Below are 115343 nucleotides of genomic sequence, written 5' to 3' on the forward strand. Positions count from 1 at the left end.
TCCAGATCGAAAACGTCGACGTCTGACCGGACGACCACGCCCTGCAGTTGCCCAGTTGAGCGCGACTGCGGCCCCCCCTCCTTGGATGCCCCTAACGAAGGGCCGAGGTTAGGTGGCTTCGCGGGTGTGGTGATCGTCGCGGAGGCGCCCCATACGCAGGGCGGCCACGCCCGAGCCGTCGCCGGCGGTCACCTGTACATGTCGGTCAAGGCTTGCCGGATCGCGTGGTTCACGTCCGAAGCGCCATTACGGTCGCTCGATGATCGCGGTGATGATGGTGTGCCATCGCTGGTCCACATCGGCCGTCTCGGCACTCTCCGGGAGAGGCGGGTAGGTGGGCGGATAGCCGACACGCCCGAACAGCCGGTCGACGAAGCGGTAGTTCGGCGTACATCGGGGAGTCTTGGCCTCCCACTGCTCGCGTATGTCGACGATCCGTTGCCGGTCATCGAGGCGCAGCGCGTGTAGAAGCCCCGCCGACCATTCCCGCCAACCCATGAAGCCGGAGACGGATTGCACAATGGACGCAGCTTCGGCGAGTATCGCGGTCACCGCTGGGCCGTCGCCTGCCAGGCACACCGCTTTGGCGGCAAGGGACGTTCGCAGTACCAACCACATGCCATGCCGGTCGGCCCGGCCGATCATCGAGTCACATTCCGCGACGGTGATCCGACCGGCGAGGGAGGCCCGCCACAAAGCTGCCGCCTCGTTCTCCATTGCGGTCCGGTGCCGTCCCAGCGCGTGCAGATGCTCGGCCCGGGCCGCCGGACCGGCGATGGCCTCGATGAGCTGCCCCCGCTCGAAGGCGAGGTCGCTTCGCAGCCGATCCGCTTCGGTGTCGTCAACCGGTGGCGAGTGCCGTAGGAGGTCGTCCAGTTCGTCGTACCGACCAAGCGTGTGCAGGGTCCGCCCGACCTGGTAGCGCAAAAGCGAGGACTCGGGCTCCGCCGCGAGGAGCGTCTGGAGGATGAGCAGCGCTCTGTCGGCGTCACCGGCCGTCCGATGCGCGTACGCGAGAAAGAGGTGAGCGGCTCGGGCGACATCCTTCGGCAACGGGGTGGCGGTGAGCTCCTCAAGGTAGACCGTGCGCTGCGAAGTTGTGCGGCCACGCCACCCCTCGAAGAACCGGGACAACTGCCCCATCCAGGTGCGTACGTCCGGTGGTGGAAGTCGCTCGGCGGTCCGGCTCATCCCGGGAAGTTCGATCAGCGCCTTGCGCAACCACGGCACCTCGATGTCATGCTCGGCCGACAGACCGGCCGCCAGTTGCAGCAGATCAAGCCGGTAGTCGACATCGGTCAACACATCCTGGTGCCGCTGCCGCAGCGTGTCGAGTAGCGTGTGCGCGCGGGCAAGACGGTCCGCGGGAGTCCAGGCACCCTGGCCGGTGGGTGCCTCGTTGGCAAGCGCCGAGCGGACCGCATCATGCAGCCGGTAGGGGAACCTCGGGTGTCCGTCGTCACGGACCAGCGAACGGCCGCAGAATCGACGCGCGTCTCCCTCGAAACGTCCTGCGGCCGTCGCCACCAGAGCGGCGTCAAAGCGGATGAGCAGGCTCGCGGTACGAGCGATCTCCCTTTCCTCCTCTGGTAGGTCGGCGAAGACCCGCGTCACCAACGCCGGCAGCGATCCCCCGAACGACTCCGGGTCCAGAGTCTGCGCGCCGGCAGCTCGGGCGATCGACAACGACAGGTCCAGATACAGCGGTAGGCCGTGGGAGCCATCTCGGATCCGGGTCATCACCGCGTCGCTGAGAGTTGGGTTACCGCCGTTGCCCGAGGCCCGGCTGAGATAGGTCACGACATCCGCCTCGGACAGGTCTCCGACCAGGTGCTGACCGGGTTCGGCCCGCGCGGGAATGCAGAGTCCCGGCCAGGTTCCTGAGCCCGTCTGGGGTAGGACACCATGTACTGCCGGAGATGCCCAGTCGAGGCTACGCTGCGAGGTCACCACCCACAGGACGCTGGGGGTCAGGTGCACGATCCTGTTGAACAGTCGTTCCTGGACCCGGTCCCCGCCCTGGATGTACTCGGTGGCATCCGCGAACGCCACCGCCACCGGTCGCTCGCCACGGACCAGTCGCTCAAGATCCCAGGAGAGCAGACCGGCCAGACTCGACGCGACGTCCTGCGAAGGGTTCCGACGAGCCTCGTCGATGATCGCCACCAGCGGATGACATTCGCGCAACAACCGGTCGCGCAACTGTCGCCGACGGATCGCGTCGACGATGCGGACCCCGGTGCGGACACTCAGCGGCCCGATGCCGAGGCCGACGCCGAGGTCACCGATGACGTCACCGAGCGTGTCGATAATCTGCGTACGGACATCGAATCCGTTGGCGTTTGTCACCGTGGGCAGCGGCGTGCCGGGGCACGCCAACGCCCACCAAGCGGTCAGCCCGAGGTCGAATGCGGGGAACCTCCGCCCCTCGCCCGCCAACGCCGCTCGCAGGCAGAGCAGGACATCGATCGCGTTGACCACCTTGCTGCCATGAAAGTCGATCCGAGCAGTGCAGATGGACTGGTCGAACATGGGTGACTGGCCCCAGTCCGTAGTTTCCGGCAACTCGCCGAGCAGCCACCGCTCCAGCCGCCTCGACAAGGCGGTCTTACCGATCCCCCCGATGCCGTAGAAGCTCAGGACGTTTAGTCGAGCCGGATCGCTGAGCGTGCCAGCGCCGCCGACAACGCGCTCAAGGTGGACCAGCACCGCCTCCGCGAAGGCATTGTGCTCAGGGGCCCGGTTGGTGAAGAGGTCGACAGCCTTGTACTGCGGTTCGAAGATTCGATCGAGCTCCGTCATAGATTCGACGTGTTCCCATCATTCCTCGGCCGGATTGAGTTCACGCCGCGCTGTGGTGCCGTGCCACTGGCCGGGCAATCCCGCCGCCAGCTCTGCCCACAGCGCAGTGCAGGTAGTCCATCAAGCACGCCGGATGACCGAAACCCTTCCATCAGCTTCAACCTCCGGTCTGACGCGACAGAACGGATCAGGCTTGGTGTCCACGCCAGTCGACGACCGGTCAGCTCGGGCAGTCGGCACGGCCGCAGGATTCAGGTGCGCGGCACCGCTTCATCCGGCGACTGATCCAGGAAGGATAGAGCAGCATCCGCATATACCAAGATCTCGGTCGCCTACCTGACAGCGGCGCCGATCAGCATCCGTTCAGAAGGCGTCTGATTCACGCATGGGACTGCGTAGATTTCCGTGTTTGACTTGGGTGTGTGGTCCGCTGTTCCCGGTCGTCGACTGGCCAGACCTGAGTTGTAGCGGTTTAGTGACCACTCCAGCCGAGGTCGGTCAGGAGGGTTCGGGTCTCGGTGGGGATGCGCGGGTGGGCGGTCACTTGCTGGGTGCCGATGGTGATGGTGGCTGAGCGGAGGGGCCGCAGGGTCTTGAGGATCTTGTTGATGCTCAACCCGGAACGGGCTTGCGCTTCGCGGGAGATGGCCAGGGCAGCGAATACGATGGTCAGGTGGGCTTGGATGCTGTCTTCGAGGCGGTGGAAGACCGGTCGTGCGGCCAGGTCGGACTTGGTCATCCGGAAGGAACGCTCGACCTGGTAGAGGTCGTGGTAGGCAGCGACGACGGCGGGGCCGTCCATCCCGGCGGCGTCGATGTTGGTGACGTAGCCCTTGATCCCGATCAGGGCGCGTGCACGTTCGACGAGGTCCCAGTTCACGCTGGTGGTGCTGTCGGTGAAGGTGACGAAGCGGTCCTTCTTCAGCGGCCGTTCGCCGGTGGCGACCTTCTCGGCGCGTTCGACCATCGCGTTGATCGCGCGGTTGTCGTGCTGGGCTCTTTTGAACGTGTACTGGTAGACCACCCGTCGGTCACGGGCCTTGGTCCCGGTGCCCATGCGCCTGGTGGTCTCGATCGTCGCGCCGTCGGGCAGGTGGTTGCCGTGCCTGTCGACGTGGGCCTGTAGCTCGTAGGGGATCTTGCCGGTCTTGGAGCCGACGATGAACCGGAATCCGTTGTCTTCCAACGCCAGCAGGTTCGCCGCGGACAGCATCCCGGCGTCGGCCACGACGACGAGGTCGCGGGCCTGGTGGCGGTCGCGGAACCGGGTCAGGACCGGGATCAGCGTCTTGGTCTCGGCCTTGTTGCCGGCGAACAGGTCCACCTCCAGCGGGAACCCGTCGCCGGTGGTGAGCAGCCCGACGGTGACCTGTGGGTCGACGCGGCGTTCCTTGCTCAGCCCAACCTTGCGCAGCCCGTCTTCGCGTTCGACCTCGAAGTGCAGCGTGGTCACGTCGTAGAGCACTATCGCCAAGCTCCCACCCCGCGTGGCGTGCCGGTGACAGGCCTGCGCGATCACGGCCCGGTAGTCACGCTCGACCACGCGCTTGAGACAGCGCATGAACGTCACCCGATGCGGCGAGGCGACCCCGATCTCGGTCAACACCCGCACGGTGTCCGCCTTGCTGGTCGGCTCGATCACCCGGCCCAGCACCAGCGCCCGGAACGCGTCATCACCGAGACGATCCAGGCCGAGGTCGTCGTAGAGGCTGTTCAGAACCTCCCACAAGATCAGCGAAGACGTGCCCTCAACCACCGCAGATGCCCCGACCGCGACCGCGCCCGCACCGTCCAGGTCCAGGGTCAACTGCCCGCCATGAAGGCGTTCCTCAGCGACCTGCAGCAGCAGCGCCAACTCGTCGTCGGTGTGGGCCGAGCCGATGTGCTCGATACTCAACACGCGTCGGCCTCGCTTGTGCACGATCTGGACCGCGGTCGCTCCCGAGGCGGTCTTCACCCGCCGCACGAAAGCGCCCACCCCGCGAGACTACCCACGCAGCCAAGCCACGTTAGTGACCACATCAGCGCCGATCCGCGAGCAAACGCCCACGTCAGCGGCACCCACGATCACAAGATCACCAAAACGCTACAACTCAGGCCAGACGTCGACGACCGAATAGACACTGCGGACACGGCATCGCGGCCGAGCGCCTGTGCGCCGTCTGTCTGCTGTCGATGATGGGCCTGCGACCGGCCGAGGCGTGCGGGCTGCGCTGGTCCGACATCGACTTCGAGGACGGCACGATCGCAGCCGGCGACAATACACGGTCGGGGTTGGTCTTCCACTCGTGGCGGGGCCCGCACGAAGGCTCACCAACTAAAGTACGGCCTCGTCCCCGTACTATGGGCCGCCGCAGCTCGGGCCTATGCTCCGATGTGCTGCCACTGCCCCCGCCGCAGGATCGTGTCATGGCGATCGACAAATCCCAGCGGACAGCGGCACGAGTCGCGGGATTCCTTCTGCTGCTCCTGATGGCGGCCGGATTCTTTTCCCAGGCATATATACCCTCCCAGATCATCGTGGACGGCGATGCCGCCGCGACCGCGCGCAACATCGTGGCGTCAGAACAGCTGTTCCGCATCGGCATCGCTACCGACGTGCTCATCTTCGCCGCCGACATCGTGATGGCCGTAGCCTTCTACGTGCTGCTCAAGAAGGTGAGTCCGGGCCTGGCCATGCTCGCCCTGCTATGGAGGACGGCGCAGTCGGCCATCATGGCCATGAACGGGCTCAGTTTTCTGACGGCGTCGTCGGTCCTGAGTGGTCCCGATACCCTGCGGGCGCTCAGCGCAGACCAACTCCAGGAATTGGCGAACACCTACGTCGGTGTTCACACCGCGGGCTTCAACCTCGGGCTCATATTCCTTGCCCTCGGAAATGGCGTTTTCGCCTATCTGTTGTTCACCTCGAAATATGTTCCCCGACCACTCGCTGCCTGGGGGATCCTGGCATACATCGTGATGGCGGCAGGCAACCTTGCCACCATCATCATTTCCGGCGCCGAGGAAACTGCCGGGGGCGTAATGATTCACTACCTACCGGCCTTCTTCTTCGAGGTAATCGCGGGAGGATGGCTCCTGTTCAGGGGAATACGGGCACCCGCGGCAGCCGAACCCACCCCCGCCCGCGGATGAACCCGCCGGCGGGTACCAGCAGCGCTCTCTGCCGATACCCGCCAGAGCAACATCACCCGGCGCGTCGATTTCGCCCGGTTCATGGCCAAACCCCTCACCGACGACAACCTCGTCCACCATGCACCGCCAATCGTCGGCCGCCACACACCTCCCGCGCTCGCCCACGCCGACGCAACCCGCGACGGGTCGGCATGAGCCCGGCACGACCGAACGGAGTTCCGATGACCCCACTACGGAAGACCGCGCTCATCGCGGGCACGCTCTACCTGCTCACCTTCGCCTCGATCCCCACCCTCACCCTCTACGGCCCGGTCCGCGAACCGAACTACATCGCCGGCCCGGGGCCCGACACCGGCGTGATCTGGGGCGGCGTCCTGGAGATGATCGTGGCCCTCGCCTGCATCGGCACCGCCATCGTGCTCCATCCGGTGCTCAAACGGCACAACGAAGGCCTCGCGTTGGGCTTCGTCGGCATACGGGTCCTGGAAGCCGCCACCATCATCGCCGGCATCGTGACCTTGATGTCGGTGGTGACCCTGCGGCAGGCCGGAGCCGGACCAGAAGCGCTGGTCACCGGCCAGGCACTGATCGCCCTACGGGACTGGACATTCCTCCTCGGACAAGGCTTCCTCCCAGCCGTGAACGCGCTCCTGCTGGGCACCCTGCTGTACCAGTCCCGCCTCGTGCCGCAGATCCTTCCCCTGCTCGGGCTCATCGGAGCGCCCCTGCTCGTCACATCCGCCGCCGCCACGATGTTCGGCCTCTGGGACCAGGTCTCCCCGGCATCAGCGCTCCTGACCATCCCGATCGCGCTGTGGGAGTTCTCCCTCGGCGCCTACCTCATAGCCAAAGGCTTCAAGCCCTCACCCATCACCGCCGGCATGGCAGCCACCAACACCACAGCCCCGACTCGATCAGCCGACATACCGCCCGGCCGCGCGATGCCTGAAGTCGACAACAGAACTCGCGACAGATGACCTTGGCCTGCGCCCGCTGGATCGAGCGGAGTTGATCGACCAAGGGCCAGACTGCGCAAGAACGGAACAATAGCGGTCACGCCATGCCGGACAAGTTCTCAACGAAACGGTTCGTGGGGCAAACCACGATCATCTCATTTGAGAGTTGTACATTCTCTCGCGCCTCGCGGCGCACCAACGTCAGTACACGGGCACGGCACGGGCGGACGGAGAACTGGTGGGTTGCTCTCAGAGCCGGACCGCTTCATCCCGCTGCTGCGCGATGGTGCCGACGACGCGATGTTCGCCGATCGAGGGAGACAACCCCGACAGCCTACTGAGACAACCGCCGTTTAACACCAGTCACCTAGTAGTGCTTTGTCACATTTCGGTATAGTTGGGAGTGTCAAGTTAACGGCTGATCTTGGTTGTTGAGGTGGTCAGTGGTTGGCCGGGGTGAGCCGGCCTTCGAAGGCGATCTGGAAGGCGTTCAGAGGTGCCTTCCAGCGCATGGTCCAGCGCCGGCGGCCCGCGCCGGTCGGGTCGAGGCTCATCAAGGCCATGTAGACGCACTTGAGTGCGGCTTGCTCGTTCGGGAAGTGGCCACGAGCTCGCACGGCCTTGCGGATACGGGCGTTGACCGACTCGATCGCGTTCGTGGAGCAGATGACCTTGCGGATCTCGACGTCGAAGGCGAGGAACGGTACGAACTCCGCCCAGGCGTTCTCCCACAGCTTCACGATCGCCGGATACTTACGGCCCCACGCCTCGGCGAACTCGAGGAACCGCTCGGTGGCGGCGTCCTCGGTCGGTGCGGTGTAGACCGGCCGCAGCGCTTTGGCGATCTTGTCCCAGTCCTGCCGGGCGGCGTAGCGGAACGAGTTGCGCAGCAGATGCACCACACACGTCTGCACGATTGTGCGCGGCCAGACCGTCTCCACCGCCTCCGGCAGTCCCTTGAGCCCGTCACAGACCAGCATGAGCACGTCGGCCACGCCGCGGTTCTTCAACTCGGTGAGCACGTGCAGCCAGTGCTTGGCGCCCTCGCCGCCGTCACCGGCCCAGATACCGAGGATGTCACGGTGGCCGTCGACGGTGACCGCCATGGCCAGGTAGATCGGCCGGTTCGCGACCTGCCCGTCCCTGATCTTGACGTTGATGGCATCGATGAACACGACCGGATACACCCGGTCCAGGGGCCGGTTCTGCCACTCCGCCATGCCGTCCATGACCTTGTCCGTGATCGTGGAGATGGTCTGCTTGGACACCTCAGCGCCGTAGACCTCGGCCAGGTGCGCGGCGATCTCCCCGTGGGTCAGGCCCTTAGCAGACAGCGACAGCACCATGTCGTCGACACCGGTCAGGCGCCGCTGCCGCTTACGCACGATCTGCGGCTCGAACGTCCCCGCCGCGTCGCGTGGGACCCGCACCTCGACCGGCCCGACGTCGGTGAGCACCGTCTTGGTCCGGCTGCCGTTACGGGTGTTCCCGCTACCCCGACCCGCCGAGTCATGCCTGTCGTAGCCGACGTGGTCGGTGATCTCCCCGTCCAACGCCGATTCGAGGACCCGCTTCGTCAACTGCTGCAGCAGCCCGCCCTCGCCGGTCAGCTTCAGCCCGTCCCCACGAGCCCGATCGACCAGCATCGCGATCAACTGCTCATCCGTGACCGCACCCACCGGCCCCACGGCCGGCTGTCCCACGGTGGCCTCGGTCGTCATCTGGCGTCTCTCCCTTGATCGGTCAATCAGCCGTTATTTGTACAGTCCCATTTGTGATCATGGTTGAGTCTCAAGGTTGAGGCGGCGGGCGTGGTGAGCTCGTCTGGCTCGTGCTTGGTGTCGGCGTCGCCAGTTTGACCAGTGCAAACGGTGGGCGATGCTGTGGGTCGGCCGGATCAGCAGGACGTTGATCAGGCGGCGGATCTCGTTGGTGGTCAACTCGATCATGTTGGGTGGGGCGGGACGGTCCGTTGTTCGGGCGTCGGCGGCGCAGATCGCGAGGACAGCGAGGGCGGCCATCGCCAGGGTGGTGAACCGGTGCCAGGACGTCCAGCGGCGGACCTGGTGCTGGTCGAGACCGGCCTGACCTTTTCCGGCCTGAAAGCCTTCTTCCACGATCCACCGGATTCCGGCTACCCGCACGAGCTGGGCGAGGGTAGCGGAGCCGGGTGTCCAGCAGCGGTAGAAGGCCATCTCGCCGGTGGTGTTGTTGCGGCGGACCAGCAGACTGTGCCGGCCGTCGTCGTCGGGGTCACCGTCGGCGCCGACGTCGGTCAGCCAGGCCCAGTCGTAGAACCGCGGCCCTTTCGATCCGTCGCCGGCGCTGCGCCGGGTCCATGCGGTGGCGGGCAGGTCCGCGGCCAGTCGGTCGGCGCGGCAGCGGGTCTTCCCGCCGTCGATCGGCACGAGGTGATCGCAGGAGACCGCCAGGACGTATCCCAGGCGGAGTTTGCGCAGTGCACTCCGCAGTCGGCTGTTGTTGCCGTAGGCCTCGTCCGCGGCGACCCACCGGGCCGGGACCAGGGCCTTCACCGCGGCGCTGATCATGTCGTCGGCCAGTTCGGATCGGGTGGCGAACACGACATCGTCGGGGACGCCCGCCCGTTCACACCGCTGGCGGTCGTCGGTCCAGGACTTCGGCAGGTAGACCCGCCGGTCGATCAGGGTGTGACCGTGCCTGCTCGCATAGGCCAGAAACACCCCGACCTGGGCATTCTCGATCCGCCCAGCGGTTCCGGTGTACTGGCGCTGGACGCCGACGGTGTGCACGCCCTTCTTCAGATCCCCGGTCTCGTCGACCACCAAGACCCCATCAGGGTCACCGAGCCGGTCGATGACGACCTTCCGCACGTCGTCACGCACCGCGTCCGCGTCCCACTTCGCCCGGTAGAGCAACCTTTGCATCGCGTCCGGCCGGCCGTGTCCGGCCTGCTCCGCCAACTGCCAGCACGTCTTGATCCGCAGGTCGGCGAGCAGCCCGGTGACGAACCCGGCTGCAGCCCGGCGGGGCTCGACCCGGCAGAACCGGCCGGTGAAAGAGTCGATCACCAGGTCGATGGCTCGTCGCCACCGGGCAGGCTCTACGCTGTGGCTCTCGGCCACCGCACGGTCTGATGTTGTGTCCACAACGCACAGACGATCACGCGGTGGCCGTCCTCATTCCCGCGGGATCCGAGGTCACCTCACGAACGGCGGCTGCCGTACTAGGCGGCCTGCGCGATGTGCCGCAGCGCGCCACCGCCGCCCGTGAGCGCGACCGGTACGCCCCGCTCCAGGAAGCCGAGGACCTCTTGCATCGCGTCGGCGTTGCCCCGACACAGCACGGCATCGATCTCCGCCGCCGAGCCGACGCGGGAGTCGGTGGCGCTGTTCCCGGTCAGTTGCAGGTCCGACTCGGCGTGCCGCAGCCACCGGTTGGCCGTCCGGGCGATACGTGGGCCGAAACGGAACGACTTCGTCAGGTATAGGTGATCCGCCGGGAAGCCGGTCATCACGTCCCGGGCGTTGCGCCAGGCGTAGATCTGCTGGGCCGGGTCGCCGACGCACACCCGCTGCGCGTTCTGGGCGAGGAAGACCTCCTCCAGGACCGGGTTGGTGTCCTGCGCCTCGTCGAGCAGGACGAAGTCCGCCGTGAGCGTGGGCTCGGTCAGCGCCCACATCTTCAGATAATGATCATGTTCGAAGCGCAGTTTGCCATCCGGTGAGCAGATGTCGTCCCAGGCCCGGCACGCGTAGGGCAGGAGCACGCGGGCGACGTGGTCCTGGGCCGCCGGGTCCAGCCCGTTGAGCCGTTCCAGATGCCGGGCCATCAGCTGGCGGTCGGTGCTGTAGCAGAACCGACGGATCATGCCCATCACCAGGCGTGCCTGGTGTCCGCAGGTGATCGGACGGGAGCTGACCCACAGAATTTGGTGGATGCCCAGCAGCCGCGCGGTCTCCTTCGAGGGTATGCGGGCCGGCCGGTTCAGACGTTCCTGGTAGTTCCGCCCGACGGCGCGGTGTGCCAGCGAGTGCGCGGTACGGCAGTCGACATTCGCCCCGAAGCGCTGCCTGGCCTCGTCGGCGATCGCCTTGTTGAACGCCACGTAGAGACCCCGCTTCCTGGTGACCCCGGCCATCAGTACCAGCGTGGAGGTCTTACCGGTGCCGGCCCCGGCCACCAAGGCCAGCTCCCTGCCCGCGAGGAACGTATCCCGGGCCGCGAGCTGTTCCTCGGTCGGCTTGACGTCCATACGCCCCTTCCAGGACTGATTCCCGTGCTCACACCATCGTTCCTTTGTGGATCCGTCGGACTGCTCCGCCCCAGTCCGGAAGCTGCTCGCGGAACCAGTGGAGCCTACTTCGAAAGCGAGCACGGTGTGATCACTCCGCTACCGCCATCCCGAGCGATCCGCAGTCTCACCAGGCACTCGGAGGGCCAAAGATCTCGACGGCGCTGCCGAGAACACGTGCCCTGCTCCGTCCCCGTGGTCAGCAGGGCAGTCTTCGTGGTCCATGTGCTCCGCCGACCAGCGGACTTTGCGCGTTCACCCCGGAAAACCCACCTGTACCAGCACCTTCGACGCATACAGTCCGCACAGATTTCCCAGGTCAGCCCCACTCCCACACGTCTCACCCAGTCCAGGCAGTCCCGCAGATTAAGAGTCCGCCGCGTGCCGCCGTCGATCTCGCACACGGACGACCAAGATCCACGTAGAGCCCATGTCTCAGCCGACGTCGACCCAGTCGAGCGTGCGCTGCACCGCCTTCTTCCAGCCGTCGTAGCCCGCCGCGCGTTGCTCGGGCGACCAGGACGGCTGCCAGCGCCGGCTCTCGTTCCAGTTCGCCCGCAGTTCGTCGGTGTCCTGCCAGAAGCCGACCGCCAGGCCCGCGGCGTAGGCCGCGCCGAGGGCGGTGGTCTCGGCGACCACCGGCCGGCTGACCGGCACGCCGAGGATGTCCGCCTGCAACTGCATGCAGAGGTCGTTGACGGTGACACCGCCGTCAACCTTGAGGCTCTCCAGGGGTACGCCGGAATCCTGCGCCATGGCGTCGGCCACGTCCCGGCTCTGGTAGCAGATCGCCTCCAGGGTGGCCCGGGCGATGTGCGCGTCGGTGTGGTAGCGGGAGAGGCCGACGATGGCGCCCCGGGCGTCGGAGCGCCAGTAGGGGGCGAAGAGGCCGGAGAAGGCGGGCACGAAGTAGACGCCACCGCTGTCGGCGACCTGGCGGGCGAGATCCTCGCTCTGCGCCGCGCTGCTGATGATCTTCAACTGGTCGCGGAGCCACTGCACCGCCGAGCCGGTGACGGCGATGGACCCTTCCAGCGCGTAGACCGGCGCCGCGCCGGCGAACTGGTAGCAGACCGTGGTGAGCAGCCCGGCCTTCGACCGGACGATCTCCGGGCCGGTGTTGAGCAGCATGAAGTTGCCCGTACCGTAGGTGTTCTTCGCCTCGCCCGGCGCGAAGCAGACCTGGCCGACGGTGGCGGCCTGCTGGTCACCCAGGTCGCCGGCGATCCGGACCGGGCCGGCGAAGGGGCCGCTCGGCAGGGTGCTGCCGTAGGCGTCCGGGTCGGACGACGGGACGATCCGCGGCAGCATGGCGCGGGGCACGCCGAAGAACGACAGCAGCTCGTCGTCCCAGTCCAGCGTCTCCAGGTTCATCAGCATGGTTCGGCTGGCATTGGTGGGGTCGGTGACGTGCGCCCCGCCGTCGGTGCCGCCGGTGAGGTGCCAGAGCAGCCAGGTGTCGGTGTTGCCGAAGACGGCCTCACCGCGCTCGGCCGCCTCCCGGACCCCGTCGACGTTCTCCAGGATCCACTGGATCTTGCCGCCGGAGAAGTAGGTCGCCGGCGGCAGGCCGGCCTTGCGCCGGATGACCTCACCACGCCCGTCGCGTTCCAGCGCCGACGCGATGCGGTCGGTGCGGGTGTCCTGCCAGACGATGGCGTTGTGGTACGGCCGGCCGGTGCGCCGGTTCCACACCACGGTCGTCTCCCGCTGGTTGGTGACGCCGAGGGCCACCAGGTCGGAGGCGGCCAGGCTGTGCATGTTCAGCGCCGTGCGGACGACGGTCTGGGTCCGCTCCCAGATCTCCACCGGGTTGTGCTCCACCCAGCCGGCCCGCGGCAGGATCTGCTGGTGTTCGAGCTGGTGGCGGCCGACCTCGTTACCGCCGTGGTCGAAGATCATGAACCGGGTGCTGGTCGTGCCCTGGTCCACGGCACCGACGAAGTCAGCCATGCGGGTCCCCCTTGTCGTCGTGGTCGTCGGGTCGATCCTTCCCGATGCGGGCCCGCCGCCGATACGCCGCCGCGGCCGGCGGCACCCGGCGGTCGGGCCCGGCCACGCGGATCCTTGCCGTTCGGCAAAGGTCGCGGATGCCGCCGGAGGACGTAACCTGCCAGCATGAGCAACCTCGGCCGACCGGACGCAAGTGGCCCGAGCGGCCCGTCTCCCGGTGACGGCGAGCTGACCTCACTGCTGTCCCAGCCGTTCACCGCGCAGACGGTGACCCCGCTGCGGCACCTGCTCGCCGCGCGGATCGCCGCCGCGGGCCTCACCGGCGAGGTGGCCGAGGATCTCGTCCTGGCCGTGCACGAGTTGGTCACCAACGCGGTGCTGCACGGTGGCGGCCACGGCCGGCTCGACCTCTTCCGCCGCGCCGACCTGCTGGTCTGCGAGGTGACCGATCACGGCCGGGCCGACGGTGACCTGACGGTGAACCTGCCGGCGACGAACACCCCGGGTGGGCGGGGACTCTGGCTGGCCCACCACCTGACCGGCGCGCTCACCCTCACCCGCCGGCCGGACGGCATGACCGCCACGGTCACCGCCCGCCTGGCCGGCGAGCCCGGCGTCATCGCCACCACGGGCCTGCCCGACACCGCCACCCCCGGGCCGCTCGGCACCGCTCGGCCCGGCGGCGGCGCCGTGCTGCCCGGGCCGTCCGGCGCCGCCACGGCGAGCGGGTCCCTCGGCGGTGACGACGCGCTGCCGCACCGGTAACGCCGGTGCGGCAGCCGGCACCGGGTCAGCCGTTCTGCTTCTGCTGGCAGGGTACGCAGAACCGGGCGTGCGGCAGGATCTCCAGACGCTCCCGGGGGATCGCCGTGTCGCACTTCTCGCAGCTGCCGTAGCTGCCCGCGGTCAGGCGTCGCAGCGCGCCGGAGATCTGCTCCAGGCTCTGCCGGGTGGCGGCGATCAGCGCGGCGCTGGTGTGCGCCTCGGCCGGGTCGCCGGTGTCCGCCGTCAACTGGGTCAGCCGCGCCGTGTGCGCCTCGAACTCGTGGGTCAGCGTCGCCTGGAGTTCGCTGAGCCACTTCTGGTCGTGTGTGTCGGTGCTCATCTCGGATCCCCTTCCGGAAAAAGAAAAAGGGCCGAAGCGGTAGCTTCGCCCTTGACCGTCCTTGATGGATGGACGGGTTCCGGAGGGCTCCGGCCGGCGGGGCTCGGCTCGCCGTGACCGGCCTCTGCGGTAACCCACCCCGGCCGGTCCGCCGCGGCGCGCTGGCAGCGCGGGGCAGCGGGCACCGACGCCGCCGTGGCGACGGCGACGTGGTGCGGCAGGGCGGTGGGGTGCATCGAACCACCATAGGTCCACCCGCGCCGGAAACCAACGGCAATCTCCCCGGGCGTGGACCGATCCGGGCGCCCCGCACAGCGCCGGAGATCGGCCCGTAAGCGGTCGAAAGACGCTAAAGTGGCATATGCGGTGAAGCCCGACCGGTGCACGCGCCGCGCCGGGGCGGGCCATCCGGTGCCAGCCGCCGTCGGCCGGGTGCGGCCCGGAGAAGGGTGTGCGATGTCGGAGGCGGTACGCGACTTCTTCGACGACCTCGCCCGCAGCGGTGGGCGGATGCTCGGCCAGGTCTCCGGCACCGTCCGCTTCGACCTGGCCGGTCCCGACGGCCTCGACCACTGGCTGGTCACCATCGATCGGGGACGGGTCGTGGTGTCCCAGGGCGGCGCGGAGGACGCCGACACCGTCATCCACACCGACGAGGCGTTCTTCCTCCGGATGGCGCGTGGCGAGGTCAAGCCACTGCCGGCGTGGCTGCGCAACGACTTCACCGCCGACGGCGAGTTCCGCTTCGTGGTCGTGCTGGAACGGCTGTTCGCGCCGCCACCCGGTGCGCGCCACCCCCGGGAGGTGGCCGGTCACGCCGGCCCGCCGGAGGGTGGGACGCCGCGGTGAGCCGGCTCGTCCGCATCCTCGACGGCAACATCTTCGCGCTCAGCGAGGACAACGGGGACATGGCCTTCCGGCCCACCAACCCGAACGGCTTCTTCGCCCTCGACACCCGTTTCCTCTCCACCTGGCGGCTCACCCTCAACGAGGAACAGCTGCACCCGCTGGCCGTGCACGAGCCCAGCTACTTCGAGATCCGGTTCTTCCTGGTACCCGGCCACCCGACCCACTACGTGGACGCGAAGACCTCCGTCATCCGCGACCGGTGGATCTCGGACAGCAGTTTCACCGAACGCCTCACCGTGCTCAACCACACCGGCGAGGCGGCCGATCACGTGCTGCGGATCGACGTCGACAGTGACTTCGCCCCGATCTACAACGTGGTCTGGCCGCATGCGTCGGCGCTGCGCGGCTACCGGGAGGTGTCCGAGGACTGCCTGCGACTGGGCTACCGGCGGGAGAAGTTCCACCGGGTGACGGACGTCTCCAGCAGCGAGCCGGCCCACTTCGACGAGCGGGGGTTGACCTTCCGGATCCGGGTCGACCGGCAGGGCAGGTGGAGCACCACGCTCCAGGTCAGGTGCCGGGTGCTGCGCCCGGACGGGCAGGACGTCCGGGACCGGCTGGGGCAGCCGTACGGGCAGGGCCAGGCGTCCCGGCGGCGGTCCGGCGACCTCGGCGGTCACCTGCACCACGACCTGCGCCGGTGGCTCGCCGCCGCGCCCCAGCTGAGCTGCGACTGGGAGCCGCTGACCACGACCTACCAGCGCGGGCTGGCGGATCTCGCGGGTCTGCGCTATTCCCCGCTGACACTGCCCGGGGAAACCATGCCGGCGGCCGGGCTGCCCTGGTCGGCCACTATCACCGGCCGGGACAGCATCCTCACCAGCTACCAGGTGCTGCCCTTCGTCCCCAAGCTGGCCGCCACGACGCTGCGCCTGCTCGCCATCTTCCAGGGCGCCGTGCTGGACGACTTCCGGGACGAGGAGCCCGGGAAGATGCTCAACGAGATCCGGTACGGGGAGATGGCCGCCTTCGAGGAGCGACCGCAGTCGCCGTACTACGGTGGGGCGGACGTGACCCCGCTCTTCGTCGTGCTCCTCGACGAGTACGAGCGCTGGACCGGCGACACCGACCTGGTCCGGGACCTTGAGGAGGCGGCCCGCGCGGCGCTGCGCTGGATCGACGAGTACGGCGACCTGCGCGGCGACGGCTACCTCTGGTACCACCGGCGCAACGAGCGCAGCGGTGCGCTCAACCACTGCTGGAAGGACTCCCCCGAGGCGATCTGCTACCGCGACGGCCGGCTGCCCGGGCTGCCCCGCGCCACCTGCGAGTTGCAGGGCTACGTGTACGACGCCAAGCGGCGCGCCGCCCGGCTGGCCCGCGAGCTCTGGGGCGATCCGGCGTACGCGGACCGCCTGGAACGGGAGGCGGAGGAGCTCAAGCAACGGTTCAACCGGGACTTCTGGATCCACGACGGCGGGTACTTCGCGCTGGCGCTCGGCCCCGACGGCGACCAGGTCGACGCGCTGGCCTCGAACATGGGCCACCTGCTGTGGAGCGGCATCGTGGACGAGTCGCGGGCCGCGATGGTCGCCGAACACCTGCTCGGGCCGCGGCTCTTCTCCGGCTGGGGGGTGCGGACCCTGGCCACGGGACAGCTTCGTTACAACCCGCTCGGCTACCACGTCGGCACCGTCTGGCCGTTCGACAACTCCCTGATCGCCTCGGGCCTGCGGCGGTACGGCTTCCGCCGGGAGGCGGGCGTGATCGCCGAGGCGGTGGTGGAGGCGGCCCAGCACTTCGCCGGACGGATGCCGGAGTCGTTCGCCGGCTACGACCGGGACCTGACCCGCTATCCGGTGCCGTACCCGGCGGCGAACAGCCCGCAGGCCTCTGCGACGGGCGCCACCTTCCTGCTGCTGCGGACCCTGCTCGGGCTGGAGCCGTACGGCGAGCATCTGGTGGTGCACCCGGAGATTCCGCAGCGGTTCGGCCGGATCGAACTGCTCGACATCCCGGGTCGTTGGGGCCGGCGGGACGCGATCGGCAACGCCCGCCCCGGGGAGCCCTGACCTCCGGCCGCCCCGGAGGACCGGCCCGCACCAAGTTGCCGGTAACGTGCAGCCGCATGACCGGCGTGGCGTACTCGCACTGCTCGTACTGCGGCACGGCCTATGCGGTGGCCGAGTGGCCCCGGGTCTGCGCGGCCTGCGGCCAGACCGTCTGGCGCAATCCGCTGCCCGTCGCCGTGGCGCTGCTGCCGGTGCGGACCGCCGACGGGCTCGGCGTGGTCGTGGTCCGGCGCGACATCGAACCGGCCCGCGGGCTGCTCGCGCTGCCCGGCGGTTTCATCGAGTACGGCGAGGAGTGGCGGGAGGCGCTGGTCCGCGAGTTGCGGGAGGAGACCGGGCTGCTCGCCGACGCGGCCGACGCGGCGATGGTCGCGGTGCACAGCGCGCCAGCCGGCGGCACCATAATGATCTTCGGAGAGCTGCCGGTACGCCCCGCCGAGGACCTGCCACCGTCGGCGCCCACGGCGGAGGCCACCGAGTGGCTGGTGCTGACCGAGCCGGCCGAACTGGCCTTCTCCACCCACACCCAGGTGCTGGCCGACTTCTTCGCCCGCCGGGCGGGCTGACCGGCGCGCCGGTCGAGGTGACCGGCGCGCCGGAGGGAGTCAGCTCACGGTGAACCCGGCGAACAGCACCGAGGCCAGCCCGAGCGCGAGTACCAGGTTGAACACCGTTGCGCCGCCGAAGACCGCCACCGGTCGCCACCCGGCCTGTCGCAGCGCCGCCACCCGGACCTCCAGGCCGATGCTCACGAAGGCGAGGATGAAGAACCACACCCGCAGGTCGTTGACGATCGCGATGGTCGCCTTGCCGTCCGAGCCGGCCAGGTCCAGGTACCAGGTGGCGATCACCGACGCCGCGACGAAGCCGAGCACGAACTTCGGGAACCGCCGCCACAGCTCACCCAGTCCCGGCCGGGCCGCACCGGCCCGGCGCTCTACGTACAGGGCGAAGTACGCGGTGAGCGCCACCGCGACCACGCCCATCAGCGCGTTCTGGGTGACCTTGACGATGCTGGCGATCTGCAGGGCCTCCTCGCCGGCCAGCGCCCCGGCGGCGGTGACGGCGGCCGTGGTGTCGATGTTGCCGCCGATCCACGCGCCGGCCACCGCCGCCTCCAGCCCGAGCAGGTCGGCCAGCCAGGGCAGCAGGAAGATCGACGGCAACGCGAAGACGATCACCAGACTCGCCGTGTAGGCGAGTTGCTCCCGGCGGGCGCGCACCGCCCCGGCGGCGGCGATGGCGGCGCTGACCCCGCAGATCGACACCGCGGCGGCGAGCAGCGCGCGCAGCTTGTCCTCCAGGCCGAGCCGCCCGGCCAGCCACCAGGTGAACAGGAACACGCCGCTGATCAGCAGGATCGCCTGGGCGATGGCCGGCCCGGCGGCGCTGGCGATGACAGCCAGGTTGATCGAGGCGCCGAGCAGCACCAGGCCGGTCTTGATGAAGAACTCGGTGCGGAAGGCGGCGGCGATGCGGTCCCGCAGCCCGGTCAGGGTCACCACGAGGTTGCCGAGCAGGCCCAGCAGGATGGCGTACACCGGATACTCGATCGCCGCCGCGATGTCCTCCAGCGCCGTGCCGGCCGCCCATTCGGGCACGTTCTGTTCCAGGTATCGGGTCAGCGCGGCGAGCACGAGGACCACCAGCAGACCGACGGCGGTGAAGGCCCAGAAGGAGCCCGGGCGCGGCGTCACCACGGCGGGCGGCACGCTGGCCGGGTCGGGCGCGACCGCAGCGGGCGGCGCGGTGGCCGGGTCGGGCGCGACCGCAGCGGGCGCGGTGGCCGGGTCGGCGGGGGTGGGGCGATCGGCATCGGTGGTCATCAGGGCACCAGCCCGGCGGGGATCGCGCCGATCAGCACCAGGCCGAGCAGCGCCAGGCCCAGGATCGTGGCGGCCCAGTCCTCGTTGAGGGCGAACCGGCTCTCGGGCGCGGTGGGCGGAGGAAGTGGATCCGGGTTGCTCATGACGTTCCTTCCGGCGAAGAGGGATGGCGGGGGCGGAGAACGACGAACGCAAACCTATATTCCTACCGGGAATATAGGTTTTCAAGGCCCCGTGGCCGGATTCCTGCCCGGGCCACCTCGCCGGGCTCAGGAGTGGCCGCCGCCGGGACGGGTAGGTGGGCCGTGTCGGCCTGGCCGTGGGCGTCGGCTGGCCCGGTGCCGGCGGACATGTTCCGGGGGGCGGATGACGAGACAAACGGGGACATCGGACGTCGTGGAGCTGCGGGTGCACGGCGTGTCCGGGGCCGGGGCCGAGCAGGTGTTGGACCGCCCGCACAGCCGCCAGGTCGCCGGGGACGGCAGCGGCGGCTTCTACCGCCCGCGCGACGGCTATCCGGACTCCCCGGGCCCGGCCGGGGTGACCCTGGAGGCGTACCGCTGGAGCGATCTGCCCTCGGGCACCACGATCCGGACGCTGTCGCTGGTGTTCCTGCTGCCCTTCATGCTCTGCAACGTCGCGATCTGGATGCGACCGGCCCGCCGGGGCACCTCCGGGACCGGGCTCAAGGCGGTGTGCCGGCTGCTGGCTCTCACCCTGACCATGCTGTACGTGCTCGCCGCGATGGGGGTGGCGCTGGACCTGATCGCCTGGCGCTGCATACCGAATCCGCACTGCCTGGCCGGACGCCCGTGGCTGTCCTGGCTCGGCGGCCGGCCACCCGGCCTGATCCTGTCGGTGCTCGCGCTGCTGCCGGCCGCCGCGCTCGGCCTGGTCTGGCGGCTGGGCGCCCGACCGGGACGAAACTTCGACGCCTTTTCGGCGCCCACCACCAGCAGCGGGCCACACCAGCTCAGCGCGGTGGGCCAATGGGACAGCGCGCCGGTGGTGGGCCGGCTGCGGTCGCTGCACGTCGCCGCCGGCTTCGCCACCCTCAGCATCGGCCTGCTCGCGGCGCGGATCGACTCCGGCGCGTCGGTCCTCAGCGTCACGCTCGCCGTGCTCTCCGGCCTGGTGCTGTTCGGCTGCGTCGCCCTGCTCTGCGCGCACCCGTGGATCGACGCCCCGGAGGCCAGCCGGATCGTGGACCGGCTCTGCGGCGGGCTGCGCACCGCCGGCTGCGTGCTGACCGTGCTGGTGCTCGTCGCGGTGGCGGTCGAGCCCAGGCCGTGGCGCGTCGAGGGCGGCCTGCCGGGCTACGGCCTGACGGTCGGCCTGCTCGTCCTCTCGCAGGCGGTCCTGCTCTCCGTGCTCGGTGCGGTGGCGTTCGCCTGCCGCGGCCACCTGCGCCGCGCCGCCCCCGGGTCGGGCGGCCTCGCTTCCGGGTCGGGCGGCCTGGACGACGCCGGGCTGGACGGGCTCGAATCCGACGAGCTTCGGCGCGGGCCCGGCCGCGACGGGCTCGGCGCCGGCCCGCTACAGGGGATGGGCGCTCCGGTCATCGTCGCCACCGCCACCGGACTGGCGCTCGCCTTCTCCGCCGAACTGGTCTACCGGGTCGCCGACCTGCTCAACCGGCGCGCCGCGGCCGACGGGGAGCGGGCGATCGGCCCGCCGCTCGGCTACAAGTGGGTCATCTTCGTCTTCCTGGTGGCCACGGCGACCGTGCTGGTGGGAGCCGTGGTCCTGACGCTGGCCAGCCGCCGCGCCCGGATGCGTACCGCCCGCGCGACCGTGGCACGCGACTACCCCGACGCCCCGCCGGCCGCCCAGTGCCGGTTGCACCAGGTGGCGCGGGCGATCGCCAAGGCCCACTTCACCGAACGCCTGGAGATACTCGCGGTGGTGTACGCCTGCGTGGTCGGCGCGGGCATGCCCACCAGCCTGCTCGGCATGCTGGAGCTGTCACCCTCGGAGGCCGTCCAGCGCCTCACCGGGATACCGGCCGAGGCGACCGAGTTCGGCATCCAGGCGGGCAGCTTCGCCATCGCAGCGGTGCTGGTCGGCCTCTTCGTCGGTGGCATCTTCGCCTACCGCACGGCCGAGTTCCGCCGGTACGTCGGCGTGCTGTGGGACCTGGGCACCTTCTGGCCCCGGGCGGCGCACCCCTTCGCACCCCCTTGTTACGCCGAGCGGGCGGTGCCGGAGCTGAGCCGGCGGATCACCTACCTGACCGAACAGGGGCACGGCGTACTCCTGACCGGGCACAGCCACGGTTCGGTGCTGCTCGCCGCCACGGTGCTCCAGCTGCCACCCCAGGTGTGCGGTCGGCTGGCCCTGCTGACGTACGGGTCACCGCTGCGCCGGCTCTACACCCGGCTGTTCCCCAGCTACGTGGACGAGGAGGTGCTGCGGGAGGTGGGCAAACGGGTGAACTGGCGGTGGGTGAACCTGTGGCGCGACACCGACCCGATCGGCGGCTGGGTCTTCTCGCCGCACCGGCCGGGCCGGCAGCCGGTCATGCCCGGGCCCCCCGGCACCGTCGACCGGCGGCTACGCGACCCGTGGGACGTGGTCCCACCACCGGGGGACAGCGTCCCACCGTCGATCATCGGACACTGGCCGGGCGAGTCCGACCCGCGGTTCGAGGCCGCCGTGGTGGAGCTGGCCGGCCGGCTTCGCGCCCGACGCCGGGAGCCCGGAGGGCCGCGGAAATCCGGCTGACCCGGCACCGGCCACGGGCTATCCTTCGCCGGATGAGCACCTCCCGGAGCACCGAGCGGACGCTGATCGCGTCGAACCGCAGGGCCCGGCACGACTACACGATCCTCAAGACCTACGAGGCGGGGATGGTGCTGGCCGGCACCGAGGTCAAGTCGCTGCGGGCGGGCCGGGTCTCCCTGGTGGACGCCTTCGCCCAGGAACGCGACGGGGAGATCATGCTCCACGGCCTGCACATCGCCGAGTACGGCTACGGCACCTGGACCAACCACGCGCCCCGGCGTACCCGGAAGCTGCTGCTGCGCCGGGTGGAGATCGCCCGGATCCTGGCGCAGACCCGCGAGGGCGGCGTCACGCTGGTGCCGTTGTCGATGTACTTCTCCGGTGGTTGGGCCAAGGTCGAGCTGGCCCTGGCCAGGGGCCGCCGGTCGTACGACAAGCGGCAGGTGCTCGCCGCCCGGGACGCCGACCGGGAGATCGCCCGCGAGCTGGGTCGCCGGCTCAAGGGCCGGTCGGGGCGGGGCTGACCTCCGGCTCCGCTGCGGAGCCAGCGATCGGCACCAGCCCGGCGCAGCGCGGGTCGGGCGAGCCCACCGGGCGGCGGGGCATCATCCAGTCCAGCGCGGTGTCCTCCACCGGCCAGCCGGCCACCGCCACCCGGCTGACCGGCATCGGCCCCGTATCCGGGCAGAGCACCTGCCCACGGACCTCGTCGTTGGGCAGGAAGCGGACCTCTCCGACGCGGTCCAGCACGATCGTCATCCGGTCGGTCACCGTCACCGCCTGGCCCAGCACCACCTCCTGGGTGACCGGCTCACCGACCTCGACGGCCACCGCCGGCAGCAGCGGTACCCGCAGGAACACCACCCCCATCACCAGCGGCACCAGCGCGCCCACCGAGTAGGCGAGGGTGCGGGTCAGTGCCGGGGCGACCCGTGACGGCAGCGGCCCGGTCAGCACCAGCGCGCCGGCCGGCGGCAGCGCCAGCAGCAGGGCGGTGGCCACCTCGCCGTGTCGCAGGGCCGCCCAGAGGGCCGGGGCGAGCCAGGCGTAGCAGGCCGCGGCGAGGACCACCGGCACGACCAGGCCGGTGGCGACCAGCAGCCACGGCCGGTCCGGGAACCGGTTACGGGTGCGCAGGGCGAGCAGCCACAGCAGCAGCATCAGCAGCGCCGGGAGGAACCGCAGCTGCCAGGTGAGGGCCGCCAGCACGGCCGTGGCCACCAGCACCCAGCCCGGCGTACGCACGGTGGCGTAGGCCAGCAGCGACCGTTCTGGATCGAACCGACCGGGGGCGCTGACCTGGAGCACCCGGCCGAGCACGGCGGGCACCAGCACCACCAGCGGCACCGCCCAGACCAGCGCGATGAGCAGGGCGCTGAGCAGCCCCAACGGGCTGACGTACTGCACCAGCAGCAACATCGTGGACATGTCCTGCCGGCTGAGCCGCCACAGCCGCAGCACCAGCAGCAGCACCGGGAAGGCGGGCAGCAGGGTCAGCAGCCACTGTTGCGCCTGCCGCGCGCCCGGACGACGGCGGGCGGCACCGGCCGTGGTCGATGCGGGTACGGCAGCGCGAACCTCTCCCACGGCCACTGCCGCACCTCCACCCTGTCCCTTTGCCCGGGCTCCGGCTGCCCGTCCACCGCCACCTGCTGTGGGTCGTTGTACTGCTGCTCGGACCTCAGGTGCCTGTCGAAGGCCGCCCGCCAGCGCTGACCGTTGGGACCGGCCGCCGCCTCCTGGAGGGAGAGGTTGACCAGGTCACGCATTGCCGGATTCGGGCCGGTGTTGACGCCCCACAGCTCGGATTTGTCGTCGGGGATGTCCCAGTGCCGCAACTCCTGGACCCGCTTCAGTTTGGTCATCGGCGGCAACTCGCCGGCCGGACGGGGGCCCACGAAGCCGGCCAGGATCGCCGCGTCGGTGGTGACCGAGTCCACCGTGCCGTCGTACAGCTCCTGGATGCACTCGCTGACCCGGTTGCGGCCGCGCGCCTGCGCCCCCGCCTCGTTCAGACTCCGCTCCGAGGTGGACGTACCGATGGTGCAGACCTTCCGCCCGGCGAGATCACGCAGGCTCGACACCGGCCGGGTGTCCGATTTGAGGGTGACCACCGACTGCTCGGTCTCCAGGTAGGGGGCGGAGAAGTTCACCCCCTGCTGCCGGCGCTGCTCGGTGATGCTGTACGAGGCGACCACCAGATCGACGGTGACGAACCTGCCGTCGGGGGTGCGCGCCTGCCGTCGGGCCCGGTCCTCGCTCTCGATGGGCAGGAACTGCACCCGCGACGCGTCGAAGCCCAGGTCCTCGGCGATCATGTACGCGATCTCGATGTCGAAGCCCTCGAACGCGCCGTTCTCCAGTTGCTGCGACACCCCTGGCTGGTCGTCCTTGACCCCGATGAGCAGGGTCTGCTTGCCGGGCAGCCCGGCCCGCTCCCGCAGTTGCTCGCGGGTCGGCGGGCCGACCGCGGCGACCACCCGGACCACCGTGACGGCGAGCACCACGAGCAGCAGGAGCAGCGCGGCGAGGCGCAGCCATCGCCACCGCGACGCGGCACCCGGCCCGCCGGCCCGCTCCGGGAGCGGACCCGAGACAGGTTCGCTGTGCTCGCTCATCGCCACCCCCGTCTGCCGTGCTTCGCGAGCCCTCCATTGTGGCCGACCGGAGCCACCCGATGACACCATGTGACGCAAGCGTGACAGGGTCCCGCGCCGTCACTCCGTCGCGGGCAGGACGACGTGTTCGAGCAGGTTCACCGGGGTCCGCCACTGGTCGGGGTCGTCGTAGTTGCCAGCGGTGACGGCCACGGTGAGGTCCAGGTCGGGCAGGACGACGAGGCGTTGGCCACCGTTGCCCATGCCGGCCACCAGTCGACGGCCCGCGACGGTGTCGAGATACCAGTGGTATCCGTACCGACCGCCCCAGCCGGTCCGCAGGCGGGGCTGAAGCATCGTGCGGACCCAGCCGGCGGGGACGATCCGGCGGCCGTGCCACGCCCCGTTCGCGAGCACCAGCTCGCCGATCCGGGCCAGGTCACGTGGGGTGAGTCGCAGTCCGGACGCGGCCGAGGCCACCCCGTCCGTGCCGGCCATCCACTCGACGTCGTGGATGCCCAGCGGTGCGAACAACGCCGTTCGGGCGTACTGCGCGAGCGGCTGCCCGGTGCCGGCGGCGATCAACCGGCCCAGCAGCGCCGTGGCGCCCCCGCAGTAGGACCACCGTGCGCCGGGCGGCTCCACGATCGGCCGCTCCAGCACGTACCGGCACCGGTCCGGGGCCAGCTCCATCGCGATCTCGGCGTTCGCCGGGCTGTCGTACGGGATGTCCTCGCGCCACTCCAGCCCCAGCGACATCGTCAGCGCATGATCGACGGTGAGCCGAGCCCGTTCGGGTTCGGCCGCCAGATCGGGGTACTCCCGGAACTGGCGCAGGAGCGGTGCTGCGGGCTCCGGGACCCGGCCCGCGTCGAGTGCGATGCCGTACAGCAACACGGTCACGCTCTTGGTGACCGAGCGCAGGTCGTGCAGCGTCCCGGGTCCGAAGTCGACGACGCCCAGCGGGGCGTCCCAGGAGAAGTCCGCGCCCGCGCCGTAGTGCTCGAGCACGGTCTGGCCACCACGGACCGCCACCACCGCGTGCAGGCCCTCCAAGCGCCCAGCCGACAACGCCTCGGCCAGCAGGTCAGGTAACTGCGTCATCGGGTCGCGCTCCTTCGGTCAGCAGCGCCACCAGGTCGTCGAGGGTGTCCAGGGGGCGGCCGGGGCCGTTCAGCTCGACCTCCACGTCGTACTCCAGCTCGATCGCGTCGACCAGGCGCAGCAGGCCGAGGGAGTCGACACCGAGAGCGATCATCGATCCGCCGGCGAGCACGTCGGCCGCCGAGACCGCTCCTCCCGTCGCCTCGCCGACCAGCTCGGCGATCCGCTCGCGCAGCTCGGCGGTACCCATGGTCAGAACTCCTTTCCGGACTGCCGCACGATCTCGGCGATCTCGGCGATGGTCGGGGTGTCGAAGAAGGCGTCCAGCGGCACCTCGATCCCGAGCCGCTGCTGGATCCGGCCGCTGATCCGGGTGATGTGCAACGAGTGCCCGCCCAGGTCGAACAGGTCCTCGTGCACGCCGACCTCGGGTATCCGCAGCACCTCCTGCCAGATCAGCCGCAGCTGCGCCAGCACCGGGTCGTCGCCGGTCCCGGTGCCGGCGGCGACCGCCTTCGCCTCCCCCGGCGGGTCCACCGTGTCCCTGGGGGTGGGGGCGGGCAGGGCGGCCCGGTCGAGTTTGCCGTTCGGGCTCAACGGCAGCCGGTCGAGCGTCACGTAGTCGCTGGGCAGCGCGGCCTGGGGCAGGCTCGACGCCAGGTGCCGGCGCAGCTCGGTCGGGTCCGCGGCGGCACCGGCCCGGGTCACCAGGTACGCGACCAGGCGGGGTTCGTCGGCGTCGGAGCGGAGCACCGTGGCCGCCTCAGCCACGCCGGGGTGGTCGAGCAGCCGGGCGTCGATCTCCCCCAGCTCGATCCGGTGTCCCCGGATCTTGACCTGGTGGTCGGTGCGGCCGAGGAACTCGATCCGCCCGTCCGGCCGCCAGCGGCAGCGGTCGCCGGTGCGGTAGAGCCGCTCGCCGGCCCGCCCGAACGGGTCCGGCACGAACCGCTCGGCGGTGAGGTCGTCGCGCCCCCGGTAGCCGACCGCGAGCCCGGCGCCGGCCAGGCACAGCTCCCCCGGCAGCCCGACCGGCACCGGCCGGCGCGCCTCGTCCAGCAGGTACGCCCGCACGTTCGGCAGCGGTCGCCCGATGGTGACCTCGTCGGGGTCGACGGGGATCTCCGCCATCGTCGCGTACACGGTCGCCTCCGTCGGCCCGTACCCGTTGATCAGGCGGGCGGTGCGGGCCCGCAACTCCCGGGCCAGGGCGACCGGCAACGCCTCGCCGCCGGCGACCGCGACCAGCGGCGTGACCCCGGCGTCGGCCGCGGCGGGTTCGCCGAGGCCGGCCGCCAGCAGCACCCGCCAGCCCGACGGGGTGGCCTGGGCGTGGGTCACGCCGGCGCTACGGACCAGCCGCAGCACGCCCGCGCCGTCCAGCGCGCTGACCGTCGAGGCGACGACCACCCGTCCCCCGCTGACCAGCGGCAGGAGGACCTCCACGGTGGAGATGTCGAAGGACAACGAGGTCAGGTGCAGCCACCGGTGCTGCGGCCCGCTGTCCAGCAGGTCCCGCACGCCGAGGAGCAGGTTGGCCAACGCTCCGTGCCGCACCGCCACCCCCTTCGGTCGGCCGGTGGAGCCGGAGGTGTAGAGCACGTACGCGAGGTCGTCGGCCATCGGCGGCGCGGCGGCGGGCTCCGTCGGGGTCGGGCCGTCGAGCAGGTCGGCGTCGTCGAGGGCGAGGGTGGGCCAGGCCAGCTGGGCGGCGGTGGCGGTCACCACCAGCGCCGGGGCGGCGTCGGCCAGCACCGCCTCCTGACGGGCCGGCGGATGGTTCGGGTCGATCGGCAGGTAGGCGGCCCCGCAGCGGAGCACCGCCAGCATGGTCACCACCGCCTGCCAGGACCGGTCCAGGGTGATGGCGACGAGCGCGCCAGGGCCGACGTCGCGCTGCCGCAGCAACCCAGCGAGCCGGGTGGCGGCGGCGTCGAGCTGGGCATAGCTCAACGTCCGGTCGCCGTCGACCAGGGCCGGGGCGTCCGGGTCCGCCGCGACCCGGGCGGCGAACAGGGCCGGCACGGTCACCCCGGCGGGGTACGTGCGGGCGGTGTCGTTCCAGCGACCGGTGACCTGGTCGAGTTCGTCGGCGGGGAGCAGCGGCAGCTCCGCCACCGGCCGATCGGGGTCGGCGACCGCGGCGGCGAGCATGGTGCGCAGGTGTCCGCCGATCCGGCGTACCGCCTCGGTGTCGATGGCGGCCGGGCTGTGCTGGAGGCTGACCGTGATGCCGGTCGGCGCGTCCACGATCTGCACGTGCAGGGCGTTGCGGGCGGCGCCGCAGAACAGGGTCCACTCGACCTCGCTGGCCACCCCGGGGAAGACCGGGGCCGCGCCGCGCCGCCGGTAGCCGATGCTGACCGGGGTCAGCGCCGGCGCGGGTCGCAGGCCGGGCACGGCGTGGGCCAGCGGCACGGCGCGGTGCCGGTACACCTCGCGCAGCCGGGCCCGGACCGCGTGGGCGTGGTCGCGGAAGGTGCCCTCGGCCGGGTCGACGGCGACCGGCAGCTCGTTGACGAAGAGTCCGACCCGGTCGGCCTGCTCCGGCGTGCGGGTGGAGAGGGCCACCCCGACCGGGGTGCTCCGGTTGCCGTACCGCGCGAGCAGGGCGTGCAGCACCGCGAAGAGCAGCTCGAAGCGGGTCACCCCGAGGGAGCGGGCCGCTCGGTCGATGCCGCCGACCAGGTCGGCGGGGAGGTCGACGGTCACCGCGACGCCGGGCTCCGCGTCGGTGGGCAGCCGACGCAGGCCGGGCAGGTCGATGTCGCCGGGGCCGGACCAGTGCCGGGCCCAGTGGTCACGGGCGGCGGGCAGGGCGGTGACGACGCGCTGCTGCTCGGCGGCGGCCAGGCCCGCGTACCCGTCGACGCGGGGCGGGGCGTCGGTCGGGGCACCGGCCTGCGCGGCGGCGTACGCGGCGGCCAGGTCGCGGGCGAGCACGTCCTTGGACGTACCGTCGAAGGCCAGGTGGTGGGCGGTGACCAGCAGCAGGTGCCGGCCGTCCGCGCCGGTCAGCAGGGTGAACCGGGCCAGCGGCCCGCGCCGCAGGTCGTGCGGGCGGGCGATCTCCTCGGCGATGCGGGCGTCGGTCAGCTCGCCGAAGGTGACCGCCGGGCGGGTCTCCGCCGGCGCCAGCCGGGGGGTGCCGTCGTCGCTGTCGACCCGGGCGCAGAGCACCGGGTGCTGTTCGGCGAGCGCGGCGCAGGCCGCGACGAGCGCCGAACGGTCGAGTTCGGCGCCGAACCGGACACCCAACGCCATGTGGTACGCCGTGCCGGCAACCCCGGCCTGCTCGGTGAACCAGACGGCGTGTTGTGCGGAGGTCGCCTCGGCGGTGCCCACATGCTCTCCCATGGTCGTGCTGGTGGTCAGTTGTCGAACAGGTCGGTGAGCTGCCGCTTGAGCACCTTGCCGCCCTCGTTACGGGGCAGCTGGTCGAGCAGCAGGAGCCGGGCCGGCAGCTGGTAGTCGGCCAGCCGGTCGGCGAGGAAGCCGCGCAGCGCCGGCAGGGACAGTCCGTCCGCGCCGGCCTGCGGCCGGGGCACCACGGCCGCGGCCACCGCCGAGCCGAGCACCGGGTGCGGAATGCCGACGACGGCGGCCTGGGCGACCAGCGGGTGTTCGTGCAGCGCCGCCTCGACCTCGATGGTGGAGACCTTGAACGCGCCGGTCTTGATCACGTCCTGGTGCCGGTCGGTGAGGTAGAGGTAGCCGTCGGAGTCGACCCGGCCGACGTCGCCCATGCGTACCCACCCGTCCCGGAAGGTGACCCGGTTGGCGGCCTCGTCCTGGTAGTAGGCGCGGGGATGGGGGGCGCGCAGCCACACGTCGCCGGTCGCCCCGGCGGGCAGCGGGTTGCCGCCGGCGTCGGCGACCATCAGCTGGCCGCCGACGGGCCGGCCGACCGCGTCCCGGCGGGACGGGTCGTAGATCATCGTGGTCTGGGCCGGGGCCGCCTCGGTCGAGGTGTAGTAGTTGACGATGGTGGCCTGCGGGAACGCCACCGCCAGCCGGGCCGCGACCGCCGGGGGCAGCGCGGCCGCGGTGGAGCCGATCAGCTGCACGCCGCCGGTGTCCCGGTCGCGCAGCGCCCCGGAGTCGAGCAGTTCGACGGCGATCGACGGTACGACGAACACGGTGCCCGTGCCGGCGGCCTCGATCAGCCGGGCGAAGCGGACCGGGGTGAACCGGGGCAGGGTGAGCGCCGCGGCCTTCGCGGTGAGCGCGTTGAACAGCATGGTCTGCCCGGCGTTGGTGCCGATGGCGAAGGCGTGCAGGAACCGCTCCGAGTGGGCCAGGGCCAACCGGCGCGGGTGGTTCGGCGCGCCGACGGTGAGGTTGGCGTGGCTGGCCGCCACCCCCTTGGGACGGCCCGTCGTGCCGGAGGTGTAGAGGATCTGCGCCAGGTCGCCGGGGCGGGCGGCCGACGGCTCGGCCTCGCCGCCGGCGCCCTCGCCGCCGGCGGCCGGGTCGAGTTTCCCGGCGCCGGTCCGGTCCGGGTTGGTGCCGGCGAGCAGATCGCCGCAGGTCCAGACCGGCAGGCCGGGCGGGCCCGGTGGGGCGGGGGTGTCGTCGCCGCAGATGACTGCGCTGGCCGCGCAGTGGGTCAGCGCGTGCGCGAGTTGCCCGGCGGCGAGCCGGTCGGAGAGCGGCACGGCGACGCCGCCGGCCCGCAGCACCCCGCAGTACGCCACGGCGAAGCGGGTCCAGTCGCGGGCGCCGAAGAGCAGACCGACGCGGTCGCCGTGGCGCAGCCCCCGGCCGCGCAGCGCGGCGGCGACGGCGCGCGCCCCGGCGGACCACTCGGCGAAGGTCAGCGTCGCCACGCCATGCACCTCGACGGCCACCCGGTCCGGGTGCAGGGCGGTGCGCCAGTCGAGCAGTTCGGGCACGGTCCGGGGCGGCACGGTTCGCGGCGCTGCCCGGCCGGTGGTCGCGGTGGCCACGTCAGCCCGCCCTTCGTCCGATCGCGACAGCCGGCACCCGGCCGTCCGCCACGCCGGCCGTCCTGGCCCGGCGTTCCTCGATGCCGACCAGATCGTCCGGTGGCGCGTCGGGCACCTCGTCGTCGAACCGGGCCAGGACGGGGGTGGCCAGCGACACCAGCGCGGTGAGCGCGATGCAGACCCCGAAGAGCACGTAGAGCAGGCCGTGGCCCCGCCCCGGCCCGACGCCGATCACCGCGCCGACCGTGCCGGCCAGCACGCCGTCGGCGAGCAGCATCGGCTCGGCCACCCGGGCGGCGAACGGGGCGACGAGGCCCCAGCCCAGCGGCAGGGTGGACTGCGCGACCATCTGGTTGAGCGCGAAGACCCGCCCGTGAACGCGCGGCGGCACCTTGGTCTGGATGATCGTGTTGTAGACGCCGTTGACGATGCCGAGGGCCAGGTACATGCCGAACGCGCCGGCGCCGATGAGCAGCAGGTTCGGTCGCAGCCCGGTCACCACGGCGGCCACCGCGATACCGAGGGTGCCCAGCAGCACCGCTCGCATCCGGCGCTTGCGGGGACCGCCCCAGACCAGCATCACCAGGCCGCCGGTGGCCGCGCCGACCCCGCCGGTCAGCGCGACCTGCGCCACCTCGTTCAGGTCGGCGAAGCCGAGCACCAGCGGGGAGAGCAGGAACAGCACGGGGAACAGGAAGAAGTTCAGCGCCGCGAAGAACGCCAGCATGGCGCGGAACTCCCGGCGTCGCAGCGAGTAGCGCAGCCCGGCGACGATCTCCGCGCCGATGCCCTCACGGCGTTGCAGCGCCAGGGTACGCGGGAACCGCACGACCGCCAGGACGGCGATCGCGAACAGGTACGACGCCACGACGATGAGCAGGATGCCGCGCAGCCCGACGGCCTGTAGCAGCGCCACGGCGACCAGCGGCACGGTGAACTGGGTGAGGCCGACGGCGGTCTGGGCGAGGCCGTTGGCGTGGCCGAGGAAGCGCTTGGGCACCAGCTGCGGCACCGCCGAGACGAACGCGAGGCGCTGGAAGGCCAGCGCCACCGACAGCCCGGCGGTGAACGGGTAGAAGTGCCACACCTCGGCCCGGTCGGCCAGCACCAGCCCGGCCAACACCCCGTTGGCGGCTCCGGCGGCGGCGCAGGCGGCCAGCAGGACGCCCCGCCGGCTGAACCGGTCGACCAGCGCGCCGGCCAACGGCGACACGATCAGTCCGGGCAGCAGGGCGAGGACGGCGAAGAGCGCGAACCGGGCGAGCGAACCGGTCTGCATGTAGATCCACAGCGGGATGGCGAAGGTGGTCAGCGCGGTGCCCATGCCGGAGACGACCTGACCGGTCGCGACCAGGCCGAAGCGGCGCAGGCTCGGCGGCGGCGCGGTGGCGGCCGTCGTACCGGCGACCGGCGGGCCGTCGGGTCCCCGGTGCGAGACGCCGGCGAGCTGCCAGGCGGGCGGCGCGCCATCCGGGCCGGCCGGCGCGGCGTCAGCGGGCGGCGGCGCGTCGAGACGCCGGTGTACGCCGGTGACGATCTCGGCCAGCTCGCCGGCCCGGTACTTGAGGAAGTAGTGCCCACCCTCGTCGATCACGGCGAGTGCGGTACGGTCACTGAGGAAGTGCCACTCCCGGTACCGCTCCTCGTGGAAGTCGGTGCCCCGGTCGCGCTCGCCGACCACGGAGACGATCGGCGCGCGCAGCGGGGCGACCTGTTGCCGCATCAGCTCGGTGAAGTACTCCTCGGAGACCTCGGCGTCGTGCCGCATCGCCCGGATCAGGAACCGGGCCTCGTCGGGCGCGAGCGATCCGATGGAGGTGCCCTGGGCCTGTAGCCAGGTGCGGTAGATCCGGTCGCTGCGCAGGCGCTCGGCCAGCCGCAGCCGCAGCAGCGGCCCGAGCGGGCCGCCGGCCGGCCGCCCGAACGGGAAGACCGCGCCGAGGTACACCGCGACCAGGTCCCGACCGGCGGCCTCCAGCCGGCGGGCGACCTCCACCGCGAGGGCTCCGCCGGGACCGCAGTGTCCGTAGAGGATCAGCGGCCCGGTCACCCGGTCCAGGATCTCCGCGACGACCTCGGCGGCGACCTCCTCGATCGGCGCCGGCTCGTCGGCGAGGCCGATGTCGTGCCCGGGCACGGCCACCGACAGCAGCCGGTACCCGGCCGGCAGCGCGTCGGCCAGCGGTTGGTACACCACCGCGCTGCCGCCGCCGTACGGCACGCAGACCAGGGTGGCCACCCGCTCGGCGGCGGGCACCGGCGGAGTCAGTTCGTGCAGCCGCCCGCCGCCGCCCGCGCCGTCACCGGCCACCAGGACGGCCAGCTCGCGTACGGTGCGGTGGCGGAACAGGTCCATCACGCTGACCGCCGGGGCGGCCCCACCGACCACGCCGGGCAGCTCCCGGCGCAGCCGGGCCACCACCTGGGTGGCGAGCAGGGAGTGCCCGCCCAGGTCGAAGAAGTCGTCGGTGGCGCCCACCTCGGCCACCCCGAGCACGGCCCGCCAGATCTCGGCGACCAGGGTCTCCACCGGCCCGGCCGGGACGACCCGCTCGCCGGGCGGCGCCTCGTCGGTCGGCTCCGGCAGGGCGCGCCGGTCCACCTTGCCGTGCTCCTGCAACGGCAGCCGGTCCAGGATCACCCAGCGGCCGGGCACCATATGCTCGGGCAGCCGGTCGGCGAGCCGGCGGCGCAGCTCCGCCGGCTCCGGCGCGGCCACGTCGGGCGTCGGCTCCAGGTACGCCACCAGCCGCTCGTCGCGTAGCAGCACCGCCGCCTGCCGTACCCCGGGGCAGTCCCGCAGGGCGGCCTCGATCTCGCCCAGTTCGACCCGGTAGCCGCGGATCTTCACCTGGTGGTCGCGGCGGCCGAGGAAGACCAGTTGCCCGTCGGCGCGCCAGCGGCCCAGGTCACCGGTGCGGTAGAGGCGCGCGCCGGGCGGGCCGTACGGGTCGGGGACGAACCGCTCCCCGGTCAGCTCGGGCCGGTGCAGGTAGCCGCGGGCCAGCCGGTCGCCGCCGAGGTACAGCTCACCGGGCACGCCGACCGGCACCGGGCGCATCCGCTCGTCGAGCACGTACACCCGGGCGTGCGGCAGCGGCCGGCCGATCGGCACCGGCCCGACGCCCGGCCCGGTCACCTCGTAGGTGGCCACCCCGACGGTGGCCTCGGTGGGTCCGTAGTGGTTGAACACCCGGGCCGGGCCGGCGGCGGCGAGCGGGCCGACCCGCGCCAGGTCGGACGCCTCACCGCCGAGGATCAACGCGCGGGCCGGCAACAGCTCGGCCGGCGCGGCGTCGGCGGTCAGGGCCAGCAGATGCGACGGAGTGATCTTCAGGTAGTCGATGCGGTGGGCGCGCAGCCGGTCGGCGAGTTCGGCGCCGGTGCACCGGCGCGGCAGCAGGTGCACCGCGCCGCCGGTGGCCAGCGCCAGGTAGAAGACGGTGACGCTGAAGTCGAACGACATCGACTGCAACAGCCCGTACCGGGCGGCCGGGACGACCGCGAACCGGTCGGCCACCCCGTCGAGGTAGCGCAGCACCTGCCGGTGCGCCACGGCCACCCCCTTCGGGGCGCCGGTGGAGCCGGAGGTGTAGATGACGTACGCGAGGTGGTCGCCGGTGGCCCGGGATTCCGGCGGGGTGTCGGGCTGGGCCGCGACCTCGGCGGCGATCTCCTCCAGGCCGGCCGCCGTCGTCCCGGTGGGCAGCCGGTCGCGCAGGTCGGAGCTGGTCAACACGACAGCGGGACGGGCGTCGGCGAGCATCAGGCCGAGCCGGCCGGCGGGCTGCTCCGGATCCAGCGGCAGGTACGCCCCACCGGCCCGGAGCACCCCGAGCAGCGTCACGGCCAGCTCGACCGACTGGTCCAGCAGCACACCGACCAGCCGGTCCGGGCCGACGCCCCGGGCGCGCAGCCAGTGGGCGAGCCGGTTGGCCCGCCGGTCCAGCTCGCGGTAGCTGACCGCGTCCGGGCCGCAGCGCACGGCCGGGGCGTCGGGGGTGGCGGTGACGTGCGGGCCGATCAGGTCGGCGAGGGTCGTCGCCGGGCCAGTGACCCCGGCGACGTCGTCGCGCTCGGGCCGGCCGAGGGCCAGCATCCGGTCCCGGTCGCCCGTGTCGAGCAGGTCCAGGTCGACGACGGGCAGGTCCGGCCGGGCGACCGCGGCGCGCAGCAGCGTCTCCAGGCTGGCGGCCAGCCGGCGTACGGTGGCGGCGTCGAAGAGGTCGGTGTTGTAGACGAACATGCCGCGCAGACCGTCGGCGCTCTCGCCGACGTACAACGACAGGTCGAAGCGGGCGGTGGCGGCGTCGGTGCCGACGCCCTCGGCCCGCAGGTCGTCGGGCCACCGGCCGCTGCCCTGGGCGTAGTTCTGCAACGTGAACAGCACCTGGAAGACCGGGGCGCGGCTCACGTCCCGGGCGACGTTGAGTTCGGCCACCAGGCGTTCGAACGGGATCTCCTGGTGGGCCAGGGCGCGCACGACGGTGCCGCGGGTACGCCGCAGCAGGGCCGCGAAGCTGGGCTCGGTGGCCGGCGCGTCGGCGCTCGCGCCGACCGGGGAGAGGTCGGCGCGCAGGGCGAGGGTGTTCACGAAGAGGCCGACCAGGTTCTCCAGCTCCGGCACCACCCGCCCGGCCACCGGGGAGCCGATGGCGAAGTCCCGCTGGCCGCTGTACCGGAACAGCACCGCCTGTAGCCCGGTGAGCAGGGTCATGTAGAGGGTGGCCCGGTGGGCGCGGCTGAGTCGGCGCAGCCCGTCGGTGAGCGCGGCGTCGATGGCGAAGCGGTACGTGTCACCGGCGTAGGACTGCACGGCCGGGCGGGACCGGTCGGTGGGCAACTCCAGCGGGGGCACGCCGGCCAGCGCCCCGGTCCAGTAACCGAACCCGTCCCCGGTCGCCGGCCCGTCGAGCCGGTGCCGCTGCCAGGCGGCGTAGTCGACGTAGCTGGTCGCCGGGGCCGGTGGCGGGGCGCCGCCGTCGCGCAGTGCGGCGTAGCCGTCGGCGATCTCGCCGAGCAGCAGGTCCAGCGACCAGCCGTCGCTGACGATGTGGTGCATGGCGAGGTGCACCAGGTGTTCCTCGGCGCCGAGCCGGACGACGAGCACCCGCAGCAGCGGGGCGGCGTCGAGGTCGAACGGGGTGCGGACCGAGGCGGCCACCTGCTCGCGGGCCTCGGCCTCGGAGCCGGCGGTGGTGACGGTGACCGGCACCCGCACCTCGGGCAGCACCTGCACGACCGGCTCGCCGTCGGCGTTCTCGGTGAACCGCATGCGCAGGCTGTCGTGCCGGGTGGCGGTGGCGTCGACGGCGGCCCGCAACAGCCGGACGTCGAGCGGCCCGCGCAGCCGCACTGTCGAGTAGACGACGTACGCGGCGGTGCCGGGGGTGAGCTGCTCGGTGAACCAGATCCGTTCCTGGCCGAACGACAGCCGGGGTTCTCCGGCGGGGCGGGTCGCCTCCGGTGGGATGGCGACGCTCCGCGCCGGCAGGTCAACGTTGGTCACGCTGCGCCTCACTCCGATGACGGACGGGAGCCAGTAGTCTGCACGCCGCATCCAACACGTTGGATCAGCTGATCGGTCCACTGTGTAACACTCGATCGATCGATCCGGTGCCGGAACGGTTCGACGTACGGTCGGGAATGCGATTCGCAGATGTGCTGGTCCCCGCCGAATGGGCCTCGGATCCGATGATCCACGCCGGGTTCTCCGGGTCCGGAGCCGGGACGGCCCCGCTGACCTGGGCCCAGCAGGTGCTGTGGCGGTCGATCGTCCGGTTCGGCTCGAACCACCGCTTCCTCAACCTGCGACGTACCGTGCCGTTGTCCGCCCGGGCCGGGGTGGACGTGGCCGCCGCGACCCGGGCGGTCGGCGCGCTGGTCAGCCGGCACGCCGCGCTGCGCACCCGGCTCCCGCTGGTCGACGGCGAGCCGCGGCAGGAGACGACGGCGACCGGGACGCTGCCGGTGCTGGTCCGCGCCGGGGTAGGCGACGGCGCCCGGGCCGCCGGTGAGGCCGCCGGCCGGCTCGGCGACGTCGCGTTCGACCACGCCGCCGAATGGCCGCTGCGGGTCGCCCTGGTGACGGTGGACGACCGGGTACGGCAGGTCGTCGTGGTGTTCAGCCACACCACCGTGGACGCGCACGCTGCCGAGGTCGTGCTGCGGGACCTGCGGCTGCTCCTGCTGCGCGGCGCCCTGTCCACGCCGGCGGGCCCGCAGTCGGCGGAGGTGGCCCGGCGCCAGCAGGGGGCCGACCGGCGGCGCTCGGCACGGTCGGTGGCGTACTGGATGCGGGAGTTCGACCGGCTCCCCGAGTACCCGCTGGCGCCGGCCGGGCCGGGGCTGGAGCCCCCGCTGCGGCGGGGCGTCCTGGTCTCCGCCGCCATCGACAAGGCCAGCCGGCTGATCGCCGCCCGGCACCGGGTCAGCGTCTCCGCGGTGCTGCTGACCGCCTTTCAGGCGATGGCCGTCAGCGACTCGGGGCGGGAGCTTTCCGGACTCTTTCCGATGGCACACAACCGGTTCCGCACCGAGTACGCGGACGCGGTGGCCAACCTCGGCCAGATCGGTTTCTGCGTGGTGGACCTGGCCGGACGGCCCGACTTCGGCGAGTTGCTGCACCGGGTCTGGACGGCGTCGCTGAACGGTCTACGGCACGCGTACTACGCACCGCCCGCGATGCGGCACGCCTTCGAGGAGCGGGGCGTGGACTACGACACGGCGTTCCGGCCGCACTACTACTTCAACGACGTCCGGCTGCCCGTCGGCGGCCCCGACCGGGCACCCGAGGTGACCCGGGACGATCTGCGGGCCGCCATGGCGGGCAGCGAGTTCTCCTGGACCGCCGGGCTGAACGCGGCATCGTGGCACCTGCTCACCCACGTCGTCGACGAGCCGACCGGCATGGGCCTGACGCTCACCCCCGACACCCGGCACCTCCCGCTGGACTCCGTCGAGCCGTTCCTGCGCGGCCTGGAGGAGTTGCTGGTCAGGGCGGCCTTCGGCGACGTGCCGTGGCCCTGGGCGGCGCAGGCCGCCGCGTCCACCGATCCCGGGCCGGTCGCCCCCCGCCCCGGCGGCGTCGAGGAGCCGGCGTACGCGGACTTCGCCGGCGGGCGGGCCGCCAGCGCGCCGCTCACCTGGGGGCAGCGGGCCATGTGGCGGACCGTCGAGGAGTTCGAGTCCCCCGCCGCGTACCGGGTGCTGAGCATCGCCCGCACCCTGGCCGTGCCCGCCCGGACCGAGCTGGCCGTGCCCCGCGCGCTGCGGGCCGTCGGCGCGCTGGTCGCCCGGCACGGGTCGCTGCGTACCCGGTTCCGCCGCCGCGACGACGAACTGCACCAGGAGGTGGCGGCGGCCGGGCGGCTGGCCGTCGACGTGCACGCCGTGCCCCGGCCGGTTGAGGACCCGGACGGCCGGGCCGCCGCCGGGGAGCTGGCCGCCCGGCTGCGCGAGTCACGCTTCGACCACGTCGCCGAGTGGCCGTTGCGGGTCGCGCTGGTCACGGTGGACGACCGGGTACGCCAGATCGTGGTCGTGTTCAGCCATGCGACCGTCGATTTCCACGCCACCGATGTCCTGCTGCGCGACCTGCGGGTGCTGCTGCGCGGGTCGCTGGACAGCCCGCCCGGCCTCCAGTCGCTGGACCTCGCCGGGCGGGAACGCGACGTCGACCTGCGGCGCTCGGAGCGGGCGGTGTCGTACTGGGTACGGCAGCTCTCCGGTCTCGCGCCGAGCCTCGCCGAGGAGGTCGAGCCCGCGCCGGGCGCCCGCTTCCGGCGTGCCTCGCTGCTCTCCCCGGCGATCCACCACGCGACGCAGCTGATCGCGGCCCGGCACCGGGTCAGCACGTCCAACGTGCTGCTGGCGGCGACCGCCGCCGGCTTGGCCGGGAACGCCGGCCAGGACAACTGCGGGATCGTCGTGATGGCGAACAACCGGTTCCAGCCGGGGCACCACGACGCGGTCGGCACCCTCAACCAGATCGGGCTCTGCCGGCTCGACCTGGCCGACCGGCCCGGCTTCGCCGAGTTGCTGTCCCGGGCCCGGCGGGCAGCCGTGAACGCCTACCGGCACGCCTACTACGACCCGGCCGTGTGGGAGCGCACCTTCACCGAGCTGGGTCACGACCACCGGACCTTCCTGGCCCCGTACTGCTACCTCAACGACGCCCGGCTCGCGCGCGAGGTCGACCCGGCCACGGCGGACCCGGACGAGACCGGACTGCGGTCGCTGCTCTCCGGGAGCGAACTCCGCTGGCTGCCGGAGTTGGCGCAGTTCCCGTGGCGTTGCCGGGTCCAGGTGCTCGACGCCGCCGACGCGGTGGAGCTGGTCGTCACCGCGGACACCCGATACTTCGCCGCGGACCGGGTCGAGCCCTTCCTGCACGGTGTCGAGGCGCTGCTGGTCGAGGCGGCGCACCGCGATCTGCCCTGGCCGTGGTCGAGAGAAGATTGATAACAGTCAACCCTCCTGCAATGATTAACACACTTTACAGTTTAGTGTGGCGGGAGGAACCCGAACATGGTGCGACGATCGGCCGACAACACGTCCCACCGGGCTCACACCCGGCTGGCCGCCGCCCTGGCCGCAGCCCTGCTCGGCGTGCCGATCGGCGCGGCGGCCGGCGCGCCGGCCGCCTCCGCCGCCGCCGTCGGCGCCATCACCGGGTACGGCGGCAAGTGCGTCGACGTGGCCGCCGCGAACCCGGCCAACGGCACCCAGGTGCAGCTCTACACCTGCAACGGCAGCAACGCGCAGCAGTGGACGGTCGGCGACGACGGCACCATCCGGGCCCTCGGCAAGTGCCTCGACGTCGCCGCCGCCAGCACCGCCAACGGCGCCCGGGTACAGATCTACGACTGCAACGGCACCGGGGCCCAGCGCTGGTCCGTCAGCGGCGGCCAGCTGACCAACCCGAACTCGGGCAAGTGCCTCGACGCGACCGGGCCCAGCTCCGCCGACGGCACCCCGTTGCAGATCTGGAGCTGCACCGCAAGCGCCAACCAGACCTGGACGCTGCCCACCGGCGCCCCTCCCCCGTCCGGCGGGTTCGTCCACCCCGGGGTGCACGTCAGTCGTGGCCAGCTCGATTTCGTCCGGGGCCGGGTGCAGGCCGGCGCGCAGCCCTGGGCCTCGGCGTTCAACCAGATGATGAGCAGCCGCTACGCCTCGCTGACCCGGACCCCCGCGGCCCGCGCGGTGGTCGAGTGCGGCTCGTACTCCAACCCCAACAACGGCTGCACGGACGAGCGGGAGGACGCGATCGCCGCGTACACCCACGCGCTGGCCTGGTATCTGACCGGAGACTCCCGGCACGCCCAGAAGTCGATCCAGATCATGGACGCCTGGTCGGCGACGATCACGTCGCACACCGGCAGCAACGCTCCGTTGCAGACCGGCTGGGCCGGTTCGGTCTGGCCCCGGGCCGCGGAGATCATCCGCTACACCTACGGCAGCTGGCCCAACGCCACGCGCTTCGCCACCATGCTGCGCAACGTCTACCTGCCGGTGGTGCGCAACGGCTCCAACAGCAACGGCAACTGGGAACTGACCATGATGGAGGCCACGGTCGGCATCGCCGTCTTCCTGGAGGACCGGGCCGCCTACGACGCGGGCGTGACCCGCTTCCTCAACCGCGCCCGCGCCTTCGTCTACCTGCCCAGCGACGGCGACCTGCCGTACACGGTGCCGGGCAGCGGCCTGACCACCCGCGCCCAGATCGTCAACTACTGGCACGGCCAGTCCACCTTTGTCGCCGGCCTCGCCCAGGAGACCTGCCGCGACTTCACCCACACCGGGTACGGCATCTCCGCCATCGCGCATATCGCGGAGACCTCCCGGATCCAGGGCCGGGACCTGTACCCACAGGTCGGTGAGCGACTGCGGCACGCCCTCGGCTTCCACTCGCAGTACCAGCTCGGCGCGGCGGCGCCGGCCTGGCTCTGCGGCGGCAGCCTGACCCGTGGCCTCGGCCCGATCACCGAGGTCGGCTACAACGCGATGGCCAACCGCCTGGGCAACTCGATGACCAACACCCGAACCCTCACGCTCCAACAGCGCCCGTCCGGCACCAACAATCTCTTTGTCGCCTGGGAGACGCTGACCCACGGGGACAACCTCTCCTGACCCATCCGCCCCGCGGAGGGCCGGGGCGCATGCCCAGGTCGACGAGGTGTGGCGGGTCAGCGGGCGAGCAGCTCGGCGTGGGCCGCGCGGAGCCGGGCCAGCGCGGGATCGGCGCTGCGGGGGAAGCGCCGATCCAGCTCGGCCCAGAGCTCGGCGAGCGCCGCGGTCACCGCGCGCAGCTCGGCGGCGTGGCGGCGGGCGCTCTGCTCGCGCTGGGCCTCCAGACGCCGGGACCACCCGGCGGTGACCTCGGCGAGACGGTCGGCGTCGGCACGGGCCTGGGCGGCGGTGCGGGCGACGCCGACCGGCACGATCGCGGCGACCGGCCGGGGATCGCCGTCGCGGGTGACCACGGTGACGGTGTCGGTCAACTCCGCCATCGCGACGAGTTGACTCAGTCGGGTGCGCGCCTCGCGCAGGGGCAGCGAGCGCGGCGGGGTGTTTCGCGGGGTGACGGCGGGGACAGCCATGAATACATCCTCGGTACCGGGTACGACACTTTCCGCAACCGTCCATGGGGGATAGTGCCGCCGACGGCGGGCCGGCGACGCCCGCGACCATCCGACCAGCGCTGGACATCCACAGTAAACAAACTTAATAATTATCCATCCGTCGATCGACGGCCCTCGTCCCCCGGGAGGTCCGGATGGCTCGCCCCGCCCGACATCTGCTGCTGGCCGCCCTCGCGGCCCTGACCACCGCCGCCGCCACCACACTCGTGCTGGCCACCCCGGCACGGGCCGCCGGCCCGACCGCCACCTTCGTCAAGACCTCCGACTGGGGCACCGGATGGGAGGGCAGATACACCATCACCAACGGCGGATCCAGCACCATCACCGCCTGGCAGGTCGCCTTCAGCCTGCCCAGTGGAACCACGCTCGGGACCTACTGGGACGCCACCGTCAGCAGCGCCGGCCAGCGGCACACCTTCACCAACCGCTCGTGGAACGGCGCCGTCGCCCCCGGGGCCTCCGTCTCGTTCGGCTTCCTGGCCACCGGACCGGGTTCGCCCACCGACTGCCTGCTCAACGGCGCGCCGTGCGGCGGCGGCACCCCGACCAGCCCACCCACGACCGCCCCACCGACCACGCCACCACCGACCACCACCCCACCGACCACACCCCCGCCCACCACCACCCCACCGACCACGCCACCGCCGACCACGCCGCCGGCCGGCGGGATCCCCCGCCGCGCCCTGATCGGTTACCTGCACGCCAGCTTCGCCAACGGCTCCGGTTACCTGCGCATCGCGGACGTGCCGGCGGAGTGGGACATCATCAACCTCGCCTTCGGCGAGCCGACCTCGGTCACCTCCGGCGACATCCGGTTCCAGCTCTGTCCCGCCAGCGAGTGCCCGGGCGTGGAGAGCGAGGCCGCGTTCGTCGCCGCGATCCGCGCCAAGCAGCAGCAGGGCAAGAAGGTGCTGCTCTCCATCGGCGGCCAGAACGGGCAGGTCCAGCTGACCACCACCGCCGCCCGGGACACCTTCGTCCGCTCGGTGTCGGAGATCATCGACCGGTACGGCCTGAACGGGCTCGACATCGACTTCGAGGGCCACTCCCTCTACCTCGACGCCGGTGACACCGACTTCCGCAACCCCACCACGCCGGTGGTCGTCAACCTCATCGCCGCGATCCGGACGCTCAAGCAGCGCTACGGGGCGAACTTCGTGCTCACCATGGCGCCGGAGACGTTCTTCGTCCAGCTCGGGTACCAGTTCTACGGGCCGGGGCCCTGGGGTGGGCAGGATCCGCGCGCCGGGTCGTACCTGCCGGTGATCCACGCGCTGCGCAACGACCTGACCGTGCTGCACGTGCAGAACTACAACTCCGGGCCGATCATGGGGCTGGACAACCAGTACCACACGATGGGCGGCGCCGACTTCCACGTCGCGATGACCGACATGCTGCTGGCCGGCTTCCCGGTCGCCGGCAACCCGGACCGGGTCTTCCCCGCCCTACGGGAGGACCAGGTCGCCTTCGGCGCGCCGTCGTCGGTCAGCGCGGGCAACGGCTACGTCTCCCCCGCCGCCGTGCAGTCGGCGGTGACCTGCCTGGTCCGGGGGCAGAGCTGCGGCAGCTACACCCCGCGCAGCGGCACCAACCCCGGCTTCCGAGGGCTGATGACCTGGTCGATCAACTGGGACCGGTACTACCAGTGGGAGTTCGGCCGCAATCACGGCCCGTTCCTCAAGGCCCTGCCCTGACGGCCCGGCGGTGGCCGCGAGCGGCCACCGCCGGGCCGAGACGACACCCGGGCCCGGCGGCCGGCTCCCCCGCAGCCGGCCGCCGGCCCGTCGCGGGCCGGACCGGACGGATCAGCGCGGCGGGTGGTCCCGGCGGGACGGGAACGGGGTGCCGGGCCGGGCCAGGGTGGACCGGGCGCGCAGCCCGGCCGGGTCCGGCGCGGCAGCGCCGCCCAGGCCCGGTCCGGTCGGTCCGGCCGGCGCCGGCTCCGACAACCGCCGGGCATCCAGGTACGCCGCAGCCGCCCGGTCCTCGTCGGTGGGCGCGGCGAGCAGCGCGTAGACCAGCCCCACCACACCGAAGATCACCAGCAGCACGATCGGCACCAGCAGGGTGCCCACATCCGCCCCGGAGACCTCCGCCCGCTGCTCGTGCAGGTGCACCGAGAGGGCGCTCATCCCGGTGAAGTGCATGCCGTTGACCGCCACGCCCATCACCAGCGCCGAGGCGGCGATCGCCAGCCCACGCTGTACGGTCACCGCGAGCCAGAGCGCGACGGTGGACGCGATCACGGCGATCAGCACGGACAGGCCCACCCGGAGGCCGTCGTAACCCAGGTCGCCGTCCAGCCGCATCGCGGCCATGCCGGTGTAGTGCATCGCCGCCACCCCGGCACCGGTGAACAGGCCGCCGGCGAGGACGCGTACCGCCGACAGCCGGCCGGTGCCCACGATGGCCAGCCCGACGCCGACGGACGCCACCGCGATCAACGCGCTGGCGACGGTGATCGGCACGTCGTACCGGATCCGGTACCCGGTCACGGCGAAGCCCAGCATCGCCATGAAGTGCATGGTCCAGATCGCGGTGCCGCCGAGCGCCCACGCCGCGAGCAGCCCCCACCAGACACGCTGGCCCCCGCTGGTCGCGGAACGGATCCGCCCGGCGCAGATCAGTCCAAGGACGGAACCCAGCACCGACAGCACGTAGCTGATCGCCGGTGTGATCCATCCGTACTCAAAATGATTGATATTCCCCAAGTTGGCTCCCCCCAGAGCTGTTTCCGGCGCAAGCCCGACGCGCCGGTAACATAATCCGGGACCTTCCGTGCAGGCACAATAGAAACTTTCGGCTACTGCGGGCGGTGGCGAAATGGTGACTTTGCGATGCGTCGTTTCGCCCCACAAACGGTCACCATCAGCACTAATCAGGCCGGCGAATGGTAAGCAAGCACACCCCGGTTGACGGCGCCGATCGCCTGCCGGGCGGTGGCCCGCAGCTCGGCTGAGGCGCCACCGGAGTCGGCCACCTGGCCGAGCAGGTCCACCACCTGCCGCGCCCACCGGACGAAGTCGCCGGCCGGCATCTCACCGTCGAGTTCGTGCCCGCTGGCCAACACCTTCGCCAGCGCCTCGCCCCGGGCCCAGCGGTAGATCGGCCAGGCGAAGCCCAGATCCGGCTCGCGGGTGACGGCCAGCCCACGGGACGCCTCGTCGGCCTCGATCTCGCTCCACAGCTTCAGCGTGGCGTCCACGGCCTCGGAGATCGCGCCGCGCGGCAGCGAGGCCCGCTCGTCGACGTCACGGCGGGCCTCGAAGACCACCACGGAGACCCCGGCGGCCAGCTCGGCCGGCGACAGCCCGTCCCAGACCCCCCGGCGCAGGCACTCCGCCACCAGCAGGTCGGCCTCCGTCCAGATCCGCCCGAGCATCCGCCCGGCATCGGTCACCGCGCCCTGCGCAGTGAGATAGCCACGGGCGGTGAGCAGCGCGACGATCCGGTCGAACGTACGCGCCAGCGACCCCGTCCGGCCGGCGACCCGCTGCCGCAACTCCTCGGTGTCCCGCTCCAGCCGCCGGCGGCGCTCCGCCCACCGGGCGTGCTCCTCCCGCTCCGGGCAGGCGTGGCAGGGATGCCGCCGCAGCTCGGTGCGGAGCTGGGTGAGCCGGTGGTCCTCCCCCGACTGCCGGCCCCGGGCGCCACGCCGGGAGTGCCGGTCCAGCCCGGTGCCGCTGACCTGCGCCGCCAGGTCGCGCCGGGCGGCCGGGTTGCGGTGGTTGAAGTGCTTCGGCACCCGGATGCGGGCCAGCACCTCGGCCGGGGTGGTGAAGTCACCGGGGCTGATCCGCCCGGCCCACCGGTCCTGGGTGAGCACCAGCGGGCGGGGCTCGCTGAAGCCACCGGCCGCCGGGTCGAGCACCACGGCCAGCCCGGCCCGGCGCCCGGACGGCACCCGGATCACGTCGCCGACCCGCAGCCGTTCCAGCGCCGCCACCGCCGCCGCCCGCCGCTGGCTCTGGCCCTGGCGGGCGATGGCCCGTTCCCGGTCGGCAATGGCCACCCGCAACGCGAAGTACTCGTCGAAGTCGCCGTGATGGCACTCCGCCTCCACGCCGTACGCCTCGACGGTCTCGGTGTTGCGCTGCACCTGCCGGGCCAGGCCGACCACCGACCGGTCCGCCTGGAACTGCGCGAACGAGGACTCCAACAGCGCCCGGGCCGGCTCCGCGCCGACGCTGCCGACCAGGTTCACCGCCATGTTGTACGAGGGCCGGAAGCTGGACCGCAGCGGGTAGGTGCGGGTGGAGGCGAGACCGGCCACGTGCCGCGGATCGGTCTCCGGGGACCACACCACCACGGCGTGCCCCTCGACGTCGATGCCCCGCCGCCCGGCCCGCCCGGTGAGCTGGGTGTACTCCCCCGGCGTCAGGTCGACGTGCGCCTCGCCGTTGTACTTGACCAGTCGTTCCAGCACCACGCAGCGGGCCGGCATGTTGATGCCCAGGGCCAGGGTCTCGGTGGCGAAGACCGCCTTGACCAGCCCCCGGACGAAGAGTTCCTCGACGACCTCCTTGAACGCCGGCAGCATCCCGGCGTGGTGGGCGGCCAGGCCGCGTTCCAGGCCGTCGAGCCACTCCCAGTAGCCCAGCACCGACAGGTCCTCGCCGGGGATGGCGGTCACCCGGGACTCCACCACCCGGCGGATCTCCGCCCGCTCCTCCGGCGAGGTCAGCCGCAGCCCGGCCGCCAGGCACTGCTGCACCGCCGCGTCGCAGCCGGCCCGGCTGAAGATGAACAGGATCGCCGGCAGCAGCCCCTCGCGGTCCAGCCGGTCGACGATGTCCGGCCGCAGCGGACCGCGCCAGCGTGGCCCCCGCCGCCCGCCGCCCGGCCCGGCCGAGCGCCCCTCGCCCAGGTCGAGGCGGCGCATCGTGTCCCGGGTGTACCGCAGCAACTCCGGGTGCACGTCGTGCTTGCGGGCCGCGTCGGCGTCGTGGAACAGGTCGAACATCCGCTTGCCGACCAGCATGTGCTGCCACAGCGGCACCGGCCGGTGCTCGCTGACCACCACCGTGGTCTCGCCGCGCACGGTGATCAGCCAGTCGGCGAACTCCTCCGCGTTGGAGACCGTCGCCGACAGCGACACCAGCGTGACCGAGGCGGGCAGGTGGATGATGACCTCCTCCCACACCCCGCCGCGGAACCGGTCGGCCAGGTAGTGCACCTCGTCCATCACCACGTACGCCAGGCCGGCCAGGGTGGCCGAGCCGGCGTAGAGCATGTTGCGCAGCACCTCGGTGGTCATCACCACCACCGGGGCGTCGCCGTTGATGGCGTTGTCGCCGGTGAGCAGCCCCACCTGCTCGGCGCCGTAGCGGTCCACCAGGTCGTGGTACTTCTGGTTGGACAGCGCCTTGATCGGGGTGGTGTAGAAGCACTTGCGCCGGGTGCCGTCGGCCGACGCCGGCTGCCCCGGCGTGCCCCGCAGCGCCAGGTGCACGGCGAACTCACCGACCACCGTCTTGCCGGCCCCGGTCGGCGCGCACACCAGCACGCCGCTGCCCCGCTCCAGGGCCTGGCACGACTCCCGCTGGAAGTCGTCGAGGTCGAACCCGAGATCGGCGGTGAACTCTTCCAGCGCCGGGAACTGTGAGGCCTGCGCGGCCCGGCGGCGCGCCGCGGCGTACCGCTCGGCGGGGCTCGACATGTCCTCAAGATTAGTGCGTGCCCCCGACGGGCACCTGGCAAGGCCATCCGGCAGGGTGGTCGGAGTGGGTCGGTAGGGTGCACGACGTGCCGGATCATGCCGAACCGACCGACGCCGTACGCGGCACCCGTGACGCCGACCAGCCGGGCCCGTCCCGCCGGCCCGTGCAGGCGGTGCTGCTCGACTTCCACGGCACGCTCGCCCAGGTGGAGGAGCCCCGCGACTGGGTGCTGGCCGCCGCGGCAACCTGCGGCGTGCAGCTGGATCGGGTCCGGGCCACCTCGCTGGCCGACCGGCTGCTCACCGCCGGCCGCGCCGGTGGGCCGCTGCCCGCCCGGGTGCCGCCGCGGCTGGCCGAGCTCTGGGCCGACCGGGATCTGTACGAACACGCCCACCGGGGCGCCTACACCGGGCTGGCCGAGACGGTCGACGCGGGCATCGACGGCCTCGCCGAGGCGCTCTACGAGCGCGTGCTGGTGCCGGAGGGCTGGGTGCCGTACCCGGACACCGCACCGACCCTCGCCGGGCTGCGCGAGGCCGGCGTACGGGTGGCCGTGGTCAGCAACATCGGCTTCGACATCCGGCCGATCTTCGACGCCTGGGGCCTCGCCGACCTGGTCGACGCCTTCGTCCTCTCGTACGAGGTGGGTCGCTGCAAGCCGGACCCGGCGATCTTCTGGCGCGCCTGCGGCCTGCTCGGCGTCGCCCCGGAGGAGACCCTGATGGTCGGCGACACCCCCGCCGACGCGGGTGCGGTCGCCGCCGGCTGCGCCGTCCTGGTCCTCCCCACCGCCGACCCCGGCCGCCCCAACAACCTCGGCACCGTCCTAGCCCTAACCCACCCGTAATCCCACCCCCACCCCCACCCCGGCCCACCCCGGCCCACCCCACCCCGGCCCACCCCGGCCCACCCCACCCCGGCCCACCCCGGCCCACCCCACCCCGGCCCACCCCGGCCCACCCCACCCCGGCCCGGCCCGGCCCACCCCACCCCGGCCCGGCCCGGCCCGGCCCGACGATCATGCAGTTGTGGTGCCCGGTTACGCCCTGTTCGCCGACTTTGCGGGGCACCACAACTGCATGATCAACAAGTGGCGCGGCGGGGTCGGGTGGTTAGTGGAGGAGGTGGAGGGCTTGGGGGGTGGCGGTGAGGGTCATCGGGAGAGGGAGGGAGCGTTCACCGTCGGCGTAGGTGGTGATGTCGTCGGCCGTGATGGTGACGGTGCGGGCGCGGTAGGTGTGCACCAGCGGGTGGGTGACGTGGGTACCGGCGTAGATGCGGGGCTTGACCCGGATCAGCGTGCGCCGGTCGAACCGGCCGCCGACGACCACGTCGAGCAGCCCGTCCGTCGGGTCCGCGGCCGGGCAGATCCGCATCCCGCCGCCGTAGCTGGCGCCGTTGCCGACCGCCACCAGCACCGCATCCACCTCCAGTCGCTCGCCGTCCAGGGTGAGGGTGTAGCGGCGGGGACGCAGCCGGGCCAGCTCGGCCAAGATCGCCAGGTCGTAGCGGCGGGGGCCGCGCGGCCAACGCATCCGGTTGGCCCGCTCGTTGACGATGGCGTCGAAGCCGGCCGCCAGCACCGCCCCGTACCAGCGGACGGTCCCGTCGGCGCCGGTCATCCGGGCCAGGTCGACCGGTCGGCTGTGGCCCTGGCGCAGCGCCGCGGCGATGACGTCGGCCGCCGCACGGGGTGCGCTCGGGAAGCCGGTCTCCGCGGCGAAGTCGTTGCCGGTGCCGGCGGGCACCGGCCCGAACGGCACGGCGGTGCCGGCAACCGACTGGATCGCCCGGTGGATGGTGCCGTCGCCGCCCACCGCGATCAGCGCGGACGCGCCCTCGGCGACCGCGGCGTGGCAGGCCGCCTCCGCCTCGTCGGCGCTGGTCGCGCTCAACAGCCGTACCGGTCGGCCGGCGGTCGAGAGCCGGTCCAGCAGGTCCGGCAGCAGCCCCCGGTGCCGGCCACGCCCGGCGGTCGGGTTGGCCAGCACGGCGACCGGCCCGCCGGCTGGCAGGCCGGCGGGAGACGGGCCGGCGGGACGGTGATCGTCTGCGGTCACGGCGTGCACCGTACCCGCCGCTTCGCCGGCTTCGTCAGCTGGCGGAACGCCTGAATTCCCGGCCTCGGTGATCTTTCCGTGCCGTGCGGCGCCGGCGTCCCCACGGCTTGAACACCGACAGGGTCATCGCGAAGAGCACCGCCGCGGTCGAGACGACCGGCGGGAAGGCCAGATCGGTCAGCACCGGAAGCGCCCGCCCGTCGGTGAGGGACGCGCGGGCGGCCTCGGCCAGCTCGCGGACGCCGGGTCCGAGCGCGGCGATGACCAGGGTGACCAGTACGACGTTGAGGACCAGTTTGATCGCGACCCACCAGTACCGCACCAGCCCGTACTTCGTACCGAGTCCGAGCAGCACCCCGCTGGCCAGGCAGAGCAGGCCGACGGCCGCGAGCGGCCAGGTCGCGAAGTGGCCGATGCTGGTGAGGGCCGCCGCGGCACCGAGGTCGTCGCCGGGGGCGAACGCCGCGAGCACGAGCAGACCCAACACGATGTCGATGCCGAGCCACGCGCCGGCGGCGGCGATGTGCAGCAGGAGCAGCAGCTTGCGGAGCCGAGGGCCGGCGCGCCACCGCCCACCGGGCGCGCGCCTCGCCGTGTCGCCAGCCAGGCCCCTCGTGGTGCCGCCGGGCGGGCGGAGCGTGGGCTCGCCGGGCGTACGGAGCGGTTGGGTGCCGGTCATGCCTGCCATGTTCGGCCGGCGCGGGCCTGCGGGCGTCGGCCCGGCAACGCATCCCGGCGTACCGCAGAGGACGTAGTCCCGGTCGACCAGAGGAGGCCGTCCGGGCGGGCCGGCAGACGAACGAGCGCCGCCCCGGCGGGGCGGCGCTCGTCGGAGTCGGCACCGGTCAGGTCACGTCGTCGTAGCGACGCTCGATCGGCTTGGGCGCGGTCACCGGCTCAGGGGCGTCGATCGGGGCGGCCCGGTCCACCGGCTGTCCCGCCGTGACCGGCTCCCGGTCGAACTCCAGCGGGGAGACCTCGTCGTCGTCGATGCCGGCGTAGACCTCCTTGCCGCGTCCCCGGCGCTTGTCGTTGAGGAACGAGACCCCGACCGCCATGAAGTAGAGCAGGCAGAGGCAGAGCGCCAACAGCGTCATACCGAACGGCCCCGGGTCCGGCGTGGCCACCGCCGCGAACGCGAAGCAGATGAAGACCACGACCCGCCACCAGCTGAGCAACCGCCGGCCGCTCACCACCCCGGTGAAGTTGAGCATCAGCAGGATGAGCGGGAACTCGAACGCCACCCCGAAGAGCAGGATCATGGTGGTGACGAAGCTGATGTACCGGGTGACCTCAAGCTGCGAGTCGGTGCCGGTGACCCCGGCCTCCAGCAGGAACGCCAGCCCCTTGTCGACCACGAAGAAGGCGAGCACCGCGCCGGCGGCGAAGAGGGGCGCCGCGATCGCCACGAAGACGTACGCCCACTTGCGCTCGCTGCGGTGCAGCCCCGGCGCGATGAACGCCCACAGCTGGTAGAGCCAGACCGGGGCACCGAGGATCAACCCGATCCAGAGGGCCAGCTTGAGCGTGAGGATGAAGCCGTCGGCGGGCGCGAGCATCAGGAACTTCTGGCACTCGCCGTCGACCATCATGCCGGGCAGCCGGCAGTACGGCTGACTGAGCAGGTCGAATGCCGGCTGGGCGAGCAGGTAGCCGCCGATCAGCCCGACCACGATCGCCAGCGACGCCCGGAACAGCCGGGTACGCAGCTCGCGGAAGTGCTCGACGAGCGTCATCGAGCCGTCGGCGGCCCGTTCGAAGCTGCTCGGACCGCGCTTACGGAGTCCGAAGGCCACGGTGATCGGACCCGCTGATCAGTTCTCGCGGACGCGCTGCACCGGATCGGCGACCGGCTGCTGCACCGTGCCCTGGTACGGCTGCTGCTGCGGGGGCTGCGGCGTGAGCGGCTGGTAGCCGGCCTGCGCGTCGGCCTTCTCGGCGAGGTCACGGTCGTCGTCGGCCAGGCTCTTGGTCTCGGCCTTGATGATCCGCAGCGAGCGGCCCAGGGAGCGCGCCGCGTCGGGGAGCCGCTTCGCGCCGAAGAGCAGGATCAGCACGACCACGAGTACGGCGATGTGCCAGGGCCTGAGGGCACCCATGTGAAGCTCCAGTCGCTCTGTGTCGGTGAGGGGTGGTACCGCAGCCCATGGTACGTGCGTCGTGGGCCGTTGCCACCCACCGGGCGGTGGTGGTTCGTCCCGGCTGGTGAAGTCTCAGCCAACTGCGACTGTCCCGTCAACCAGGCAAGTGGATCATTCGTGCCCGGACGAGAGCCCCGTCCGGGCACGAACCGGATCCGCACGCCATTGACGCCCGGGGACCGGTGCCGCTCAGCCGCCGCGGCGGGACCTGATCAGGTCGAGCTGCTGCTGGGTCGTCTCCAGCCGCCCTTGCAGGCCCTCGGCCCGCTGCTGGAGGCTCTCGGCCGCCTCACGCAACGAGGCCGCCTCGTCGGCCCGTCGTTGCAGCGCCAACGCCGCGCGACGCAGCCGGGGCAGCCGGGCCAGCAGCGGTCGTACGGCCAGCGCCAGCACGACCAACGGGACCAGCACCAGCGCGAGCACGATCCACTTCAGCACGGCCGCCAGCCTACTGCCTGCCGGATACCGCCGCCGGGTCCGCGCCGGGCGGCACCGGCGTCGCGTACGCGTCCAGGGCCGCCACCGCCGTGTCCCGGACCTGCCCGGCCAGCTCCGCCGGGGCGAGCACGGTGACCTCCGGGCCCAGGCCGAGCACGAATCGGCGGGCCCAGCCGAGGTCGGTGACCCGCAGCGAGACGACCCACCGCTCGCCGTCGGACTCGACCCGCTCACACGGGTAGTATTCGGTGATCCAGCGCTCCCCCCGGCCGATCCGCAGGGTGATCAGCGGCAGGTCCGGCGAGGGCCGGAACACCCCCTCGCTCAGGTCGTGCGGTCGGGCCTGCGGTGGCACCACGGCCGGCTCGGCCAACTCGACGACCGCGTCGATCCGGTCGGCCCGGAACAGCCGTACCGCCTCCGCTCGGCGGCACCACGCCTCGACGTACGTCCGGCCACCGACCATCAGCACCCGCAGCGGATCGACCACGCGCTCGGTGGTCTCGTCCCGGGCCACCGTGTAGTAGGTGATGCGCAGGGCGCGCCCGCTCTCCACCGCGGCACGCAGCTGCTCCACCCGGCCGGTGTCGCCGGGCAGCCGCACCTCCACCGGGGCGGCGACCAGGTCGCCGGCCGCGTCCTCGATCTTGGCGAGCGCCCGCTCGACGGCCTCCCGGTTGGCCACCCCGGGCGTCTCCGCCAGCATCCGGAGCGCCACCACCAGGGCGAGAGCCTCGTCCGGCGTGAGCCGCAACGGCCGGTCGATGCCGGCGTCGTAGGTGATGGTCACCCGGTCGCCGTCGAACGCCATGTCGATCAGGTCACCCGGGCCGTACCCGGGCAGCCCGCACACCCAGAGCAGTTCCAGGTCCTCGCGCAGCTGCCGCTCGGTGACGCCGAGGTCGCCGGCCGCCTCGGCGATCTCGATGCCGGGCCGGGCCAGCAGGTAGGGCACCAGGTTCAGCAGCCGGGCCAGCCGGTCGGCGGAGGTACGTGAGGACGCCTTCACCGGGCCGCCCTCTCGTTCGCGACCGCCGGGCCCGCGAGCTTGCTCCTCGCGCTCACCGGGTCACCGCCAGGGCGTCGTGGCGGGTCGCGATCTCCTTGAGCCGTTGGATGACCGCCTCGCGCACCTCGGGCGGGTCGAGCACCCGCACGTCGGGGCCGTAGCCGACCAGGTGGCCGGCGAGGGAGTCGGCGTCGGCGTACGGCAGGACCAACCGGTCTGCCTCCGGCCCGGCGGTGACCTCCACCGCCCACCGCCGCAGCCCGGCGGCCCGCCCCGGGGTGACCAGCACGGTCGCCCGGCCGGTCCGCTCGCTCGGGCCGGACCAGCGGGCCACGTGGCTGATCAGGTCGACACCCGCCGGCGGCCGGTAGGCGTCCGGCTCGCCGGTGGCCCGGACCTGGCCGACCACCCGCGAGAGCCGGAAGCAGCGGGTGGCGTCGCGGTCCAGGTCGTGGCCGACCACGTACCACCGGCCCCGCCAGCAGACCACGCCCCACGGTTGCAGCCGGCGCCGGGTCGGCGCGTCCTGATCCGGCACCCGGTAGTCGAAGCGGACCTCACGCCGGTCCCGCGCGGCGGCGGTCAGCGGGGCGAACGCCGGGTCGACCGTGACCATCGGCTCCAGCCCGAGGGTGGCCTGCGGGTCCACGTCCACCCCGGCGGCGCGCAGCTTGGCCAGCCCGGACGACGCGGCGGCGGCCAGCCCGGCGTGCTGCCACAGCCGCGCGGCGATGCCCACCGCGGCGGCCTCGTCCGGCTTGAGGGGAATGTCGGGCAGGGCGTATTCCCGGCGGGCGATCCGGTAGCCGGGCTCCGCGTCGAAGGCGCTCGCCGTCCCGGTCTCCAGCGGTACGCCCAACTCCCGCAGCTCGGCCTTGTCGCGCTCGAACTTGCGCTGGAACGCCTCGTGCTCACGGGCGTCGTCGGGATCGTGCTCGTAGCCGGGCACGGTCGCGGCGATCTGCGCGGCGGTCAGGAACCGCCGCGTGGAGAGCAGGCAGATCACCAGGTTGACCAGGCGCTCGGTCCGGCTACGCGACACCCGGTAGACGCTAGCAGCCGCTTCTCCCCCACACGCACCCCACACACACGTGCCGCCCCCACATCCATCCCGCTCCCACCCCGCCTCGCCGATCTTGCAGTTATCGTGGCCGGAATGATCGGTTTGCTCACTTTTGCCGCGACACCTGGTGCAAGATCGACGGGAACAGGGCGCGGGGCGGGCGCCGGAGTGGCATCGCGGGGTGGCGCGCGGGGTGGGAGGTACCCGGGTGGGGGTGGGGGGCGGTGCGGGAGTTAGCGTGCGGGACATGGTGCGGTGGCGGGTGGGCACGGTGGCCGGGCTGCGGCGGCGGTGGGCCGGAGCGGTCGAGCTGGATGTCGACCTGCCCGACGGCACCACGATGCGCGCCCTGGCCTACCCGGAGCTGGTCGGCCACCCCGAACCGGGGGATCGGGTGCTGCTCAACGCGGGGGCGCTGCTGATGGGGCTGGGCACCGGCGGGTACGCCCTGGTCGTGGCGCTGCCGGAGCGGTTGCCACCAGACCCGCCGCAGGCGCTCGACTCCCGCGACGCCGGTCACCTGGTCAAGGCCCGCTACACCCCGTTGCAACCGATCCTGCTCGGCGTCGACGAGGAGGCCTCCCCGCACCACGAGGTGCTGGCCGCCGCCGAGGATCTGGCCGGGCTGCCGGTGGTCACCGCCGACCTGCACTCGGCGCTGCCGGCGATCCTGGCCGGTATTCGCGCCGACGCCCCGCACGCCCGGGTGGCGTACCTGCTCACCGACGGTGGGGCGTTGCCGGCCTGGTTCTCCCGCACGCTGGCCGGGCTACGGGACGAGTTGGCCGGCACGATCAGCGTGGGGCAGGCGTTCGGCGGCGACCTGGAGGCCAGCACACTGCACAGCGGCCTGCTCGCCGCCCGGCACGTGCTCGACGCCGACGTGGCCGTGGTGGCGCAGGGCCCGGGCAACCTCGGCACCGGCACCCGGTGGGGGTTCTCCGGAGTGGCCGTCGGCGAGGCGGTCAACGCCGTCGCCGCGCTGGGCGGGCGGCCGGTCGGCTCGCTGCGGATCTCCGCCGCCGACCCGCGCCCACGGCACCGTGGCGTGTCGCACCACAGCCTCACCGCGTACGGCCGGGTGGCGCTGGCCCGCGCGGAGCTGGTGCTGCCCGACGGCCTGGACCCGGCGTTGGCCGCCGAGGTCGACGCCGCGCTGGCCCCGCTCGCCGAGCGGCACGCGCTGGTACGCGTGGACAGCATGGGGCTGGACGCGGCGCTGCGCCGCAGTCCCGTGCCGCTGTCGACGATGGGACGCGGACTGGACGCCGACCACGCCTACTTCCTGGCCGCCGCCGCAGCCGGCCGACACGCGGTACGCGGCACACGGCACGCCAGATCGAGCTGAGTGTTAAAAGGGGGCCCCTGCTCTACCGCAGGCGTTAATAGGGGGCCCTTCCTTACACCTCAGGCGAGGGCGATCAAGGCTAGCCAGGCGCCGACGATGAGGGCTAGGGCCAGCGCGAGCACCCAGGTCGGGACGGTGTACTCGCCGCGCCGGTTGCGTTCGACCTCGGCACGGACCTTCTCGCGGCGGCGTTCGAGCCAGCTCTGCCGCTCGGTGCCCGGGCCGGGCCGCTGCGGTGGTTGAGGAATCATGACGCGGCCAGCCTACCCGGCCCGCCAGACCCAGGCGGGCCGGGCGGTGGCGGGCCGGTTGCTCACATGCTGGCGATCAGCCGCTCCACCCGCTCGTCGTACGCCCGGAACGGGTCCTTGCAGAGCACGGTGCGCTGCGCCTGGTCGTTGAGCTTCAGGTGCACCCAGTCGACGGTGAAGTCGCGCCGCTTCTCCTGGGCGTGCCGGATGAACTCGCCGCGCAGCCGGGCCCGGGTGGTCTGCGGCGGCGTCTCCTTGGCCTCGAAGATCTCCGGGTCGGTGGCCACCCGGTCCACGTCGCCCCGCCGTTCCAGCAGCGCGTAGAGCCCCCGACCCCGGCGCAGGTCGTGGTAGGCGAGGTCCATCTGCGCCACCCGGGGATGCGACAGCGGCAGGTCGTGCTTGCGCTGGTAGCGCTCGATCAGCCGGAGCTTGCTCACCCAGTCGATCTCCCGGGAGACCGGCTCCAAGTCGCCGGTCTCCACCGCCCGCAGCACCCGGCCCCAGAGCTCGACCACCCGCTTGGCGGTCTGGTCGCCGCCCCGGCGCTCCACGAACTCGGTCGCCTTGGCCAGGTATTCCTGCTGGATCTCCAGGGCGCTGATCTCCTTGCCCGAGGCCAGCCGCACCTTGCGCCGTCCGGTGATGTCGTGCGACACCTCCCGGATGGCCCGGATCGGGTTCTCCAGGGTGAGGTCACGCATCACCACCCCGGCCTCGATCATCCGCAGCACGATGTCGGCGGTGCCGACCTTGAGCAGCGTGGTGACCTCGTTCATGTTGGAGTCGCCGACGATGACGTGCAGCCGGCGGTACCGCTCGGCGTCCGCGTGCGGCTCGTCACGGGTGTTGATGATCGGCCGGCTGCGGGTGGTGGCCGAGGAGACCCCCTCCCAGATGTGCTCGGCGCGCTGGGAGAGGCAGTACACGGCGCCGCGCGGGGTCTGCAACACCTTGCCCGCGCCGCAGATCAACTGCCGGGTGACCAGGAACGGGATCAGCACGTCGGCCAGCCGGCCGAACTCCCCGTGCCGGGAGACCAGGTAGTTCTCGTGGCAGCCGTAGGAGTTGCCGGCCGAGTCGGTGTTGTTCTTGAACAGGTAGATCTCGCCGGCGATGCCCTCGTCGTGCAGCCGCTTCTCCGCGTCGATGAGCAGCCCTTCCAGGATCCGCTCGCCGGCGCGGTCGTGGGCGACCAGGTCGACCACCGAGTCGCACTCCGGGGTGGCGTACTCCGGATGCGAGCCGACGTCCAGGTAGAGCCGAGCGCCGTTACGCAGGAACACGTTGCTCGACCGGCCCCAGGAGACCACCCGGCGGAAGAGGTACCGGGCCACTTCGTCAGGGGACAGCCGCCGCTGCCCACGGTAGGTGCAGGTGACGCCGTATTCGGTCTCCAGACCGAAGATTCGCCGCTCCATGATGAGACATTAGCCGTACGGAGGCCCTCTTCGTCACTGTCGCCGCACCTGCCCGCCGCATCCGCCGCCCAGCCGGGGGTGCATCGGTCCCCGGGCCGACCGGACCCGTCGCCGGGTTACGGCGCGCCGCGCAGGCCCGCCGTGTACTCCCGGCACGCGGCGTACCCGGGCAGCCGGCCCGCCGCCCGCGCCTGTGCCAGGGTCGGCGCGGCGGCGTCCCGGGCGGACAACTGCGGCGACCCGGCGGGCCACTCGATGCCCAGCTCCTCGTCCAGCGGATGCACCGCGTGCTCGGCCGCCGGGTTGTACGTGGTCGAGCAGAGGTAGGTCAGGGTGGCGTCGTCGGTCAGCGCGCAGAACCCGTGGCCGAGCCCCTCGGCCAGGTAGACCGCCCGCCGGTCCACGTCGTCCAGGCGTACGCCCTCCCACTGGCCGAAGGTGGGCGAGCCGACCCGCAGGTCGACCACCACGTCGAGCACCGCGCCCCGCACACAGGTGACGTACTTCGCCTGCCCGGGCGGCACGTCGGCGAAGTGGATGCCCCGCACCACGTCCCGGGCCGAGACGGAGAGGTTGGCCTGGCCCAGCCGCAGCGGGTGCCCGACCGCCTCGGCCAGCCGGTCGAAGCGGTACCACTCCATGAACAGCCCTCGGGGGTCACCGTGCTGCTGCGGGGTGATCTCCCAGGCCCCCTCGATGCCCAGCGGCCGGATCTTCACGGAAAGACCTCCAGCGGGCCACTCGACCCGGCGCGCCCGACGGCGAGCAGGTCGAGCAGGTAGTTGCCGTAGCCGCTCTTGGTCAACGGCTCGGCCAGCACCCGCAGTTGGTCGTCGTCGATCAGCCCGGCCCGCCAGGCCACCTCCTCGACGCAGCCGATCTTCATACCCTGCCGTTCCTCGATCACCCGGACGAACTCGGCGGCCTGCATCAGCGAGGTGAAGGTGCCGGTGTCCAGCCAGGCGGTGCCCCGGTCCAGGACGGTCACCGACAGCTCGCCGCTCAGCCGGTACGCCTCGTTGACCGCGGTGATCTCCAGCTCACCCCGGGCGCTGGGGGTCAGCTCGTCGGCGATCTTCACCACCCGGTTGTCGTAGAAGTAGAGACCCGGCACCGCGTACCGGGACTTCGGCTTGTCGGGTTTCTCCTCGATCGAGAGCACCCGGCCGGCGGCGTCGAAGTGCACCACGCCATACGCCTCCGGGTTGGCCACCGGGTAGGCGAAGATCCGCCCGCCGACCGGGTCGCCGGCCGCGGCGAGCTGCCGGCCCAGGCCCACCCCGTGGAAGATGTTGTCGCCGAGGATCAGCGCCACCGCCTCGTCGCCGATGAAGTCCGCCCCGAGCACGAACGCCTGGGCGATGCCCTCCGGACGGGCCTGGGTGACGTACTCCAGCCGCAGCCCGAACTGGCTGCCGTCGCCGAGCAGGCGCTGGAACTGGCTCTGTTCCTCCGGGGTGGTGATCACGAGGATCTCGCGTACCCCGGCCATCACCAGGGTGGAGAGGGGATAATAGATCATCGGTTTGTCGAAGACCGGCATCAGCTGTTTCGACACCGCTCGGGTGATCGGCCAGAGCCGGCTGCCGGTGCCACCGGCGAGCAGGATTCCACGCACCCGGGGAGCCTACCGGGGAGGCGGCGTCGCCGGCCACGCGTCGCTTGCGCGGCGCCCGGGACCGCTTCACGTAGACTTCCGGACCCGTGAGGATTCTCGTCACCGGTGGGGCCGGTTTCATCGGTTCGGAATACGTCCGCATGCTCCTCGGCGCACCAGGCGGCAGCGCCGAAGGAGTGCCCGCCCTGGAACCCACCAAAGTGACCGTACTCGACGCCCTGACCTACTCCGGCAACCTCGCCAACCTCGCCCCCATACGCCACGACCCCCGACTACAGTTCATCCACGGCAACATCTGCGACACCGCCCTAGTCAACGAAGTGGTCGCCGGCCACGACGTAATCGTGCACTTCGCCGCCGAATCACACGTCGACCGCTCCATCACCAAAGCCACCCCCTTCGTCACCACCAACATCCTCGGCACCCAAACCCTCCTCGACGCCGCCCTCCACCACCACATCAACCGCTTCGTCCACGTCTCCACCGACGAGGTCTACGGCTCCATCACCACCGGCTCCTGGACCGAAGACTGGCCACTCAACCCCAACTCCCCCTACGCCGCCACCAAAGCCAGCTCCGACCTCCTCGCCCTCGCCTACCACCGCACCCACAACCTCAACGTCGTCCTCACCCGCTGCTCCAACAACTACGGCCCATACCAATACCCCGAAAAAATCATCCCCCTCTTCATCACCAACCTCCTCGACGGCCACACCATCCCCCTCTACGGCGACGGCGGCAACATCCGCGACTGGCTCCACGTCCACGACCACTGCCGCGGCATCGCCCTCGCCCAACACAAAGGCCGCGCCGGCCACATCTACCACATCGGCGGCGGCACCGAACTCACCAACAAACAACTCACCACCCGACTCCTCAACGCCTGCAACGCCACCTGGGACCAAGTCACACCCGTCCCCGACCGCAAAGGCCACGACCGCCGCTACTCCCTCGACACCACCAAAACCCACCACGAACTCGGATACACACCCACCATCACCCTCGACCACGGCCTCACCGACACCATCCGCTGGTACCACAACAACCGCACCTGGTGGCAACCACTGAAAGCGGCGGCCCGATGAGGATGCTGGTGACCGGGGCCGGTGGGATGCTCGGGCGGGACCTGGTCGACGTGCTCGCCGGGCATCCGGAGCACGCGGTGACCGCGGCCACCCGAGCGGATCTCGACATCACCGACCCCGCCGCCGTGCACACCGCCGTCGCCGGCCACGACGTGGTGGTCAACGCCGCCGCCTGGACCGACGTCGACGGCGCGGAGCAGCACGAGGCGGCAGCCACCGCGGTCAACGGCGACGCCGTGGCCCACCTCGCCTCGGCCTGCGCCACCCACGGCGTCCGGCTGCTCCAGCTCTCCACCGACTACGTCTTCCCCGGCGACGCCACCGCCCCCTACCGCGAGGACGCGCCGACCGCGCCGGTCAACGCGTACGGCCGCGGCAAGCTCGTCGGGGAACGGGCCGTGGCCGGGCTGCTGCCCGACGCCGGGTACGTGGTGCGTACCGCCTGGCTCTACGGCGCCCACGGCCGCAACTTCGTCCGCACCATGCTCGACCTGGCCGACCGGCACGAGTTCCTCGACGTCGTCGACGACCAGCGCGGCCAGCCCACCTGGTCGTACGCGCTGTCCCGGCAGCTGGTCGCGCTCGCCGAGGCGGCCCTGGCCGGACGCGCCGCGCCCGGCGTCTACCACGGCACCTGCTCCGGCGAGACCACCTGGTACGGGCTAGCCCGGGCGGTGTTCGCCCGGCACGGGCTCGACCCGGACCGGATCCGACCCACCACCAGCGCCCGGTTTCCGCGTCCCGCTGCCCGACCGGCGTACAGTGTGCTAGGGCACGGCCGATGGGCCGCTGCCGGGCTGTCGCCCCTGCCGGACTGGCACGACACGCTGGTCGACGCGTTCGCCCCCGCCGCTCCACCCTCCCCGTGGAAGGTCGCATGAAGCTCACCCTCGTCACCGGCCTGACCGGTCTGGTCCTGCTGGCCACGATCGTCGAGCTGCTGCGCCGACGGCAGCTGCGGGAGAAGTACGGCATGCTCTGGCTCGGGCTGCTCTTCGTGGTGATCCCGTTGTCGCTCTTCCCCACGCTGCTCGACGGCGTCGCCGACCTGCTCGGCGTGGCCACCGGGGTCAGCCTCGTGCTCTTCCTGGGCATCGTCTTCCTCCTGCTGGTCTGCATCCACCTCAGCTGGGAGGTCAGCCGGCTGGAGGAGGAGACCCGCACGCTGGCCGAGGAGTTCGCCCTGCTGCGCGCCGAGGTCGAGGCGGATCGCGCGGACCGGGCCGACCGGCAGGAGCTGGTGTCCCGCGATGGTTAACGGCAAACGGCTCCTGGTCATCATCCCGGCGCTCAACGAGGCCGGCTCGATCGCCGACGTGGTCCACGAGATCCGGGGCGAACTGCCCGGCGTGGACGTGCTGGTCGTCGACGACGGCTCGGGTGACCGCACCGCGGCCGTCGCCGCCGCCGCCGGCGCCCGGGTCGCCCGGCTCCCCTACAACCTCGGTGTCGGCGGCGCCATGCGGCTCGGCTACCGCTACGCCCGCGAGCACGACTACGACGTCGCCGTGCAGATCGACGCCGACGGGCAGCACGACCCGCGGTACGTGCCGAAGCTGGTCGACCTGCTCGACGACTACGACCTGGTGATCGGGGCGCGCTTCGCCGGCGAGGGCGAATACGCCGTACGCGGACCACGCCGCTGGGCAATGGGAATGCTGTCGATGGTGCTCTCCGGCCTGGCCGGCACCCCGCTGACCGACACCACCTCCGGCTTCCGCGCCGCCAACCGGCGCATGATCGACATGTTCGCGCGCTGGTACCCGGCCGAGTACCTCGGCGACACGGTCGAGACGCTGGTGCACGCCGCCCGCCGCGGCTACCGGATCCAGCAGGTCCCGGTGGCGATGCGACGCCGGATGGCCGGCACCCCCAGCCACTCCCCCGCCAAGGCGATGATCTACCTCGGCCGGGCGCTGGCCGTGCTCACCCTGGCCCTCATCCGCCGGTGATACGCCGCCTGCTCCGCCTCGTCCCACCCGGCACCCTTCCCGTCGGCGCCGGACTGGCCCTGGTCGGCCTGGCCTCCTACGTCCACCTTGCCGTCGCCGGGCACAGCCTCACCGCCGGCGACTACTCGTCGCTCTCGGTGCTCTGGTCGGTCGTGTTCACCGTCGGCATCGGCGTCTTCCTGCCGGTCGAGCAGGAGGTGGCCCGGCTGGTCGCCGCCCGCCGCACCCGCGGGCTGCCCCCCGGCCCGGTGCTGGCCCGGGGCGCCGCCGTCGCCGCCGCCGTGCTCGGCCTGCTCCTGCTGGCCACCGCCGGCACCGCCGACCTGCTCGCCGACCGCCTCTTCGACGGCGACCGCGCCATGGTGGGGGCGCTCGCCGGGGCGCTCGCCGCGCTGGCCGTGGCACACACCACCCGCGGCGTGCTCTCCGGGCTGCGGCTGTTCGGCTGGTACGGCACCCAACTCGGCCTCGACGGCGGGCTGCGCATCGGGCTGGTCGCCACGCTCGCCATCGCCGGCGTCGACTCACCCGTGGCGTACGCGCTGGTGCTGGTCGTCGCGCCGCTGCTCGCCGTCGCGCTGACCACCACCCCGGTGGCCCGGGCGGCCGGCGGCGGGGCGGCCGTGCCCTGGCCGCCGCTGCTGCGCGGGCTGGCCCTGCTCACCGTCTCCAGCCTGCTCTCCCAGGTCGTGGTCAACATCGGCGTGATCAACGTACGGCTGCTCGACCCGGCCGACATCGCCACCGCCGGGGCGCTGCTCTCCGCGCTGGTCCTGGTCCGCATCCCGCTGTTCGTCTTCGGCTCGATGCAGGCCGCCCTGCTGCCCGGCCTCTCCACCGCCGCCGCCACCGGCGACCGGGCCGCCTTCGGCGCCCTGCTGCGCCGTGCCCTGGCGGTCGTCACCGCGCTGGGTGTCGGCGGCGGGATGCTGGCCGTACTGCTCGGGCCATGGCTCGTCCGGGCCCTCTTCGACGCCCCCGACGTCCTCGGCAACGGCGACTTCGCCTGGCTGGCCCTGGCCACCCTGGCGTACCTGTGGGCGATGGTCCTCGGCCAGGCGCTGCTGGCCCGCGACCGGCACCGCGCCCAGGCGGTGGCCTGGATCGTCGGCGTCGCCGCGCTGGCCGCCGCGACGCTGGCCCCGCTGCCCGTCGCGCTGCGGGTCGAACTCGGCTACACCGTCGGCTCCGTGGTGGTCGCCGCCGTCATGGTCGCCCTGCTGCGCCGCCAGCGCGATCCCGCGCCCACCCCGCCCGTCGCGGTCACCATGCCCGCGACCGCCCCCGGAGGGACCCGATGAGCCCACCCCGCGTGACCGCGGTGATGCTCGCCTACGGTGCCGAGCCCTGGCTGGTCGATGCCGCCCGGGCCGTGCTGGCCAGCACCGGCGTCGACATCGAGCTGGTGGTGGTCGACAACGGCTGCGCCGGCGACGGCATCGACGTGGTCAAGGGCCTGCCCGGTGTGCGGGTGATCCGCCCGGAGGCGAACACCGGCTACTCGGGCGGCGGCAACCTCGGTGCCGCCGAGGCCACCGGCGACTGGCTGGCCTTCGTCAACTCCGACGCGATCGTCGCCCCCGACGCCCTGGCGAAGGTGGTCGCAGTGGCCGCCGAGCCGGGCGTCGGCGCCGCGATGGCCTCCATCCGGCTCGCCGACCAACCCGACCTGATCAACACCTCGGGCAACCCTCTGCACTTCACCGGCCTCTCCTGGGCCGGCGGCAACGGCGAGCCGGCCAGCGCCCACGCCCGGCGCACCGAGGTGCCGTCACTGAGCGGCTGCTGCTTCGTGATCGCCCGCCCATGCTGGGCGGAACTGGGCGGCTTCCCCGCCGAGTACTTCGCCTACCACGAGGACACCGAACTCAGCCTGCGGCTGTGGCAGCGCAACCTGCGGCTGGTGTACGTGCCGGACGCGGTGGTGCGCCACCACTACGAGTTCTCCCGCAACGACCTCAAGCTCTACCTGGTCGAACGCAACCGCCTGATCACGTTGCTCACCGCGTACCAGGGGCGGACGCTGGCGCTGCTCGCGCCGATGCTGCTGCTCACCGAGGCGGCCATGCTCGCCGCCGCGCTGGCCGGCGGCTGGGGCCGCCAGAAGGCACGCGGCTGGGCCTGGCTGTGGCACAACCGGGGCTGGGTACGCGCCCGCCGCCGGCGGTTGCAGGCCGAACGCCTCGTCGGCGACGGCGCCCTCGCCGGGCTGATGACCGCCCGGGTGGCCCCGTCGAACGTGGCCGCGCCCCCGGCATGGGCGTGTTCAACGCGGTCGCCGCCGGCTGGTGGGCCCTGGTCCGGCCGCTACTGGCCCGCCGCTGACCCGCCGGGCCGGGCCACGGCGAAGGTGGCGACGGCCCGCTCCCACACCGCGTCCAGGTCGGCGCCGGGCGGGAAACGGCCGGCGAGTTCGAGGTCGACCAGACCGTGCGCCATGCCCCAGATCGCCCGCGCGGTGGGCAGGTCACCGCCGGCCAGCCGCAGGAGGGCGGACGCGGCCTCCGCCTCGACGCCCGGCGCCAGCCGCTCCCGGGCGAGCGGCTGGCGGGTGCTGAGCTCGTAGAGCCGGGGATGCGCCAGCGCCCACCGCCGGTACGTCATCGCCAGCGCCGGCAGATCGTGCACCGTGGCCAGCGCCTCGGCGAGTTGCCGGAGCGCGCGTTGTTGCAGCGCCGCCTCGATCTCCGGCTTGCCCGACACGTGTTTGTACAACGACGGCGCCTGGATCCCGAGTTCGTCGGCGAGCCGGCGCATGCTGAGGCTCTCCGGCCCCTCGGCCTCCAGCAACCGCTGCGCCACGTCGATGATCTCCTCGCGCCGGTTCACGTCAGCCTCGCACTCCGGACCGCCAGCCCCGGCAGAGCAGGTACGCCACGATCAGCAGCGCCGAGAGGCCGCCGTCCCAGACCAGGATCTGGCCGGTGCCCGGCACGTCCCCGGTCATGGCGTACCCGACCGCGGTGACCGTCAACGCCACCTTGTGGAAGATCACCAGCTCCCACACCCCTCGATATGCCTGCGGACGCCAGGCGAGCAGGGCGAACAGCCCGGCGAAGACCATCAGACCGTACGCCCGCCAGGTCTCGACCACCCGCACCCCGGCCTCGGAGTCGACCACCAGGCCGACGGCGCTCGCCGCCGCCGCGACGGCGCTCCCGGCCGCCACCCACATCAGCACCCGCCCGATCCGCTCCGCCGTCGACGAAGCGACCAACTGACCGCCGCCGGCAACCGGCACACTGCTCATCTCGATGTCCACCCTTCCACAGGCTAACGCTGTTAGCCTCATTGAACCGCTAACAGCGTTAGCCGCGCAAGGGCCGGAGCACCGGCAGTGGTGCGGATCGCAGCCGGCACCGCAGGGCCGGACCACCAGACAGCAGCGCCGGTCGCAGCCGGCACCGGAGAAAGGCGCGACGCCCGACAGTCGGAACTGTCGGGCGTCGGAGTCGGACTGGCGCGACCGGCAACAGAACGGTGAGGCCCACCGGATCGCCGGACCCGGACGGCCGAAGATCAGGACTCGGGCTTCTCCCCCGGTTTGTCCTCCAGGTCGGCGGAGCCGGCGGAGGTGGTCGGCTTGTGCGCCTCCTCGGTCGGCGTGGTCGGGGTCTTCGCCCGGTCACCCTCCGCCTCCGCCTCGGCGCCCCCGTCCAGCAGCGCGGTCAACGCCGCCCCGGTGATCCGGCGGAAGGTGCGGCCCACCCGGTTGCGGTCCAGGATCGCCACCTCCAACTGGTTGGCGGCGATAGCGCGGGCGGCACCGCCCTCCCCGCCGACGCTGCCCAGCGCCTGCACCGCCACCTTCACCGCGTCACCGAGCGACATGTCCGGCCGGTGGTTCGCCTTGAGCACCCCGGCAATGGCGTCGGCCTGACCGCCCATCGCCATCCGGCCCGGCTCGTCGTTGACCGATCCGTCGTAGGTGAGGCGGTACAGCGCGTCCTCCTCCGGCGTCGCGCCCACCTCGGCCACGCAGATCTCCACCTCGAACGGCTTCGACTGCTCGGTGAAGATGGCACCGAGGGTCTGCGCGAACGCGTTGGCCAGCGCCAGACCGGTGACGTCCCGCCGGTCGTAGCTCAGACCGTTCAGGTCGGCCATCCGCACCCCGGCGCGGCGCAGGTTCTCGAACTCGTTGTACTTGCCGACCGCGGCGAAGCCGATCCGGTCGTAGATCTCGCTGACCTTGTGCAGGGTGCTGGAGAGGTTCTCCGCGACGAAGAGGACCCCACCGGCGTAGCTCACGACCACCGCGCTGCGCCCCCGGGCGATGCCCTTGCGGGCCAACTCGGAACGGTCGCGCATGATCTGTTCGGGCGAGGCGTAGAACTGCATGGCCACGGCGGCGGCTCTCCTTCGGGCGCTGTGCTGGGGAACTACGGTCAGGTGCGGGCGGGGCGGCTCAGCCGCCCGGGTTCTCCATCCGGCCGGCGACCACGCTCTCGCCGATCGCCGCCGTCTCCGCGTCGGTCAGCCGGTACGTCCCCTCCGCCGTCGCGGACATCACCACCGGGAAGATCCGCCGGCTCAGGTCGGGACCCCCGGTCGCCGTGTCGTCGTCGGCCGCGTCGTAGAGCGCCTCCACCGCCAGCCGCGCCGCGTCGTCCACCGAGAGCCCGGCCCGGAACCGCTTCTTCAACGCCGACTTGGCGAAGAGCGAGCCCGAGCCGATCGCGTCGTAGCCGGTCTCCTCGTACGGACCGCCGGTGACGTCGAAGCTGAAGATCCGCCCAGCCCGCACCGGGTCCTTGGCGGCGAGGTCGAAGCCGGCGAAGAGCGGAATCACGGCGAGCCCCTGCATCGCCGCGCCCAGGTTGCCCCGCACCATCGACGCCAGCCGGTTGGCCTTGGCGTCGAGCGAGAGCATCGCGCCTTCCATCTTCTCGTAGTGCTCCAGCTCCACCTGGAACAGTCGCATCAGCTCGATGCCGATGCCGGCGGTGCCGGCGATGCCCACCAGCGAGTACGCGTCGGCCGGATGCACCTTCTCGATGTCCCGCTGCGCGATCAGGTTGCCCATGGTGGCTCGCCGGTCGCCGGCCATCACCACGCCGCCGGCGGCGGCGATGGCCACGATCGTGGTGGCGTGCGGGGCCAGGTCGGCGGCCAGGCCCGGGGGCAGCGGCCGGCGGCCGGGCAGCATCTCGGGGGCCACCTTGCTCAGGAACGAGGTGAAGGAGGACGTCCCCGCGTTGGTGAACACATCTGGTAGACGCCCGGATGGATCAAAACCCGCTGCCACGTGGTTCCTCTCAGGTACGTGATGGCCCGGGCCAGCCTCGTCGGACTGTCACGGAACTGGCCAAGGCCACCGTTGCAGTTGAAGCAGAGTATCCCGCGCACCCACCCGGTGCGATGATCGTGGTCCACATGTTCCGGATCGAGGTCACCGCAGACCCCGCAGACCCCACCCTGCTCCGCCAGAAGCTCGTCGAACTCCTTCTGCCCGATCCCATACCGACGCCGCAGGTGGTACTCGCGGCTACCGCCGTACAGCCGCTGCTTCGTCTCCCGGGTCCGCGTGTTGTGGCAGGGCTTGCAATACGTGGCGTAGCCCGAGCTGTCGGCCCGGTTCCGTGGGAACTCGACCAAAGGCTTGACGCTGTCACAGTCAGCGCAGAAGCGATGGCCCTCGGGCACCTCGCGGGCCTGCTTCACCCCCCGGCCCTGCTTGAGCCTCATTCGCTTGGCGTAGCTGGCCTTCGACCGCTCGTTGAAGCAGGGTTTGCAGTAGCTGCCGCGCCCGAGCGGGCGCTTGCTACTCGAACAGAACTCCTCGAGTGCCTTCCATTCTCCACAGTCGCGGCAACGGCGTTGACCGTTCTGATCATCCACAGGTTGCGGCATGTCCGTTTTGCCCAGGTATAATCACTGGCCTCCTTTTTGTACGTATCCTCTCACGAACTCCTCGGCGTTTTCCTCCAGGACGGAGTCGATCTCGTCGAGGAGATCGTCCACGTCCTCGGTGATCTCGGCGTGCCGCTCGGCGACCTCCGGGTTCGCCTCGACGGTGACGTCCTCGATCTCCTCGCCCTGGCGGGACTTACCCGTCTGCGACTGACCGCCGCTGTCACGAGTGGCCACTGTTGCCTCCTCCACGATCGCTCTGCGATGAACTTACCTCGCGGGAACGACGAAACGCCCGCCGCGCGCCGGTAGTGGGACCAGCGTGCGGCGGGCGTTCTCGGCAGGGGCCGGTGGCCGTTCGGCGCCCGGCCACCGGCTCAGCCGCCGGTCAGCGTCTCCAGCAGGTCCTTGGCGCTGGCGCAGCGGTCGAAGAGCGCACCGACGTGCCGCCGGGTGCCGCGCTCCGGCTCCATCATCGGCACCCGCACCAGCGACTCCCGGCCCACGTCGAAGATGACCGAGTCCCAGCTGGCGGCGACCACCTCGGAGGCGTACTGCGCCAGGCAGCGGCCCCGGAAGTAGGCCCGGGTGTCCTCGGGCGGCTCGGTCATCGCCGTACGGCTCTCCTCGTCGGTGAGCAGCGTCTTCATCGACCCGCGGGAGACCAGCCGGTGGTAGAGGCCCTTCTCCGGGCGCACGTCCGAATACTGAAGGTCGACCAGTTGCAGCTTGTGCGAGCCCCAGCCCAGCTTCTCCCGGTCCCGGTAGCCCTCCAGCAGCCGCAGCTTGGCCACCCAGTCCAACTCGTCGGCGCAGAGCATGACGTCGCGTCCGAGCCGGTCCAGCACCGCCTCCCAGCGGTCCAGCACGTCGGCGGTCTGCTCGTCGACGTCGCTGCCATAGCGGTCGTCCACGAACGCGCGCACCCGCTCCAGGTACGCCCACTGCACGTCCAGCGCGGTCAGCCGACGCCCGTCGCGCAGCCGCATCCGGTGGGTGAGGGACGGGTCGTGGCTGACCGCGCGCAGCTCCCCGACCGGGTCGGCGATGCCGAGGTCGGGGCCGAGCGCCTTCTCCTCGATCATGGTGAGGATCAGCGCGGTGGCACCCACCTTGAGGTAGGTGGAGATCTCCGACAGGTTGGCGTCGCCGATGATGACGTGCAGCCGGCGGTACTTGTCCGCGTCGGCGTGCGGCTCGTCGCGGGTGTTGATGATCGGCCGTTTGAGGGTGGTCTCCAGGCCGACCTCGACCTCGAAGAAGTCGGCCCGCTGAGAGATCTGGAAGCCGCTCTGGCCGCCGTCCTGACCGATGCCGACCCGCCCGGCGCCGCAGACGATCTGCCGGGTCACGAAGAACGGGGTCAGGTACGCCACGATGTCGGCGAACGGCGTCTGCCGGCGCATCAGGTAGTTCTCGTGCGCGCCGTAGCTGGCGCCCTTGTTGTCGGTGTTGTTCTTGTAGAGGTGGATCGGCGCGGTGCCGGGAATGGTGGCGGCCCGGCGCGCCGCCTCCGCCATCACCCGCTCCCCCGCCTTGTCCCAGCGGACCAGGTCGCGCGGGTTGGTCACCTCGGGTGTGGAGTATTCGGGGTGGGCGTGGTCGACGTAGAGTCGGGCGCCGTTGGTGAGGATCACGTTGGCCAGCCCGAGGTCCTCGTCGGCGAGCGCCTCCGCCGGGTCGTACGCGGCGCCGGAGTAGGTGAAGCCGCGGGCATCCCGCAGCGGTGATTCCTCCTCGTAGTCCCACCGGGCCCGACCGCCCCGGTTGAGTTCGGGGCGGGCGCCGTAGGCGTTCACCACCTGGGAAGAGGTGACCATCGGGTTGGCCCCGGCCTGACCGGGCACGGAGATGCCGTACTCGACCTCGGTGCCCATGATCCGTCTTACGCTCATCGACCTACCCGCTTCGCTTGCCCGACCGGCCCCCGTCACGTCGAGCGTAGTCGGCGGTGCGGCCCGCGGGGGCGTGGCGGTGCGGTCGGAGGCCGGCGGGTCGCGCCGGACGGTACGCGCAGGGCCCGTGACGCATGGCGTCACGGGCCCTCGTAGCGGGCCGGTCAGAGGTACTGGCCGGTGTTGCTGGCGGTCTCGATGGACCGGCCGGCCTCGGTGCCCTTGCCGCCGGAGACGAGCGTGCGGATGTAGACGATCCGCTCGCCCTTCTTGCCGGAGATCCGGGCCCAGTCGTCCGGGTTGGTGGTGTTGGGCAGGTCCTCGTTCTCGCGGAACTCGTCGACGCAGGCGTCGAGCAGGTGCTGTAGGCGCAGCCCCTTGCGGCCGGAGGTGAGGAACTCCTTGATGGCCATCTTCTTGCCCCGGTCGACGATGTTCTGGATCATCGCGCCGGAGTTGAAGTCCTTGAAGTAGAGGACTTCCTTGTCACCGTTGGCGTAGGTGACCTCCAGGAAGCGGTTCTCCTCGGTCTCCGAGTACATCCGCAGGACCACCGCGTCGATCATGGCGGCGACGGTTGCCTGGGCCTCCCCGCCGTGCTCGGCGAGGTCGTCGGCGTGCAGCGGCAGGCCGGCGAGGATGTACTTGGAGAAGATGTCCTTGGCCGCCTCGGCGTCCGGGCGCTCGATCTTGATCTTCACGTCGAGCCGGCCCGGCCGCAGGATCGCCGGGTCGATCATGTCCTCCCGGTTGGAGGCGCCGATGACGATGACGTTCTCCAGCCCCTCCACACCGTCGATCTCGCTCAGCAGCTGCGGAACGATGGTGTTCTCCACGTCGGAGGAGACACCGGAGCCACGGGTCCGGAAGACCGAATCCATCTCGTCGAAGAAGACGATGACCGGGGTGCCCTCGCCGGCCTTCTCCCGGGCCCGCTGGAAGATCAGCCGAATGTGCCGCTCGGTCTCGCCGACGTACTTGTTGAGCAGCTCGGGGCCCTTGATGTTGAGGAAGAAGCTGGTGTGCTTCTCCTCGCCCCGCCGCTCGGCGATCTTCTTCGCCAGCGAGTTGGCGACCGCCTTGGCGATCAGCGTCTTGCCGCAACCGGGCGGGCCGTAGAGCAGGATCCCCTTCGGCGGGCGCAGCTGGTGCTCCCGGAACAGGTCGGCGTGCAGGAACGGCAGCTCCACCGCGTCGCGGATCTGCTCGATCTGGGAGTGCAAACCGCCGATGTCGGTGTAGCCGACATCCGGCACCTCCTCCAGGACCAGCTCCTCGACCTCGCTCTTGGGGATCCGCTCGTACGCGTACGCCGACCGCGGTTCGATCATGAGCGAGTCGCCGGCCCGGATCGCGCTGCCGATCAGGGTCTCGGCCAGGTGCACGATCCGCTCCTCGTCGGAGTGCGAGACCACCAGCGCCCGGTCACCCGGGGCACCGTCGGGGCCCGCCAGCACCTCCTTGAGCATGACCACCTCGCCGACCCGCTCGTAGCCGAACGCGTCGACGATGTTGAGCGCGTCGTTGAGCAGGACCTCCTGGCCGCGCCGCAGCTCGCCCACGTCCAGCGAGGGCGAGACGGCCACGCGCAGCTTGCGCCCGCCGGTGAAGACGTCGACCGTGCCGTCGTCGTGCCGGGCCAGGAACACACCGTAGCCACTGGGGGGCTGGGCGAGACGGTCGATCTCCTCCTTGAGCGTCACGATCTGCGCGCGAGCCTCTTTGAGGGTGCTCACGAGCCGTTCGTTGTTCTCGGTCAGCCGGGCCAACTGCGCCTGGGTGGCGGCCAGCCGCTCCTCGAGCTGCCGGACGTGTCGGGGGCTTTCGGTCAACTTGCGCCGCACGAGAGCGAGTTCCTCTTGAAGGAACGCGACCTGCGTGGAGAGATCGTGGGCCTCCTTCTCCCACCGTGCGGCGCGCGAGTCCGCGTCGTCGCTGCGTGCCACGTCCCACCTCCCCGGGGGGCTCGAACGTTCTGAGCTAACACTAGCTGCTGTGAGCCCGATTCGGTCCTCCGCAACGCGCCCGTCACAGAAGCTTGATCGCCAAGGGTGGGCCGACGGGCGGGTACCGGCATTCGGGTACCGTCGGGGGGTGGGACGGGAGAACATGGGGGGTGCGCCGGTGGCCGAGGTCGCGACCGACCAGTTGCAGGTCTGGGTGGACCAGGACCTCTGCACGGGCGACGGGCTGTGCGTGCAGTACGCCCCGGAGGTCTTCGAGTTCGACATCGACGGCCTGGCGTACGTCAGGGGTGCCGACGGTGAGCTGCGGCAGGCCCCCGGCGCCCGGGTGGACGTGCCGGAGCACCTGCGCCTTGAGGTGATCGACTCGGCGAAGGAGTGCCCCGGCGAGTGCATCCACGTGGTGCGCGGCGACGGTGTCGAGGTCGCCGGGCCGGACGCCGAGGACGACTGAGCGCCGGCGACCACAGCAGGCCGGCCACTGCGGCGGGCGGCGCAGCGGCTCGGCTACAGCAGCGGGCGGCCGACCACCGAGGCGACCAGTCGGGCGAACTCCTCCAGTCGGGCGATCTGCCCAGCGCCGCCGTCGTCGAGGGTCTTGCCGAAGCGCAGCGCGTCGTGGCGCGGCCCGCCGGTCGCCTCCTCGCTCGGCGGGCTCTCGTCCAGCGAGGTGAGCAGCAGGTAGACGTCGATGCTGTCGACCCGGATCTCGCCGTTGTCGTGGCGGAACAACCGGCGGCGGCAGCCGACCTCGGTGACCGAGGAGACCGGCACCACCCGCAGCGACGAGGTCATCGAACCCGCCGGCCCCTCCCCCGGCGGCACGTCCTCGCCGTGCCAGAGCACCAGGCGGCTGCCGTCGCAGACCACGACCTCCTGCCAGACCCCGTTCACCTCGTTGACGAAACGTTCCAGGGTGAAGCCGAGCACCTTCGCCCCGCGCAGCACACCGTTGAGCGCCTCCAGGGCGACGTCCGGGTCCCGCAGGTAGGCCCGCGCCGCCGACTCAAGGTCGGTGTAGGGCGACCAGTCCGGAAAGACCGCCGGCAGGTCGCCGCCGAAACCGGGACGGCTCATGCCGTCACCTCGCTCCGCTCGGCGCCGACCTGAGCCTCTTCCGCGCCGCATCGACGATTCGCTCGCCACGCTCACTCATGCCGTCACCTCGCTCCGCGCGCTCGTGCCGTCACGACCTGTCCGCCTCCTGCGTCGCGTCCGGTTGCGCCGGGTCGGCGGGCTCCGCCGCCTGCCGGGCCGCCTCCGCCGCGCGCAGCGCCTGCCGGCGTTGCGCGTACGCCTCGGTGCCCTTGCTGGGCTTGCGACGCCGCGGCGGAGCGGTGACTCCGGGGGCGAGCTTACGCGCGGAGACCAGGAACGCGGTGTGGGCGATCATCCGGTGGTCGGGCCGGACCGCCAGCCCCTCGGCGTGCCAGTCCCGCACCAGCGACTCCCAGGCCCGCGGCTCGGTCCAGCCGCCCCGCTCACGCAGCGCCTCGACCAGCTCGGACAGCTGCGGGGTGGTGGCCACGTAGCCGATGAACACGCCGCCGGGCAGCAGCGCGCGCTCGACCATGTCGAGGTTCTCCCACGGGGTCAGCATGTCCAGGATGATCCGGTCGAAACCGCTCTCCGGGCACCCGGCCACGTCCCCCACGTGCAGGTGCCAGGCCGGGTGCGGGGCGTTGAAGAACGCCTCGACGTTGCGCCGGGCGATCTGGGCGAAGTCGTCGCGCAGCTCGTACGAGTGCAGTTCGCCGGAGGTGCCGACCGCGCGCAGCAGCGAGCAGCTCAGCGCCCCGGAGCCGGCGCCGGCCTCCAGGACCTTCGCACCGGGGAAGATGTCGCCCATGGCGACGATCTGCGCCGCGTCCTTGGGGTAGATCACCTGGGCCCCGCGGGGCATGGAGAGCACGTAGTCCGAGAGCAGCGGGCGCAGCGCCAGGAACGTGGTGCCGCCGCCGGCGGTGGTGACCACGCTGCCGTCGGGCAGGCCGATCAGCGCGTCGTGCGCCAGGATGCCGCGGTGGGTGTGGAACGCCTTGCCCGGTTCCAGGGTGACCGTGTGCATCCGACCCTTCGGGTCGGTCAGCTGCACCCGGTCGCCGGGCCGGAACGGCCCACGGTGCACGGGGGGCAGCTCCGGCTGCTCGGTGGGCGCGTCGGCGGCCGGGGTGGAGTGGGTCACGGTCACGTGTTCATCTTCCGGTGAGGTTCGAGCAGTTGAGCCAGATCCGCGATGTGCAGAATGCCGACGACATCTTCGCCTGCCGTCACGACGTACTGCGCGCCCGGGTGGGCCTGCACGATCTCCAGCACCCGCTCCCCGTCGGTGGCCACCGGCAGCGTCGGCAGGTCGGCGAGCGACCGGGCGACCGCGTCAACGGCCAGCCAGGGCCGGCGCGCCGGGGGTACGGCCGCCGCGGCGGCCGGGTCCACCACGGCCATCGGTCGCCCCGCGGAGTCGGTGACCAGCAGCGCGACCGACCACTCCGGCTCCGCCGCCCGGTGTTCCGGCTGGCGCGGGGCCCGGCCCGGATCCGGTTGCGCCGGTCCCGCGCTGCCGGGCTGCGCCGCCTCCGTGGCGCGACGCTGGGCCTCGGCCAGCGGGGTGCCGGTGGGCACCGCGAACACCGGACGGGCCAGTCGGGCCAGGTCGATCAGCGGGAGCCGGCGGCTGATCCGGGACATCCTGATGGACTGCCCGGCGCCGTGCCAGAGGGTGAGCGCGACGAGCGCCGTCAGCGGCAGCGCCAGCAGGCTCAGCACGTCGACCGCGTAGAGCGCCGCCACCAGCAGCACCGTGCCGGCCGCCACGATCCGGCCGGCCCAGCCGGCCACCTCGGTGGCCCGGTGCCGGTCCCGGGTGACCGCCCAGATCAGGGCGCGCAGCGCCCGCCCGCCGTCCAGCGGCAGCCCGGGCAGGATGTTGAACACCGCGACGATGACGTTGCTCGCGGCCAGTTGGAAGGCGAGCTGGTCGGCGACGGTGCCGTCGGGCAGGGCCAGCGTCGCGGCGACCGCAGCCCCGCCGAGCACCGCGGAGACCGCCGGCCCGGCCAGCGACACCAGCAGGTCCACCCGGGGCGACGGGGCGTCGCGGTCCATCTCGGTGTACCCGCCGAGCAGTTCCAGGGTGATCCCGCGCACACCGATGCCGAAGTGTCGGGCGGTGAGGGCGTGGCCGAGTTCGTGGGCCAGCACCGAACCGAGCAGGGAGACGACGAACCCGGCCCCGACCAGGTAGCCGCCGAGCGGTGACAGCTGTAGCCGCTGGCCGGCCAGCTCGCCGTAGAGCACGATGATCAGCAGGGCGAGCAGCAGGATCGACGCGTTCAGGTACAGCGGCACTCCGAAGACCCGGCCCACCTGGAGGCCGGAACGCCGGCCCGCCCGCGGTCGCCTCCGCTGTTCCATCGGCTGCTCCATCGGCCTGATGCTACGCGGTGGAAGATCACCTACCGGTGCGGCGGCGGCCGGTCTGTCACACCGGTGCCCTAGTGTTCCGGGGCATGACGGCGGATCCGGTGATCACCCAGCAGGCTCCGACTCCGGCGCGGTTGCCGGCGACGGTGCGGGCCTCGCTGTCGCCGTCACGGGCCGCGGATTTCAAGACCTGCCCGCTGCTCTACCGGTTCCGCAGCATCGACCGGCTGCCCGAGCGGCCCACTGTGGAGCAGGCCCGCGGCACGCTGGTGCACGCGGTGCTGGAGCGGCTCTTCGACCTGCCGCCGGCCGGCCGCACCCCGGACGCGGCCGGTGATCTCGTCTCGCCCCAGTGGGACCGCCTGGTCACCGAGCAGCCGGAGCTGGCCGGGCTCTTCGAGGCCGACGGCCAGCTCGACGCGGCGGAGTTCCTGCGTTCGGCGACCGCCCTGCTGGCGGGCTACTTCGCGGTGGAGGATCCGCGCCGGCTGGAGCCCGCCGAACGGGAGAGCCTGGTCTCGGCCGTGGTCGACGACGAGTTGCTGATCCGGGGCTATCTCGACCGTCTCGACGTCGCCCCGGACGGCGCGCTGCGGGTGGTGGATTACAAGACCGGGGGCGCGCCACGCGAGGCGTTCGAGGCCCGGGCCCTGTTCCAGCTGAAGTTCTACGCGCTGGTGTTGTGGCGCACCCGGGGCGTGGTCCCCCGGGTGCTGCGCCTGCTCTACCTCAAGGACGCCGAGGTCTGCGACTACAGCCCGGACGCCGAGGAGTTGGCGCGCTTCGAGCGCACGGTGGTGGCGTTGTGGCGGGCGATCGAGCAGGCCACCGCCGCGCGGGATTTCCGACCCCGGCCGAGCCGGCTCTGCGACTGGTGCAGCCATCAGGCGCACTGCCCCAGCTACGGCGGCACCCCGCCGCCCTTTCCGGAGCAGCTTTCGGCGCCCGACCCGCTGCGCGACGCCCGTTCCCGGCCGGCCCCGCCGGGGGCCGACGAGTAGCTCTCCTCCCCAGGGAGGACGGCCACGTCACCGCCCGAGACGATCTTTTGCCGGCCGGGGCGGCTAGCGTCGTGGCGTGGGTATGGATCCGAGGGAGTGGCTGCGTCGACGCCCGCTGGCCGGTGACGCGCTACTGGCCGCCGGGCTGGTCCTGGCGGAGGTCCTGTTCACCCTGCTGACCCCGCGGGAGTTCTGGCCCCGGCCGCTGCCGGCGGCGCTGGGCTGGAGCCTGCTCTGCGCGGCGCCGGTGGCGCTGCGCCGGGTGGCGCTGTGGCCCGCCGTGCTGGTCGCGCTGGCGACCCTGGCGCTGCCCATCACGATCGACGTGATCCCGACCACGCAGAGCCTCACCTTCGTGGTGCTCACCTACACCATGGCCGCGTACCGTCCGGTGCGCCCGGCGCTGGTGGCGGCGGTGGTGCTGTGGCTGCCGGTGGCGGTGGTGAACACCCTGGTGCCGCACGAGGGCCTGCCGCAGATCAGCTCCGCGTACCTGGTGGCGAACAATCTCCTGGTCGGGATCGTGTCGTTCTCGGTGGGGCGCACGCTCAACGCGCGGCGCTCCTCGACCGAGGCGCTGCGGGAGCGGGCCCGGGCCGCCGAGGCCAACCAGCGTGCCCTGGCCGAGCAGGCGGTCGCCGACGAGCGGCGGCGCATCGCCCGGGAGCTGCACGACGTGGTGGCCCACCACGTCAGTGTGATGGGGGTGCTCGCCACCGGGGTCCGGCGGGTGTTGCGCCGCGACCCGGACGCCGCCGACGAGGCGATCGGCACCATCGAGGAGACCAGCCGGGCGACCCTGCGGGAGCTGCGCCGGCTGCTGGACGTGCTGCGCACCGAGGCCGAGCCGGCCGCCGAGCTGTCGCCGCAGCCGGGAATCGCCGGCATCGAGACGTTGACCGAGCAGGTACGCGAGGCCGGGCTGCCGGTGGCGCTGACCGTGGCGGGCACCGCGTCGGCGTTGGAGGAGGGGGTGGCGCTGACCGTCTACCGGATCGTGCAGGAGGCGTTGACCAACACGCTCAAGCACGCCGGGAACACGGCCACCGCGCAGGTGCGGGTGAGCCTCGCCGGCAACGCCGTCGAGGTCGAGGTCACCGACACCGGCCGGGGGCCGCGGCCGGACACCCACCGGGTCGGGCACGGCCTGGTCGGGATGCGGGAACGGGTCGGCCTCTACGGTGGTCTTCTGCGGACCGGGGCGCGCCCCGGCGGCGGCTACCGGGTGTATGCGCGGATCCCGGTCGAGCCGCTGGCCGACGGTACGGGTGTGAGACGTGGAGGATCAGATGGTTGACCCGAGCGCGCCGGCCCGGCCGGTGCGGATCCTGCTCGCCGACGACCAGCCGCTGCTGCGTACCGGCTTCCGGATGGTGCTCGGCGCCGAGCCGGACCTCGACATCGTGGCGGAGGCCGGGGACGGGGTGGAGGCGGTGGAGCTGTCCCGCCGGCTGCTGCCCGACGTGGTGCTGATGGACATCCGGATGCCGCGGATGGACGGGGTGACCGCGACCCGGGCCATCGTCGACGCCCGGCTGCCGGTGCGGGTGTTGATCCTGACCACCTTCGACCTGGACGAGTACGTGGTGGGTGCGCTGCGCGCCGGGGCCAGCGGCTTCCTGGCCAAGGACGTGCCGGCCGAGGACCTGGTGACCGCCATCCACACGGTGGCCGGCGGCGACGCGGTGGTGGCCCCGCGGATCCTGCGGCGGTTGCTGGACCGCTTCGCCGACGCGCTGCCCGACCCGGCGGCGTCGCCCCCGAAGACGCTCAACGCCCTCACCGACCGCGAGCGGGAGGTGCTCGTCCAGGTCGCCCGGGGGCTCTCCAACGCCGAGATCGCCCGGGCACTGTCGGTGAGCGAAACCACCATCAAGACCCATGTCGGGCATGTGCTGACCAAGCTCGGGCTGCGGGACCGGGTGCAGGCGGTCGTGCTGGCGTACGAGTCGGGCCTGGTCCGGCCCGGCGCGTAACGCGGCCGTTGCATCCGTCACCTACCGTGACGGTCTGCGGCGAAAAGTGGTTGACCCTCACGTGGCGGCAACGCTCACGATGACCGTGCACCGGCCGGAGCGACACGGCCGACCGGTGCCGGATCGGGGACAACCCTGACTCGGCGTGGGGGGTACCCGCACCCGGAAATCCGCCCCGGCTCCGCCCGGAGTCGGACGGATCCGCGCCGGGCAGCGCAGATGATGGGACTCGTGCCGGGCCAGCGGGGGCGGCGCGATTCGACAGCGACGGAGAGGTTCAGACGTGACCGCTACGACAGGCCAGCCGGTACCGGCCGCAGCCCGGGCGAGCGACGTATGGAAGGTATACGGCAGCGGCGAGGCACAGGTCATCGCGCTGCGGGGGGTCAGCGCCGAGTTCGAGCGCGGGCGGTTCACCGCGATCATGGGCCCGTCCGGGTCCGGCAAGTCGACGCTGATGCACTGCCTGGCCGGGTTGGACACGGTGACCCGGGGGACGGTGCAGGTCGGCGACACCACGGTCACCGGTCTGGGTGACGCGGGTCTGACCAAGCTGCGCCGGGACAAGGTCGGCTTCATCTTCCAGCAGTTCAACCTGCTGCCCACCCTGACGGCCAAGGAGAACATCCTGCTGCCGTTGTCGATCGCCGGGCGCAAGCCCGACCCGGCCTGGTACGACGTCGTGATCGACACGGTCGGGCTGCGGGACCGGCTGGAGCACCGGCCGGCGCAGCTCTCCGGCGGCCAGCAGCAGCGGGTGGCGTGCGCCCGGGCGCTGGTGGCCCGCCCCGAGGTGATCTTCGCCGACGAGCCGACCGGCAACCTGGACTCGCGCTCCGGCGCGGAGGTGCTGAACTTCCTGCGCAACTCGGTGCGTGAGCACGGGCAGACGATCGTCATGGTCACCCACGACCCGACGGCGGCGGCGTACGCCGACCGGGTGGTCTTCCTCGCCGACGGGCAGATCGTCTCCGAGCTGATCGAGCCGACCGCCGACACGGTGCTGGACACCATGAAGAAGCTGGACACTCCCGCCGAGGTGGCCGGCTGATGTTCCGGGCGACATTGAAGAGCCTGCTGGCCCGCAAGGTCCGGCTGGTGCTGTCCGGCCTGGCCGTGGTGCTGGGCGTCATGTTCGTCTCCGGCGCCTTCGTGCTCACTGACACCCTCGGCCGTTCCTTCGACCAGATCTTCGCCGACGCGTACGCCGAGGTCGACGTCAACGTGGCCGCCAAGCCGAAGCTCGCGCTCACCGAGATGGAGGGCGAGCAGATCCAGGCCCCCTTCCCGGCCGCCACGCTGGAGAAGGTCCGCGCGGTGCCCGGGGTGGGCGAGGCGGTCGGCACGGTGGACGCCGACGGGGCGGTGCTGATCGGCAGCAACGGCAAGGCCGTCACCTCGTTCGGGCCGCCGCAGTTGGGCGGTAACTGGCTCGGCGAGAGCGAACTGGTGCAGCTTCGCGAGGGCCGGGAGCCGCGCGCCGACAACGAGATCGTGATCAACAAGGCGCTGGCGACCGCGGGCAAGGTCGGCGTCGGCGACCGGGTGGGCGTGCTCACCCTGGCGCCACGCCAAGACTTCACCATCGTCGGCGTCTTCGGCTACAGCGGGGACCGGGACTCCATCGGCGGCGCCAACGAGGTGCGGTTCACCACGCCGGCGGCCCAGCGGCTGATGCTCGGTGAGCCGGACGTCTTCAACAGCATCGTGGTCACCGCGGCGTCGGGCGTCTCCGACGAGTCGCTGCGCGACACGGTGGCCGCGGCGCTCGGCGACGACTACGTGGTCAAGACCGGCGAGCAGCTCTCCGCCGACGCCGCCGCCGGCCTGAAGGAAGGGCTGGCCTTCTTCAACCGGATCCTGCTCGGCTTCGCCGCGGTGGCGCTGCTGGTCGGCACCTTCCTGATCCTGAACACGTTCTCGATCATCGTGGCGCAGCGCACCCGGGAACTGGCGTTGCTGCGGGCGGTCGGCGCCAGCGGCAGGCAGATCATCGGCTCGGTGGTGCTGGAGGCGATCGCCATCGGCCTGATCGCCTCGCTGCTCGGCCTGGCCGCCGGCATCGGCATCGGCGCCCTGCTGGCGTACCTGTTCACCAACCTGGCCGGCGGGATGGCGCTGGCCGGTCTGGGCGTGCCCGCCTCGGCGGTGATCGGCGCGTTCGCGGTCGGCCTGGTGATCACCGTGGTGGCGGCGCTGCTGCCGGCGCTGCGGGCCGCGCGGATCCCCCCGATCGCGGCGATGCAGGACGTGGCCACCCCGGACCGGCCGCTGACCAAGGTGACCGTGGCCGGGGCGGTGGTGACCGCGCTCGGCGGCATCCTGCTCTTCCTCGGCCTGGACGGCCACGCGGGCGGAAACACCCTGACCGCCATCCTCGGCGGCGTGCTGTTCGCGTTCGTCGGCGTGGCCCTGCTGACGCCGCTGATCAGCCGGCCGGTGGTGGCGGCGCTCGGCGCGGTCTTCTCCGGCTGGACGCCGGGCAAGCTGGGCCGGCTCAACTCCGGTCGCAACCCGCGCCGCACCGCGATCACCGCGGCCGCGTTGATGGTCGGCATCGCCCTGGTCACCGGGATCACGGTGGTTCTCGACTCGACCAAGAGCAGCATCAGCGGCCTCGCCGAGGACAGCGTCAACGCCGAGCTGATGATCTCCGGTGTGCAGTCCGGTCCGCGGATGCCGACGTTCGACCCGGCGGTGCTGGACGAGGTGAAGGCGGTCCCCGGGGTCCGCCTCGTCGACGGCCAGTACGCCGACCTGGCCAGCTTCGGTGGCGAGCGCTACTGGGTGGGCGCGGTCAGCGAGCCGGCGGCGCTGCGGCAGATCTACGGGGCGACGCCGACCGCCGGGGACATCGACCGGCTCGCGGCGAACCAGGTGCTGATCAGCTCGGACGTGGCCGAGCAGCGTGGCCTGTCGGTGGGCTCGACAGTACCGGTGCAGTTCGCCCGCGGTGACGAGCAGACCTACACGGTCAGCGGCATCTACCAGAGTTCGCCGCTGTTCGGCCCGGTGATGCTGCCGGCGGAGGCCAGCCGCAACTTCAGCAACCCGAAGCCGTTCCAGGCGTTCATCCAGCTCGAACCGGGGACCCGGGTGGCCGACGTGCAGCCGCGCGTCGAGGCGCTGCTGACCGACAGCCCGGAGGTGTCGGTCGGCGACCGGCAGGCGTTCATCGACCAGCAGACCGCGCCGTTGGACACCCTGCTCCAGATGATCCAGATCCTGCTGGCCCTGGCCATCGTGATCGCCGTCCTGGGCATCGTCAACACGCTGGCCCTGTCGGTGCTGGAGCGGACCCGTGAGCTGGGCCTGCTGCGCGCCATCGGCCTGCGCCGGTCGCAGACCATGGGCATGATCACCGTGGAGGCGGTGGTGATCTCGGTGTTCGGCGCGCTGCTCGGCGTGGCCGTCGGCACCGGCCTCGGCGCCGCGGTGGTGGAGGCGCTCCGCGACGAGGGGATCACCAAGCTGGTCCTGCCCTGGGGTCAGATGGGTGTCTTCCTCGGGCTGGCCGCCCTGATCGGCGTGGTCGCCGCCGTCCTGCCCGCGATCCGCGCCGCCCGGATCAACGTCCTAGGCGCCATCGCCCACGACTGAGGTGCAAGGAGGGGCCCCTGTTAACGCCTCGCGTAGTACAGGGGGCCCCTCTTAACGCGTCGTCTGCTCGACGAGCAGCGCGGCCAGCAGCTCCAGGTCCGCCGCGAGCAGGCTCTCCAACTGGTGCACGCCGTCGCGGGGCGTCAGCGGCACCTCCGCCGGCACGGCCAGGACCGCCGCCCCGGCGGCGACCGCGCTGGCCACCCCGGTCGCCGAGTCCTCGATCGCCACACACCGCTCGATCGGCACCCCGAGCAGCCGCGCGGCCGTCAGGTACGGCTCCGGGTGCGGCTTGGTCGAGTCGACCTCGTCGCCGCAGACCACCACGTCGAAGCTGTCCCGGCCGAGCGTGTCCAACGCGATCTCGACCAGGGCCCGGCCGCTGGAGGTGACCAGGGCGGTCGGAATCCGCGCGGCGCGGACCGCCGCCAGCAACGCCAGCGCCCCGGGCCGCCACTGCAGGCCGGTGCGGAACAGCTCCAGGATCCGGGCGTTGATCCACGCCGCGCTGGCCTCCGCGTCCCGGTGCGGCTGGCCCAGGTCCTCGTGCAGAATGCGCATCGAGTCGGCCATGCCGGTGCCGACGATCGCGCGGCGGGCGACCGCGGAGAGAGTGCCGCCGTACGTCTGCGCAAGCTCCTGCAACGCGACGTCCCACAGCCGTTCGCTGTCGACCAGCGTGCCGTCCATGTCGAAGAGCACGGCGGCCGGATGGGCGCTGCTCACCGGATCCTCCTCGGGTTCGGGTACCCGATGGATCCTGTCAGCCCGCCGGCGCGGCACGCCCGGCACAGTGACCTTTCTCAACCGAGGCCGCAGGCGGACAGGGATCGCTCGTACCCGCGGAAGAACGCCTCGGAGCGCTGCTCCGGAGTGCCGTGCGAGCCTTCGGCGAACCACGGCTGGCCCGCGTCGTCGCCGACCGCCAGCAGCCCCTCGTTGAACTCGTCGAGGTCACCGTCGTCGAGGGTGAGCCACCCGGCGCGCACCGAGTCGCCGAGGTACGCCCCGGCCATGCAGTCGGCCTGCAACTCCTGCTGGATGGTGAAGTTGTAGCGGATCCCCAGCCGGGTCTGGATGCCGTGGGCGTACTCGTGGCCGAGCAGGTAGAAGACGAACGCGTCGCCGATCTGGCGGAACGCGCGGAAAGACCAGTTGATGTCGTACGCGATGAAGTCACTCACCGTGCAGTAGACCGCGTTGTTGCGGGGCACCTCCTGCCCGCCGCAGGAGATCTCACCGTCACGCTGGTACGGGATGATCCGCCGGATCGGCCGGAACGACTGCCCCGAGTCCTGGAACTGCTCTGCCCAGTACCGCTCGGCGATGCCCTGAGCGTCGGCCATGTCCTGCCGGAACTCCTCGATCGTGTCGGTGCCGTCGGCCCGGGTCACCTCGGCACTCGGCGAGGCGGATTGTCGCTGCCCGGTCGGCTCCGCCGGCCCGCCCACCGGCTCCACCATGCACGCGGCCGAGGCCACCAGTGCCACCGCCAGGCCGGTCAGCCTTCCCCGGCGCTGCCCTCGACCACCTGCCGCCACCGCGTTTCCTCCCGCCTCGGCGATGCCGGATCCAGTACCCCGACGATACGACCGTCACGCCCGTTGCCGTCTGTTACGCCTCCCCGGCCATTCCGGTTCAGTCGGGCACCGGGTGACCACAGGAAAGATCGGCGATCCGCTGCCGGGTCGGGGGTCGGAGCCGGGGTGGCGGTGGTCAGGGGCTGGCGGCGAGGAAGACGAAGGCGGCGAGCAGTACCAGGTGTACGCCGCCCTGTAGGAGGGTGGCCCGGCCCGGAACGACCGTGAGGACGCCGGTGATGACGGTGAGGGCGAGCAGGGTGACCTGGGTGCCGCCGAGGCCGAGTAGCAGGGGTCCTCCCAGCCAGATGGAGGCGATGGCGATGGCGGGGATGGTGAGGCCGATGCTGGCCATGGCGGAGCCGAGGGAGAGGTTGAGGCTGATCTGGACGCGGTCGCGGCGGGCGGCGCGGGCGGCGGCGAGGGTTTCGGGTAGCAGGACGAGTAGGGCGATGATGACGCCGACGAAGGCGGGGGGCAGGTTGACGGCGGCGACGCCGGATTCGATGGCGGGTGAGACGGATTTGGCGTCGCCGACGACGGCGATGAGGGCGACGAGGAGCAGGCCGAGGCTGGCCAGGGCGCGGCCGGTCGTGGGTGGGTCGGCGTGGACTTCTTCGGGGAGGATTTCGCCTTTGCGGTTGACGGGTAGGAAGTAGTCGCGGTGTCGGCCGGTTTGCACCATCACGAAGAGGAGGTACAGGGCGAGGGAGACGACTGCGGCGAAGGTGAGTTGGGCGGGGCTGAATTCGGGGCCGGGTCGGCCGATGGTGAAGGTGGGTACGACGAGGCAGAGGGTGGCGAGGGTGGCGACGGTGGCGAGGGCGCCGCCGGTGCCTTCGGGGTTGAATACGGCGAGGCGTCGGCGGAGGGCGCCGATGAGTAGGGAGAGGCCGAGGATGCCGTTGCAGGTGATCATGACGGCGGCGAAGACGGTGTCTCGGGCCAGTGATTGGGTTTTTTCGCCGCCGCTGATCATGAGGGTGACGATCAGGGCGACTTCGATGACGGTGACGGCGACGGCGAGGACGAGTGAGCCGTAGGGCTCGCCGACTTTGTGGGCGACGACCTCGGCGTGGTGTACGGCTGCCAGGACCGCGCCGGCCAGGAACAGGGCGACCAGGACCACCAGGACGCCGCCGAGTTTTCGGTTCCAGGTCAACGCCAACACCACCAGCGCCGCGATCGGTACGGACACAGACCAGGTGGTCATCGAACGGCGCATGACCTCCATCCTCTGCCAGCAGACGTGATCATGAGCGGCGAACCCGCTCAGGAGTCCCCCATCGGCGCTGTGCTGTCGAGGTACTCGGCGAGTCGGGCGGCACCGGTGAGCATGGCCTTGCCGCGCTCGGTGAGCCGTCCCCGCCACTGGCGCAGCGACGCGGCGAGTGGCTCGGTGCCGCCGGCGTCGCGTACCCGGTGCAGCACGCCGGCGATATGGTCGAGCCGGTACCCGCCGCGGCGCAGCAGGTGAGCGAGTTCGGCGTCGCGGACGTCGTCCGGTGAGTAGACGCGGTAGCGGGTCCCCGGATCCCGTGCCGGCCGCAGGATCCCGGCCCGCTCCCACTTGCGCAGCGTCGCAGGTCGTACGCCGAGCCGGTGCGCCAGCGCGCTGATCGGCACGGTCTTGCGGCCCTGGGGCTCGCGCCCGGCTCCGGTGAGGATCGCGACGGCCGCCTCGACCGCGTCCAGGGTCTCGCGGTCGCGCTGCAACAGGGTATGACTCTGGTCGACAGCGCGTAACGCCGTGTCGATATCGCCCCGGTTGACGGCGCGCATGATCTCGCCGCCGGCCGCGTAGCCGTGCCCCGCGATCAGTGCGAGGTAGGCGCTCAGGGCCTTGGCGTGCACCTCGGTGAACCGGCGGTAGCCGGTCGGGCTGCGCTCGGCCGGCGGCAGGACACCGTCGCGCTCGTAGTTGCGCACCGCCTGCACGGAGAGGCCGTGCGGCCGTGCGAGATCGACTGGCCGGCGTACCCCGGTGTTTGAGGGTTTCATGGGCTCTCATCGCATCCGATCGCTCGGAGGTCTCCACCGCTAGTTCAACGATACGGTCGATGGAGTGACTTCCTTCCTCGACCTGCTCGCCGTACCGCCAACCCTGCTCGCGCTCGGCGAGCCGACCCATGGCGAGTCCGCCTTCCTCCAGATCCGCAACGAGATCCTCATATCGCTGAGCGAGCGCGGCTACCGGTCGATCGCGCTGGAGAGTGACCGGGCCGCCGGGCTGATCGCCGACGAGTTCGTCCAGGGCTCCGCCGCCGTGACGCTCGACCGCGCGCTCGCGGAGGGGTTCAGCCACGGGTTCGGCGCCGCACCGGCCAACCGTGACCTGCTGCTCCGGATGCGCGAGTGGAACGCCGGGCGGCCGGCGGCCGAGCGCCTGACGTTCCACGGCTTCGACGCCCCGCTGGAGATCGACAGCGTCCCGAGTCCACGGCGATATCTCGTCCAGGTGTGCGGCTTCCTCGGCACCGACCGGTCAGCGGAGATCGACGACCTGGTCGGTGACGAGTCCCGGTGGAGCGGAACGGCCGCCATCTGGGAGCCGGGCAGATCGATCGGGCGCACGGCCGACGCTCAACGCCTGCGGGTGATCGCCGACGACCTGCTGACCGAGCTGTACCTACAGGCGCCCCGGCGACCCGACGGCTGGCCGGCAGCGGTCGTGCGGGCAGCGGCGGCGCTCGCGGTGCTGCGCTACCACGCGGCGGCCGCCGCGCCCCTGGCGCAGGAGGAACGCATCGCCCGCCTGGTCGGGGTCCGGGGCGCGCTGATGGCCGAGAACCTGCTCGCGATCCGCGCGGTCGAGGCGCACCGCGGGCCGACACTGGTCTTCGCGCACAACCAGCACCTGCGACGCGATTCGAGCACGATGACAATGGCCGGGACGGAGCTGTCGTGGTTCAGCGCCGGCGCGATCGTCGGATCGCTGCTCGGCGACCGCTACGCCGTGATCGCCGGCAGCCTCGGCGCGAGCCCCGCGCTCGGCATCGACGCGCCCGGCCCTTCGACGTACGAAGGCAAACTCCAGCAGGAGTCCCCGCTTCCCCGGTACGTCCGCGCGTCCGAGGTGGAACACGCCGAGCAGCGGACGCACGACTACCGCTACTTCCCGCTGGATCAGGCCACCATCGAGCACGCCGATTTGGTGCTGCACATCCCGACCGGCACCGGCCCGGCCATGCTCGCCGATCGGATCCTCCGCCTGCCCGGCGTCGAGCAGCTCGTGGCGAGCGAGGAGAACGGATCACCGGAGGGCTCCTGGGGCGACCGGTTCTTCTTCGTCGGCCCGGACCGCCGCCAGCCCTTCGCCACCATCGTCGAACACGACGTGCCCGGCTTCGACGAGTCCTCCCAGCTCGACCGCCCCGGTGCCTTCCGCCTCAACCTCGACCTGGGCCGCGCCGAGTTCGAGCGGCTCTTCGGCTTCCCGCCCAAGGACTTCGCGCAGCACCGGCACACCTTCGACTTCGCCCGGCTCGACACCCTCATGCCGCACCCGGCCTACGCGCTCCACGGCTTCGCCAGCATCGTCATGCCCGGCCCACAACTGCTCCCCGAGATCGACCGGCTACTCACGATCGCCCACGCCCGAGCAGCCGACCGCCACGAGCGCGCCACACGCCGCCGCTCGACCGGGCACCCCGCTCGATAGCTCGCCGCGCCGATCGGCCCGGGTTGACCTGCGCGTCCATGCTGGAGCCGGGAGCTTCGTTCCAGCTGAGGAGGAATCGTGCTCAATGCGGCCGCAATACTCCGACGACCGCACCCGGGCCGGCGCACACGGCCACGCCGGTCCCCGCACACGCGCCACACGCCGTCAGGCACCTCGTCGCTCTCGTTGACAGCTGCGGCGACGCTCGATCAGCCATAGCGCCAGAGCTGGTGGGACCGTCAAGGCAGCCAGCAGCAGGGAACCCGCCGCTAGGCTGTCCCGCCACAGCAGTTCGGAAGAGAAGAGGATCAGGCTCGTCGGTATCGCGAGCATGATGACAGCCAACAGCTCGACGGCCTGTTCCCACCGCTTGCGGTCGCGGCGCCTGTGCCTCACACGTGCTCCTTCGACGTCGCCCGAGGTTCGTCAACCGTGTCACGTCAGCCAAGGCACCGTCGCCGCACCCGCAGCGCAGCCACGCCAGGAACCGTGTCATCAGCTCGCCCGGATCGTCGCGCGGCAGATCGGCCAGCGCTGCGGTGAGCAGCGCGCCCACGTACATCGACAGGCCGATGCGGTCACGGCCGTGGTACTCGGCGAGCCGCACCCGGGCCGGCGCGCACGGCCAGGGGGCGTCACCGTCGCAGGTGCCGCACGTCCACCCGGGCCGTAGCGGCAGATGCTGGTCGGCCATCCGGGCGGGCAGGGCGTCCACGGCCCGGCCGATCCGCACCGCCTCGGCTGCCATCGCTTCCCGGTAGGTGACGGTCCGCCCGATCACGCCGGCCACCGAGCATTGCGCCGCGCCTGGTCGAGCAGGCGTCGCCGGGCGGCCTCCTGCTCGACGCCCTGCCACCGCTGCCCGGTGCCAGCCGGCGGGCCGGGCCGCCGCCGTAGCCACCACCAGATCCTGCGCCACCTGCTCACCGCCACCACCTCCGCCGGTCGGGACGGGGATGGCGGTACGCGGGGGCGTACCGCCACCACCCACGAGCATCGTGCGATGACGCAGCGCCACCAGGGCAGATGTGCCGCGTCCGGCAACCTGTCCACAACGGTTGACGGACAGCTCAGCCGGTGGCGACCGCGGGGGCGTGGCGGTACTCCTGCGTCCACTCGGCGTCGCGCTGGTCGGACGGCAGACCCGCCAGTCCGGCGCGCAGGTTGTCGATGCCGGCCGCGTGGTCGCCGAGCGCCAGGTAGGCCAGCCCGAGGCCCATCCTGCTGAACGTCGGCGTCAGCCAGTAGGCGTGCACCGGGGCCTGCTCGGCCTCGGCCGCCTCGGTGAGATCGCTCGCCTCGCCGAGCAGCCGCACCGCGGCATCCCGATCATCGAGCAGCGCGTACCCGTGGGCGGCCTGGACGGCGTCTCCGACACGCTGCAAGGCCGTCGCACCCGGCGTGTGGTACGCGGCGGGGAAGTGCCGCACGATGCCGCGAGGGTTGTCCCGCTGGCGTTCGAGGTAGCCGCGGAAGTTCTCCACCTGGGCGGCGAGCGGTCCGCTGTCAACGGCGTCGGCCTGGTTGGCGGCCTCGATCAGCACCCGGACCGCCTCGCCGTCGTTGCGGGCCTCGGCGTGCAGCCAGCCGACGAACTGGGTCCACTCCGCGACCACCTCGTGCAGCGCGGCAGCGTGTGGCCCCGCCGGCCCGGGCGGCAAGTTGCTCGGCGGTGCGCCACTGCGCCAGCACACCGGGCAGGGTCACCGGGGCGGGCAGCACATCATCGAGGCGACGCTGGGCGGCCAGCACGTCAGCGAGCAGCCGCACCGCAGTGGCGTCGAGGCGGGTCGGTTCGGCGACCACGTACGCGAGCCGCTGCTCGTCGTCGGGGGTAGTGACGGCCGGCCCATCGGCGACCAGGGCGGCGAGCACGCCACGGCCTGCAGAGTGTCGTCGAGGTGTTCGGCGAGTTCGCGGGAGGGCCGAGTGCGGCCCGTCTCCAGGTCGTGCACGTAGCTCTTGCCGACGTACGCCTGCCGGGCGAGGTCGCGCAGCGACAGGCCCCGTTCGTGGCGCAGCCGGGCCAGCTCAGCCGGGAACCGCGGGTCAACGATGCTGTGCGCGCGAGGCGGCATGGCGTGCACGTACTGTGGTCCGTAGTTTGAACGCGCCGCAGCCGGCGGCAGGCTGAGCGGTGGTCTCAGGTGGTCGCGTCATCCCAGGGATCGATGACACCGATCCCCGTGTCGGTGAAGTCCTTGGTGTTTCGGGTGGCGAGGGTGGCAGCTTGGGCGCGGCAGATGGCGGCGATCTGGGCGTCGAACCCGTCGATCGGTTGGCCGAGCCTTTCCCGTCCGGCGACCACATCGGCGTAGGCGCCGGCTGCGGCGAGGTCGAAGGGCAGCACTTGGCGGGGGAAGGCGGCGAAGATTTCGTTGGCGGCTTGGTGCAGTGATTCCCGGCGCTGCCCCTCCGGCAGCCGAGCAATGCCGTAACGGATCTCAGCGACAGTGACGGCCGTGGTGTACAGGCCGGCGCTCGAACTCTGCTGGAGCCACGCGAGTACCGCTGGCGCGGGCTCGGCCCGCATGAGTTCGGAGACGACGTTGGTGTCGAGAACAATCATCATTCGGGCAGGCTCGCCGCGCGGGGTGATGTGGAACGGGACGGCAGGTCCAGTTCGACGCCGCCGAGTCTGGCGAATCGATCAGTGAGTGCGCTGAACAGGTCGTTTGCCGGTACATCCTCGGCGACGGCCGTGGTGAGGATGAACCGGATCTCGGCTTCCATGGATCGGCCGTGCTGGGCAGCGCGGCGACGCAGCTTTTCCCGCACCGCGTCGTCGAGATCTCTGATGCTGAGGGCTGCCATCGCTATCTCCTCACCCGAGGTAATGACATCAATGCTAGCACGGACTGCGGGTGATCACTGCGACAGCACGTCCTGGAGGGCTGGGCGACAGCCTGCCGGCCCGACCTCCACCGCCTATTTGGCGTTGAAGTAGCTGGCTTCGGGGTGGTGGACGACGATGGCGTCGGTGGCCTGCTCGGGCATGAGCTGGAACTCCTCCGAGAGTTGCACGCCGATCCGATCCGCGCCGAGCAGGTCCACGATCTTCGCCCGGTCCTCCAGGTCGGGGCAGGCCGGGTAGCCGAACGCGTACCGGCAGCCGCGGTAGTCGGTGCGGAGCAGGCCGGCCAGGTCCGCCGGGTCGTCGTCGGCGACGGTACGGCCGTCGGGCAGGATCAGCTCGGCGCGGACCCGCTGGTGCCAGTACTCGGCCAGGGCCTCGGTGAGCTGCACGGAGAGGCCGTGCACCTCCAGGTAGTCGCGGTACTCGTTGCGGGCGAAGAGCTTGGCCGCGTACTCGCTGACCGGCTGGCCGACGGTGACCAGCTGCAACGCGACCACGTCCAGGTCGTCGCCGCGCGGGCGGAAGAAGTCGGCCAGGCAGAGCCGCCGCTCCTGCCGCTGGCGGGGGAAGGAGAAGCGGGCCCGCTCGGCGTGGCCGTTCTCGTCCAGCAGCACCAGGTCGTTGCCCTCGGAGTAGGCCGGGAAGTAGCCGTACACCACGGCCGCCTCCAGCACCTGGTCGGAGATCAACCGGTCCAGCCAGTAGCGCAGCCGGGGACGGCCCTCGGTCTCCACCAGTTCCTCGTACGACGGGCCCTTGCCGCCGCGCGCACCGCGCAGCCCCCACTGGCCCATGAAGGTGGCCCGCTCGTCCAGCAGCGCGGCGTAGTCGGCCAGCGGCACGCCCTTGACCACCCGGGTACCGAGGAACGGCGCGGTCGGCACCGCCACGTCGGTGGCCACGTCGGAGCGTACCGACGTGTCGTCCAGCTCCGGCAGCGACTCGGCGACCACCGCGCGTTGCCGCTCCCGGCGGGCCCGCCGGGCCGCCAGGGCCGCCTCCCGCTCGGCGTCGACCACCGGGGCGCCGCCGCGCTTGGCGGTCATCACCCGGTCCATCAGGGACAGCCCCTCGAAGGCGTCCCGGGCGTAGTGCACCTGGCCGGGGAACATCGACCGCAGGTCGTCCTCGACGTACGCCCGGGTCAGCGCCGCGCCGCCGAGCAGCACCGGCCAGCGCTCCGCGACCCCGCGCGACGCCATCTCGACCAGGTTTTCCTTCATGATGACCGTGCTCTTGACCAGCAGGCCGGACATGCCGATGGCATCGGCCCGGTGCTGCTCGGCGGCGTCGAGGATGGCGGAGATCGGCTGCTTGATGCCGATGTTGACCACGTCGTAGCCGTTGTTGGACAGGATGATGTCGACCAGGTTCTTGCCGATGTCGTGCACGTCGCCCTTGACCGTGGCCAGCACGATTCGGCCCTTGCCACCGTCGTCGGCCTTCTCCATGTGCGGTTCGAGGTACGCCACCGCGGTCTTCATCACCTCGGCGGACTGGAGCACGAACGGCAGCTGCATCTGCCCGGAGCCGAACAGCTCGCCGACGACCTTCATGCCGTCCAGCAGGATGTCGTTGATGATCAGCAGCGGTGCGGTGCCGGCGGCCATCGCCGCGTCCAGGTCGGCCTCCAGGCCGTTGCGCTCGCCGTCGATGATCCGCCGCTTGAGTCGCTCGTTCAGCGGCAGCGCCGCCAGCTCCTCGGCCCGGGTGGCGCGCGCCGAGGCGGCGTCGACGCCCTCGAAGACCTCGATGAACCGCTGCACCGGGTCGTAGCCCGCACGGCGACGGTCGTAGACCAGGTCGAGGGCGATCTCGCGCTGCTCGTCGGGAATCTTCGACATCGGCAGGATCTTGCTGGCGTGCACGATCGCCGAGGTGAGCCCGGCCTGCACGCACTCGTGCAGGAAGACCGAGTTGAGCACCTGCCGGGCCGCCGGGTTGAGCCCGAAGGAGATGTTCGAGATGCCCAGGGTGAAGTTCACTCCCGGCCAGCGGCGGGCAATCTCCCGGATCGCCTCGATGGTCTCGATGCCGTCGCGGCGGGTCTCCTCCTGGCCGGTGGCGATCGGGAAGGTCAGCGCGTCGATGAGGATGTCGGAGCGGTGCATCCCCCACCGGCCGGTCAGGTCGTCGATCAGCCGCCCGGCGACGCGGACCTTCCACTCCGCCGTACGCGCCTGGCCCTCCTCGTCGATCAACAGCGCGACCACGGCGGCGCCGTGCTCGGCGACCACCGGCATCACCCGTGCGTAGCGGGAGTCGGGGCCGTCGCCGTCCTCGAAGTTCACCGAGTTGACCACGCACCGGCCGCCGAGCATCTCCAGCCCGGCCTCGATCACCGCCGGCTCGGTCGAGTCGAGCATGATCGGCAGGGTGGAGGCGGTGGCGAACCGGCCGGCCAGCTCGCGCATGTCGGCGCCGCCGTCCCGGCCGACGTAGTCGACGCAGAGGTCCAGCAGGTGCGAGCCGTCCCGGGCTTGGCCACGGGCGATCTCCACGCAGGACTGCCAGTCGGCGGCGAGCATCGCCTCACGGAACGCCTTGGAGCCGTTGGCGTTGGTCCGCTCCCCCACCATCAGCACGCTGGCGTCCTGGGCGAAGGGCACATGGTGGTAGATCGAGGAGACACCCGGGTCGGTGCGCGGCTCGCGGGCCACCGGCCGGACCTCGCCCAGCCGCTCGGCGAGCACCCGGATGTGCTCGGGGGTGGTGCCGCAACAACCGCCGACCAGCGCCACGCCGTAGTCGAGGACGAAACGCTCCAGCGCGTCGGCCATCTCGTCCGGGCCGAGCGGGAAGTACGCCCCGTCGGGGGTGAGCACGGGCAGCCCGGCGTTGGGCATCACCGACACCGGGATCCGGGAGTGCTGCGACAGGTAGCGCAGGTGCTCGCTCATCTCGGCCGGGCCGGTCGAGCAGTTCAGGCCGATCAGGTCCACGCCGAGCGGTTCGATCGCGGTCAACGCCGCACCGATCTCGCTGCCCAGCAGCATGGTGCCGGTGGTCTCGACCGCGACGTGGCAGATGATCGGCACCTGCCGGCCCGCCTCGGCCATCGCCCGCTTCGACCCGATCACCGCCGCCTTGACCTGGAGCAGGTCCTGGCAGGTCTCGATGATCAGCGCGTCGGCCCCGCCGGCGATCAGGCCACCCGCATTCTGCTGGTACGCGTCACGAAGGGTGGCGTAGTCGGCGTGACCCAGGGTCGGCAGCTTCGTACCCGGGCCGATCGAGCCGAGCACCCAGCGGGGCCGGTCCGGCGTCTCGTACGCGTCGGCGGCCTCCCGGGCCAGCCGCGCCCCCGCCTCGGAGAGTTCCCAGATCCGCTCGGCGATGCCGTACTCGGCGAGGTTCGGCAGGTTGGCGCCGAAGGTGTTCGTCTCCACGCAGTCCGCGCCCGCGGTGAGGTACGCCTCGTGCACCCCGCGTACGACGTCGGGCCGGGTGATGTTGAGGATCTCGTTGCAGCCCTCAAGGCCGTCGAAGTCGTCGAGGGTCAGGTCGGCGGCCTGGAGCATCGTCCCCATCGCCCCGTCGGTGACGACGATCCGGTCTGCCAGCGCATCGAGCAACGAAGTCCGCACCGTCCCAGGTTAGTGCGGCGCGGTGGACCGGCATCCCCGCCCGCCGCCCCTTCCCACATTGTGTCGTCGGGATCACGTTGACCGCTTTGATCTGTTATGCCGGTTGTCCCGGGTTGGCGCGCGGCGGACCGCCCGTGCTGGGCCGCCGGGATGCCGTTCCGGGTGCCGTCGGCGATCCGGCGCGGCCGGCGGGCCGTGTCCGGGCGCGGCACGTAGGCTGGCTGATGTGAGGGACTACAGCGACACCACCATGCACGGCGGGCGGACGACCGGGGCCGGCTCCGGGTCGCCGGTGACGAGCAGGGTGAGGTGACGGCGTGACCGAGTTCGACGGACTGCCGGTGCTGCGCTCCCCGGTGGCCATCGCCGCCTTCGAGGGATGGAACGACGCGGCCGACGCCTCGACCGCCGCCGTCGAGCACCTGGAGCAGGTGTGGCAGGCCCGGCCGATCACCGAGCTGGACCCGGAGGAGTTCTACGACTTCCAGGTCAGCCGCCCGACCATCGCCATGTCCGACGGGGCCACCCGTCGGGTGGAGTGGCCGACGACCCGGTTCACCGTGGCCAGCCCGGCCGGCACCGACCGGGACGTGGTGCTGATCCGGGGCATCGAGCCGAGCATGCGCTGGCGCACCTTCTGCGAGCAGGTGCTGGAGATCTGCCACAGCCTGGAGGTCGAGCGGGTGGTGCTGCTCGGCGCGCTCCTCGCCGACGTGCCCTACACCCGGCCCCTGCCGATCAGCGGCAGCGCCTCCGACGCCGACGCGGCCAAGCGCTACCAGCTCACCCCCACCCGCTACGACGGGCCGACCGGCATCGTCGGCGTGCTGCACGACGCCTGCACCCGCGCCGAGGTCGACGCCGTGTCCTTCTGGGTGCACGTGCCGCACTACGCCAACAACCCGCCCTGCCCCAAGGCGACCCTCGCCCTGCTGCACCGGGTCGAGGAGGTGCTCGACCTGCCGGTGCCAATGGCCGACCTGGCCGAGGAGGCCGCCGAGTGGGAGCAGCGGGTACGCAGCGCCGCCGAGCAGGACGCCGAGTTGGGCGAGTACGTGCGGGAGTTGGAGGAGCGCGTCGGTGACGCCGGCATCACCCCGTTGACCGGGGACGAGATCGCCCAGGAGTTCGAGAAGTACCTGCGCCGCCGGGGCGGTTCCGCCGGCCCCACCGCCGGTTCCTGGTAACCCTCCTCCGCTTCCGTTTCCCGGCCCCCAGGCGTTGCGCCTGGGGGCCCGGCCGTTCTCCGGCGGCACGCCCCATCGCCCGGCACCTCCGCCCGACGTACTCTCGCCGTTCCGCCGGAACAGGGGTGTCGGGGTGGCGCGGGTCACGCCGCGTACGGCATCCTAGGAACCTAGCTGATAGGAGGGTGGGCATGCAGATCAATCCGGGGGCGGCGGAGTTCCCGCACCGGCAGATCGCCGCGCAGCTCAAGGCGCAGATCCGCCGCGGCGACTGGGGGCCGGGTGAGCGGCTGCCGTCGATCCCGGCCGTCGCCGAGATGTTCGGCGTGGCTAAGCAGACCGTGCAACGCGCCGTCGACCAGCTGCGGGTCGAGGGCATCCTGATCACCAAGCCGGGCTCCGGTACGTACGTGCGGGGCACCCGACGGCGACTCAACCGGCTCTCCCGGGGCCGCTACGGCGGTTTCCGCGGCTACCACACCGACCTGGCCGCCCGGTACCGGCAACAACTTGTCGCCGTCGGCCGCTCCCCCGCGCCGCCCGAGGTGGCCGACGCGTTCGGCGTACCGGACGGCACCGAGCTGCTCTGCCGCCGGCATCTGGTCCGCACCGAGGACTCACCGGTGGAGGTCGGCGCCTCCTGGTTCCTGCCCGCCGACACCGCCGGCACCTCGCTGGAGCGCGCCGAGGCGTTCGGCCGTCCGCTCTACCAGGAAGCCGAGGAGGCCACCGGGCGGCGGTACGCGACAGCCACCGACACGATCACCGCCCGCCAGCCCAGCCGCGAGGAGTCCGAGACCCTCCAGATCCGTCCGGACACCCCCGTGCTGCACCTGCTGCACGTCGCCTACGACCCGCAGCGCAAACCCATCGAGGTCGCCCAGGCCACCTGGCCCGGCCCGGTCACCACCCTCACCGAGGAATACAAGATCCCCGCCCCCACCGAGCAACCCCACCCCAACCCCGACCTAATCCTCGGCTAACCCCCCGCCCGCCCCCACCGCAAGCCCCGTCGATCATGGAGTTGTGGTGGGGACATAAGACTCCGAAGCTCCCAAGTCAGGCACCACAACTCCATGATCGACGCACGAGGGGGGCCGCCGGGGGATGGGCCGGGTCAGAGGTGGAGGCCGAGGAGGGCGTCGAGGGTTTGGGTGAAGAGGGCGGGGGCGGCGGGGTCGTCGGCGGGGTCGGCCAGGGTCTGGTCGGCCCAGGTGTCGGCGAGCCGCAGGGCGCCGGGCGAGTCGAGATCGTCGTTGAGGCGGTCGCGTACGCCGGCCAGGAAGGTCTCGCCGGACGGGCCGGCGGGGGCGGCGGCGGCCCGACGCCAGCGGGCCAGGCGCTCCTCGGCGGTGGTCAACAGATCGTCGGTCCAGGACCGGTCGGTGCGGTAGTGGCCGGCCAGCAGTGCCAGCCGGACCGCCATCGGGTCCACCCGGTCGGCGCGCAGCCGGGAGACGAAGACCAGGTTGCCCCGGGACTTGGACATCTTCTCGCCGTCCAGGCCGATCATCCCGGCGTGCACGTAGTGCTCGGCGAAGGGCGCGGCACCGGTCAGCCGCTCGGCGTGCGCGGCGGAACACTCGTGGTGCGGGAAGATCAGGTCGTTGCCGCCGCCCTGCACGTCGATGGTGGACCCGAGCAGGTTCAGCGCGATCACCGCGCACTCGATGTGCCAGCCCGGCCGGCCCGGGCCGAGTTCCCCGCCGGGCCAGCACGGCTCGCCGTCGCGGGCACCCCGCCACAGCAGCGGATCCAGCGGGTCGCGCTTGCCGGCCCGGTCCGGGTCGCCACCCCGCTCCGGGAAGATCGCCAGCATCTCGTCCCGGGACAGATTGGACTCGTAGCCGAACCGCGGCGCGGCCGAGATGTCGAAGTAGACATCCCCGCTGCCGTCCTCCAGACGGTAGGCGGCACCGTCCTTGAGCAGCACCAGCACCTTCTCGGCGATGTCCGGGATCGACTCGACCGCGCCGACGTAGTGCGCCGGCGGGATGATCCGCAGCGCCTCCATGTCCTCCCGGAACAGCGCCGTCTCCCGCATCGCCAGGACCTTCCAGTCCTCGCCGTCGCGCTCGGCCCGCTCCAGCAGCGGATCGTCGATGTCGGTGACGTTCTGCACGTACCGCACCTGGTGGCCCGCGTCGCGCCACATCCGCTGCACCAGGTCAAAGGTGATCATGGTGGCGGCGTGGCCCAGGTGGGTGGCGTCGTACGGGGTGATGCCGCAGACGTACATGGTCGCCGGGCCGTCCGGCTCGGACGGCTGCACGCCCTGCCGCGCCGAGTCGAACAACCTCAGCGGCCCGCCCCTGCCCGGCAGCCGCGGCACCTCGTGCCCCACCCAAGACTCCATGCCGATCAGCCTAGCCAGCCCCGGGTCGCCGGCACGGCGAGCCCGGAGTGATCAATGCGACAGGCTCAGCGACGGTCGGGACGAGCGACCCGGAGCCCCGACGGCGGTCCGGCGCCGTCCCTCAGCTCAGAGCGGCGGCCAGGGCACGGCCGGCCAGTCCCGCGACGGCTGCGGGAAGCGGCCGCGCTGGCGCAGCCGGTCGATCCGGGCCGCCAACTCGGTGATCTCGCCGAGGGTCAGGTGCCCGCTTAGTTCCTCGCCGAGCGGGCCGGCGACCTGGCGGGCGAGACAGTCGAGCGTCTCGACCACGTCGGCGGGCAGCGGCCGGCCGGCCCAGCCCCAGAGCACCGTACGCAGCTTCTCCTCCACGTGGAAGCTCACCCCGTGGTCCACCCCGTGGATCCGGTCGTCCGGGCCGATCAGCACGTGGCCGCCCTTACGGTCCGCATTGTTGATCACCGCATCGAGCACCGCCAGCCGGGCCAGCCGCGGGTCGTCGGCGTGCGCCAGGGCGTACGGGGCGCCGTCGTCGTCGCGGGCCGCCGCGACCGGAAACCATCGGGGCGGCACCGCGTCGGCCGGCACGAACCCGACCAGCGGCTCGGCCTCCTCCGGCTCGTCGATCCAGAGCTGGCAGGAACCCGGGCCGAACGGCCCCTCGCGCAGCACGGTCGGCGGCACCAGATCCCAGCCGGTGGCCGCGGAGACCAGGTAGGCGGCGACCTCGCGGTCGGCCAGGGTGCCGTCCGGGAAGTCCCACAACGGCCGTTCCCCACGCACCGGCTTGTACACGCACCGCGCGGTCGCCCCCGCCAGGGCGAGGATGCCACGCAGGGTGGTGTTCGAGGCGTCGACCAGCCGCCCCTCGACGGTCAGTTCGCCGTCCCGCAACAGGCGCAGCGCGGCGCCGCCGTCCTGCCGGGGCGCCAGGCCGGACGAGGTCACCGGTGGTAGCCGTTGTGCCGGGGGCAGAGGTGACCGGCCGGGTCGAGCGGCTGGCCGCAGAGTGGGCAGGGGGGACGGCCGGCGTTGACCACGCGCCGGGCCCGTTCGATGAAGGCGCGGGTCGCAGCGGGGGTCAGCCGTACCCGGAGCCGGTCGAGGTCCTCGTCGGGCTCGTCGTCGTCGGGCTCGTCGTCCGGCTCGCCCAGCTCGACCTCGGTCTCCGCCTCGCCGACCGCGATCGCCTCGATCACCACGGTCGCGGTGTCCGCGTCGAAGGCCAGACCCAGCGTGCCGACCCGAAACTCCTCGTCGACCGGCGTCTCCAGGGGGTCGTTGTCACCGAGCGAGGTGGGGGCCTCGGGCAGGTCGACGCCGAACCGGCGCTGCGCTTCGGTGAGCAACTCCTCCAACTTCTCGGCGAGCAGGGAGACCTGGACCTTCTCCAGCGCGACGCTGACCAGCCGGCCGCCACCGCGCGCCTGGAGGAAGAACGTGCGCTCCCCCGGCGCCCCGACGGTCCCGGCGACGAACCGCTCCGGCGGCTCGAAGGCGTGCACCTGGTGGGTCATACCCACGACCCTATCCGGCACCCCCGCGCACCGCGCACCCCACCGACCCGAATCGCGACCCGCCCACCGGCCCGGTTGACGGTCGGGCCGGGATGCCTCACCGGGCCGTCCCGGCGCCGCCGCCGACCGCGGCATCCGAGTCGGCCGGCCGGCCGCCCCGCCGGCGCCGCTTGCGCGGCGGCGGGACCAGCCCGGTCAGGTCGCCCCCGATGTCGTTGAGCCGGATCAGGAAGGGACGCAACGGGGTGTAGCGGATCGCGGTCACCGACGCCGGGTCCACCACGATCCGCTGAAAAAGATCCAGGTGTACGCCGAGCGCGTCCGCGACGATCGCCTTGATCACGTCGCCGTGGCTGCACGCCAGCCAGACCGCCTCGGGGCCGTGCTCGGCGGTCACCCGGGCGTCCCATGCGCGTACCGCCGCGACCGCCCGGGCCGCCATCTGCGCCATCGCCTCCCCCTCGGGGAAGACCGCCGCGCTCGGGTGCTGCTGCACCACCGACCAGAGCGGCTCCTTGGCCAGCTTCTTCAGCGGCTGCCCCTCCCAGCTGCCGTACCCGCACTCGATCAGCCCCTCGTCGACCAGCGGCGACGCCTGCGGCAGGGCCAGTTCGAGGGTCTGCCGGCAACGGACCAGCGGGCTGGTGACGACGGCCGCCAGCGGCACGGCCCGCAGCCGCTCACCCACCGCGCTGGCCTGGCCCCGGCCGGTCTCGTCCAGTTCGACCGGTTGCCGCCCGGCCAGGCCGCCGTCAGCGTTCGCGGTGGTACGTCCGTGCCGCAGGAGCAGAAGTGTCGCCACGCGGACCACCCTAAGTCCTGTTTCACCCGTGCCGGGTTTCATACGTGTCGGGAGAGCCGAGCCGGTGTCCAGGACCCTTGACGGTGTCGCGGCGAAGTCCCGGCGCGCGCCTCGCCACGCGGCCCGGATCGGCCGGTCACCCGCGCCGAGCGACGGCCTGTCCGGCCTGTTCCGTTCGACCGGTCCGGGGGGCGGGGCCGCAGGTGTGGGTCCGTTTCTTGTCGCTGGAGCGACAAGAAACGCACCATCGCAGGCACCTGCGCGGACATTACGACCGACGCGAGACGTTTGTCCGGTTTGCCGGGGCCACCGGTCGACTCGTGGCGGAATCCGGGACGGGGTCGGGGCGTTGTATCGGGTGGCTGACCGAGGAGGGCCGCCCGCCGCTTGCCGGCGATGAGCGCGGCCGGCGGATCCGCGGAATGATCCGCGCCGGTCGGTCGTTGAACATGGTCCCGGCGCCGCGAAGGCCCCCCGGCCCGCGAGCCCGCCGAACCGAACCCCCCGTCATTGCGCCGCAGGGCGTTGTACCCGCATGCCGATCCCCCTGGTTGTCGGCGTGTGGACGTCTACCCCCGAATGGAGCTTCGATCATGAACTCGATGCTGCGTAAGAGCGTTCTCGGTATCGCCGGCCTGGCCTTCACCGGCGGCATGTTCGCCGGCCCGATCGCCGCCCACGCGGATGCCACCCCGGTAACCGCCGTGTCGACGGCGCAGGCCGACAAGCCCGACACCGGCACCCTCACCCCACACGGCGTGCAGGGCGCGCAGTCACGCATCGACCTCAACGCCGAGCAGACCAGCAACGCCAAGGCCATCATCGCCGCCACCAAGAAGACCGGCATGGACGAACGGGCCGCAGTCGTCTCCATCGCCACCGCGTTGCAGGAATCCAAGCTGGAAAACCTGGGCCACCTCGGCGACCGCAACGACCACGACTCACAGGGCCTGTTCCAACAGCGCCCCTCCTCCGGCTGGGGCACAGTCGAACAGATCACCAACCCCGAATACGCCACCACCGCCTTCCTCAACAGCCTGAAGCAGATCGACGGATGGAAGGACCTGCCCCTGACCGTGGCCGCCCAGAAGGTACAGGTCTCGGCCTACCCGGACCACTACGCCCAGTGGGAACAGCAGGCCGCCGACCTCGTCACCCAGCACTGGAACAGCTAACCCACACACCCACCCACACCACCGGCTGGCCGGCACCCCCACCACCACGGGGCTGCCGGCCAGCCGCGCACCCGCCTCCCGACCACCAAAAGGCACCAGCCAACAACCCACCCACACCCCGGCGCCGCCCAACCACACACCCGCCGTTGTTAATAAGGGGCCCCTGCTCTACACCAGGCGTTAAGAAGGGGCCCCTGCTTACACCTCAGGTGGCGGTGATGGTGCCGGTCAGGAGGAGGGCTAGGACCAGGGTGCCGACCGCGACGCGGTAGAGCACGAAGACGTACAGGGTGTGGTGGGCGACGTAGCGGAGCAGCCAGGCGATGGCCGCGTAGCCCACCCCGAAGGCGATCAGCGTGGCGACGACCATCTGCGCGACGGTGGGCACCGAGGTGCCCGGCGCGGCCGGCTCGAAGACGTCACCGAGGCTGAACACCCCGGACATCACCACGGCGGGGATGGCCAGCAGGAACGAGTAGCGGGCCGCCGTCTCCCGGGTCAGGTTCAGGAACAGACCGAAGGTGAGGGTGGCCCCGGATCGCGACACGCCGGGGATCAGCGCCAGCGCCTGGGCGAACCCCATCACCACGCCGTCCTTCATCCGGAAGTTCTGTAGGGTCCGGGTCTGCCGGCCCCAGTACTCGGCGAACGCGAGGACGAAGGCGAAGACGATCAGGGTGGTGGCCACCACCCACAGGTTGCGGGCGGTCTCCCGGATCTGGTCCTTGAACAGGAAGCCGAAGAACCCGATCGGGATCGAGCCGACGATCACGTACCAGCCCATCCGGTAGTCGAGGCTGGAACGGACCGAGGAATCCCAGATCCCGACGACCCAGGTACGGCCGATGCGCCAGATGTCCTTGGCGAAGTAGAGCAGGACGGCCGCCTCGGTGCCCAGCTGGGTGACCGCGGTGAAGGACGCCCCGGCGTCCCGCTCGAAGAAGATCGCCGAGGTGATCCGCAGGTGCCCCGACGAGCTGACCGGAAGGAACTCGGTCAGGCCCTGGACGATGCCCAGGACGATGGCTTCGATCCAGGTCACTCCCCGACTCCCGAGAGGTCCAGCGCCTCGGCGACGCTCCGCAGGGTCCGTACCCCGCTGTCGCGGTCGGCGGCGAACAGGGTCACCGAGAGGGTGGTCACCCCGGCCTCGGCGAACTGGCGCAGCCGCTCGGCGATGCGCTCCTTGGGCCCGAGCAGCGAGGTCCGGTCGATGAACTCCAGCGGCACCGCGGCGGCCGCGTCCCGCTGCCGCTTGGCCAGGTAGAGGTCCTGCACCTCGCGGGCGGCGTCGCCGTACCCCATCCGGGTGGCCAGCTGGTTGTAGAAGTTCTGCTGCCGGCTGCCCATGCCGCCGACGTACAGGGCCGCGTACCAGCGGACCAGCTCGGCGCAGGAGTCGACGTCCTCGCCGACCACCACCGGCACGGAGGGCACCACGTCGAAGCCGGCCAGTTCCTTGCCGGCCCTGGCCCGGCCGGCGCGCACCGCGGCGAGCTGCTCCTCGGCGAACTCCGGGGCGTAGAAGACGGCCAGCCAGCCGTCGGCGATCTCGCCGGCCAGCTCCAGGTTCTTCGGGCCCACCGCGGCCAGGTAGATCGGGATGTGCTCGCGCGGCGGGTGGAAGCCGAGCCGCAGCGCCTTGCCGGGGCCGTCGGGCAGCGGCAGCGTGTAGAACTCGCCGTCGTAGGCGACCTCCTTGCGGGCCACCGCCAGTTTCACGATGTCAACGTACTCCCGGGTGCGCGCGAGGGGCTTGCCGAACCGGACGCCGTGCCAGCCCTCGGAGACCTGCGGGCCGGAGACTCCCAGGCCGAGGCGGAACCGTCCGCCGGAGAGCGCGTCGATGGTGGCCGCGGTCATCGCGGTCATCGCGGGCGTCCGGGCCGGGATCTGCATCACCGCGCTGCCGATGCCGATCCGCTCGGTCTGCCCGGCCATCCAGGCGAGCATGCTCGGCGAGTCGGAGCCGTACGCCTCCGCCGCCCACACCACCGAGTAGCCGAGCCGGTCCGCCTCCTGAGCCAGGGCCAGGTGATCAGCCGGTGTGCTCCACGCAGTCTGGTATCCGAGGCTTAGCCCGAGTCGCACAGAGTCCTCCCCCATTCGCAGTCGCATCAGGTTACGCAATGCCGGCGGTCGGGACGATCACCGCCTCACCCCCGGTGTCGCCGGCCGGCAACCGCGACCCGGACGAGCGGAAACGCGAACCGACGGGCAGACTCGACGGGAGCGAGGATATCGGTCCGGCCCCGGTACGAAATAAGGTTCACCCATGCAGCAGCGACCGCTCGGCCGAAGCGGGCTGGCGGTTTCCCGGCTCGCGCTCGGCACCATGACCTGGGGCCGGGACACCGACGCCGATGACGCGGCCGCGCAACTGAAGAGCTATCTCGATGCGGGCGGCAACCTGGTCGACACCGCCGACGTGTACGGCGACGGCGACGCCGAGTCGGTGATCGGCTCACTGCTGGGCTCCCTGGTGCCCCGCGACGAGTTGCTGATCGCCACCAAGGCCGGGCTGCGGCCGGGCGGCAGCCGGCGGCGGGACGGCTCCCGGGGGCACCTGCTGCGGACGCTCGACGCCTCGCTGCAACGGCTCGGCACCGACTACGTCGACCTGTTCCAGGTGCACGGCTACGACCCGCATACCCCGCTGGAGGAGACCCTGGCCGCGCTGGATCACGCGGTGGCCAGCGGCCGGGTGCGCTACGTCGGGGTGTCGAACTTCTCCGGCTGGCAGACCGCCCGGGCGGCGGCCTGGCAGGCGGCCTGGCCGGGGCGGGCCCCGGTGGTCGCCGCCCAGGTGGAGTACTCGCTGCTGGAGCGGGGCGTGGAGCGCGAGGTGCTGCCGGCCTGCGAGGCGCTCGGGCTGGGGGTGCTGCCCTGGTCGCCGTTGGGTCGGGGGGTGCTCACCGGCAAGTACCGGCACGGGCGGCCGGCGGACTCCCGGGCGGTGTCGCCGCATTTCGAGCGCTTCGTCGCCACCTACCTGGAGCCGCGCTGCTCCAGCATCGTCGAGGCGGTGGCCACCGCCGCGGGCGGCCTCGGCGTCTCGCCGCTGGAGGTGGCGTTGGCCTGGATCCGGGACCGGCCCGGGGTGACCGCGCCGATCCTCGGCGCCCGCACGGCCGGGCAGCTGCTCGGCGCCCTCCAGGTGGAGCGGATGACCCTGCCCGAGGAGATCACCACGGCCCTGGACGACGTCTCGGCGCTGGAGGTCGGTTACCCGGAGCGCGACGGCTGACCAGCCCGTTCCCGGCGTCGCCGGCCCGCCCGGCGCGGTGCGGGTCACCCGCTGGAGGGTGGCGCGCAGGGGTCGGGATGGGCAGCATAGGGCCCATGGACTACGAATACGCGCCGCTGCGGCTACCGCCGAACGTCGACCGGTTGACCGCCGCGGCGCAGCTGGCGATCCAGGCGGAGTTCTCCGGATGGGAGCTGGCCCGGGTGCGGCTGTTCCGGGACGGCACGCGGCAGGTCATGCTGCGCCGTCGCCGGATCAGCCCACCGCAGCCGGGCCTGTCGTACTGAGCCGGTTCCCGCGGGGACCGGGATCGGGCGGACCGATCCCGGTCACTTCCGGCGCTTTCAGTGCACGTGGTCGTGCTCGTCGTCGAGTTCCATGAACGGGTGCTCGTCGAGCCGGCCGACCAGTCGGTCGTCGGCCGCCGGCTGGAACGGGCCCGCCGGGTCGTCGTCGTCGAAGGACTCCAGGTCGACCGGGGTGCCGACCTCACTGACCATCACCACGCCGTCGAGCGGTTCCAGCTCCGGCACGTCGAGCGCGCCGAGCGAGCCGTCGCCGCTCTGCAGCAGCTCCAGCACCGCCTCGCCGACGCCCTCCACCGGCGGCACCTCCTCGTCGGCGGGGACGCCCTCGCGGCGGGCGGACTCGGCGATCCGGATCAACGCGGAGACGCTGGGCACCCGGTAGTCGCGTCGCTGGCGTACCGAGATCACCTGGGGGTGCGGATCGGTCGGCTCGACCCCCTCGGCACCGCCGAAGCGCTGGTCGGCCTCGTCCGGGTCGATCGACTCGACGTCCCAGGGCGTGACCTCTCCGAAGGCGTCCATGAGCTTCTCGTCGTAGGCGAACGACGCGTTGTTCAGCGCGACGTACGCCTGCCAGACGTCGTCGTCGTCGATCCGGCCCTGCGCGGCGCGGACGGCGGCCAGGTGGTGGCGGGCCGCTTCGATCACGCGCTCGAGGGCGGCGTCCAGCTCACCGTTCTGGTCGGTCATGTGAGGCGTCCCCTTCAGGAAGTACGCAGGAACCGGTCGAGAACCCGCACGCCGAACTGTAGTCCGTCCACCGGAACCCGCTCGTCGATGCCATGGAACAACGCGGAGAAGTTCAGGTCGGCCGGCAGTCGCAGCGGCGCGAACCCGAAACACCTGATGCCGAGCTGGGCGAACGCCTTGGCGTCGGTGCCGCCGGAGAGCATGTACGGCACCGGTCGCGCCCCCGGGTCCTCGGCCCGCAGCGCGGCGGACATCGCCTCGACCAGGTCACCGTCGAAGGTGGTCTCCAACGCCGGCTGGCGCTGCACGTACTCGATGGCGATGTCCGGGCCGACCAGCTCGCGCAGCTGCCGCTCCAGCAGCTCGGACTGCCCGGGCAGGCTGCGGCAGTCGATGGTGGCGGTGGCCCGGCCGGGGATGACGTTGTCCTTGTAGCCGGCGTCGAGCCGGGTGGGGTTGGCGGTGTTGCGGATGGTGGCGCCGATGATGTTGGCGATCGGGCCGAGCTTGGCGATGGCGGCCTCCGGGTCCTCCGGGTCCAGCTCGATGCCGAGCACCTCGGAGACCTCTTCGAGGAAGGCGCGTACGGTGTCGGTGACCACCACCGGGAAGCGGTGCCGGCCGATCCGGGCCACCGCCTCGGCGAGCGCGGTGACCGCGTTGTCGTCGTGCAGCATCGAGCCGTGCCCGGGCCGGCCGCGGGCGTGCAGCCGCAGCCAGTCGATGCCCTTCTGCGCGGTCTCGATCAGGTAGAGCCGCCGCGACTCGTCCACCGTGTACGAGAAGCCGCCGACCTCGCCGATGCCCTCGGTGCAGCCGTCGAAGAGCTCCCGGTGCCGGGTGGCCAGGAAGTGCGCGCCGTACTCGCTGCCCGCCTCCTCGTCGGCGGTGTACGCGAGCACGATGTCGCGCGCCGGGCGGACGCCGCTGCGCTGCCAGTGCCGCACCACCGCGAGGACCATCGCGTCGAAGTCCTTCATGTCGATGGCGCCCCGCCCCCACAGGTAGCCGTCGCGCAGCTCACCGGAGAAGGGGTGCACCGACCACTCGTCGGCGTCGGCCGGTACGACGTCGAGGTGGCCGTGCACCAGCAGCGCGCCCCGGCTCGGGTCGGTGCCGGGGATCCGGGCGACCACGTTGGCCCGCCCGGGGGCGGACTCGTGGAGCACCGGTGCGATGCCCACCTCGGCCAGTTTCTCCGCGACGTACTCGGCGGCGCGGCGTTCCCCGGCGCTGGTCGCGTTGTCGCCCGTGTTCGTGGTGTCGATGCGCAGCAGGTCCCGGCAGAGGTCGACGACCTCGTCCGTCGGCGCGGGGAGGGCGGGGTGGGCGTCGCTCGTCATCAGCCCTTCATACCAGCCGGCCGGGCAGCCGTGCGCAGGCCGGGTGCGGCTCGCCCGAGGTGCCGGTTTCGGTCCGGACGGGTACGGGTACTGTCGCGCGCGACCCGATCGTCGTCGCTCTGCCCGCCAGTCGAGGAGGACCATGTCCGTCCACCTGCCGCCGCTGCCGCCCACGCCCGGCGACGGATACCAGCCCGCCGGGCGCAGCATCGCCGCCACCATCGCCGACGAGCACCAGCAACTGCTGGAGCTGACCCGGCGGCTGACCGGGCCGGAGCCGGATCCCGCGCACGGCCGGGAGATCCTCGTCGCCGCGTTGTCCCGGCACCTGTCGGCCGAGGAGCAGTACCTGCTGCCCGCCATCCGCCAGGCCCTGACCGACGCCGACGGGCCGGTCGGTGAGGTGCTGGCCGGTGACGCCGCCCTGCTGATGGCGCTGCGCGGGCTGACCGACGGCCAACTGGCCGTGGTGGCCCGCCTGGTCGAGGCACACGTGGTGGCGGTCGACGCGCTGGTCGACCGGCTCTGTGCCGCCGCCACCGAGGAGGAGCTGATCCGGCTCGGGAACCGGCTGGAGATCGCCGAGGAGGCCGCGCCGACCCGTCCGCATCTGCGTGTCCCGCACACCCCGCCGTGGAACCGGATCATCGAGCCGGCGGTCGGCCTGGTGGACAAGGTCCGGGACGCGGTCACCGGCCGGCACACCCAACTCAGCGAGCTGACCGAGCCGCCGCCGCGCTGAGAGTCAAGGTCGTTGATCCGTCCGGGCCCTTCCGCCGGCTGCTCCGTGGCCCTACCGTCACGTTATGAATCTGGAGTTGCGCCACCTGCGGGTGGTCTGCGCCATCGCGGAGACGGGGAGCGTGACCAAGGCGGCCTCGACGCTCGGCCTGGCCCAGCCGGCGCTGACCGCCCAGCTCCAGCGCATCGAACGCACCCTCGGCGGGCCGCTGTTCGATCGGGACCGGCGCGGCGCCCGGCCCACCGCCCTCGGCGAGCTGGTGCTCGCCCGGGCCCGGGTGCTGCTGCCGGCCATGAAGGGCCTACAGGACGAGGCGGCCCGCCTGGCCGGGGCCGGGGACACCCCCCGCCGGTACCGGTTCGGTGGGGTCAACAGCCCGATCCTGGGTCGGCTGGTGCACCGGCTCGCCGCCGAACACCCGCAGGCGCAGATCACCACGTACGCCTCCTGGTCGGTCGACGAGCTGGCCCAACTGGTCACCGGCGGGCGGCTGGACTACGCGCTGACCGGGGTCTGCGGGGACTCGACCCCGTCGGCGGACTACGGGCTGAGCTGGCAGGAGGTCGCCGTCGACCCGGTGATGGTGCTGCTGCCGGAGTCCCACCCGCTGGCCGCGCGGGACGAGGTGGCCCTGGCCGACCTGCGGCACACGCAGTGGGTGGCGGCGCCGGGAGACGGCTGCTTCGGCGACTGTTTCGCCGCCGCCTGCGCGCGGGCCGGCTTCACCCCCCGCAAGGTGTACGAGGCCGACGTGCGCAGCTGCATCGACCTGGTGGACGCCGGTGAGGCGGTGGCGCTCTGCCAGGCCACCTTCCGCCCGGTGGCGGGCCTGGTGACCCGACGGTTGGTGGGCGCACCGCTGCGCTGGCGGCTGATGCTGGGCTGGCATCCGGAATCCCCCGCCGCCCGGATGGCCGACCTGGTGCTGGAGACGGCCCTGGCGGCGTACACCGACGCCCTCGCCCCGCACCCGACGTACCTGGCCTGGCTGCTGCGCAACCCCACGTTCGGGGTGCGGCGCCCCGCGGTCGCGGCCGCCGGCCGGGTGGTGCGAACCGCCTGAGCGCGGGTAATGGGCGGGCATGACCGACCTCTATCCCGCCGCCGACGACCGTGAACTCCTGCGCCAGGCGGCCGCCGCGCACACCGCCGCCGTCCGGGAGGTGGAAGCCTTCCTGCGCCGGTTGCCGGAGGTGCCCGACCCGGCCGACCTGACCGAGTACGCCGCGCTGCTCAGCCGCGAGGAACAGACCCGCGCCGACCGGCAGGCCGTCGCGGAGACCGCCGGCCTGGCCATGGCCAGCCTGGAGACCGAGTAGACCGATGGCACACGTGACCCCGGCACCGTCGCAGGTGCCGGGGCCATGGCCGGTGTCAGCGTTCGACGAGCACGTCGTGGCCGAGGTCGAGCAGGGAGTGCCGCCACTCGTCGTCGGCGTTGCCGCGGCTCGGCTTCGCCGCGCTCAGCGACCGGATCCGGTCGATGGCGTCGCGCATCACCTCGACGTCCTCGGGCGTCAGGTCGACCTTGCGCTTGCGCAGCACGGCCAGGATCTGCCGGCCCGGTTCCGGCAGGTCCAGGTCCGGATCCGGGCCGAACGCCTCCTCGCCGGAACCCCGGGTCAGCAGCCACTGCCGCAGCTGCTCGGACGGCACGTTGACCTCGACGTGGAAGTCGTCCCACAGCACTTCCACCTCGGGGTCGAGTCGCTGCTCGCGTACCATCAGGCCTCCTCTCCGGGCGGCGACCCGGACCCCTCCGGGCGCCCCTCGTCGGTCTGCCCGCCCAGGCCCTCCGGCGGCACCTGCACCCGCGCGGGGTTCGCCGTCGGCGGGGCCAGGATCGGGTCGCTGCGTTCGTCGTCGTCCCGGGTCTCCTCCGGTTCGGTCATCGATGCCCTTCCGGTCAGCGGGGATGCGAGGTCGTGGCCGCGGCGTGGCCCCGCGCGCCGGCCGTCACGTCGAAGGTGAGCTGCCCGTCCCGGGCGTCGACGGTGACCCGCTGGCCGGAGGAGAGCTGCTGTTGCAGCAGCATCCGGGACAGCTGGTTGTCCACCTCGCGCTGGATGACCCGGCGCAGCGGCCGGGCGCCGAACTCCGGCTGGTAGCCGTGCTCGGCGAGCCAGTCGGTGCCGGCGGTGGTGAAGTCCACCTCGATGTCCTGGGCGTGCAGCCGGCGACGGGTCTCCTCCAGCAGCAGCTCGGTGATCTGCCGTAGCTGCTCGGCCTCCAGCCGACGGAAAATGATCACCTCGTCGATCCGGTTCAGGAACTCCGGCCGGAAGTTCTCCTGTAGCCGGCGCATCAACCGTTCCCGCAGCTCGTCACTTTCCTGCTCGGTGCCGGGCGCGCCGGTGCCGAAGCCGACCGCGCGTTGGCTGCCGGTGATCAGCTCCGAGCCGAGGTTGCTCGTCATGATCAGAACGGTGTTCTTGAAGTTGACCGTCCGGCCCTGGCTGTCGGTGAGCCGCCCGTCGTCGAGCACCTGCAACAGGATGTTGAACACGTCGGGATGGGCCTTCTCGATCTCGTCGAGCAGCACCACCGCGTACGGGCGGCGGCGCACCGCCTCGGTGAGCTGGCCGGCCTCCTCGTACCCGACGTAGCCCGGTGGCGCGCCGACCAGCCGGCTGACCGTGTGCCGCTCCTGGAACTCGCTCATGTCCACCCGGACCATCCGGTCGGCCTCACCGAAGAGCGCCTCGGCCAACGCCCGACCCAACTCGGTCTTGCCGACCCCGGTGGGGCCGAGGAAGAGGAAGCTGCCCATCGGGCGGTTCGGGTCGGCCAGCCCGGTACGGGAGCGGCGCACCGCCTCGGCCACCGCGCTGACCGCGTCGTCCTGCCCGACGACCTTCTCGTGCAGGTGGCCCTCCAGCCGCAGCAGCCGGTCCCGCTCCTCCTCGGTGAGCTGGCTGGCCGGGATGCCGGTGGCCCGGGAGACCACCTCGGCGATCTCGTCCGGCCCCACCTCGGGCACCTGGGTGCCGCTGCCGTCGTCGCCCCGGGCCCGGCTGACCTGACCCTCCAACTCGGAGACCTGGTCGCGCAGCGTGGAGGCGCGTTCGTACTGCTCGTCGGCGACCGCCTGCTCCTTGTCCCGGCGTACCTCGTCGAGCCGCTGCTCCAGATCCCGCACGTCGGCGGCGGGGGTGCGGGTGCGCAGCCGCACCCGGGCGCCGGCCTGGTCGATCAGGTCGATCGCCTTGTCCGGCAGGTAGCGGTCGGTGAGGTACCGGTCGGAGAGTTCGGCGGCGGCGACCAGCGCCTCGTCGGTGAAGCGCACCTGATGATGGGCCTCGTAGCGGTCCCGCAGGCCACGCAGGATGGCCACGGTGTCCTCGACCGTGGGCTCGGGCACGAAGACCGGCTGGAACCGCCGGGCCAGCGCGGCGTCCTTCTCGATGCTGCGGCGGTACTCGTCGAGGGTGGTCGCGCCGATCACTCTCAGCTCGCCGCGGGCCAGCGCCGGCTTGAGCATGTTGGACGCGTCCATGCCGCCCTCGCTGCCCGCGCCGCCGGCGCCGACCAGCGTGTGGATCTCGTCCAGGAAGATGATCAGCTCCTCCCGGTGCGCCCGGATCTCGTCGATCACCTTCTTGAGCCGCTCCTCGAAGTCGCCCCGGTAGCGGGTGCCGGCGACCAGCCCGGCCAGGTCGAGCTGGATCACCCGCTTGCCGATCAGCGTCTGCGGCACGTCGCCGTCGCAGATCCGCTCGGCCAGGCCCTCCACGATCGCGGTCTTGCCGACGCCGGCCTCACCGATCAGCACCGGGTTGTTCTTGGTACGCCGGGACAGGATCTCCACCGCCTGCTCGATCTCGTCGGCGCGCCCGATCACCGGGTCGATCTGGTCGTTGCGGGCCAGCTCGGTGAGGTCCTGGCCGTACTGGTCGAGCGTGGGCGTACCCCGGTCCAGCCGTGGGGTGGCGCCCGGTCCGCGCTCGGCGTTGGCGGCCTGCAACGACTCCGGCTGGATCCGGCCGGCGGCGAGCATCCGGCCGGCCGGCGACTCGGGGTTCAGCGGCAGCGCCATCAGGATGTGCTCGGGGCCGATGTAGTTCGCGCCCATCGCCCGGGAGAGCTGATGGGCGTCGAGCAGCGCCCGCTTGGCCGCCGGGGTGAGCGACAGATTCGGCGGGACCTCGCCGTGCGGGGCGCCGTCGCCCCGCCCGCCCAACGCGTTGACCAGGGTGTCCGGATCCGCGCCGGCTCTGCGTACCAGATCACGCAGCTGCTCGCGCTGCAACGCCGCCCACAGCAGGTGGTCGGTGTCCAGGTCGTTGCTCTTCTTCTGGGCCGCCCGGCGCGCGGCGTCGGCCAGCATCTCCCGGGCGTCGGCGGTCATCAGCCGGGTGATGTCGACCCGGTGCGCCGGCCGGCGTCCGCCCTCGCCCCGACCGAAGTACCGGGCCAGGAACTCGTCCCACGGGTCGGAGCCGAAGTCGCCGGGTCCAATCATGTCTGTCCTCCGCGGTCGGGCGCGAGACGGTCGGCACGGGCTACCCCGCCATCGGCCGGACAAACTCCCCCGCCCGGCACCGGCGCGCCACCTGCGGGACGGCCGCGGCGTGGGCGTCGGGCGGATCGGGAGGCGGGATGGCACGCTGGGCGGATGGATCGAACACCACTGCTCATCGTGGATGCCGCCAACGTGGTGGGATCCCGCCCGGACGGCTGGTGGCGGGACCGCGCCGGGGCCACCGCCCGGCTCCGGGACACCCTGGTGCCGTTGGGCGGGCGCGGGGTGCCGCCGGACCTGCCCCCGCCGGTCGAGCTGGTGCTGGTGGTGGAGGGCGCCGCCCGGCACGTCCCCGGGGTCGACGGTGTGCGGGTGGTCTCCGCCGCCGGTTCCGGTGACGACGCCGTGGTCGACCTCGTCGCCGGGGCCGCCGGCCGACGGCGGCTGGTGGTCACCGCCGACCGGGCGCTGCGGGAGCGGGTCGTCGCCCTCGGCGCGGAGGTGCACGGTCCACGTTGGCTGCGGCACTGACCCTGGTGGCGCTAAGTGATCTTCCGACCGCGGGTCCCACGAATCGGACTCGCGGCGCCTCCGGTCGACAACCGGTCAGCGAGGCAGGAACACTGACAGGGCGCATGTTCGTTCCCCGACCGGCATAGGCTCTAATGGAGTCCTCCCCGCCCCCAGGAGGTTCCGCGTGGCGAGCGTCGCCGAGCTCAAGGCAGCCATCGATGTCGCGCTTCAGCAGATCGGTGACGGCCAGAGCGCCGTGCAGGCCGCCGGCGAGAAACTGGCCGAGGCGCAACAGACCCTCGCGGGCGCGCTGGAGGGCAGCGGCCACACCACCGTCGAGGCGGCACAGGCGTCATTGACCCAGGCCAGCCAGGAGTTGGAGGAGTGCCTCGCCGCGACGCTCGTCGCGGTCGAGCAGGCCCAGCAGTACGTCGCGACGCTGTAGGGGCCGGGGGTGTCCATCGTCGAGGATGTCGGCGCGCAGGTCCGGGCCGCCGCCGAGGAGCTGCCGCTGGGCCTGCTGGCGCAGGCGCTGGAGAGGTTCGGGCTGGCCACCGAGCGGCTGCGCTGGGTGCGCCAGGAGTCGGCCGACCCGATGGGGGTGCCGGAGCTCTCCGCCGCCACCGAGCACGCCGAGACCGCCGGGTACGCGCTGCGGGTGGCCCAGGAGCAGTTGACCTCGTACCTTGCCGCGATCGGGCTGGCGCCCGACGGCGCCGCGCCGCCGCCCGCCGGCGGGCGCGACGACCGGCCGGCGCACGACGCGCCCCGGGGCACCGAGCCGGAGGCCGCCGCCGCGCCGGAGCCCGCCGGTGCGGTCCGGTTGCGCCGCTGGTGGTCGGTGCGGGTGGCGGAGCTGACCGGCGGGCGGGAGGGCGCCGAGCAACCCGACGAGCGGATCGCCGACTCCCAGGAGCTGCTGCGCCGGGTGGTCCGCGGAGTCCGCGCCGGCGACCGCGACCGGCTGCACCGCGACCTGCGCGGCGCACACGCCGACGTCGGGTTGGGCCTGGCGGCGGTGGCCCCGCCCCTGCTGCGCGACCTCGCCGGTGAGCTGCTCGGCCATCCGCCGCGCGGCGACGACCTGGCCCGGCTGCGCCGCGAGCTGGACGGCCGGGTCCGGGACCTGCTGCCCGGCCTGCCCGCCCCGGTGCTGGACACGCTGCTCACCCGGGTCTGCCGGATGCCACCGCCCCGCCGCGGCGACGGCGAGCAACCGCACGCCGCCGACCCGGCGATCACCGCCGCCATCCTCACCGGCGTCCTCCTCCACCGCCTCGACCGCGATTTCCCAGATGAAAGGAAGGGCCCCCTGTTAACGCCTGGCGTAGTAGAGGGGCCCCCTCCTAACACGGGCGGTGGATCCCGCAACGGGACCGGCCGGCCGGGGCACGGGATCGATGGCTGACCGGCGCAGCCAGCTGGTCGACCGGGTCCGGGAGCTGCTCGCCGAGGCCCTTGGCGCGTCCCGCACCCGGTCGGCGGCGGCACACGCGGCGCTGGCCACCGCGCGGGAGCGGTCGGTGCGGGTGCGCCGGGCCGCCGCCGGCGTACCGGAGCGGGTGGGCGCCGAACGCGACAAGCGCCTCACCGAGATCGAGGCCCGGCACGCGTCGCGGCTCGCGGAGCTGGCCCGGCGGGCGGCCGGAGCCGCCACCCGGGAGGCGCCCGGCGCGGGTTCGGCGGAGTGGCCGGTGTGGCGGCCCACCCCGGCGGACCGGGCCGAGCCGCCCGGCGCGACCCGTGTCGGCACGGTACGGCTGCCCGATGCCGAGCCGGTGCCGGCGCTGGTGGCGCTGCTCGACGGCGGGCACGTGGCGCTCGACGGGGACGCGGAGGGCTGCGCGGCGGTGGTGTCGGCGTTGCTGCTGCGCGGTCTCGGCCGGGCCACGCCGGGCGCGGTGCGGCTGGTCGGCTACGACCCGGACCGGCTCGGTGGCGGCCTGGCCGGGTTCGCTCCGCTGGGCACGGCCGGGCTGCTCACCTTCGTCGGCCCGGGTGGCCTGGGCCGGCTGCTGGACGACCTGGTGGAGCAGATCCGGCGGATCAACGAGACCGTCCTCGCCGGCGAGCACGCCTCGCTGCGCGACCTGGCCGCCGCGACCGGCCGCCGGCCGGAGCCGTGGCGGGTGGCGGTGCTGCTCGGCGGGGAGGAGCTGTCCCGGCACGAGCGCGGCCAGCTCGACCGGGTGGTCCGGGCCGGCGCCGCCTGCGGGGTACACCTGATCGTGTGGGGCGTGCCGCTGCCCGACGACCCGACGGTCACCCGGATGGTGGTCACCCCCGACGGCGCCCTGGTCGGCACCCTGCCGGTACGCCTCGACCCGCCGCCACCGGCCGCCCTGGTCACCGAGACCTGCCGGGACATCGCCTCGGTGGTCAGCGCCGGCCCGGCGCCCACCCCGTTCACCGACCTGCTGCCGCCGCCGGAGCGGATGTGGCAGGAGGACTCGGCGACCGGGCTGACCGCGCCGATCGGCGAGGGACCGCAGGGCCGCCCGGTGCTGCTCACCCTCGGCGACTACCCGCCGCACGCGCTGATCGGCGGCCCCTCCGGCACCGGCAAGACCAACCTGATCTTCGCCTGGATCGGCGCCCTCGCGGCCCGCTACTCCCCCGCGGAGCTGGAGTTCTATCTGCTGGACTTCAAGGAGGGGGTCTCCTTCGCCCGGTTCGCCCAGGGCCGGCGGGACCCGAGCTGGCTGCCGCACATGCGGCTGGTCGGCATCAACGTCAACACCGACCGCGAGTTCGGCCTGGCGTTGCTGCGCTTCCTCGCCGAGGAACTGCGCCGGCGGGCCGACGCGGCGAAGAAGCACGAGGTCACCAAGCTGGCCGAGCTGCGCGCGGTGGACCCGACCGGGCACTGGCCGCGGATCGTCGCGGTGGTCGACGAGTTCCAGATGCTGCTGGCCGGCCGGGACGCGGTGGCCCGGGAGGCGGCCGACCTGCTGGAGGATCTGGCCCGGCGGGGCCGCTCGCAGGGCATCCACCTGGTGCTGGCCTCGCAGGACGTACGCGGCATCGAGGCGCTGTGGGGCCGGCCGGCGCTGGTCGCCCAGTTCACCCTGCGGATCGCGCTGCCCAAGGCGCTGCGGATCCTCGCCGAGCGCAACGACGCCGCCCAGTCGTTGCCGAAGTTCCACGCGGTGGTCAACGCCGAGTCGGGCCTGCCGGAGGGCAACGAGGTGGCCCGGATCCCGTCGGCCGGCGACTGGGAGACCTGGAGCGAGTTGCAGAACCGGCTGTGGCGGATGCGCCCGGCCGAGGCCGCGCCGGCCCGGCTCTTCGACGGTGACGCGATCCCGAGGCTGGCCGACGCGCCGGACTTCCGGGCCCTTCAGGCACCGGAGGTCGGCACGCCGCGCGGCCCGGTCGCGCTGCTCGGCGAGATCATCGACGTGCAGGCCCGTTCGGCGGCGCTGCGGCTGCCCCGGGCCCCCGGACGCAACCTGGCCGTGCTGGGCACCCGGGTCGACGAGGCGTGCGCGGTGCTGGACGCGGCGGCCCGGTCGTTGGCCCGGCAGCACCGGCCGGGCAGCGCCCGGTTCTCCATCGCCTGCCTGGACCCGGACTCCGACCCGGCGGCCCGCGCGCTCTACGAGGATCTCGCCGACGACGCCGCCTGGTACGACGAGGAGACGGTGACCGAGCTGATGGCCGAGACCGCCGAGGGCCTCGGTGGGCCGGGCGCCACCGCAGCGCCGCACTACCTGCTGCTCTTCGCCGTCGACGCGGCGGCCGGCGCGCTCGCCTCGCGGGCCGGGCGATCCACCGGACTGGAGCACCTGCGCCGGATCCTGCACGACGGCCCCGAGCGGCGCACGCATGTGCTGGCCTGGTGGCGGGGGGTGGCCCGGATGCGCGCCGACCTGGGCGGGCCGGCCGCCCGCACCGACCAGATCGGCGCCTGGGTGGCGCTGGACACCCACGGCGGGGAGCTGGGTTCGTCGCTCTACCCCAGCACCGGTGGGCCGGACTGGTATCCCCGGCCGTGGCGGGGGCTGTTCTTCGACCGGGCGGTGCACCGCACCGGGCAGACCATCATCCCGTACGGACCGTCGCGATGAACGAACCGGTGACCAGCGAGACGTACGCGGCACAGCTCCGGCGGCTCGCCGAGCTGACCGCGCGGGTGCACGAGCAGCGGGAGGAGGCACGCGCCTGGTACGAGCAGCAGTGCTCGGCGGCCGAGCGGGCGGTGGCCGAATCCGCCGACGAGGTCAACCGGGCCGAGCGGGAGGTCGTCGCGGCGCGCGAGTCGCAGGAGCAGGTGGACGCCGAGGTGGCGGTGCTGTGGCAGGAGCTGAACGCCCGGCTGGGCGGCGGCGGGCGGCGGGCCGGCGCTCCCCCGGCGCCCGCGCCGGACGCCACCGGTGACCCGATGTCGCTGCTGGACGCCGCGCGGGACCTGCTGCACCGTACCCGGCAGCCGGGCGAGCTGCCGAGCAGCGTGAACCCGCTGCTGGCGCTCTACGGGGTGGCCGGGGCGGTGCTGGCGTACGCGCTGGGCGCCGGCGCCCGCGCGCTGGCCGGCCGCAGCGACGGCGAGCTGGCCGTCGGCCTGCCG

General features: G+C 72.3%; 102 protein-coding genes and 1 pseudogene (2 of these 103 only partly in view). 40 read left to right on the top strand and 63 right to left on the bottom strand.

Annotated features, from left to right (window positions below; genetic code table 11):
* A protein-coding gene (locus ACQPYA_RS19690) for a glycoside hydrolase (protein WP_433528569.1) crosses the window boundary here: on the top strand, positions 1-26 show its 3' end. It extends 1432 nt beyond the left edge of the window; the window shows 26 of its 1458 coding nt (coding positions 1433-1458); the start codon falls outside the window, past its left edge; it ends in the stop codon at positions 24-26.
* A 220-nt stretch (positions 27-246) separates the two neighbouring features.
* Here ACQPYA_RS19690 and ACQPYA_RS19695 read toward each other — a convergent pair whose 3' ends face one another.
* Both ACQPYA_RS19695 and ACQPYA_RS19700 read right to left on the bottom strand, forming a co-directional pair.
* Positions 247-2802: a tetratricopeptide repeat protein gene (locus ACQPYA_RS19695; protein WP_433528570.1), complete on the bottom strand. Its 2556-nt coding sequence runs from the start codon at positions 2800-2802 to the stop codon at positions 247-249.
* Between the two features lie 472 nt (positions 2803-3274).
* Complete coding sequence (locus ACQPYA_RS19700; protein WP_433528571.1) at positions 3275-4780, bottom strand: IS1634 family transposase; 1506 nt, start codon at positions 4778-4780, stop codon at positions 3275-3277.
* 431 nt (positions 4781-5211) lie between these two features.
* Between ACQPYA_RS19700 and ACQPYA_RS19705 the strand changes: the two genes are divergently transcribed.
* Together ACQPYA_RS19705 and ACQPYA_RS19710 are read left to right on the top strand one after the other, a co-directional pair.
* Positions 5212-5937, top strand: a complete 726-nt coding sequence (locus ACQPYA_RS19705) for a DUF4386 domain-containing protein (RefSeq protein ID WP_433528572.1) — start codon at positions 5212-5214, stop codon at positions 5935-5937.
* Positions 5938-6158: 221 nt separating this feature from the next.
* Positions 6159-6914 (top strand): DUF4386 domain-containing protein, encoded by a 756-nt coding sequence (locus ACQPYA_RS19710; RefSeq protein WP_433528573.1) that lies wholly within the window; start codon positions 6159-6161, stop codon positions 6912-6914.
* 419 nt (positions 6915-7333) lie between these two features.
* Here the strand turns inward: ACQPYA_RS19710 and ACQPYA_RS19715 are convergent, their stop codons facing one another.
* From ACQPYA_RS19715 to glpK, 4 genes are all read right to left on the bottom strand, one after another.
* Positions 7334-8539, bottom strand: coding sequence for an IS256 family transposase (locus ACQPYA_RS19715; RefSeq protein WP_433533476.1), 1206 nt, complete (start codon positions 8537-8539; stop codon positions 7334-7336).
* Positions 8540-8671: 132 nt separating this feature from the next.
* Positions 8672-9997, bottom strand: a complete 1326-nt coding sequence (locus ACQPYA_RS19720; protein ID WP_433528574.1) for an IS701 family transposase — start codon at positions 9995-9997, stop codon at positions 8672-8674.
* A gap of 101 nt (positions 9998-10098) precedes the next feature.
* The gene (locus tag ACQPYA_RS19725; protein WP_433528575.1) at positions 10099-11127 is read right to left on the bottom strand and encodes a UvrD-helicase domain-containing protein; all 1029 of its coding nucleotides are present in this window, start codon (positions 11125-11127) and stop codon (positions 10099-10101) included.
* A 474-nt stretch (positions 11128-11601) separates the two neighbouring features.
* Positions 11602-13119, bottom strand: a complete 1518-nt coding sequence (gene glpK, locus ACQPYA_RS19730) for a glycerol kinase GlpK (protein ID WP_433528576.1) — start codon at positions 13117-13119, stop codon at positions 11602-11604.
* Between the two features lie 165 nt (positions 13120-13284).
* On the opposite strand from glpK, the gene ACQPYA_RS19735 reads away from it, so the two are divergent.
* On the top strand, positions 13285-13884 hold the full coding sequence (locus ACQPYA_RS19735; protein WP_433528577.1) for an ATP-binding protein: 600 nt from the start codon (positions 13285-13287) through the stop codon (positions 13882-13884).
* A 25-nt stretch (positions 13885-13909) separates the two neighbouring features.
* On the opposite strand, the gene ACQPYA_RS19740 is transcribed toward ACQPYA_RS19735, so the two are convergent.
* Entirely contained in the window at positions 13910-14224 is a 315-nt protein-coding gene (locus tag ACQPYA_RS19740) for a TraR/DksA family transcriptional regulator (RefSeq protein ID WP_433528578.1), read from the bottom strand.
* Between the two features lie 456 nt (positions 14225-14680).
* On the opposite strand from ACQPYA_RS19740, the gene ACQPYA_RS19745 reads away from it, so the two are divergent.
* Genes ACQPYA_RS19745 through ACQPYA_RS19755 form a run of 3 tightly spaced genes read left to right on the top strand, consistent with a single transcriptional unit; the run spans position 14681 to position 17711 of the window.
* Positions 14681-15073: an SCP2 sterol-binding domain-containing protein gene (locus tag ACQPYA_RS19745; protein WP_433528579.1), complete on the top strand. Its 393-nt coding sequence runs from the start codon at positions 14681-14683 to the stop codon at positions 15071-15073.
* Positions 15070-17145: an amylo-alpha-1,6-glucosidase gene (locus ACQPYA_RS19750; protein WP_433528580.1), complete on the top strand. Its 2076-nt coding sequence runs from the start codon at positions 15070-15072 to the stop codon at positions 17143-17145. The genes ACQPYA_RS19745 and ACQPYA_RS19750 overlap by 4 nt, the downstream gene beginning before the upstream one ends.
* 56 nt (positions 17146-17201) lie before the next feature.
* Complete coding sequence (locus ACQPYA_RS19755) at positions 17202-17711, top strand: NUDIX domain-containing protein (RefSeq protein WP_433528581.1); 510 nt, start codon at positions 17202-17204, stop codon at positions 17709-17711.
* A gap of 39 nt (positions 17712-17750) precedes the next feature.
* On the opposite strand, the gene ACQPYA_RS19760 is transcribed toward ACQPYA_RS19755, so the two are convergent.
* Both ACQPYA_RS19760 and ACQPYA_RS19765 read right to left on the bottom strand, forming a co-directional pair.
* The gene (locus ACQPYA_RS19760) at positions 17751-18971 is read right to left on the bottom strand and encodes a YeiH family protein (protein ID WP_433528582.1); all 1221 of its coding nucleotides are present in this window, start codon (positions 18969-18971) and stop codon (positions 17751-17753) included.
* Positions 18971-19114: a hypothetical protein gene (locus ACQPYA_RS19765; protein WP_433528583.1), complete on the bottom strand. Its 144-nt coding sequence runs from the start codon at positions 19112-19114 to the stop codon at positions 18971-18973. The genes ACQPYA_RS19760 and ACQPYA_RS19765 overlap by 1 nt, the downstream gene beginning before the upstream one ends.
* A 223-nt stretch (positions 19115-19337) precedes the next feature.
* Here ACQPYA_RS19765 and ACQPYA_RS19770 point away from each other — a divergent pair, with 223 nt between their 5' ends.
* Positions 19338-21695 carry a hypothetical protein gene (locus tag ACQPYA_RS19770; RefSeq protein ID WP_433528584.1) on the top strand — a complete coding sequence of 786 codons (2358 nt, stop codon included), beginning with the start codon at positions 19338-19340 and terminating at the stop codon, positions 21693-21695.
* 32 nt (positions 21696-21727) lie between these two features.
* Entirely contained in the window at positions 21728-22219 is a 492-nt protein-coding gene (gene smpB, locus ACQPYA_RS19775; protein WP_433528585.1) for an SsrA-binding protein SmpB, read from the top strand.
* Here the strand turns inward: smpB and ACQPYA_RS19780 are convergent.
* The 7 genes from ACQPYA_RS19780 to ACQPYA_RS19810 form a co-directional block, all read right to left on the bottom strand.
* Positions 22194-23282: a hypothetical protein gene (locus ACQPYA_RS19780; RefSeq protein ID WP_433528586.1), complete on the bottom strand. Its 1089-nt coding sequence runs from the start codon at positions 23280-23282 to the stop codon at positions 22194-22196. The two genes, smpB and ACQPYA_RS19780, sit on opposite strands and share 26 nt — an antisense overlap.
* On the bottom strand, positions 23189-24313 hold the full coding sequence (locus ACQPYA_RS19785; protein WP_433528587.1) for a transporter substrate-binding domain-containing protein: 1125 nt from the start codon (positions 24311-24313) through the stop codon (positions 23189-23191). The genes ACQPYA_RS19780 and ACQPYA_RS19785 overlap by 94 nt, the downstream gene beginning before the upstream one ends.
* Before the next feature lie 99 nt (positions 24314-24412).
* Entirely contained in the window at positions 24413-25396 is a 984-nt protein-coding gene (locus tag ACQPYA_RS19790; protein ID WP_433528588.1) for a serine hydrolase domain-containing protein, read from the bottom strand.
* Positions 25380-25646, bottom strand: a complete 267-nt coding sequence (locus ACQPYA_RS19795; protein ID WP_433528589.1) for a phosphopantetheine-binding protein — start codon at positions 25644-25646, stop codon at positions 25380-25382. The genes ACQPYA_RS19790 and ACQPYA_RS19795 overlap by 17 nt, the downstream gene beginning before the upstream one ends.
* 2 nt (positions 25647-25648) lie before the next feature.
* Positions 25649-28753 (bottom strand): non-ribosomal peptide synthetase, encoded by a 3105-nt coding sequence (locus ACQPYA_RS19800; RefSeq protein WP_433528590.1) that lies wholly within the window; start codon positions 28751-28753, stop codon positions 25649-25651.
* 14 nt (positions 28754-28767) lie between these two features.
* Complete coding sequence (locus ACQPYA_RS19805; protein WP_433528591.1) at positions 28768-30345, bottom strand: class I adenylate-forming enzyme family protein; 1578 nt, start codon at positions 30343-30345, stop codon at positions 28768-28770.
* A gap of 1 nt (position 30346) precedes the next feature.
* A complete protein-coding gene (locus tag ACQPYA_RS19810) occupies positions 30347-35854 on the bottom strand; it encodes an amino acid adenylation domain-containing protein (protein WP_433528592.1) in 5508 nt (1835 codons plus the stop codon).
* Positions 35855-35991: 137 nt separating this feature from the next.
* Between ACQPYA_RS19810 and ACQPYA_RS19815 the strand changes: the two genes are divergently transcribed.
* Positions 35992-38808, top strand: a complete 2817-nt coding sequence (locus tag ACQPYA_RS19815; protein ID WP_433528593.1) for a condensation domain-containing protein — start codon at positions 35992-35994, stop codon at positions 38806-38808.
* Positions 38809-38874: 66 nt separating this feature from the next.
* Positions 38875-40479: a lectin gene (locus ACQPYA_RS19820; protein ID WP_433528594.1), complete on the top strand. Its 1605-nt coding sequence runs from the start codon at positions 38875-38877 to the stop codon at positions 40477-40479.
* A 56-nt stretch (positions 40480-40535) separates the two neighbouring features.
* On the opposite strand, the gene ACQPYA_RS19825 is transcribed toward ACQPYA_RS19820, so the two are convergent.
* A complete protein-coding gene (locus ACQPYA_RS19825) occupies positions 40536-40949 on the bottom strand; it encodes a type II toxin-antitoxin system Phd/YefM family antitoxin (RefSeq protein WP_433528595.1) in 414 nt (137 codons plus the stop codon).
* Positions 40950-41146: 197 nt separating this feature from the next.
* On the opposite strand from ACQPYA_RS19825, the gene ACQPYA_RS19830 reads away from it, so the two are divergent.
* On the top strand, positions 41147-42685 hold the full coding sequence (locus ACQPYA_RS19830; RefSeq protein ID WP_433533538.1) for a chitinase: 1539 nt from the start codon (positions 41147-41149) through the stop codon (positions 42683-42685).
* A gap of 111 nt (positions 42686-42796) precedes the next feature.
* On the opposite strand, the gene ACQPYA_RS19835 is transcribed toward ACQPYA_RS19830, so the two are convergent.
* Both ACQPYA_RS19835 and ACQPYA_RS19840 read right to left on the bottom strand, forming a co-directional pair.
* A complete protein-coding gene (locus tag ACQPYA_RS19835) occupies positions 42797-43702 on the bottom strand; it encodes an MHYT domain-containing protein (RefSeq protein ID WP_433528596.1) in 906 nt (301 codons plus the stop codon).
* A gap of 167 nt (positions 43703-43869) precedes the next feature.
* Positions 43870-46650: a DEAD/DEAH box helicase gene (locus ACQPYA_RS19840; RefSeq protein ID WP_433528597.1), complete on the bottom strand. Its 2781-nt coding sequence runs from the start codon at positions 46648-46650 to the stop codon at positions 43870-43872.
* An 86-nt stretch (positions 46651-46736) separates the two neighbouring features.
* Here ACQPYA_RS19840 and ACQPYA_RS19845 point away from each other — a divergent pair, with 86 nt between their 5' ends.
* The gene (locus ACQPYA_RS19845) at positions 46737-47498 is read left to right on the top strand and encodes an HAD family hydrolase (RefSeq protein ID WP_433528598.1); all 762 of its coding nucleotides are present in this window, start codon (positions 46737-46739) and stop codon (positions 47496-47498) included.
* Between the two features lie 265 nt (positions 47499-47763).
* Here the strand turns inward: ACQPYA_RS19845 and ACQPYA_RS19850 are convergent, their stop codons facing one another.
* From ACQPYA_RS19850 to ACQPYA_RS19880, 7 genes are all read right to left on the bottom strand, one after another.
* Positions 47764-48720: a diacylglycerol kinase gene (locus tag ACQPYA_RS19850; RefSeq protein WP_433528599.1), complete on the bottom strand. Its 957-nt coding sequence runs from the start codon at positions 48718-48720 to the stop codon at positions 47764-47766.
* Between the two features lie 25 nt (positions 48721-48745).
* Positions 48746-49390: a hypothetical protein gene (locus tag ACQPYA_RS19855; protein ID WP_433528600.1), complete on the bottom strand. Its 645-nt coding sequence runs from the start codon at positions 49388-49390 to the stop codon at positions 48746-48748.
* Positions 49391-49556: 166 nt separating this feature from the next.
* A complete protein-coding gene (gene tatC, locus ACQPYA_RS19860; protein ID WP_433528601.1) occupies positions 49557-50507 on the bottom strand; it encodes a twin-arginine translocase subunit TatC in 951 nt (316 codons plus the stop codon).
* A gap of 18 nt (positions 50508-50525) precedes the next feature.
* The gene (gene tatA, locus ACQPYA_RS19865; RefSeq protein ID WP_433528602.1) at positions 50526-50810 is read right to left on the bottom strand and encodes a Sec-independent protein translocase subunit TatA; all 285 of its coding nucleotides are present in this window, start codon (positions 50808-50810) and stop codon (positions 50526-50528) included.
* Positions 50811-51041: 231 nt separating this feature from the next.
* Complete coding sequence (locus ACQPYA_RS19870) at positions 51042-51290, bottom strand: hypothetical protein (RefSeq protein WP_433528603.1); 249 nt, start codon at positions 51288-51290, stop codon at positions 51042-51044.
* A 10-nt stretch (positions 51291-51300) separates the two neighbouring features.
* Complete coding sequence (locus tag ACQPYA_RS19875; protein ID WP_433528604.1) at positions 51301-52299, bottom strand: helix-turn-helix transcriptional regulator; 999 nt, start codon at positions 52297-52299, stop codon at positions 51301-51303.
* Positions 52300-52351: 52 nt separating this feature from the next.
* Positions 52352-53341, bottom strand: a complete 990-nt coding sequence (locus tag ACQPYA_RS19880; protein WP_433528605.1) for a helix-turn-helix transcriptional regulator — start codon at positions 53339-53341, stop codon at positions 52352-52354.
* Between the two features lie 268 nt (positions 53342-53609).
* Here ACQPYA_RS19880 and ACQPYA_RS19885 point away from each other — a divergent pair, with 268 nt between their 5' ends.
* Entirely contained in the window at positions 53610-54710 is a 1101-nt protein-coding gene (locus ACQPYA_RS19885; protein ID WP_433533539.1) for a DUF3866 family protein, read from the top strand.
* A gap of 59 nt (positions 54711-54769) precedes the next feature.
* On the opposite strand, the gene ACQPYA_RS19890 is transcribed toward ACQPYA_RS19885, so the two are convergent.
* The 4 genes from ACQPYA_RS19890 to rfbA form a co-directional block, all read right to left on the bottom strand.
* Complete coding sequence (locus ACQPYA_RS19890; protein WP_433528606.1) at positions 54770-54961, bottom strand: hypothetical protein; 192 nt, start codon at positions 54959-54961, stop codon at positions 54770-54772.
* Positions 54962-55023: 62 nt separating this feature from the next.
* Entirely contained in the window at positions 55024-56382 is a 1359-nt protein-coding gene (gene pafA, locus ACQPYA_RS19895; protein WP_433528607.1) for a Pup--protein ligase, read from the bottom strand.
* Between the two features lie 116 nt (positions 56383-56498).
* Positions 56499-57101, bottom strand: coding sequence for a dTDP-4-dehydrorhamnose 3,5-epimerase family protein (locus ACQPYA_RS19900; protein ID WP_433528608.1), 603 nt, complete (start codon positions 57099-57101; stop codon positions 56499-56501).
* The gene (gene rfbA, locus ACQPYA_RS19905) at positions 57098-58000 is read right to left on the bottom strand and encodes a glucose-1-phosphate thymidylyltransferase RfbA (RefSeq protein ID WP_433528609.1); all 903 of its coding nucleotides are present in this window, start codon (positions 57998-58000) and stop codon (positions 57098-57100) included. Before rfbA ends, ACQPYA_RS19900 begins: the two co-directional genes overlap by 4 nt.
* Positions 58001-58086: 86 nt before the next feature.
* Between rfbA and rfbB the strand changes: the two genes are divergently transcribed.
* The 6 genes and pseudogenes from rfbB to ACQPYA_RS19935 all read left to right on the top strand — a co-directional run.
* Positions 58087-59085, top strand: coding sequence for a dTDP-glucose 4,6-dehydratase (rfbB, locus tag ACQPYA_RS19910; protein WP_433528610.1), 999 nt, complete (start codon positions 58087-58089; stop codon positions 59083-59085).
* Entirely contained in the window at positions 59082-59966 is an 885-nt protein-coding gene (rfbD, locus tag ACQPYA_RS19915) for a dTDP-4-dehydrorhamnose reductase (protein WP_433528611.1), read from the top strand. Before rfbB ends, rfbD begins: the two co-directional genes overlap by 4 nt.
* A complete protein-coding gene (locus ACQPYA_RS19920) occupies positions 59963-60343 on the top strand; it encodes a DUF2304 domain-containing protein (protein WP_433528612.1) in 381 nt (126 codons plus the stop codon). The genes rfbD and ACQPYA_RS19920 overlap by 4 nt, the downstream gene beginning before the upstream one ends.
* On the top strand, positions 60336-61037 hold the full coding sequence (locus tag ACQPYA_RS19925; RefSeq protein WP_433528613.1) for a glycosyltransferase family 2 protein: 702 nt from the start codon (positions 60336-60338) through the stop codon (positions 61035-61037). Before ACQPYA_RS19920 ends, ACQPYA_RS19925 begins: the two co-directional genes overlap by 8 nt.
* The gene (locus ACQPYA_RS19930; protein WP_433528614.1) at positions 61034-62338 is read left to right on the top strand and encodes a lipopolysaccharide biosynthesis protein; all 1305 of its coding nucleotides are present in this window, start codon (positions 61034-61036) and stop codon (positions 62336-62338) included. The genes ACQPYA_RS19925 and ACQPYA_RS19930 overlap by 4 nt, the downstream gene beginning before the upstream one ends.
* A 23-nt stretch (positions 62339-62361) precedes the next feature.
* Positions 62362-62964 (top strand): annotated as a pseudogene (locus tag ACQPYA_RS19935) (glycosyltransferase); the annotation flags it as partial.
* 380 nt (positions 62965-63344) lie between these two features.
* Here the strand turns inward: ACQPYA_RS19935 and ACQPYA_RS19940 are convergent.
* The 8 genes from ACQPYA_RS19940 to arc form a co-directional block, all read right to left on the bottom strand.
* On the bottom strand, positions 63345-63794 hold the full coding sequence (locus ACQPYA_RS19940; RefSeq protein ID WP_433533540.1) for a TetR-like C-terminal domain-containing protein: 450 nt from the start codon (positions 63792-63794) through the stop codon (positions 63345-63347).
* A 73-nt stretch (positions 63795-63867) separates the two neighbouring features.
* Positions 63868-64299 (bottom strand): hypothetical protein, encoded by a 432-nt coding sequence (locus ACQPYA_RS19945; protein ID WP_433528615.1) that lies wholly within the window; start codon positions 64297-64299, stop codon positions 63868-63870.
* A 257-nt stretch (positions 64300-64556) separates the two neighbouring features.
* On the bottom strand, positions 64557-65384 hold the full coding sequence (gene prcA, locus ACQPYA_RS19950; RefSeq protein ID WP_433528616.1) for a proteasome subunit alpha: 828 nt from the start codon (positions 65382-65384) through the stop codon (positions 64557-64559).
* 61 nt (positions 65385-65445) lie between these two features.
* On the bottom strand, positions 65446-66285 hold the full coding sequence (gene prcB / locus ACQPYA_RS19955) for a proteasome subunit beta (protein ID WP_433528617.1): 840 nt from the start codon (positions 66283-66285) through the stop codon (positions 65446-65448).
* Positions 66204-66878: an endonuclease VII domain-containing protein gene (locus ACQPYA_RS19960; protein ID WP_433528618.1), complete on the bottom strand. Its 675-nt coding sequence runs from the start codon at positions 66876-66878 to the stop codon at positions 66204-66206. The genes prcB and ACQPYA_RS19960 overlap by 82 nt, the downstream gene beginning before the upstream one ends.
* Positions 66879-66911: 33 nt before the next feature.
* Positions 66912-67127: a ubiquitin-like protein Pup gene (locus ACQPYA_RS19965; RefSeq protein ID WP_137778990.1), complete on the bottom strand. Its 216-nt coding sequence runs from the start codon at positions 67125-67127 to the stop codon at positions 66912-66914.
* Between the two features lie 140 nt (positions 67128-67267).
* Positions 67268-68785 carry a depupylase/deamidase Dop gene (gene dop / locus ACQPYA_RS19970; RefSeq protein WP_433528619.1) on the bottom strand — a complete coding sequence of 506 codons (1518 nt, stop codon included), beginning with the start codon at positions 68783-68785 and terminating at the stop codon, positions 67268-67270.
* 164 nt (positions 68786-68949) lie between these two features.
* Positions 68950-70731, bottom strand: coding sequence for a proteasome ATPase (arc, locus tag ACQPYA_RS19975; RefSeq protein ID WP_433528620.1), 1782 nt, complete (start codon positions 70729-70731; stop codon positions 68950-68952).
* 178 nt (positions 70732-70909) lie between these two features.
* Between arc and ACQPYA_RS19980 the strand changes: the two genes are divergently transcribed.
* Positions 70910-71203, top strand: coding sequence for a ferredoxin (locus ACQPYA_RS19980; RefSeq protein ID WP_433533541.1), 294 nt, complete (start codon positions 70910-70912; stop codon positions 71201-71203).
* A 53-nt stretch (positions 71204-71256) separates the two neighbouring features.
* Here ACQPYA_RS19980 and ACQPYA_RS19985 read toward each other — a convergent pair whose 3' ends face one another.
* The 3 genes from ACQPYA_RS19985 to ACQPYA_RS19995 form a co-directional block, all read right to left on the bottom strand.
* Positions 71257-71826, bottom strand: coding sequence for a hypothetical protein (locus ACQPYA_RS19985; protein WP_433528621.1), 570 nt, complete (start codon positions 71824-71826; stop codon positions 71257-71259).
* A 109-nt stretch (positions 71827-71935) separates the two neighbouring features.
* Positions 71936-72940 carry a tRNA (adenine-N1)-methyltransferase gene (locus ACQPYA_RS19990; RefSeq protein WP_433528622.1) on the bottom strand — a complete coding sequence of 335 codons (1005 nt, stop codon included), beginning with the start codon at positions 72938-72940 and terminating at the stop codon, positions 71936-71938.
* Positions 72937-74163 (bottom strand): site-2 protease family protein, encoded by a 1227-nt coding sequence (locus ACQPYA_RS19995; RefSeq protein WP_433533542.1) that lies wholly within the window; start codon positions 74161-74163, stop codon positions 72937-72939. The genes ACQPYA_RS19990 and ACQPYA_RS19995 overlap by 4 nt, the downstream gene beginning before the upstream one ends.
* Before the next feature lie 95 nt (positions 74164-74258).
* On the opposite strand from ACQPYA_RS19995, the gene ACQPYA_RS20000 reads away from it, so the two are divergent.
* The 5 genes from ACQPYA_RS20000 to ACQPYA_RS20020 all read left to right on the top strand — a co-directional run bounded on the left by ACQPYA_RS20000 (position 74259) and on the right by ACQPYA_RS20020 (position 80749).
* The gene (locus tag ACQPYA_RS20000) at positions 74259-75173 is read left to right on the top strand and encodes a RecB family exonuclease (protein ID WP_433528623.1); all 915 of its coding nucleotides are present in this window, start codon (positions 74259-74261) and stop codon (positions 75171-75173) included.
* An 82-nt stretch (positions 75174-75255) separates the two neighbouring features.
* Positions 75256-76470, top strand: coding sequence for a sensor histidine kinase (locus tag ACQPYA_RS20005; protein ID WP_433533543.1), 1215 nt, complete (start codon positions 75256-75258; stop codon positions 76468-76470).
* Complete coding sequence (locus tag ACQPYA_RS20010; RefSeq protein WP_433528624.1) at positions 76463-77149, top strand: response regulator; 687 nt, start codon at positions 76463-76465, stop codon at positions 77147-77149. The genes ACQPYA_RS20005 and ACQPYA_RS20010 overlap by 8 nt, the downstream gene beginning before the upstream one ends.
* A 283-nt stretch (positions 77150-77432) precedes the next feature.
* Positions 77433-78200 (top strand): ABC transporter ATP-binding protein, encoded by a 768-nt coding sequence (locus ACQPYA_RS20015; protein WP_433528625.1) that lies wholly within the window; start codon positions 77433-77435, stop codon positions 78198-78200.
* Positions 78200-80749 (top strand): ABC transporter permease, encoded by a 2550-nt coding sequence (locus ACQPYA_RS20020; RefSeq protein ID WP_433528626.1) that lies wholly within the window; start codon positions 78200-78202, stop codon positions 80747-80749. Before ACQPYA_RS20015 ends, ACQPYA_RS20020 begins: the two co-directional genes overlap by 1 nt.
* Positions 80750-80800: 51 nt before the next feature.
* On the opposite strand, the gene ACQPYA_RS20025 is transcribed toward ACQPYA_RS20020, so the two are convergent.
* The 4 genes from ACQPYA_RS20025 to ACQPYA_RS20040 all read right to left on the bottom strand — a co-directional run bounded on the left by ACQPYA_RS20025 (position 80801) and on the right by ACQPYA_RS20040 (position 84330).
* Positions 80801-81451 (bottom strand): HAD family hydrolase, encoded by a 651-nt coding sequence (locus tag ACQPYA_RS20025; protein WP_433533544.1) that lies wholly within the window; start codon positions 81449-81451, stop codon positions 80801-80803.
* 101 nt (positions 81452-81552) lie between these two features.
* Positions 81553-82290 carry a neutral zinc metallopeptidase gene (locus ACQPYA_RS20030; RefSeq protein WP_433528627.1) on the bottom strand — a complete coding sequence of 246 codons (738 nt, stop codon included), beginning with the start codon at positions 82288-82290 and terminating at the stop codon, positions 81553-81555.
* A 175-nt stretch (positions 82291-82465) separates the two neighbouring features.
* Positions 82466-83554 (bottom strand): calcium:proton antiporter, encoded by a 1089-nt coding sequence (locus tag ACQPYA_RS20035; protein ID WP_433528628.1) that lies wholly within the window; start codon positions 83552-83554, stop codon positions 82466-82468.
* Positions 83555-83601: 47 nt separating this feature from the next.
* Positions 83602-84330 (bottom strand): MerR family transcriptional regulator, encoded by a 729-nt coding sequence (locus ACQPYA_RS20040; protein WP_433528629.1) that lies wholly within the window; start codon positions 84328-84330, stop codon positions 83602-83604.
* A gap of 64 nt (positions 84331-84394) precedes the next feature.
* Between ACQPYA_RS20040 and ACQPYA_RS20045 the strand changes: the two genes are divergently transcribed.
* Positions 84395-85990, top strand: coding sequence for a DUF6194 family protein (locus ACQPYA_RS20045; protein WP_433528630.1), 1596 nt, complete (start codon positions 84395-84397; stop codon positions 85988-85990).
* Between the two features lie 165 nt (positions 85991-86155).
* Here the strand turns inward: ACQPYA_RS20045 and ACQPYA_RS20050 are convergent, their stop codons facing one another.
* The 7 genes from ACQPYA_RS20050 to metH all read right to left on the bottom strand — a co-directional run bounded on the left by ACQPYA_RS20050 (position 86156) and on the right by metH (position 92434).
* A complete protein-coding gene (locus ACQPYA_RS20050; RefSeq protein WP_433528631.1) occupies positions 86156-86386 on the bottom strand; it encodes a hypothetical protein in 231 nt (76 codons plus the stop codon).
* Positions 86387-86767: 381 nt separating this feature from the next.
* A complete protein-coding gene (locus tag ACQPYA_RS20055; RefSeq protein WP_433528632.1) occupies positions 86768-86917 on the bottom strand; it encodes a hypothetical protein in 150 nt (49 codons plus the stop codon).
* A 143-nt stretch (positions 86918-87060) separates the two neighbouring features.
* A complete protein-coding gene (locus tag ACQPYA_RS20060) occupies positions 87061-87651 on the bottom strand; it encodes a hypothetical protein (RefSeq protein WP_433528633.1) in 591 nt (196 codons plus the stop codon).
* 42 nt (positions 87652-87693) lie between these two features.
* Positions 87694-88068: a helix-turn-helix domain-containing protein gene (locus tag ACQPYA_RS20065; RefSeq protein WP_433528634.1), complete on the bottom strand. Its 375-nt coding sequence runs from the start codon at positions 88066-88068 to the stop codon at positions 87694-87696.
* Positions 88069-88133: 65 nt separating this feature from the next.
* Positions 88134-88562 (bottom strand): type II toxin-antitoxin system VapC family toxin, encoded by a 429-nt coding sequence (locus tag ACQPYA_RS20070; protein WP_433528635.1) that lies wholly within the window; start codon positions 88560-88562, stop codon positions 88134-88136.
* A complete protein-coding gene (locus tag ACQPYA_RS20075; RefSeq protein ID WP_433528636.1) occupies positions 88559-88804 on the bottom strand; it encodes a FitA-like ribbon-helix-helix domain-containing protein in 246 nt (81 codons plus the stop codon). Before ACQPYA_RS20075 ends, ACQPYA_RS20070 begins: the two co-directional genes overlap by 4 nt.
* Positions 88805-88918: 114 nt before the next feature.
* Complete coding sequence (gene metH, locus ACQPYA_RS20080) at positions 88919-92434, bottom strand: methionine synthase (RefSeq protein ID WP_433528637.1); 3516 nt, start codon at positions 92432-92434, stop codon at positions 88919-88921.
* A gap of 317 nt (positions 92435-92751) precedes the next feature.
* Between metH and ACQPYA_RS20085 the strand changes: the two genes are divergently transcribed.
* Both ACQPYA_RS20085 and ACQPYA_RS20090 read left to right on the top strand, forming a co-directional pair.
* A complete protein-coding gene (locus ACQPYA_RS20085; protein WP_433528638.1) occupies positions 92752-93621 on the top strand; it encodes a PAC2 family protein in 870 nt (289 codons plus the stop codon).
* A gap of 191 nt (positions 93622-93812) precedes the next feature.
* Entirely contained in the window at positions 93813-94604 is a 792-nt protein-coding gene (locus ACQPYA_RS20090) for a GntR family transcriptional regulator (protein ID WP_433528639.1), read from the top strand.
* Positions 94605-94738: 134 nt separating this feature from the next.
* Here the strand turns inward: ACQPYA_RS20090 and mshC are convergent, their stop codons facing one another.
* The 4 genes from mshC to ACQPYA_RS20110 all read right to left on the bottom strand — a co-directional run bounded on the left by mshC (position 94739) and on the right by ACQPYA_RS20110 (position 98302).
* Positions 94739-95977 (bottom strand): cysteine--1-D-myo-inosityl 2-amino-2-deoxy-alpha-D-glucopyranoside ligase, encoded by a 1239-nt coding sequence (gene mshC, locus ACQPYA_RS20095; RefSeq protein ID WP_433528640.1) that lies wholly within the window; start codon positions 95975-95977, stop codon positions 94739-94741.
* Positions 95978-96103: 126 nt separating this feature from the next.
* A complete protein-coding gene (locus ACQPYA_RS20100) occupies positions 96104-96922 on the bottom strand; it encodes an SCO1664 family protein (protein ID WP_433528641.1) in 819 nt (272 codons plus the stop codon).
* Complete coding sequence (locus ACQPYA_RS20105) at positions 96919-97491, bottom strand: DUF3090 domain-containing protein (RefSeq protein ID WP_433528642.1); 573 nt, start codon at positions 97489-97491, stop codon at positions 96919-96921. The genes ACQPYA_RS20100 and ACQPYA_RS20105 overlap by 4 nt, the downstream gene beginning before the upstream one ends.
* Before the next feature lie 97 nt (positions 97492-97588).
* Positions 97589-98302, bottom strand: a complete 714-nt coding sequence (locus tag ACQPYA_RS20110; RefSeq protein WP_433528643.1) for an MSMEG_4193 family putative phosphomutase — start codon at positions 98300-98302, stop codon at positions 97589-97591.
* A gap of 584 nt (positions 98303-98886) precedes the next feature.
* Between ACQPYA_RS20110 and ACQPYA_RS20115 the strand changes: the two genes are divergently transcribed.
* Positions 98887-99468 (top strand): hypothetical protein, encoded by a 582-nt coding sequence (locus tag ACQPYA_RS20115; RefSeq protein ID WP_433528644.1) that lies wholly within the window; start codon positions 98887-98889, stop codon positions 99466-99468.
* Positions 99469-99673: 205 nt separating this feature from the next.
* Here the strand turns inward: ACQPYA_RS20115 and ACQPYA_RS20120 are convergent, their stop codons facing one another.
* Positions 99674-100510 carry an undecaprenyl-diphosphate phosphatase gene (locus tag ACQPYA_RS20120; protein WP_433528645.1) on the bottom strand — a complete coding sequence of 279 codons (837 nt, stop codon included), beginning with the start codon at positions 100508-100510 and terminating at the stop codon, positions 99674-99676.
* Positions 100507-101559 carry an LLM class F420-dependent oxidoreductase gene (locus ACQPYA_RS20125; protein ID WP_433528646.1) on the bottom strand — a complete coding sequence of 351 codons (1053 nt, stop codon included), beginning with the start codon at positions 101557-101559 and terminating at the stop codon, positions 100507-100509. Before ACQPYA_RS20125 ends, ACQPYA_RS20120 begins: the two co-directional genes overlap by 4 nt.
* Before the next feature lie 184 nt (positions 101560-101743).
* Between ACQPYA_RS20125 and ACQPYA_RS20130 the strand changes: the two genes are divergently transcribed.
* Complete coding sequence (locus ACQPYA_RS20130) at positions 101744-102715, top strand: aldo/keto reductase (RefSeq protein WP_433528647.1); 972 nt, start codon at positions 101744-101746, stop codon at positions 102713-102715.
* 95 nt (positions 102716-102810) lie between these two features.
* Positions 102811-103002: a DUF5703 family protein gene (locus ACQPYA_RS20135; RefSeq protein ID WP_433528648.1), complete on the top strand. Its 192-nt coding sequence runs from the start codon at positions 102811-102813 to the stop codon at positions 103000-103002.
* 57 nt (positions 103003-103059) lie between these two features.
* Here ACQPYA_RS20135 and ACQPYA_RS20140 read toward each other — a convergent pair whose 3' ends face one another.
* Together ACQPYA_RS20140 and ACQPYA_RS20145 are read right to left on the bottom strand one after the other, a co-directional pair.
* Positions 103060-103713, bottom strand: coding sequence for a hypothetical protein (locus tag ACQPYA_RS20140; RefSeq protein ID WP_433528649.1), 654 nt, complete (start codon positions 103711-103713; stop codon positions 103060-103062).
* A gap of 14 nt (positions 103714-103727) precedes the next feature.
* Positions 103728-105056, bottom strand: coding sequence for a M20/M25/M40 family metallo-hydrolase (locus tag ACQPYA_RS20145; protein ID WP_433528650.1), 1329 nt, complete (start codon positions 105054-105056; stop codon positions 103728-103730).
* A 142-nt stretch (positions 105057-105198) separates the two neighbouring features.
* Here ACQPYA_RS20145 and ACQPYA_RS20150 point away from each other — a divergent pair, with 142 nt between their 5' ends.
* The 3 genes from ACQPYA_RS20150 to ACQPYA_RS20160 all read left to right on the top strand — a co-directional run bounded on the left by ACQPYA_RS20150 (position 105199) and on the right by ACQPYA_RS20160 (position 107117).
* Entirely contained in the window at positions 105199-105798 is a 600-nt protein-coding gene (locus ACQPYA_RS20150) for a hemerythrin domain-containing protein (protein WP_433528651.1), read from the top strand.
* Between the two features lie 64 nt (positions 105799-105862).
* Positions 105863-106861 (top strand): LysR family transcriptional regulator, encoded by a 999-nt coding sequence (locus ACQPYA_RS20155; RefSeq protein WP_433528652.1) that lies wholly within the window; start codon positions 105863-105865, stop codon positions 106859-106861.
* Positions 106862-106880: 19 nt separating this feature from the next.
* Complete coding sequence (locus ACQPYA_RS20160) at positions 106881-107117, top strand: hypothetical protein (RefSeq protein WP_433528653.1); 237 nt, start codon at positions 106881-106883, stop codon at positions 107115-107117.
* 55 nt (positions 107118-107172) lie between these two features.
* Here ACQPYA_RS20160 and ACQPYA_RS20165 read toward each other — a convergent pair whose 3' ends face one another.
* The 3 genes from ACQPYA_RS20165 to ACQPYA_RS20175 are packed head-to-tail and all read right to left on the bottom strand — an operon-like array spanning position 107173 to position 110260.
* The gene (locus tag ACQPYA_RS20165; RefSeq protein WP_433528654.1) at positions 107173-107523 is read right to left on the bottom strand and encodes a DUF3140 domain-containing protein; all 351 of its coding nucleotides are present in this window, start codon (positions 107521-107523) and stop codon (positions 107173-107175) included.
* Positions 107523-107690, bottom strand: coding sequence for a hypothetical protein (locus ACQPYA_RS20170; protein ID WP_433528655.1), 168 nt, complete (start codon positions 107688-107690; stop codon positions 107523-107525). Before ACQPYA_RS20170 ends, ACQPYA_RS20165 begins: the two co-directional genes overlap by 1 nt.
* 14 nt (positions 107691-107704) lie before the next feature.
* On the bottom strand, positions 107705-110260 hold the full coding sequence (locus ACQPYA_RS20175; protein ID WP_433528656.1) for an ATP-dependent Clp protease ATP-binding subunit: 2556 nt from the start codon (positions 110258-110260) through the stop codon (positions 107705-107707).
* Positions 110261-110413: 153 nt separating this feature from the next.
* Here ACQPYA_RS20175 and ACQPYA_RS20180 point away from each other — a divergent pair, with 153 nt between their 5' ends.
* The 5 genes from ACQPYA_RS20180 to ACQPYA_RS20200 form a co-directional block, all read left to right on the top strand.
* Positions 110414-110791: a hypothetical protein gene (locus tag ACQPYA_RS20180; RefSeq protein ID WP_433528657.1), complete on the top strand. Its 378-nt coding sequence runs from the start codon at positions 110414-110416 to the stop codon at positions 110789-110791.
* Positions 110792-110957: 166 nt separating this feature from the next.
* A complete protein-coding gene (locus ACQPYA_RS20185) occupies positions 110958-111218 on the top strand; it encodes a hypothetical protein (protein ID WP_131053345.1) in 261 nt (86 codons plus the stop codon).
* A gap of 9 nt (positions 111219-111227) precedes the next feature.
* The gene (locus ACQPYA_RS20190) at positions 111228-112181 is read left to right on the top strand and encodes a hypothetical protein (RefSeq protein WP_433528658.1); all 954 of its coding nucleotides are present in this window, start codon (positions 111228-111230) and stop codon (positions 112179-112181) included.
* Positions 112174-114843 carry an FtsK/SpoIIIE domain-containing protein gene (locus tag ACQPYA_RS20195; RefSeq protein WP_433528659.1) on the top strand — a complete coding sequence of 890 codons (2670 nt, stop codon included), beginning with the start codon at positions 112174-112176 and terminating at the stop codon, positions 114841-114843. The genes ACQPYA_RS20190 and ACQPYA_RS20195 overlap by 8 nt, the downstream gene beginning before the upstream one ends.
* A protein-coding gene (locus tag ACQPYA_RS20200; RefSeq protein WP_433528660.1) for a hypothetical protein crosses the window boundary here: on the top strand, positions 114840-115343 show its 5' portion. It continues 159 nt past the right edge of the window; only the first 504 of its 663 coding nucleotides appear in the window; it begins with the start codon at positions 114840-114842; its stop codon lies beyond the right edge, outside the window. The genes ACQPYA_RS20195 and ACQPYA_RS20200 overlap by 4 nt, the downstream gene beginning before the upstream one ends.

The organism is Micromonospora sp. CA-263727 (assembly GCF_050942455.1).
Lineage (GTDB): Bacteria > Actinomycetota > Actinomycetes > Mycobacteriales > Micromonosporaceae > Micromonospora.

Bases quoted from the DNA above. Each gene is read 5' to 3' on its own strand.
- ACQPYA_RS19695 (WP_433528570.1), bottom strand. From the start codon at position 2,802: ATGACGGAGCTCGATCGAATCTTCGAACCGCAGTACAAGGCTGTCGAC.
- ACQPYA_RS19705 (WP_433528572.1), top strand. From the start codon at position 5,212: ATGGCGATCGACAAATCCCAGCGGACAGCGGCACGAGTCGCGGGATTC.
- ACQPYA_RS19710 (WP_433528573.1), top strand. From the start codon at position 6,159: ATGACCCCACTACGGAAGACCGCGCTCATCGCGGGCACGCTCTACCTG.
- ACQPYA_RS19715 (WP_433533476.1), bottom strand. From the start codon at position 8,539: ATGCTGGTCGATCGGGCTCGTGGGGACGGGCTGAAGCTGACCGGCGAG.
- ACQPYA_RS19725 (WP_433528575.1), bottom strand. From the start codon at position 11,127: ATGGACGTCAAGCCGACCGAGGAACAGCTCGCGGCCCGGGATACGTTC.
- glpK (WP_433528576.1), bottom strand. From the start codon at position 13,119: ATGGCTGACTTCGTCGGTGCCGTGGACCAGGGCACGACCAGCACCCGG.
- ACQPYA_RS19735 (WP_433528577.1), top strand. From the start codon at position 13,285: ATGAGCAACCTCGGCCGACCGGACGCAAGTGGCCCGAGCGGCCCGTCT.
- ACQPYA_RS19740 (WP_433528578.1), bottom strand. From the start codon at position 14,224: ATGAGCACCGACACACACGACCAGAAGTGGCTCAGCGAACTCCAGGCG.
- ACQPYA_RS19745 (WP_433528579.1), top strand. From the start codon at position 14,681: ATGTCGGAGGCGGTACGCGACTTCTTCGACGACCTCGCCCGCAGCGGT.
- ACQPYA_RS19755 (WP_433528581.1), top strand. From the start codon at position 17,202: ATGACCGGCGTGGCGTACTCGCACTGCTCGTACTGCGGCACGGCCTAT.
- ACQPYA_RS19760 (WP_433528582.1), bottom strand. From the start codon at position 18,971: ATGACCACCGATGCCGATCGCCCCACCCCCGCCGACCCGGCCACCGCG.
- ACQPYA_RS19765 (WP_433528583.1), bottom strand. From the start codon at position 19,114: ATGAGCAACCCGGATCCACTTCCTCCGCCCACCGCGCCCGAGAGCCGG.
- ACQPYA_RS19770 (WP_433528584.1), top strand. From the start codon at position 19,338: ATGACGAGACAAACGGGGACATCGGACGTCGTGGAGCTGCGGGTGCAC.
- smpB (WP_433528585.1), top strand. From the start codon at position 21,728: ATGAGCACCTCCCGGAGCACCGAGCGGACGCTGATCGCGTCGAACCGC.
- ACQPYA_RS19785 (WP_433528587.1), bottom strand. From the start codon at position 24,313: ATGAGCGAGCACAGCGAACCTGTCTCGGGTCCGCTCCCGGAGCGGGCC.
- ACQPYA_RS19790 (WP_433528588.1), bottom strand. From the start codon at position 25,396: ATGACGCAGTTACCTGACCTGCTGGCCGAGGCGTTGTCGGCTGGGCGC.
- ACQPYA_RS19795 (WP_433528589.1), bottom strand. From the start codon at position 25,646: ATGGGTACCGCCGAGCTGCGCGAGCGGATCGCCGAGCTGGTCGGCGAG.
- ACQPYA_RS19800 (WP_433528590.1), bottom strand. From the start codon at position 28,753: ATGGGAGAGCATGTGGGCACCGCCGAGGCGACCTCCGCACAACACGCC.
- ACQPYA_RS19815 (WP_433528593.1), top strand. From the start codon at position 35,992: ATGCGATTCGCAGATGTGCTGGTCCCCGCCGAATGGGCCTCGGATCCG.
- ACQPYA_RS19820 (WP_433528594.1), top strand. From the start codon at position 38,875: ATGGTGCGACGATCGGCCGACAACACGTCCCACCGGGCTCACACCCGG.
- ACQPYA_RS19825 (WP_433528595.1), bottom strand. From the start codon at position 40,949: ATGGCTGTCCCCGCCGTCACCCCGCGAAACACCCCGCCGCGCTCGCTG.
- ACQPYA_RS19840 (WP_433528597.1), bottom strand. From the start codon at position 46,650: ATGTCGAGCCCCGCCGAGCGGTACGCCGCGGCGCGCCGCCGGGCCGCG.
- ACQPYA_RS19855 (WP_433528600.1), bottom strand. From the start codon at position 49,390: ATGACCGGCACCCAACCGCTCCGTACGCCCGGCGAGCCCACGCTCCGC.
- tatA (WP_433528602.1), bottom strand. From the start codon at position 50,810: ATGGGTGCCCTCAGGCCCTGGCACATCGCCGTACTCGTGGTCGTGCTG.
- ACQPYA_RS19885 (WP_433533539.1), top strand. From the start codon at position 53,610: ATGGTGCGGTGGCGGGTGGGCACGGTGGCCGGGCTGCGGCGGCGGTGG.
- ACQPYA_RS19890 (WP_433528606.1), bottom strand. From the start codon at position 54,961: ATGATTCCTCAACCACCGCAGCGGCCCGGCCCGGGCACCGAGCGGCAG.
- pafA (WP_433528607.1), bottom strand. From the start codon at position 56,382: ATGGAGCGGCGAATCTTCGGTCTGGAGACCGAATACGGCGTCACCTGC.
- rfbD (WP_433528611.1), top strand. From the start codon at position 59,082: ATGAGGATGCTGGTGACCGGGGCCGGTGGGATGCTCGGGCGGGACCTG.
- ACQPYA_RS19920 (WP_433528612.1), top strand. From the start codon at position 59,963: ATGAAGCTCACCCTCGTCACCGGCCTGACCGGTCTGGTCCTGCTGGCC.
- ACQPYA_RS19925 (WP_433528613.1), top strand. From the start codon at position 60,336: ATGGTTAACGGCAAACGGCTCCTGGTCATCATCCCGGCGCTCAACGAG.
- ACQPYA_RS19940 (WP_433533540.1), bottom strand. From the start codon at position 63,794: ATGCGCCGGCTCGCCGACGAACTCGGGATCCAGGCGCCGTCGTTGTAC.
- dop (WP_433528619.1), bottom strand. From the start codon at position 68,785: ATGAGCGTAAGACGGATCATGGGCACCGAGGTCGAGTACGGCATCTCC.
- ACQPYA_RS19985 (WP_433528621.1), bottom strand. From the start codon at position 71,826: ATGAGCCGTCCCGGTTTCGGCGGCGACCTGCCGGCGGTCTTTCCGGAC.
- ACQPYA_RS19995 (WP_433533542.1), bottom strand. From the start codon at position 74,163: ATGGAACAGCGGAGGCGACCGCGGGCGGGCCGGCGTTCCGGCCTCCAG.
- ACQPYA_RS20000 (WP_433528623.1), top strand. From the start codon at position 74,259: ATGACGGCGGATCCGGTGATCACCCAGCAGGCTCCGACTCCGGCGCGG.
- ACQPYA_RS20005 (WP_433533543.1), top strand. From the start codon at position 75,256: ATGGATCCGAGGGAGTGGCTGCGTCGACGCCCGCTGGCCGGTGACGCG.
- ACQPYA_RS20010 (WP_433528624.1), top strand. From the start codon at position 76,463: ATGGTTGACCCGAGCGCGCCGGCCCGGCCGGTGCGGATCCTGCTCGCC.
- ACQPYA_RS20020 (WP_433528626.1), top strand. From the start codon at position 78,200: ATGTTCCGGGCGACATTGAAGAGCCTGCTGGCCCGCAAGGTCCGGCTG.
- ACQPYA_RS20035 (WP_433528628.1), bottom strand. From the start codon at position 83,554: ATGCGCCGTTCGATGACCACCTGGTCTGTGTCCGTACCGATCGCGGCG.
- ACQPYA_RS20040 (WP_433528629.1), bottom strand. From the start codon at position 84,330: ATGAAACCCTCAAACACCGGGGTACGCCGGCCAGTCGATCTCGCACGG.
- ACQPYA_RS20065 (WP_433528634.1), bottom strand. From the start codon at position 88,068: ATGCCGCCTCGCGCGCACAGCATCGTTGACCCGCGGTTCCCGGCTGAG.
- ACQPYA_RS20070 (WP_433528635.1), bottom strand. From the start codon at position 88,562: ATGATGATTGTTCTCGACACCAACGTCGTCTCCGAACTCATGCGGGCC.
- ACQPYA_RS20075 (WP_433528636.1), bottom strand. From the start codon at position 88,804: ATGGCAGCCCTCAGCATCAGAGATCTCGACGACGCGGTGCGGGAAAAG.
- ACQPYA_RS20090 (WP_433528639.1), top strand. From the start codon at position 93,813: ATGCAGATCAATCCGGGGGCGGCGGAGTTCCCGCACCGGCAGATCGCC.
- mshC (WP_433528640.1), bottom strand. From the start codon at position 95,977: ATGGAGTCTTGGGTGGGGCACGAGGTGCCGCGGCTGCCGGGCAGGGGC.
- ACQPYA_RS20105 (WP_433528642.1), bottom strand. From the start codon at position 97,491: ATGACCCACCAGGTGCACGCCTTCGAGCCGCCGGAGCGGTTCGTCGCC.
- ACQPYA_RS20115 (WP_433528644.1), top strand. From the start codon at position 98,887: ATGAACTCGATGCTGCGTAAGAGCGTTCTCGGTATCGCCGGCCTGGCC.
- ACQPYA_RS20130 (WP_433528647.1), top strand. From the start codon at position 101,744: ATGCAGCAGCGACCGCTCGGCCGAAGCGGGCTGGCGGTTTCCCGGCTC.
- ACQPYA_RS20135 (WP_433528648.1), top strand. From the start codon at position 102,811: ATGGACTACGAATACGCGCCGCTGCGGCTACCGCCGAACGTCGACCGG.
- ACQPYA_RS20140 (WP_433528649.1), bottom strand. From the start codon at position 103,713: ATGACCGACCAGAACGGTGAGCTGGACGCCGCCCTCGAGCGCGTGATC.
- ACQPYA_RS20145 (WP_433528650.1), bottom strand. From the start codon at position 105,056: ATGACGAGCGACGCCCACCCCGCCCTCCCCGCGCCGACGGACGAGGTC.
- ACQPYA_RS20150 (WP_433528651.1), top strand. From the start codon at position 105,199: ATGTCCGTCCACCTGCCGCCGCTGCCGCCCACGCCCGGCGACGGATAC.
- ACQPYA_RS20155 (WP_433528652.1), top strand. From the start codon at position 105,863: ATGAATCTGGAGTTGCGCCACCTGCGGGTGGTCTGCGCCATCGCGGAG.
- ACQPYA_RS20160 (WP_433528653.1), top strand. From the start codon at position 106,881: ATGACCGACCTCTATCCCGCCGCCGACGACCGTGAACTCCTGCGCCAG.
- ACQPYA_RS20165 (WP_433528654.1), bottom strand. From the start codon at position 107,523: ATGGTACGCGAGCAGCGACTCGACCCCGAGGTGGAAGTGCTGTGGGAC.
- ACQPYA_RS20170 (WP_433528655.1), bottom strand. From the start codon at position 107,690: ATGACCGAACCGGAGGAGACCCGGGACGACGACGAACGCAGCGACCCG.
- ACQPYA_RS20175 (WP_433528656.1), bottom strand. From the start codon at position 110,260: ATGATTGGACCCGGCGACTTCGGCTCCGACCCGTGGGACGAGTTCCTG.
- ACQPYA_RS20180 (WP_433528657.1), top strand. From the start codon at position 110,414: ATGGATCGAACACCACTGCTCATCGTGGATGCCGCCAACGTGGTGGGA.
- ACQPYA_RS20195 (WP_433528659.1), top strand. From the start codon at position 112,174: ATGGCTGACCGGCGCAGCCAGCTGGTCGACCGGGTCCGGGAGCTGCTC.